At 66.9% G+C, this 112,863-nt stretch carries 107 protein-coding genes, 6 tRNA genes, 3 pseudogenes and 1 riboswitch (1 of these 117 cut by a window edge); of the genes and pseudogenes, 64 read left to right on the top strand and 52 right to left on the bottom strand.

The window, feature by feature from the left end; genetic code table 11:
• Positions 1–141: 141 nt before the first annotated feature.
• The 10 genes from CFB45_RS05230 to CFB45_RS05185 form a co-directional block, all read right to left on the bottom strand.
• On the bottom strand, positions 142–2,439 hold the full coding sequence (locus tag CFB45_RS05230; protein ID WP_089424789.1) for a transglycosylase SLT domain-containing protein: 2,298 nt from the start codon (positions 2,437–2,439) through the stop codon (positions 142–144).
• Positions 2,439–4,250, bottom strand: coding sequence for a hypothetical protein (locus tag CFB45_RS05225; protein WP_144025165.1), 1,812 nt, complete (start codon positions 4,248–4,250; stop codon positions 2,439–2,441). Before CFB45_RS05225 ends, CFB45_RS05230 begins: the two co-directional genes overlap by 1 nt.
• A gap of 269 nt (positions 4,251–4,519) precedes the next feature.
• Entirely contained in the window at positions 4,520–5,485 is a 966-nt protein-coding gene (locus CFB45_RS05220; RefSeq protein WP_089424787.1) for an AAA family ATPase, read from the bottom strand.
• Positions 5,485–5,994, bottom strand: coding sequence for a histidine ammonia-lyase (locus CFB45_RS05215; RefSeq protein WP_089424786.1), 510 nt, complete (start codon positions 5,992–5,994; stop codon positions 5,485–5,487). The genes CFB45_RS05220 and CFB45_RS05215 overlap by 1 nt, the downstream gene beginning before the upstream one ends.
• Before the next feature lie 5 nt (positions 5,995–5,999).
• The gene (locus tag CFB45_RS05210) at positions 6,000–6,806 is read right to left on the bottom strand and encodes a hypothetical protein (protein WP_089424785.1); all 807 of its coding nucleotides are present in this window, start codon (positions 6,804–6,806) and stop codon (positions 6,000–6,002) included.
• Positions 6,803–7,078, bottom strand: coding sequence for a hypothetical protein (locus CFB45_RS05205; RefSeq protein ID WP_089424784.1), 276 nt, complete (start codon positions 7,076–7,078; stop codon positions 6,803–6,805). Before CFB45_RS05205 ends, CFB45_RS05210 begins: the two co-directional genes overlap by 4 nt.
• An 8-nt stretch (positions 7,079–7,086) precedes the next feature.
• A complete protein-coding gene (locus CFB45_RS05200; RefSeq protein WP_089424783.1) occupies positions 7,087–7,350 on the bottom strand; it encodes a helix-turn-helix transcriptional regulator in 264 nt (87 codons plus the stop codon).
• Between the two features lie 102 nt (positions 7,351–7,452).
• The gene (locus CFB45_RS05195) at positions 7,453–8,079 is read right to left on the bottom strand and encodes a hypothetical protein (RefSeq protein WP_144025164.1); all 627 of its coding nucleotides are present in this window, start codon (positions 8,077–8,079) and stop codon (positions 7,453–7,455) included.
• 183 nt (positions 8,080–8,262) lie between these two features.
• Positions 8,263–8,586, bottom strand: coding sequence for a hypothetical protein (locus CFB45_RS05190; RefSeq protein WP_089424781.1), 324 nt, complete (start codon positions 8,584–8,586; stop codon positions 8,263–8,265).
• The gene (locus CFB45_RS05185) at positions 8,579–8,944 is read right to left on the bottom strand and encodes a hypothetical protein (protein WP_089424780.1); all 366 of its coding nucleotides are present in this window, start codon (positions 8,942–8,944) and stop codon (positions 8,579–8,581) included. The genes CFB45_RS05190 and CFB45_RS05185 overlap by 8 nt, the downstream gene beginning before the upstream one ends.
• 339 nt (positions 8,945–9,283) lie before the next feature.
• Between CFB45_RS05185 and CFB45_RS39345 the strand changes: the two genes are divergently transcribed.
• On the top strand, positions 9,284–9,634 hold the full coding sequence (locus CFB45_RS39345) for a hypothetical protein (protein ID WP_256978131.1): 351 nt from the start codon (positions 9,284–9,286) through the stop codon (positions 9,632–9,634).
• Positions 9,631–9,954, top strand: a complete 324-nt coding sequence (locus CFB45_RS05175) for a hypothetical protein (protein WP_218828867.1) — start codon at positions 9,631–9,633, stop codon at positions 9,952–9,954. The genes CFB45_RS39345 and CFB45_RS05175 overlap by 4 nt, the downstream gene beginning before the upstream one ends.
• 38 nt (positions 9,955–9,992) lie before the next feature.
• Here the strand turns inward: CFB45_RS05175 and CFB45_RS05170 are convergent, their stop codons facing one another.
• From CFB45_RS05170 to CFB45_RS05150, 5 genes and pseudogenes are all read right to left on the bottom strand, one after another.
• Positions 9,993–10,448: a helix-turn-helix transcriptional regulator gene (locus tag CFB45_RS05170; protein ID WP_089424778.1), complete on the bottom strand. Its 456-nt coding sequence runs from the start codon at positions 10,446–10,448 to the stop codon at positions 9,993–9,995.
• A gap of 37 nt (positions 10,449–10,485) precedes the next feature.
• Positions 10,486–10,680, bottom strand: a pseudogene (locus CFB45_RS05165) (hypothetical protein); the annotation flags it as partial.
• Between the two features lie 741 nt (positions 10,681–11,421).
• Entirely contained in the window at positions 11,422–11,775 is a 354-nt protein-coding gene (locus CFB45_RS05160; RefSeq protein WP_069247423.1) for a DUF4148 domain-containing protein, read from the bottom strand.
• Between the two features lie 331 nt (positions 11,776–12,106).
• On the bottom strand, positions 12,107–12,376 hold the full coding sequence (locus CFB45_RS05155; protein WP_089424777.1) for a hypothetical protein: 270 nt from the start codon (positions 12,374–12,376) through the stop codon (positions 12,107–12,109).
• A gap of 101 nt (positions 12,377–12,477) precedes the next feature.
• Positions 12,478–13,584, bottom strand: coding sequence for a substrate-binding domain-containing protein (locus CFB45_RS05150; RefSeq protein ID WP_089424776.1), 1,107 nt, complete (start codon positions 13,582–13,584; stop codon positions 12,478–12,480).
• A 131-nt stretch (positions 13,585–13,715) separates the two neighbouring features.
• Here CFB45_RS05150 and CFB45_RS05145 point away from each other — a divergent pair, with 131 nt between their 5' ends.
• From CFB45_RS05145 to CFB45_RS05130, 4 genes are read left to right on the top strand one after another with little or no spacing between them, the layout of a single operon-like run.
• The gene (locus CFB45_RS05145; RefSeq protein ID WP_089424775.1) at positions 13,716–14,216 is read left to right on the top strand and encodes an NAD(P)H-dependent oxidoreductase subunit E; all 501 of its coding nucleotides are present in this window, start codon (positions 13,716–13,718) and stop codon (positions 14,214–14,216) included.
• A complete protein-coding gene (locus CFB45_RS05140) occupies positions 14,213–15,790 on the top strand; it encodes a formate dehydrogenase beta subunit (protein ID WP_089424774.1) in 1,578 nt (525 codons plus the stop codon). Before CFB45_RS05145 ends, CFB45_RS05140 begins: the two co-directional genes overlap by 4 nt.
• A gap of 17 nt (positions 15,791–15,807) precedes the next feature.
• Positions 15,808–18,747, top strand: coding sequence for a formate dehydrogenase subunit alpha (gene fdhF / locus CFB45_RS05135; RefSeq protein ID WP_089424773.1), 2,940 nt, complete (start codon positions 15,808–15,810; stop codon positions 18,745–18,747).
• Between the two features lie 7 nt (positions 18,748–18,754).
• Complete coding sequence (locus CFB45_RS05130; protein WP_089424772.1) at positions 18,755–19,006, top strand: formate dehydrogenase subunit delta; 252 nt, start codon at positions 18,755–18,757, stop codon at positions 19,004–19,006.
• Between the two features lie 8 nt (positions 19,007–19,014).
• On the opposite strand, the gene CFB45_RS05125 is transcribed toward CFB45_RS05130, so the two are convergent.
• Entirely contained in the window at positions 19,015–20,658 is a 1,644-nt protein-coding gene (locus CFB45_RS05125; RefSeq protein ID WP_089424771.1) for an FAD-dependent monooxygenase, read from the bottom strand.
• A 130-nt stretch (positions 20,659–20,788) separates the two neighbouring features.
• Between CFB45_RS05125 and CFB45_RS05120 the strand changes: the two genes are divergently transcribed.
• Positions 20,789–22,630 (top strand): tetratricopeptide repeat protein, encoded by a 1,842-nt coding sequence (locus tag CFB45_RS05120; protein ID WP_441301352.1) that lies wholly within the window; start codon positions 20,789–20,791, stop codon positions 22,628–22,630.
• Positions 22,631–22,714: 84 nt separating this feature from the next.
• Here CFB45_RS05120 and CFB45_RS05115 read toward each other — a convergent pair whose 3' ends face one another.
• Entirely contained in the window at positions 22,715–24,010 is a 1,296-nt protein-coding gene (locus CFB45_RS05115) for an MFS transporter (protein WP_089425864.1), read from the bottom strand.
• A 351-nt stretch (positions 24,011–24,361) separates the two neighbouring features.
• Here CFB45_RS05115 and CFB45_RS05110 point away from each other — a divergent pair, with 351 nt between their 5' ends.
• Positions 24,362–25,318, top strand: coding sequence for a hypothetical protein (locus tag CFB45_RS05110; RefSeq protein WP_089425863.1), 957 nt, complete (start codon positions 24,362–24,364; stop codon positions 25,316–25,318).
• 75 nt (positions 25,319–25,393) lie between these two features.
• Here CFB45_RS05110 and CFB45_RS05105 read toward each other — a convergent pair whose 3' ends face one another.
• Together CFB45_RS05105 and CFB45_RS05100 are read right to left on the bottom strand one after the other, a co-directional pair.
• Positions 25,394–26,086, bottom strand: coding sequence for a DUF2968 domain-containing protein (locus tag CFB45_RS05105; protein WP_089424769.1), 693 nt, complete (start codon positions 26,084–26,086; stop codon positions 25,394–25,396).
• 115 nt (positions 26,087–26,201) lie between these two features.
• Positions 26,202–27,395 (bottom strand): gamma-glutamyl-gamma-aminobutyrate hydrolase family protein, encoded by a 1,194-nt coding sequence (locus tag CFB45_RS05100; protein WP_089424768.1) that lies wholly within the window; start codon positions 27,393–27,395, stop codon positions 26,202–26,204.
• Between the two features lie 280 nt (positions 27,396–27,675).
• Between CFB45_RS05100 and CFB45_RS05090 the strand changes: the two genes are divergently transcribed.
• From CFB45_RS05090 to CFB45_RS05045, 8 genes are all read left to right on the top strand, one after another.
• Positions 27,676–28,356, top strand: a complete 681-nt coding sequence (locus CFB45_RS05090) for a GntR family transcriptional regulator (protein WP_089424767.1) — start codon at positions 27,676–27,678, stop codon at positions 28,354–28,356.
• A gap of 7 nt (positions 28,357–28,363) precedes the next feature.
• Complete coding sequence (locus CFB45_RS05085) at positions 28,364–29,740, top strand: amidase (RefSeq protein WP_089424766.1); 1,377 nt, start codon at positions 28,364–28,366, stop codon at positions 29,738–29,740.
• A gap of 138 nt (positions 29,741–29,878) precedes the next feature.
• Positions 29,879–30,391, top strand: coding sequence for a disulfide bond formation protein B (locus CFB45_RS05080; RefSeq protein ID WP_089424765.1), 513 nt, complete (start codon positions 29,879–29,881; stop codon positions 30,389–30,391).
• Positions 30,392–31,021: 630 nt separating this feature from the next.
• Complete coding sequence (gene xdhC / locus CFB45_RS05070; protein ID WP_089424763.1) at positions 31,022–32,038, top strand: xanthine dehydrogenase accessory protein XdhC; 1,017 nt, start codon at positions 31,022–31,024, stop codon at positions 32,036–32,038.
• Positions 32,039–32,056: 18 nt separating this feature from the next.
• Positions 32,057–33,082 (top strand): adenosine deaminase, encoded by a 1,026-nt coding sequence (locus CFB45_RS05065; protein WP_089424762.1) that lies wholly within the window; start codon positions 32,057–32,059, stop codon positions 33,080–33,082.
• A gap of 26 nt (positions 33,083–33,108) precedes the next feature.
• On the top strand, positions 33,109–33,435 hold the full coding sequence (locus CFB45_RS05060) for a hypothetical protein (protein ID WP_256978129.1): 327 nt from the start codon (positions 33,109–33,111) through the stop codon (positions 33,433–33,435).
• A 16-nt stretch (positions 33,436–33,451) separates the two neighbouring features.
• The gene (gene guaD, locus CFB45_RS05055; protein ID WP_089424761.1) at positions 33,452–34,768 is read left to right on the top strand and encodes a guanine deaminase; all 1,317 of its coding nucleotides are present in this window, start codon (positions 33,452–33,454) and stop codon (positions 34,766–34,768) included.
• 146 nt (positions 34,769–34,914) lie between these two features.
• Positions 34,915–35,052: riboswitch (yybP-ykoY riboswitch) on the top strand.
• A 78-nt stretch (positions 35,053–35,130) separates the two neighbouring features.
• Entirely contained in the window at positions 35,131–35,703 is a 573-nt protein-coding gene (locus CFB45_RS05045) for a TMEM165/GDT1 family protein (RefSeq protein WP_089424760.1), read from the top strand.
• 52 nt (positions 35,704–35,755) lie between these two features.
• On the opposite strand, the gene CFB45_RS05040 is transcribed toward CFB45_RS05045, so the two are convergent.
• Complete coding sequence (locus tag CFB45_RS05040; protein ID WP_089424759.1) at positions 35,756–36,454, bottom strand: DUF4136 domain-containing protein; 699 nt, start codon at positions 36,452–36,454, stop codon at positions 35,756–35,758.
• Between the two features lie 187 nt (positions 36,455–36,641).
• Here CFB45_RS05040 and pepN point away from each other — a divergent pair, with 187 nt between their 5' ends.
• The 7 genes from pepN (at position 36,642) to CFB45_RS05005 (ending at position 44,515) form a co-directional block, all read left to right on the top strand.
• Entirely contained in the window at positions 36,642–39,335 is a 2,694-nt protein-coding gene (gene pepN, locus CFB45_RS05035; protein ID WP_089424758.1) for an aminopeptidase N, read from the top strand.
• 281 nt (positions 39,336–39,616) lie between these two features.
• Positions 39,617–40,630 (top strand): class 1 fructose-bisphosphatase, encoded by a 1,014-nt coding sequence (locus CFB45_RS05030; RefSeq protein ID WP_069247404.1) that lies wholly within the window; start codon positions 39,617–39,619, stop codon positions 40,628–40,630.
• Between the two features lie 207 nt (positions 40,631–40,837).
• A tRNA-Thr gene (locus CFB45_RS05025) sits at positions 40,838–40,913 on the top strand.
• 169 nt (positions 40,914–41,082) lie between these two features.
• Positions 41,083–41,892, top strand: a complete 810-nt coding sequence (locus CFB45_RS05020) for a helix-turn-helix transcriptional regulator (protein ID WP_089424757.1) — start codon at positions 41,083–41,085, stop codon at positions 41,890–41,892.
• Positions 41,893–42,056: 164 nt separating this feature from the next.
• Positions 42,057–43,790, top strand: a complete 1,734-nt coding sequence (locus CFB45_RS05015) for an FAD-dependent oxidoreductase (protein WP_089424756.1) — start codon at positions 42,057–42,059, stop codon at positions 43,788–43,790.
• A complete protein-coding gene (locus CFB45_RS05010) occupies positions 43,787–43,999 on the top strand; it encodes a hypothetical protein (protein WP_089424755.1) in 213 nt (70 codons plus the stop codon). Before CFB45_RS05015 ends, CFB45_RS05010 begins: the two co-directional genes overlap by 4 nt.
• A 261-nt stretch (positions 44,000–44,260) precedes the next feature.
• Positions 44,261–44,515, top strand: a complete 255-nt coding sequence (locus CFB45_RS05005) for a GlsB/YeaQ/YmgE family stress response membrane protein (protein WP_089424754.1) — start codon at positions 44,261–44,263, stop codon at positions 44,513–44,515.
• A 79-nt stretch (positions 44,516–44,594) separates the two neighbouring features.
• Here CFB45_RS05005 and CFB45_RS05000 read toward each other — a convergent pair.
• The 3 genes and pseudogenes from CFB45_RS05000 to CFB45_RS04990 form a co-directional block, all read right to left on the bottom strand.
• Positions 44,595–44,753, bottom strand: a pseudogene (locus CFB45_RS05000) (TlpA family protein disulfide reductase); the annotation flags it as partial.
• A gap of 45 nt (positions 44,754–44,798) precedes the next feature.
• Positions 44,799–47,165, bottom strand: coding sequence for a TonB-dependent receptor (locus CFB45_RS04995; protein WP_089425862.1), 2,367 nt, complete (start codon positions 47,163–47,165; stop codon positions 44,799–44,801).
• A 124-nt stretch (positions 47,166–47,289) separates the two neighbouring features.
• Entirely contained in the window at positions 47,290–47,679 is a 390-nt protein-coding gene (locus CFB45_RS04990; RefSeq protein ID WP_089424753.1) for a DUF2946 domain-containing protein, read from the bottom strand.
• A gap of 239 nt (positions 47,680–47,918) precedes the next feature.
• On the opposite strand from CFB45_RS04990, the gene CFB45_RS38925 reads away from it, so the two are divergent.
• Positions 47,919–48,023, top strand: coding sequence for a chorismate mutase (locus CFB45_RS38925; RefSeq protein WP_162269111.1), 105 nt, complete (start codon positions 47,919–47,921; stop codon positions 48,021–48,023).
• A 223-nt stretch (positions 48,024–48,246) separates the two neighbouring features.
• A complete protein-coding gene (locus CFB45_RS04985; RefSeq protein WP_089424752.1) occupies positions 48,247–48,840 on the top strand; it encodes a chorismate mutase in 594 nt (197 codons plus the stop codon).
• 34 nt (positions 48,841–48,874) lie between these two features.
• Here the strand turns inward: CFB45_RS04985 and CFB45_RS04980 are convergent, their stop codons facing one another.
• Both CFB45_RS04980 and CFB45_RS04975 read right to left on the bottom strand, forming a co-directional pair.
• Entirely contained in the window at positions 48,875–50,011 is a 1,137-nt protein-coding gene (locus tag CFB45_RS04980) for an exonuclease domain-containing protein (RefSeq protein WP_089424751.1), read from the bottom strand.
• Between the two features lie 141 nt (positions 50,012–50,152).
• Positions 50,153–50,356: a cold-shock protein gene (locus CFB45_RS04975; RefSeq protein ID WP_011351289.1), complete on the bottom strand. Its 204-nt coding sequence runs from the start codon at positions 50,354–50,356 to the stop codon at positions 50,153–50,155.
• A 394-nt stretch (positions 50,357–50,750) separates the two neighbouring features.
• On the opposite strand from CFB45_RS04975, the gene CFB45_RS04970 reads away from it, so the two are divergent.
• Positions 50,751–51,023: a hypothetical protein gene (locus tag CFB45_RS04970; RefSeq protein WP_089424750.1), complete on the top strand. Its 273-nt coding sequence runs from the start codon at positions 50,751–50,753 to the stop codon at positions 51,021–51,023.
• 502 nt (positions 51,024–51,525) lie between these two features.
• The gene (locus tag CFB45_RS04965) at positions 51,526–52,677 is read left to right on the top strand and encodes a porin (RefSeq protein WP_089424749.1); all 1,152 of its coding nucleotides are present in this window, start codon (positions 51,526–51,528) and stop codon (positions 52,675–52,677) included.
• Between the two features lie 84 nt (positions 52,678–52,761).
• Here the strand turns inward: CFB45_RS04965 and greB are convergent, their stop codons facing one another.
• Positions 52,762–53,325, bottom strand: a complete 564-nt coding sequence (gene greB / locus CFB45_RS04960) for a transcription elongation factor GreB (RefSeq protein WP_089424748.1) — start codon at positions 53,323–53,325, stop codon at positions 52,762–52,764.
• Positions 53,326–53,454: 129 nt separating this feature from the next.
• Here greB and CFB45_RS04955 point away from each other — a divergent pair.
• The 3 genes from CFB45_RS04955 to CFB45_RS04945 all read left to right on the top strand — a co-directional run bounded on the left by CFB45_RS04955 (position 53,455) and on the right by CFB45_RS04945 (position 53,812).
• Positions 53,455–53,531, top strand: a tRNA-Arg gene (locus tag CFB45_RS04955).
• A gap of 67 nt (positions 53,532–53,598) precedes the next feature.
• Positions 53,599–53,675: transfer RNA gene (locus CFB45_RS04950), tRNA-Arg, on the top strand.
• Between the two features lie 60 nt (positions 53,676–53,735).
• Positions 53,736–53,812: transfer RNA gene (locus CFB45_RS04945), tRNA-Arg, on the top strand.
• A 196-nt stretch (positions 53,813–54,008) separates the two neighbouring features.
• On the opposite strand, the gene CFB45_RS04940 is transcribed toward CFB45_RS04945, so the two are convergent.
• From CFB45_RS04940 to CFB45_RS04925, 4 genes are all read right to left on the bottom strand, one after another.
• Entirely contained in the window at positions 54,009–56,375 is a 2,367-nt protein-coding gene (locus tag CFB45_RS04940; RefSeq protein WP_089424747.1) for a RelA/SpoT family protein, read from the bottom strand.
• A 63-nt stretch (positions 56,376–56,438) separates the two neighbouring features.
• Complete coding sequence (gene rpoZ / locus CFB45_RS04935; RefSeq protein WP_006025620.1) at positions 56,439–56,642, bottom strand: DNA-directed RNA polymerase subunit omega; 204 nt, start codon at positions 56,640–56,642, stop codon at positions 56,439–56,441.
• A 58-nt stretch (positions 56,643–56,700) separates the two neighbouring features.
• Positions 56,701–57,384 (bottom strand): guanylate kinase, encoded by a 684-nt coding sequence (gene gmk / locus CFB45_RS04930; protein ID WP_089424746.1) that lies wholly within the window; start codon positions 57,382–57,384, stop codon positions 56,701–56,703.
• A gap of 6 nt (positions 57,385–57,390) precedes the next feature.
• The gene (locus tag CFB45_RS04925; RefSeq protein ID WP_011351283.1) at positions 57,391–58,314 is read right to left on the bottom strand and encodes a YicC/YloC family endoribonuclease; all 924 of its coding nucleotides are present in this window, start codon (positions 58,312–58,314) and stop codon (positions 57,391–57,393) included.
• 173 nt (positions 58,315–58,487) lie between these two features.
• Here CFB45_RS04925 and rph point away from each other — a divergent pair, with 173 nt between their 5' ends.
• The 9 genes from rph (at position 58,488) to CFB45_RS04875 (ending at position 65,011) form a co-directional block, all read left to right on the top strand.
• On the top strand, positions 58,488–59,219 hold the full coding sequence (gene rph, locus CFB45_RS04920; RefSeq protein ID WP_089424745.1) for a ribonuclease PH: 732 nt from the start codon (positions 58,488–58,490) through the stop codon (positions 59,217–59,219).
• 1 nt (position 59,220) lies between these two features.
• Positions 59,221–59,847 (top strand): RdgB/HAM1 family non-canonical purine NTP pyrophosphatase, encoded by a 627-nt coding sequence (rdgB, locus tag CFB45_RS04915; protein ID WP_039343391.1) that lies wholly within the window; start codon positions 59,221–59,223, stop codon positions 59,845–59,847.
• A 34-nt stretch (positions 59,848–59,881) separates the two neighbouring features.
• On the top strand, positions 59,882–61,096 hold the full coding sequence (gene hemW / locus CFB45_RS04910; RefSeq protein ID WP_089424744.1) for a radical SAM family heme chaperone HemW: 1,215 nt from the start codon (positions 59,882–59,884) through the stop codon (positions 61,094–61,096).
• A gap of 44 nt (positions 61,097–61,140) precedes the next feature.
• Positions 61,141–61,228 (top strand) — tRNA-Ser (locus CFB45_RS04905).
• Between the two features lie 142 nt (positions 61,229–61,370).
• Positions 61,371–61,766 (top strand): hypothetical protein, encoded by a 396-nt coding sequence (locus CFB45_RS04900; protein ID WP_089424743.1) that lies wholly within the window; start codon positions 61,371–61,373, stop codon positions 61,764–61,766.
• A 236-nt stretch (positions 61,767–62,002) separates the two neighbouring features.
• The gene (locus CFB45_RS04895) at positions 62,003–62,296 is read left to right on the top strand and encodes a hypothetical protein (RefSeq protein WP_089424742.1); all 294 of its coding nucleotides are present in this window, start codon (positions 62,003–62,005) and stop codon (positions 62,294–62,296) included.
• A gap of 335 nt (positions 62,297–62,631) precedes the next feature.
• The gene (locus CFB45_RS04890) at positions 62,632–63,123 is read left to right on the top strand and encodes an energy transducer TonB family protein (protein ID WP_089424741.1); all 492 of its coding nucleotides are present in this window, start codon (positions 62,632–62,634) and stop codon (positions 63,121–63,123) included.
• 293 nt (positions 63,124–63,416) lie between these two features.
• Positions 63,417–64,727 carry an MFS transporter gene (locus CFB45_RS04880; RefSeq protein ID WP_089424740.1) on the top strand — a complete coding sequence of 437 codons (1,311 nt, stop codon included), beginning with the start codon at positions 63,417–63,419 and terminating at the stop codon, positions 64,725–64,727.
• 104 nt (positions 64,728–64,831) lie between these two features.
• Positions 64,832–65,011 (top strand): hypothetical protein, encoded by a 180-nt coding sequence (locus CFB45_RS04875; RefSeq protein WP_039343411.1) that lies wholly within the window; start codon positions 64,832–64,834, stop codon positions 65,009–65,011.
• 19 nt (positions 65,012–65,030) lie between these two features.
• On the opposite strand, the gene waaC is transcribed toward CFB45_RS04875, so the two are convergent.
• Positions 65,031–66,029: a lipopolysaccharide heptosyltransferase I gene (waaC, locus tag CFB45_RS04870; RefSeq protein ID WP_089424739.1), complete on the bottom strand. Its 999-nt coding sequence runs from the start codon at positions 66,027–66,029 to the stop codon at positions 65,031–65,033.
• A gap of 169 nt (positions 66,030–66,198) precedes the next feature.
• On the opposite strand from waaC, the gene CFB45_RS04865 reads away from it, so the two are divergent.
• A complete protein-coding gene (locus CFB45_RS04865; protein ID WP_089424738.1) occupies positions 66,199–67,758 on the top strand; it encodes a chloride channel protein in 1,560 nt (519 codons plus the stop codon).
• Between the two features lie 116 nt (positions 67,759–67,874).
• Here CFB45_RS04865 and CFB45_RS04860 read toward each other — a convergent pair whose 3' ends face one another.
• The 5 genes from CFB45_RS04860 to CFB45_RS04840 all read right to left on the bottom strand — a co-directional run bounded on the left by CFB45_RS04860 (position 67,875) and on the right by CFB45_RS04840 (position 71,046).
• Entirely contained in the window at positions 67,875–68,276 is a 402-nt protein-coding gene (locus CFB45_RS04860) for a YXWGXW repeat-containing protein (protein ID WP_089424737.1), read from the bottom strand.
• 160 nt (positions 68,277–68,436) lie between these two features.
• On the bottom strand, positions 68,437–68,691 hold the full coding sequence (gene minE, locus CFB45_RS04855; protein WP_006476634.1) for a cell division topological specificity factor MinE: 255 nt from the start codon (positions 68,689–68,691) through the stop codon (positions 68,437–68,439).
• A 12-nt stretch (positions 68,692–68,703) separates the two neighbouring features.
• Entirely contained in the window at positions 68,704–69,519 is an 816-nt protein-coding gene (gene minD, locus CFB45_RS04850) for a septum site-determining protein MinD (protein ID WP_046545140.1), read from the bottom strand.
• Between the two features lie 59 nt (positions 69,520–69,578).
• Positions 69,579–70,364 (bottom strand): septum site-determining protein MinC, encoded by a 786-nt coding sequence (gene minC / locus CFB45_RS04845; protein ID WP_089424736.1) that lies wholly within the window; start codon positions 70,362–70,364, stop codon positions 69,579–69,581.
• Between the two features lie 169 nt (positions 70,365–70,533).
• The gene (locus CFB45_RS04840) at positions 70,534–71,046 is read right to left on the bottom strand and encodes a GNAT family N-acetyltransferase (RefSeq protein WP_174968547.1); all 513 of its coding nucleotides are present in this window, start codon (positions 71,044–71,046) and stop codon (positions 70,534–70,536) included.
• A 669-nt stretch (positions 71,047–71,715) separates the two neighbouring features.
• Here CFB45_RS04840 and CFB45_RS04835 point away from each other — a divergent pair.
• Complete coding sequence (locus CFB45_RS04835) at positions 71,716–72,876, top strand: alkane 1-monooxygenase (RefSeq protein ID WP_089424734.1); 1,161 nt, start codon at positions 71,716–71,718, stop codon at positions 72,874–72,876.
• 102 nt (positions 72,877–72,978) lie between these two features.
• Here the strand turns inward: CFB45_RS04835 and CFB45_RS04830 are convergent, their stop codons facing one another.
• The 3 genes from CFB45_RS04830 to serS all read right to left on the bottom strand — a co-directional run bounded on the left by CFB45_RS04830 (position 72,979) and on the right by serS (position 76,541).
• Complete coding sequence (locus CFB45_RS04830; protein WP_089424733.1) at positions 72,979–74,514, bottom strand: methyl-accepting chemotaxis protein; 1,536 nt, start codon at positions 74,512–74,514, stop codon at positions 72,979–72,981.
• Positions 74,515–75,033: 519 nt separating this feature from the next.
• Positions 75,034–75,124: transfer RNA gene (locus tag CFB45_RS04825), tRNA-Ser, on the bottom strand.
• A 115-nt stretch (positions 75,125–75,239) separates the two neighbouring features.
• Positions 75,240–76,541, bottom strand: a complete 1,302-nt coding sequence (gene serS, locus CFB45_RS04820; RefSeq protein WP_089424732.1) for a serine--tRNA ligase — start codon at positions 76,539–76,541, stop codon at positions 75,240–75,242.
• A 263-nt stretch (positions 76,542–76,804) separates the two neighbouring features.
• Between serS and CFB45_RS04815 the strand changes: the two genes are divergently transcribed.
• Positions 76,805–77,071 (top strand): DUF2164 domain-containing protein, encoded by a 267-nt coding sequence (locus CFB45_RS04815; protein ID WP_089424731.1) that lies wholly within the window; start codon positions 76,805–76,807, stop codon positions 77,069–77,071.
• Between the two features lie 43 nt (positions 77,072–77,114).
• Here CFB45_RS04815 and CFB45_RS04810 read toward each other — a convergent pair whose 3' ends face one another.
• From CFB45_RS04810 to CFB45_RS04800, 3 genes are all read right to left on the bottom strand, one after another.
• Positions 77,115–78,425 (bottom strand): replication-associated recombination protein A, encoded by a 1,311-nt coding sequence (locus CFB45_RS04810; protein ID WP_089424730.1) that lies wholly within the window; start codon positions 78,423–78,425, stop codon positions 77,115–77,117.
• A gap of 207 nt (positions 78,426–78,632) precedes the next feature.
• A complete protein-coding gene (gene lolA / locus CFB45_RS04805) occupies positions 78,633–79,322 on the bottom strand; it encodes an outer membrane lipoprotein chaperone LolA (protein WP_089424729.1) in 690 nt (229 codons plus the stop codon).
• A 46-nt stretch (positions 79,323–79,368) separates the two neighbouring features.
• Entirely contained in the window at positions 79,369–81,678 is a 2,310-nt protein-coding gene (locus tag CFB45_RS04800; protein ID WP_089424728.1) for a DNA translocase FtsK, read from the bottom strand.
• A gap of 429 nt (positions 81,679–82,107) precedes the next feature.
• On the opposite strand from CFB45_RS04800, the gene trxB reads away from it, so the two are divergent.
• From trxB to CFB45_RS04785, 3 genes are all read left to right on the top strand, one after another.
• The gene (trxB, locus tag CFB45_RS04795) at positions 82,108–83,070 is read left to right on the top strand and encodes a thioredoxin-disulfide reductase (protein WP_089424727.1); all 963 of its coding nucleotides are present in this window, start codon (positions 82,108–82,110) and stop codon (positions 83,068–83,070) included.
• A gap of 137 nt (positions 83,071–83,207) precedes the next feature.
• Positions 83,208–83,987, top strand: coding sequence for a Smr/MutS family protein (locus CFB45_RS04790; protein WP_089424726.1), 780 nt, complete (start codon positions 83,208–83,210; stop codon positions 83,985–83,987).
• The gene (locus tag CFB45_RS04785; RefSeq protein ID WP_027788121.1) at positions 83,974–84,597 is read left to right on the top strand and encodes a trimeric intracellular cation channel family protein; all 624 of its coding nucleotides are present in this window, start codon (positions 83,974–83,976) and stop codon (positions 84,595–84,597) included. Before CFB45_RS04790 ends, CFB45_RS04785 begins: the two co-directional genes overlap by 14 nt.
• Positions 84,598–84,684: 87 nt before the next feature.
• On the opposite strand, the gene CFB45_RS04780 is transcribed toward CFB45_RS04785, so the two are convergent.
• The 4 genes from CFB45_RS04780 to CFB45_RS04765 all read right to left on the bottom strand — a co-directional run bounded on the left by CFB45_RS04780 (position 84,685) and on the right by CFB45_RS04765 (position 89,088).
• Positions 84,685–85,803, bottom strand: a complete 1,119-nt coding sequence (locus CFB45_RS04780) for an ABC transporter ATP-binding protein (RefSeq protein WP_046545128.1) — start codon at positions 85,801–85,803, stop codon at positions 84,685–84,687.
• Between the two features lie 112 nt (positions 85,804–85,915).
• Positions 85,916–86,773: a carbohydrate ABC transporter permease gene (locus tag CFB45_RS04775; protein ID WP_011544828.1), complete on the bottom strand. Its 858-nt coding sequence runs from the start codon at positions 86,771–86,773 to the stop codon at positions 85,916–85,918.
• Positions 86,763–87,701, bottom strand: coding sequence for a carbohydrate ABC transporter permease (locus CFB45_RS04770; protein ID WP_039343490.1), 939 nt, complete (start codon positions 87,699–87,701; stop codon positions 86,763–86,765). The genes CFB45_RS04775 and CFB45_RS04770 overlap by 11 nt, the downstream gene beginning before the upstream one ends.
• A 139-nt stretch (positions 87,702–87,840) precedes the next feature.
• Positions 87,841–89,088, bottom strand: coding sequence for an ABC transporter substrate-binding protein (locus tag CFB45_RS04765; RefSeq protein ID WP_069247370.1), 1,248 nt, complete (start codon positions 89,086–89,088; stop codon positions 87,841–87,843).
• 431 nt (positions 89,089–89,519) lie between these two features.
• Here CFB45_RS04765 and zwf point away from each other — a divergent pair, with 431 nt between their 5' ends.
• The 6 genes from zwf (at position 89,520) to CFB45_RS04735 (ending at position 95,562) form a co-directional block, all read left to right on the top strand.
• A complete protein-coding gene (gene zwf, locus CFB45_RS04760) occupies positions 89,520–90,989 on the top strand; it encodes a glucose-6-phosphate dehydrogenase (protein WP_089424725.1) in 1,470 nt (489 codons plus the stop codon).
• A gap of 88 nt (positions 90,990–91,077) precedes the next feature.
• Positions 91,078–91,758 (top strand): 6-phosphogluconolactonase, encoded by a 681-nt coding sequence (gene pgl, locus CFB45_RS04755; protein WP_089424724.1) that lies wholly within the window; start codon positions 91,078–91,080, stop codon positions 91,756–91,758.
• Positions 91,736–93,664 (top strand): bifunctional transcriptional regulator/glucokinase, encoded by a 1,929-nt coding sequence (locus CFB45_RS04750; RefSeq protein ID WP_006476653.1) that lies wholly within the window; start codon positions 91,736–91,738, stop codon positions 93,662–93,664. Before pgl ends, CFB45_RS04750 begins: the two co-directional genes overlap by 23 nt.
• Positions 93,665–94,239: 575 nt before the next feature.
• On the top strand, positions 94,240–94,671 hold the full coding sequence (locus CFB45_RS04745) for an STM2901 family protein (RefSeq protein WP_089424723.1): 432 nt from the start codon (positions 94,240–94,242) through the stop codon (positions 94,669–94,671).
• Positions 94,671–95,027, top strand: a complete 357-nt coding sequence (locus tag CFB45_RS04740; protein ID WP_089424722.1) for a DUF1493 family protein — start codon at positions 94,671–94,673, stop codon at positions 95,025–95,027. The genes CFB45_RS04745 and CFB45_RS04740 overlap by 1 nt, the downstream gene beginning before the upstream one ends.
• A 73-nt stretch (positions 95,028–95,100) precedes the next feature.
• Positions 95,101–95,562 carry a type VI secretion system amidase immunity protein Tai4 gene (locus CFB45_RS04735; RefSeq protein WP_089424721.1) on the top strand — a complete coding sequence of 154 codons (462 nt, stop codon included), beginning with the start codon at positions 95,101–95,103 and terminating at the stop codon, positions 95,560–95,562.
• Between the two features lie 171 nt (positions 95,563–95,733).
• Here CFB45_RS04735 and CFB45_RS04730 read toward each other — a convergent pair whose 3' ends face one another.
• Positions 95,734–96,951: a Bcr/CflA family multidrug efflux MFS transporter gene (locus tag CFB45_RS04730; protein WP_089424720.1), complete on the bottom strand. Its 1,218-nt coding sequence runs from the start codon at positions 96,949–96,951 to the stop codon at positions 95,734–95,736.
• A gap of 247 nt (positions 96,952–97,198) precedes the next feature.
• Here CFB45_RS04730 and CFB45_RS04725 point away from each other — a divergent pair, with 247 nt between their 5' ends.
• The 9 genes and pseudogenes from CFB45_RS04725 (at position 97,199) to CFB45_RS04690 (ending at position 104,849) form a co-directional block, all read left to right on the top strand.
• The gene (locus CFB45_RS04725; RefSeq protein WP_089424719.1) at positions 97,199–97,663 is read left to right on the top strand and encodes a hypothetical protein; all 465 of its coding nucleotides are present in this window, start codon (positions 97,199–97,201) and stop codon (positions 97,661–97,663) included.
• A gap of 176 nt (positions 97,664–97,839) precedes the next feature.
• Positions 97,840–99,123 carry a glutamate-1-semialdehyde 2,1-aminomutase gene (hemL, locus tag CFB45_RS04720; RefSeq protein ID WP_014897811.1) on the top strand — a complete coding sequence of 428 codons (1,284 nt, stop codon included), beginning with the start codon at positions 97,840–97,842 and terminating at the stop codon, positions 99,121–99,123.
• 15 nt (positions 99,124–99,138) lie between these two features.
• Complete coding sequence (ribD, locus tag CFB45_RS04715; RefSeq protein WP_089424718.1) at positions 99,139–100,260, top strand: bifunctional diaminohydroxyphosphoribosylaminopyrimidine deaminase/5-amino-6-(5-phosphoribosylamino)uracil reductase RibD; 1,122 nt, start codon at positions 99,139–99,141, stop codon at positions 100,258–100,260.
• A gap of 37 nt (positions 100,261–100,297) precedes the next feature.
• Positions 100,298–100,378: pseudogene (locus CFB45_RS39340) on the top strand (riboflavin synthase); the annotation flags it as partial.
• 343 nt (positions 100,379–100,721) lie between these two features.
• Positions 100,722–101,240 carry a DUF1993 domain-containing protein gene (locus CFB45_RS04710; protein ID WP_089424717.1) on the top strand — a complete coding sequence of 173 codons (519 nt, stop codon included), beginning with the start codon at positions 100,722–100,724 and terminating at the stop codon, positions 101,238–101,240.
• A gap of 193 nt (positions 101,241–101,433) precedes the next feature.
• Positions 101,434–102,576, top strand: a complete 1,143-nt coding sequence (gene ribBA / locus CFB45_RS04705; protein ID WP_089424716.1) for a bifunctional 3,4-dihydroxy-2-butanone-4-phosphate synthase/GTP cyclohydrolase II — start codon at positions 101,434–101,436, stop codon at positions 102,574–102,576.
• Positions 102,577–102,629: 53 nt separating this feature from the next.
• On the top strand, positions 102,630–103,145 hold the full coding sequence (gene ribH / locus CFB45_RS04700) for a 6,7-dimethyl-8-ribityllumazine synthase (RefSeq protein ID WP_039371042.1): 516 nt from the start codon (positions 102,630–102,632) through the stop codon (positions 103,143–103,145).
• Positions 103,142–103,579: a transcription antitermination factor NusB gene (gene nusB, locus CFB45_RS04695; RefSeq protein WP_021157083.1), complete on the top strand. Its 438-nt coding sequence runs from the start codon at positions 103,142–103,144 to the stop codon at positions 103,577–103,579. Before ribH ends, nusB begins: the two co-directional genes overlap by 4 nt.
• 73 nt (positions 103,580–103,652) lie before the next feature.
• Positions 103,653–104,849, top strand: coding sequence for a pyridoxal phosphate-dependent aminotransferase (locus tag CFB45_RS04690; protein ID WP_039371039.1), 1,197 nt, complete (start codon positions 103,653–103,655; stop codon positions 104,847–104,849).
• Between the two features lie 101 nt (positions 104,850–104,950).
• Here CFB45_RS04690 and CFB45_RS04685 read toward each other — a convergent pair whose 3' ends face one another.
• On the bottom strand, positions 104,951–106,063 hold the full coding sequence (locus CFB45_RS04685; RefSeq protein ID WP_089424715.1) for a transglycosylase SLT domain-containing protein: 1,113 nt from the start codon (positions 106,061–106,063) through the stop codon (positions 104,951–104,953).
• Positions 106,064–106,659: 596 nt separating this feature from the next.
• Between CFB45_RS04685 and CFB45_RS04680 the strand changes: the two genes are divergently transcribed.
• Together CFB45_RS04680 and CFB45_RS04675 are read left to right on the top strand one after the other, a co-directional pair.
• Positions 106,660–108,216, top strand: a complete 1,557-nt coding sequence (locus CFB45_RS04680) for a UbiD family decarboxylase (RefSeq protein WP_089424714.1) — start codon at positions 106,660–106,662, stop codon at positions 108,214–108,216.
• A 58-nt stretch (positions 108,217–108,274) separates the two neighbouring features.
• Positions 108,275–108,943, top strand: coding sequence for a LysE family translocator (locus CFB45_RS04675; protein WP_089424713.1), 669 nt, complete (start codon positions 108,275–108,277; stop codon positions 108,941–108,943).
• Between the two features lie 124 nt (positions 108,944–109,067).
• Here the strand turns inward: CFB45_RS04675 and CFB45_RS04670 are convergent, their stop codons facing one another.
• Positions 109,068–109,370 (bottom strand): hypothetical protein, encoded by a 303-nt coding sequence (locus CFB45_RS04670; protein ID WP_039371021.1) that lies wholly within the window; start codon positions 109,368–109,370, stop codon positions 109,068–109,070.
• A 517-nt stretch (positions 109,371–109,887) separates the two neighbouring features.
• Between CFB45_RS04670 and CFB45_RS04660 the strand changes: the two genes are divergently transcribed.
• Both CFB45_RS04660 and CFB45_RS04655 read left to right on the top strand, forming a co-directional pair.
• The gene (locus CFB45_RS04660) at positions 109,888–110,817 is read left to right on the top strand and encodes a Rossmann-like and DUF2520 domain-containing protein (RefSeq protein WP_089424711.1); all 930 of its coding nucleotides are present in this window, start codon (positions 109,888–109,890) and stop codon (positions 110,815–110,817) included.
• A 71-nt stretch (positions 110,818–110,888) separates the two neighbouring features.
• Positions 110,889–111,452: a YggT family protein gene (locus CFB45_RS04655; protein WP_089425861.1), complete on the top strand. Its 564-nt coding sequence runs from the start codon at positions 110,889–110,891 to the stop codon at positions 111,450–111,452.
• A 15-nt stretch (positions 111,453–111,467) separates the two neighbouring features.
• On the opposite strand, the gene CFB45_RS04650 is transcribed toward CFB45_RS04655, so the two are convergent.
• The 3 genes from CFB45_RS04650 to CFB45_RS04640 form a co-directional block, all read right to left on the bottom strand.
• Positions 111,468–111,818, bottom strand: coding sequence for a DUF190 domain-containing protein (locus tag CFB45_RS04650; RefSeq protein WP_069249235.1), 351 nt, complete (start codon positions 111,816–111,818; stop codon positions 111,468–111,470).
• A gap of 23 nt (positions 111,819–111,841) precedes the next feature.
• On the bottom strand, positions 111,842–112,228 hold the full coding sequence (crcB, locus tag CFB45_RS04645) for a fluoride efflux transporter CrcB (RefSeq protein ID WP_011351225.1): 387 nt from the start codon (positions 112,226–112,228) through the stop codon (positions 111,842–111,844).
• Positions 112,229–112,439: 211 nt separating this feature from the next.
• On the bottom strand, positions 112,440–112,863 hold the 3' end of the coding sequence (locus CFB45_RS04640) for an SIR2 family NAD-dependent protein deacylase (RefSeq protein ID WP_089424710.1). The gene runs 446 nt beyond the window's last position; 424 of the gene's 870 nt are visible here — the last part of the coding sequence; its start codon lies beyond the right edge, outside the window; the stop codon is at positions 112,440–112,442.

Genomic DNA, 112,863 nt, shown 5'->3' with positions numbered 1-112,863 from the left:
GGCCATCCACTTCGGTCGGTCCTGACGCGCGAGTCGGCGCGCCGTGTCGCGGATTCGATTGTCGATCTCGTCGATCTCGCTGCGTGCGAGCGCCCGGCCAGCGGCCCGGGAGACGGCTTCAATGCATGCGGGATTCACGTTTTATTCTCCATTCGCGAGGAAGCACTGCGCCGCGATGCGGAACAGCGGGATGATTTCGTTCTGACGCGCCATTTCGGCATCGATCAGGGCCATCTGCTCGGATAGCGTCGACAGCCGCGTCGTTTCCCCCGTCTCAGGGTTTGATTCCGCCCACACTGGACGATCCGCATTCGCGGCGTGGAACTCGGGCGTGTAGTCGGTCAACTGTCCTGCCGGCGGAAAGGCAGTCGGCTCCATCACCGGCAGGGATGCCTCGTCCGGCCCTGGTACAGCCGCTGCTTCCTGCTTCGGTACGGCCTCTGACGTCGTGTCGCGCGCGGCGGTCGCAATCGCCGTGCGACGGCTTGGCGGCGCGCCGACCTCATCACGCTGGTTACGGAGCGCGGTGAGTTGCTGGTCAAGCTGCGGCAGCGCCGCGCGCGCGAGTTCCGCATTCCGGTTCGTCTCGATGGCGCCGCGCAGTCGCGCGATCTGGGCGTCCTGCGCATCGATGCGCGACTGCAGCTCGACGGGTGCGTCGCGCTCCATCTGCGCCTGCTCGCGCGCCATACGCGTCTTTGATACCGAATACGTCCGGCGCGACTGCATCGAGTCCATCACATCCTGCAGCGTGGGGCGAGGCTGTGCCTCCAGATCAGCAAGCTGCGCGCGGAGTTGCGACACCTGCCCTCGCTCGGCCGTATTGCCGATATCAGCGAGCAGATCGGCACGCGTATCGTCCAAACGGCCGATCATGTCGTTCAGCGCGTCCACGTGGCGAATCTGGTCTGGCTGGATCAAATCGCCGACTTCGACACGATCGCCGACCGACAGTTGATCGATCGTGCGCTGGAAGGCCGTCAAATGCGTCGCCAACGCGTCGAGATCGTCGGCCCGGCCGAGGCTGGCCTGCTCAAGAAGCTGGCGGTTGTACACGACCCGCGCGGCGTCGACCTGGTCCGGGGTTGGCTGCGCGCCACGCAGCGCATCGTCGGCGCCGCGGTCCGCCAGATACCGCTGAACTCGCTGAAGGTACGCACGCGTTTCGGCGGCCGGCGGCTGCTTGCCCTGCCGCACCGCATTCGCCTGAGGCGGCCCCCCGTTGTAATCGGCGATGATGACAGCCAGGTTGTCCCCGTACTGTCGCCGAGTGGCGGCTAGGTACCGCGCCATGCCGTCGATCGACTGCACCGGGTCGGTCGGGTCGGTCACGCCGAACTTCCGCATGTTGTCCGGCATCATCTGCGCGATGCCGGCCGCGCCCTTGCGAGAGACCTGCCCGGAATTCGAGCGCTCCCCGGCATTCTTCAGCGCGACCATCAGGTCGCCGAATTCCGGCGGCAATCCTTCGCGCTGCGCGGCCTGCACCGCATATGCGTCGAGGCGCGAGTCGTTGAACGGAAGCGCCTTTCGCTCGCTCAAGCTCATCGCCGACAGTTGCCGTGCGGCGGCCGGATCAACCTGCGGCGCCGCTGCGCGCGCTTGCGTTTCGGCACGAACGCCTCGATAACCGAGCGCGCCAAAGATACCTGCCGTCGCCGCCGCAACAGCCAACGCAATTGGGTCGAACGGATCGTACTGATCCGACAACTGCTGATAGCCGGCGGACTGAAGGACCGCCTTCGTCATCGCTGTCTGCGCGATTTGCAGACCCGGCCCGGCGGCAAGGCCGAGCGCGACCGTGCGGGCAATAGTGCCGCCGGCGACCGGGATGACGCCAGCGAGCGCGGCGCCCGTGCCTGCCACCGCGCCGGCGGCCGTCCGGGTGCCGAGATCAACGCCCTTCTCGCGAAGCCCCTGCGACGTCGTCTCACCTTCGCTCGCGCCGGTCAGCACCGCGCCGGTGAACGGGTTGCCGGTGGCGAGCGAGAGGCCGATGTACTTCGTCAGCCCGCGTGAAAGGCCGAACACCGTCTGCTCGGCGATGTTCGAAGTGGCAGGATCCGGTGCCAAATGAGACGAGAAGCCGTACAGGTTGTCGCCGATCGTCGACGAGTACGATGCCCCGCTGGCGAGGTTCGCACGAGCCTGCTCGCCCTCCTGCCAACGCTTCGCCTGTGCCTGCGGATCAGTCAACAGGGATGGATCCGTGTTCGCCGTATACCCGGCCACCACATCACCGAACGACTTGATCGAGTCGAACCCGAAAGCCCCGACCTCGGCAGCAGCAGCAGCGACACCACGGAACGGCGCCGTGACGGTGTCGATGACCTTGAACGGCGGCGACACCCGCGGCTCCGGCAGCGGATTCGAATTCGCGGCATCGATCGCGCGGAGCGTGTCCTGCGCGTACGGGTCGGTAAAGAGTGTCTGCGCCATTATTTCAGCCTGATCAGGATCGGTTGCTTTTGCGAGTTCGTCGCGTAGCCGGTTCCAGCCGCCACGGCATACACGCCCTGCGGTGAGATGCGAACCAGACGCGCGGCCGGCAGCTTCGTTACGAAGTCAGCCACCGGGACTTCCGTCTGTCCGATGTGCACTTTGCCGTCGCCGAGCGGGGTCACTATGCTCGATGCGTTCACGCCCTTGACCGAGGTATCGAAGCGGGCGTCGTCCCACCCGTACGGCTTGAGCGTCTTGCGTCCGTTCAGGTCGACGACGCCGCCCGTCGCACCGCTGATCGACGCATTCAACTGGCCATCGTCGACGGCCGCGTTTGAGAGGTTGTTTTTGGCTGCCCCGTACGCGTACAGGTATTTCGTCGTGTCGATCGCATCCTGGGCGGCTTTCGCGCTCGCGAAGGCTTCGCGCAGTTGGGCCGACGCCAGTGCCGTGACGCCCTGCAGCAGCTTGTCGTCGACACCCGCACGCTTGTCGCGGATCGCCTCGGCGCCCTGATAGATCAGAGACGCGATACGCTTTCCGCCCGTCGACGTGAGCTGACTGGACCCGGCGAGCAAAGCGAGGCGGTCGACAGGTCGCTCGTCATGCAACTGATCGGCGAGTGCACCGATGCGATCCGCGTTCCCGATCGCGAAGCCAATATCGCTGACCTCCTGCCCGCGCTGATCCGCCGGCAACGCGTCGAGCATCCGCGCGAGCTGCCGCGCTTCGTCGTTCGTCAGCAGCGAGATCGGGTGGCCGGCTTTTTGCTCGACTACGCCGGCCGCAGCGGAACGCGCGGACAGCGATTTCGCGATGGTGGTCGGGTTCGACAAGTCCAGCTTAGGAATCTCTCGAATCGCCCCGACCGACGCCGCGGTTTCCCACGGTGCCGTCTTGTACCCGTCGGTCAGGCGGCTGTTGATCGTCCGCCACGTTGCAAGCTGCTTCTGCTCAAGCGGGTCGGTACCGATCTTCGGGTTGGCCTGGTCTCGCTCCATCCCTTGGATCATCGCTGCGCGCTCACTCGCGCTTGCCGTCGAAAACGCGTTGGCCGGACCGTTCAAGCGAACCAACTCCTGAGCCTGTTTCTCCATTGCGGTGCCCTTCGTCCGCGCGAGGAAGTCGGTTTTGTACTCGGGCGACATGTACGAACCGGAGTCGTTGAACTCGATCGCCTGATTCACAGCCGTGATCGCATCGTTTTCCCGTGCTCGATTCTGAGACTCGATCTGGTTTTCGATCTGAGCCTTCAACGACACAACCGTCGACAGCACCTGATTGCGCTTGCCCGCGTCGAGCTTGCCCGCGTAGTAGCCGTCCGGGGACGTCAGATCCTTCTCCAGTTTCGTCAATGCCGGGAGATCGTCCGTAGAGCGAGCGGCAATCGCGGCCGACTGCGCGTGCGCAGCCCACTGCGCGTCTGTCCAGTCCTGGACGATCTGCGTCGCGCGCGGCTGCGGGATGCCGGCAGCAGCAGCCGCGTTCAGGTACGCCTGCTTCGTGCTCGCGACCGTGCCCTCGATGCTCGCCGGGTTCGTCGCGATGCTCTTGCCGGCGGTGTCGAGCAGTGTCGCGGCGTTCGTCGCGATCAGCTGCTGCGTGTTCTTCGTCAGCGCCTCCTGCATGCCGAGCGCCACCGTGCGATCAAGGCCGGCCGTCTGCGTCGTCGCGATGTTCTTGTAGTGGCCGCCGGGCAGCGCGCCGATCGTCGAGTCGAACGACTGCTTCTGCGCATCGGCGATCTGCTTCTGATACGTCGGTTGGTCGATCGCGCCGCTGGCCAGCTGCTCGGCGGCCGTCTTCATCGCCGACTGCACGTTCGTCGCATGTGATTGGTACGCAACTGCGGCGTTCGTGCGCGCGAGGTCTTCGTCGAGCCGCTGCTTCTGCTGGAACAGATCGGCAGCGATTTGCGTGCCGACCTCGCCGAGTCCCTGCTGCGCGCGCGCCGTCGCCGCGCCGAACGCATTCGGATCAGCTTGTACCGCCGGGCCCGGCTGCGCGACCGCGCTCGCCGGATCACCAAGGGGAATTCGTGGCATTCGTTACCTCAACTGTCAGTGAAATTTCGAAGTCATCGTGCCCAGCCTCGCTTCCATGTCCCTGAGGCCAGATCCAGATACCGCGCGCCATCGGCCCGGCAATCGCGAAACTGCAGACTTGCCGCGTCGAACCAGAGACGCACGGTGCCCTCCCACGTGTGGTGACGCTGCTTGGCGCAGATCAGAGCGGTATCGGCCTGCTGCTCGGCTTCTTCGCGTTTCTCATCGGAGAGCGTGTCCTTGCGCAACAGAGCCTCTTTGGTCTTGTTCCGATGCACGATCAGCACGTTGTCGACCAGGTCCGTGATCTCGCCGGCGCCCTTCATGTCGAACTTGTCCGGCACGACGGCTTCCTTCTCGCCCTTGCGCGCGTGGTGCACGAGGTGGATATGCACGCCCGTATCTCGCGCCAGAGAGCACAGCGCATCGACGAACGTCTTCTGGCCGGCGTAATCGTCCGGGGCGATACCGCACTTCAGCAGGCTGTCGATCACGACGTGGTGCACACCGAGTTCCTTGCGGCAGTACCGCGCGACGGCAAGCATGCGCGCCCGCTCGACCGTGCCGACGTGCGCATACAGCCACAGTCGGTCGTTCGTCCACCGCCCGAAGCCGCGAATGAATTCCGGAGCCGGCATCGCGGTTGCCGCGGCCTGGCGCGTCAGGCGCTCCATGGTCGCGATCGGCCGCATCTCCATCGACGCGATGCACACGCGGTCCCCGGCCGACATGGCGTGCAGCATCGCCTCGCCAAGCACAGCGGACTTGCCATGACCGTTCACGCCGCCCCAGAGCGTCACCTCGCCCTCGCGGAAGCGGAGGGCATCGCCAACGCTAGACCACGGCGATGCCGTACCGGACGCGACTTCCTTCGGGCTGTGCAGATGCTCGACAAGGTCTTCGATGAACTCGCTGGCACGGCGCACGTCCGCGCGGCCGTCGTCCTCGTCTCTGGCGTATGCCTCCCAGTCGATCGAGTCGGGTAGTGTTCGGGCCATCAGGCCACCTCCTTGGTGTTTCCATGTCGTTCTGCGGCGAGCTGCGCGACGAGCTCGCACGCGTGGTCATAGGGATTCGGCAGCGTGTCGCCCAACGAATCGAACAGGCGGCGCGCCAACGTGTGCGATGCCGGCCAGCACGTCGGCGCGATCGCCATCGGGAACCAGTCGAAGAGCGAGAATTCCTCGCCGGGCACCGCGCGCCGCTCGCCGCAGTGCACCCGCGGCCCCTCGCGGAACGCGAGCACCAGCGTGTCGGGCACCGCAGAGGCGATGTCAGCGAGCGTGCGCAGCAGATCGCTCCAGGGCACGTCCGCCGACGCGAATACCTCGACGTCGAGCGCGGCGACAGGACGCCAGTCGTAGGGCTGGCCGGCGGCGGCCGAGAGCGTCACGTTGTCGAAACGCAGCGGCCCGGCCAGCGCCACGAGCACCGGCAGTTCCGGGACGCGACCGGCGCGGCGCATGGACACGAGCGCGGCACCGTTGGATGGATAGCGAAGGCTCATAGCGGTCAGGCGAAAGGGTTGTCGGCGGACTGGCCGTTCGCCCGCGGGGACGAGTTCTCCAGCCAGTCCGCCTTGAAGCCGCCCCACCCGCGAACAACGCATGTCCGCAGAGCGTCAGCCATCGAGATCCCTGCCTTGTCAGCCTCGGCCTTGGCGGCGTCAAACGCCGTAGCGGTGGGTGCCAGCCTCTTGGTCTTGCGGACAGCGAGCCAGTCCTTGGCAAGTTCCGAGGGAACCCCGAAAGATTCGAGATGCGCCTGCGCATCGAAGCGCGAAGCGCGCTGTGTTTGTTTCTTTGAAGACGAAGATGAAGAAGAAGATGAAGAGCCGTCACCCAAGGGGGGCTTTGGTGAAGCTTTGGTGCTATCACCCAAGGGGGGCTTTGGTGCGCCCTTCGATGCGCTGTCGTCGCCGGTCTGAAATCGCGACGACTCGCCACGAACCGAACGCACGTACTCGTCCTTGACCATCCGAGACGAGTACCAGAGCGGGCCCTCCTGCTCGGCAACCAGCGTCACCGGCTCGCCGTCACGCCGGCCGGACCGCGGCACGTAGATGCACGCGGCGCACGGCTGCCCGTTGTCGGCGCCCTTCAACACGCCCTTGTGGACGATGGCTCGGAGCGTCGCGAGCGGCGCGCCGATCGCCTGGGCGATTTCCTTGAGCGGCCAGCGCAGGACGCCGTATTCCTCCGAGTCGTGCAGCAGACACATCACGTCGATCCACACGCCCTTCTCAGCGTGGGTGCAGCGTCGCAGGTTGCTGTTCGCCTGCCAGTCACCCGGGTAAAACTGGAACGATGGTCGGGTCATACCGGCAGCCCCATCGCATCCTCCATGCGCCGGATCTGCGCCGCGCTGCGGTGCCGGATTTCCAAACGCATGAGATGACTGCAGCGAGAGCGCAGCACGCGCGTGCCGGCGGCACACATCAGCCGCCCGAGAGCGTCGATACGGAGCTCGCGCGCATGGTCATCAACAGATCGCCCGAGAGCGGCCGCAGAGGTGGTGGCGGCGCGCGTCGACCAGCTTCGCAGCTGGATAGCGCCGACGCGGCGCGCGCGGGTCGCAAGGTTTGCCGTCATGGCGCACCTCACGCGGGTTCGGGAGCGCGGTAGCCGGCCGGGTCAGCCAACCAGCGATGAATCTCGCGATTCGGCCAGGCGACGCATCGTGCGGAGCCGAGCTGTACACGCCGGGGGAAGAGCCCCTTCATCTCGCGTTGCCGCAGGGTCTCGTGACTGAACGGGACGAACTGCTTCAGATCGGCCCAACGGACGAAGCCGTCGATCGGCAGCGCCGTAGGCTCGGCTTGGACGCCGTCGGCGGACGGCGTATTGCGGAATTTTGCGGACATGAGCAAAGCCTTGCGGTCGTTTGAACATGCCAGAGGTTATGGTCGTTGAAAGGCCCTGCGAATCCCCGAAAATCTCGCGTTAATTTGCCCCCATGACGTGCGTCACGCTCGCCCCTTCTCGCGTCTGTAGCGCTCCCCGCTCGCGTTCATGAATTTTCTGGCGCGCAACAGCGACTCCGCGCCAAACTCAGGAGCGCCCTCATCGGCGAAAGGATCTCGGAATTCACTGACTTGATACTCGTTTTGCCACTTCTCGACGATGTCTCTATCCACGGCAAAAGAGGTCATGACGGATTCAACGGGAGCGCCGTCGACGCCAAATTGCTTTTGGATTTCTGGTACAGGGCGGCGTCGCACGCTCTTCGTGAAAGCAATGATCTCGATCACGCGCTCCGGCGTTGTGCCGAATTTTTCGCAGCCACCGTCAACATGCGGATCGTCCGCAATGGACTTGCACCAGTCGCGGGCCGCCTTCATCAGGCGGATATATTGCACGGCGTTTGCTACACACCCTGCTGCAACGAGCGTGATAGGTCGAGGCCCTGGTTTCGGAATACCCTTCAACAGCCCAGGCTCCTCTCGCGTATCGACCATGCGAAGCGCTGCAATCAGTTGCATCGCAACGCTTTCGTCGACTGCTTGAATGTCACCCCGAACATAGGCCTCAAGATGCTCCATGATGCCCATCCGTGCCTGCTGCCGATTAGCAAGAAAGGTGTCTTCGGACATGGGTTGAGTCTCGAAGTGCATATCATGCAAATCTCGTTCAGCCGTCTGGAACCGTAATAGTCCCTCGTCCTTTCGCTTGTCCCTACCGATCATTGCGCCCTCACGCAACCCCTTATGAGGACCCGCGCCAGCCGGGTAAGGGAGCCCGGTTTTCGCCCCGTCGAGCTAGGCGCGGTGAAACGATTATGCCGCAGCGGCGGCGCGCGGCCCCTGCAGCGTGTTCACGTAGGCTTCAGTGAGCTGCGCGAGCCGGCGCACCTCCGCCGCGGCGTCCGCCAGCATCTCGATCAGGACGGCTCGCTCGTCACCAGTCATGACCGCTGCGCCAGCCGGCGACATGCTGTCGCGACGCAGCACCGACGCCAACACGTCGAGCCGCGTCGTCTCGCACGCGAGCGTCACGTCAGGTGACTGCTGATCGTATCGTCGGCAGATCGACGTCGCGCCGTCCGCGTAGGTCGCCGAGAACTCGCCGGATTCGGATCGAAGTTGGGACGCTTTAGCCATGCTGGACCTCCCGTTCAGCCTCGAATCGAGCGCGCGAGTCGGCCGTTTGACGCATCCGCCCCTCAAGGTCGACAAGGTACCTCGCGATCACTTCGGCCGCGTTCAGCAGACCCAGATGAGCAGACAGCCCGAGCGGCTCGGCATCCGACATTTCCGGCTCGGAAAGGCTGTTGTGAACGAGACGGGAGATGGTCCGAAGCGCGTCGCCTGCACGCGCAACATCAGCTAAGTCGGAAAAATAGACAAAGCCGCCTTGATCTGCGCCGGTGTACTGATCGCGCATCAGCGCGCCGCGAAATGCAGCGTCGGTGTAATCGGACTTCGGAGAGGAAATAAGCGAGGGATTTTGGGTCGACATGACGGGTCCTTTGTGATCAAAGAACCTGCGCCCCCATCGCCAAATAGGGGTGGGCAGGCAGATGACGAGGTTGGCGAACCGGACACAAAGGAACCCGGCATACCCGAAGGTATCCCCACCACTGCCCGCCCGTTGATTGGACGCACGCGTAGTGTACAGACGAAAAAATACCGCCATATGGCGGTCGTCGTCCGCCTTTGTGGAATCAGGTCGCCAAACCCGGCCGCTGTTGTTTCAGCGACGGTTCAGATTATCCCCCCGATTCGCAACCCGTCAAGTAGGAATTTGTAAACTTGCGCGATCGTGGCAAGATGGCGGCTCGTATTCGGGGAGAACGTCATGGCTGACCCGATGGAAGAATTGCGCGCGACGGCGGCCCGGCTGAAGCGTGAAAGCGATGAGCTGGTGCGAAAGGTCGACGCGCTTCGGCACTCCGATACTCGCGCGCGCCAAGATACCCCGCTCACCGACGAGCAGATGCTGTTGCTCATCGATCGGGCTATCGCCGAGTTCGAGCGTGAGCCGAAGCGGCCGCCCCACGTGACCCAGGCGGTGGCCGCCGACATGCTCGGGCTGAGTCGCGCGACGGTAGGTAAGCTGGTACGGACCGGTGAGCTCAGACTAAATGGCGTCGGCCGTATCCCGATCGGGCAGATCGATTTGTTTCGCGCCCGCACGAAAAACAAGTGACCATTCCGCCGCTCCAGCGCGGCACATCCCGGGGGACCACCATGAAGAAAAAAGCATTGCTTCTGATCGCCTGCATCGCCGCGGCGCCGACCTTCGCCCAGTCGTTGTATGGGAGCCATCGATCGAGTCCGAACCTATACGGCGGCTCGACGAGCTTCGGGTCCGACCAGACTGTCAGCGGCTACACGCGTAGCGACGGATCGTACGTGCAGCCGTACCATCGCTCCGCGCCCGACGGGAACCCGTACAACAACTATTCGACGCAGGGGAACGTCAATCCCTACACGGGCCAGCGCGGCTACAAGAACCCTGGCTACTGACCGCTCCAGGCGCGCAAGGACGCGTTGTACGAGCCCCCTCACTCTTCGACGTGAGACTCCGCCCACGCGATGACGTCCTTCGCGCGCCAGAGTGGCCGGGCCCGCTCGGTGGCGCTCTTGCCTGACGGAATGCGGATCGGACGCGGGAAGCCGTCTTGCGTGATGATCCACTGCCGCGTGTGCTGCTCGCTGCGGTGCAGGTAGGCGGCCAGCTCGGCCAGATCCCATAGCGCGTGCGGCGTCAGGCGTGAAGCAATCTTGCGCGCCAGTTCGTCGATGCGCAGATTCTCATCCTTCGTCGGCACACTCTGCGACACCCGCCCCTGCCCTGCCTGGCGCGCCAACCACGCGTCGATGTCTTCCTCCAGCCACGCCGTGCGGCCCGGCACGAGCTCGAATGGCTTCGGGAACGTGCCAGCGTTGATCATGCAGAAGAGCGTCGACTGGCCAAGACCGACTTTCTTGGCCACTTCCTTCATACGGAGCGCGCGCATAGCATCCTCCCACGTTGCAACTGGCGTTCACGCATTGTGCACGCCGGCGTGCGAGGTCGCCGGTGCGGTACATGCGCGCGCCCGGCACGAACGGATCGGGGACGAAACGCTCGGCGGTCTGCGCCGGGCGCCCGAGATAGCCGCGCGCAACGCCCAGGCCGCCCAGATACAGCTCGCCCGTGGCGCCGGCCGGCACGCATGCGCCGAACGCGTCGAGCACCAGCGCGCGCATTCGGCCGCCGCCGCGAGTCGCGCGAGCGGCTGGGCCGGATCGGGCAGCGCGAACGCGGCGCCCGACTTCAGCACCGCGAGAGGCGCAACCGGCAGGTCGACCGACGCCGCAGCACGACGACGACGCGCATTTCCGGCCGCACGCCGGCCGCACGCCGGCCGCAACGAGGTGGCGGGCGAGCCGTGCCGCGCGCGATCGACGTCGAGGACGCCGCGTGCGATGCTCGACGCTGCGACCGCGGTGCAGCGCATGGACCGCACATCGATCTCAATGCGTGCGGCACGCATCCGTGTGATCAGCGAGTTAGGTGCGGACCGCGATCGGACTGTGGCACCAGCGCAACCGGCGAAATCGAGAGTAGCCGAGCGAATCAGGGGGTTCTTCTGGGGGTTCTTTATTCACGATCCCGCGTCGGATCATTTCCTGACAAGGCATAGCGCCCGCAATGCTGTTGCCGCCGCCCCACCAAATTCCGCGCTCGCCGCACGAACCCCGCATGACGCAAGTCTGCGGGGTTTTTTGTTGCCGGCGAAACGCACTCGCCCTCTCCTTCCGAAAAAGCGCCCAGCCACGGGTGGGCCGGGCGGAATGCCACCGGACTTCCGGCGACAGGAGGTGACGGATAGCCTGCCGTGCCCGCGCGCTCATCGATCGCGCCGGCAGCGGCCCGCCCGGGTGCTGCGGCTCCAGGCGCGACGCGTCGTCGCACCCGGCATTCACGCACACCGGGCAATACGCGGTTTAGCTGCCGCGATACAGCGACTTCATTTCTTCAGCGGTGGCCGGACGCACGCCCATCGCACGCGAACCCGATGCCGATGCGCCCTGTGCCTGTGCGCCGTAACCGCTGGCGTCGGCGCCTTGCGCTTGCGCCAGCGCAGCGCGCTGCTGCTCTGCAACACGCGCCGTGGCAGCCTGGATCGCTTCCGGGTAGTGCGGATCTTCACCGCGAGCGGAGTTGTAACCAGCCTGCTGCAACTGAACCAGTTCGGCACGAACCTGCGCGCGAGTGATCGTCGAACCCGACTGGGCGAACGACACGACCGGGGCAACGAGAGCGGCAGCAACGACAACAGCTTGAACGAGCGATTTCATGATGACCTACCTCCAGATTTGTCTGTGTTCGCGGTGAACACCTTGTTCATCGCTGACAACCCGAAGTTTATGTAGGCGGATGCTTAAGAATAAGGCAGGTTTCTGGAAGACATCCTTCCTGATTTACGGGTTAACCCTAAATCACCCGGCATCGAATCACATGACGATTCGACGGAAAGCAAAAGCCCCGCGAAGCGGCAACGCTTCGCGGGGCTCGGACAAAATCGGAATCGCACGGGACGCCTGCCGCCACCGATCACACAGCCAGATCGGCACGCGCGCGCAACACCCGTCAGTTGAATCGGTGCTGCGGACGCGCCCGTCAGCCAGGTTACCGGCTATCCATCGGGCACTTCAGATTGCAGCCGTTGGGGTCCCCCAGGTCACCCTTGCGGCGCAAGGTCGACTTCTTGCCGCTCTGGTATTTCTGCGACGGCGCGGACGCCGCGAACGGCATCTGCGGATGCTCGTTCAGGCGAAACTGTTCGCTCAGGATACCGCCGGGCACACCGGGCGAATTCTGCGCGAGCGCAAACGGCGAAACAGCGGCCAGCAGCCCCGCGGACAACACTGCCGCGGTGAGGGGAACGGAAAATTTCATGGCGGGATGACGCTTGAACGGCGTACTTGTTGGAACGTTGGTCAAGCGGCAAGCGTAGCGCAAATCCCCTGCTGCTGCATCGCGGTTCGATTGCGTCCGCGTTACCGGGCATTGCCCGCCGGCACGCTCGCGCCGTCGCCGCCGGCCAGCCCCGACGCAATGCTCGCCAGCGTTCCACACGCAGCCGGATCGTAGCCGTCGAGATGCGCGACGCGCTCGACAAAGCGCGCATCGCGCAGCAGCGCCAGCACGCCGGCAAGCGGCCGCGCGTCGAGCCGCGCGCGCTCACATGCGAAGTAATAGTCTTCGTCGACGACCGGGATGAAATCGAGCCCGAAATGATGGGCGGCCGGCTCTACGCCGAAGCCGAGATCGGCCATCCCGCTCGCGACGAACGCCGCGATCGCCGAATGCGTGAGCTCGGCCGACGCGTAGCCGTCGATGCGCTCGGGATCGATGCCGATCGCGCGCAGCGCGAGATCCAGCAGCATGCGCGTGCCCGACCCCGGCTGGCGATTGACGAAGCGGATGTCATTGCGCGCGAGATCCGCGAGCCCGCGAACCTGCTTCGGGTTGCCGCGCGGAATGAACAGCCCCTGCTGGCGCCTTGTCAGGTGGATCAGCACGTGGCGCGTATCGTCGAGCCACGGCCGGTAGATCTGCGCGCACTGCGCGCGAAACGCGCCGCGCGGCAGATGGAAGCCGGCCAGGTCGCACTCGCCGCGGGCAAGCGCCTGCACGGCCTCGACGCTCTCGCGATACTTGATGTCGACAGCCGCCTGCGCATCGACCAGCGCGGAGACGAGCGTCGCGACCGCGTAGCCGTGCGACGCATGGATACGCACGGCGCCGTCGCGCTGCGCGAGCCTTCGGTTCAGGTCGCTCGCCACTTCGGCGGCCAGCGTGCGCAGGTTCCCGTCGAGCCGGCTGCGCGCGAGGCGCTGCGCATCGACGACGGCCTGCCCGAGCGCCGACAGCGTCGAGCCCTTGCCGCGCGCGGTTTCGATCAGTTCCCCGCCGATGCACGCCTCCAGCGCACGCAGCATGCCCCACGCGTGCCGATAAGACAGCTCTTTCGCTTGCGCGGCCTGCGCAATGCTGCCCGTGTCGGCCACGAGTTCGAGCAACGGCGCCACATCCGACAGACTGGCCGCACGGCCTTCCGTGTCGCGTACGGTCAGATACGCGTCGCATTCGATGCGAATCAATTATGCACTCCGATTTCCTATTGCGACCGCCAAATCTTCCGCTTATCGTTGGGCGAAATCAATCAGAACGAAGTCGCGGTGCGCACTATATGAATCTCGAGCGCATATGAGACTTTGGAGGAGCACAACGGATGTCCCCGAATTCCCAAGCGCCCGACGCGCTCGTCGAGCGCCATGCGCGCGCCGGCCGGTCGCTCGTGGCGATCCTGCACGCGATCCAGGACGACGCGGGTTACGTGCCGCCAGGCTGCGTCGCGCCGCTCGCCCGCGCACTCAACCTGTCGCGCGCGGAAGTGCACGGTGTCCTGACTTACTACCACCACTTCCGCACCGCGCCGCCCGCCCGCGTGACGATCCAGATGTGCCGCGCCGAAGCGTGCCGCAGCATGGGCTGCGAAGCGCTGGCCACGCATGCGGAAGCCCGCACGGGTTGCCGGTTCGACGCGGTGCACGGCGATGCGGCCGACGCGCATGCGCCCGGTGACGTCGCACTCGAATCGGTCTACTGCCTCGGACTGTGTGCGCAGTCGCCGTCGCTGACGGTCAACGGTGTGCTGCATGCCAAGGTCACGCCGGAGAAATTCGACGCGCTGCTTGCCGACGCGGTCGCCCGCACCCCGGAGGCCGCATGACGACCCGCGTCTATGTCCCGCGCGATTCGTCCGCGCTGGCGCTCGGCGCCGACGCGCTCGCCGCCGCGATCGAGGCGGAAGCCGAACGCCGCGGCATCGCCATCGAACTGGTCCGCAACGGTTCGCGCGGGCTGCTGTGGCTCGAGCCGCTCGTCGAGGTCGGCACGGCGGCCGGCCGCGTCGGCTATGCGAACCTGTCGGCCGCCGACGTCCCGGCCCTGTTCGATGCAAACTGGCTCGAAGGCGGCGCGCATCCGAGCGGCGTCGGCCTCGTCGACGCACTGCCCTATCTCGCGCGCCAGCAACGCCTCACGTTCGCCCGGATCGGCCTGACCGACCCGTTGTCGATCGACGACTACCTGCAATATGAAGGCCTCGCCGGCCTGAAGAACGCGCTCGCGCTCGACGGCGATGCCGCGTGCGAAACATTGATCGAATCGGGGCTGCGCGGCCGCGGCGGTGCAGCGTTCCCCGCAGGCATCAAGTGGCGCACGGTCCGGCAAGCACGCGCCACGCAGAAGTACATCGTCTGCAATGCGGACGAAGGCGATTCGGGCACGTTCTCCGACCGCCTGATCATGGAATGCGATCCGTACTGCCTGATCGAAGGGATGATCATCGCGGGCGTCGCGACCGGCGCGACGGTCGGCTACATCTACGTGCGCAGCGAATACCCGCACGCGATCGCCACGCTCGAAGCCGCGATCGTCCGCGCACGCGAAGCCGGCTGGCTCGGCGAGCACGTGCTCGGCTCCGCGCACGCGTTCGAGCTGCACGTCGCGAAAGGCGCGGGCTCGTACGTGTGCGGCGAGGAAACGGCGCTGCTCGAATCGCTCGAAGGCAAGCGCGGCGTCGTGCGTGCGAAACCGCCGCTGCCCGCGCTCGCCGGCCTGTACGGCCAGCCGACCGTCATCAACAACGTGATCACGCTCGCCACGGCACCCGTGATCTTCGCGCGCGGCTCCGCGTTCTATCGCGACTACGGGTTGGGCCGCTCGCGCGGCACGCTGCCGTTCCAGCTCGCCGGCAACATCCGCCACGGCGGCCTCGTCGAACTCGCGTTCGGGGTCACGCTGCGCGAGCTGCTGTTCGATTTCGGCGGCGGCACGGCCAGCGGCCGGCCCGCACGTGCCGCGCAGGTGGGCGGCCCGCTCGGCACCTACCTGCCCGACCACCAGTGGGACGTGCCGCTCGACTACGAAGCGTATACGGCGATTGGCGCGGTGGTCGGCCACGGCGGCATCGTGCTGCACGACGACACGTCGAACCTCGCCGAGCTGGCCGAATACGCGATGAAGTTCTGCGCGATCGAGTCGTGCGGCAAGTGCACGCCGTGCCGGATCGGTTCGACGCGCGGCGTCGAGACCATCGCACGCATTCGCCACGGCGATACGTCGGAGCGGCAGGTCACGCTGCTGCGCGACCTGTGCGACACGATGCTGGCCGGTTCGCTGTGCGCCATGGGCGGCATGACACCCTACCCGGTGCTGTCCGCGCTCGACCATTTCCCCGAAGATTTCGGGCTCGCTGCCGGCAAACCTGCCGCGTCGGGTCCGGTCAAGGCTGCGGCCTGACCCAGAAGGAGCCCTGCATGTCCCCCGACACGAACAACGTCCGCCAAGGCGGCTGCGGCTCGGGCCAATGCGCGTGCAAGAGCGCCGCGCAGGCGCGTGCCCTCGATCCGTTCGACGATACCGACTACGGCACGCCGCAACGGCATGCCGATACCGACGTCACGCTCGAAATCGACGGCCAGCCGGTCACGGTGCCGGCCGGCACGTCGGTGATGCGTGCGGCGATCGAAGCCGGCGTCAACGTCCCGAAGCTCTGCGCGACCGATTCGCTCGAACCGTTCGGCTCGTGCCGTCTGTGCCTCGTCGAAATCGAAGGCCGGCGCGGTTATCCGGCGTCGTGCACGACACCTGCCGAAGCCGGCATGAAGGTGCGCACGCAGTCGGACCGGCTGCAGTCGCTGCGTCGCAACGTGATGGAGCTGTACATCTCCGATCACCCGCTCGACTGCCTCACCTGCCCCGCCAACGGCGACTGCGAGCTGCAGGACATGGCCGGTGTGGTCGGGCTGCGCGAGGTGCGTTACGGCTTCGACGGTGCGAATCACCTGCGCGACAAGAAGGACGAATCGAATCCGTACTTCACGTACGACCCGTCGAAGTGCATCGTCTGCAACCGCTGCGTGCGCGCCTGCGAGGAAACGCAGGGCACGTTCGCGCTGACGATCGCCGCACGCGGCTTCGAATCGCGCGTCGCGGCCGGCGAAAGCGAATCGTTCATGGCGTCGGAATGCGTGTCGTGTGGCGCGTGCGTCGCCGCCTGCCCGACCGCCACGCTGCAGGAAAAATCCGTCGTGCAACTCGGGCAGGCCGAACACTCGGTCGTCACGACCTGCGCATACTGCGGCGTCGGCTGCTCGTTCAAGGCGGAGATGAAGGGCACGCAGGTCGTGCGCATGACGCCGCACAAGAACGGCCTCGCGAACGAAGGTCACGCATGCGTGAAGGGCCGCTTCGCGTGGGGCTATGCGACGCACAAGGACCGCATCACGAAGCCGATGATCCGCGAGAAGATCACCGACCCGTGGCGCGAAGTCAGCTGGGACGAAGCGCTCACCTACGCGGCAACGCAATTCCGCAAGCTGCAGGACAAGTACGGCCGCGATTCCATCGGCGGCATCACGTCGTCGCGTTGCACGAACGAGGAAACCTACCTCGTGCAGAAACTGGTGCGCGCCGCGTTCGGCAACAACAACGTCGACACCTGCGCACGCGTGTGCCACTCGCCGACGGGCTATGGCCTCAAGACGACACTCGGCGAATCGGCCGGCACGCAGACGTTCGCATCGGTCGGCCAGGCCGACGTGATCGTCGTGATGGGCGCGAACCCGACCGACGGGCACCCGGTGTTCGGCTCTCGGCTGAAGCGGCGCGTGCGTGAAGGCGCGAAGCTGATCGTGATCGACCCGCGCCGCATCGACGTCGTCGACGGCCCGCATGTAAAGGCCACGCACCACCTGCAACTGCGCCCCGGCACCAATGTCGCGATCGTCAACGCGCTCGCCCACGTGATCGTCACCGAAGGGCTCGTCGCCGATGCATTCGTCGCCGAGCGCTGCGACACGCGCGCATTCGAGCAATGGCGCGAGTTCGTCTCGCGAGCCGACAACTCGCCCGAGGCGAGCGCCGACGTGACGGGCGTGCCGGCCGATCTGGTACGCGAAGCCGCGCGCCTCTATGCGACGGGCGGCAATGCCGCGATCTATTACGGCTTGGGCGTGACCGAACACGCACAGGGCTCGACGACGGTGATGGGCATCGCGAACCTCGCGATGGCGACCGGCAACATCGGCCGCGAAGGTGTCGGCGTCAATCCGCTGCGCGGCCAGAACAACGTGCAGGGCTCGTGCGACATGGGCTCGTTCCCGCACGAACTGCCCGGCTACCGGCACATCGGCGACGAAGTCGTGCGCACGCAGTTCGAAGCGGCGTGGTCGGCGAAGCTGCAACCGGAACCGGGGCTGCGCATCCCGAACATGTTCGACGCGGCGCTCGACGGCAGCTTCAAGGGGCTTTACTGCCAGGGCGAGGACATCGTCCAGTCGGACCCGAATACGCAGCACGTCGCGGCTGCGCTGTCGGCAATGGAATGCATCGTCGTGCAGGACATCTTCCTGAACGAGACCGCGAAATACGCGCACGTGCTGCTGCCCGGCTCGTCGTTCCTCGAGAAGGACGGCACGTTCACGAACGCGGAACGCCGCATCTCGCGCGTGCGCAAGGTGATGCCGCCGCTCGCGGGCTACGCGGACTGGGAAGTCACGCTGATGCTGTCGCGCGCGCTCGGCTACGAGATGGACTATGCGCATCCGTCGGAAATCATGGACGAGATCGCCCGGCTCACGCCGACCTTCTCGGGTGTGTCGTACGCGAAGCTCGACACGCTCGGCAGCATTCAGTGGCCGTGCAACGAGCACGCGCCGGAAGGCACGCCGACGATGCACATCGACGCATTCGTGCGCGGCAAGGGCAAGTTCGTGATCACGCAGTTCATCGCGTCGCCGGAGAAGGTCACGCAGCGCTATCCGCTGATCCTGACGACGGGCCGCATCCTGTCGCAGTACAACGTCGGCGCGCAAACGCGCCGCACCGAGAACGTGCGGTGGCACGAAGAGGATCGCCTCGAGATCCATCCGCACGACGCGCAGGATCGCGGTATCCGCAGCGGCGACTGGGTGGGCATCGAATCGCGTGCGGGGCAGACGGTGCTGCGCGCGCTCGTGACCGAACGCATGCAACCGGGTGTCGTTTATACGACGTTCCACTTCCCGGAATCGGGCGCGAACGTGATCACGACGGACAGCTCGGACTGGGCGACGAACTGCCCCGAGTACAAGGTGACGGCCGTGCAGGTGCTGCCCGTCGCGCAGCCGTCCGACTGGCAGCAAGCGTATGCGCGCTTCAACGCGGAGCAGCTCGACCTGCTCGAGCGCCGCGCCGGCGTGACGACAGGCAAGTGAGGACGCGATGGACAACGGACACCTGATCGACATGGCCAACCAGATCGGCGCATTCTTCGAATCGATGCCCGATCGAGACGAAGCGCTGACCGGCATCGCCGACCATATCCGGCGCTTCTGGGAGCCGCGGATGCGCCGCGCGTTTCTCGCGGCGCTCGACGATCCGTCGAGCGAGGCCGGGCAACGTGCGGCACCGATCGTGCGCGACGCGATCGCCGTGCACCGCGCGTCGCTCGTACCCGCCACGGCGAGCGCCTGACGGCACCGCTACGCGGGCCGCGACAGGCCCGCGAACCAGCTCTCGCAGTGGCGCAGCAGCGCGTTCGCATCGGTCGCCGTGCGCCCGCGCACGGCGACGTAACCATCCGGCCGCAGCAGGTAAAACGACGGCCGCGAGCGGCCGTATTCCTGCGCGAGCCCGGCATCGCCGCCGTCGGCATCGGTGACGCGCCAGACGCGCACCGCATCCGGCATGATCCGCTCGAGCCCCTGCACGAGCGCCTGCGCATCGGTCGGCATCGGCGGCACCGCACCGGTGTCGGCATTCTCCGGCTCTTCCAGCAACAGCAACGTGAAGCTCGCCGGATCGTGCAGGTCGTATAGCCGCGCCGTTCCGGGCGCCTGACCGAGCGGCCCGTCGAGCACCCGCACGCGCGCGTCGGGTGCCCGCTCGCCTGCGCGCGGCCCGCCATCGAGCACGCGCTCGAGCGTCAGCGGACTCTTCCGGTACTGCACGCCGAGCTCGCTAACCGTGCGCCGCACCGCATCGCGCATCGGCCCGAACGACGCCAGCACCGGCACGACGTGATCGCGCAGCAGCTTCATCGCGCCGCGCTCGGCTTCGACGATCTGCGTGACGAAACCGGTCTGCCGCAACACGTCGCGCTCGATCGGATGACGCTCCGCGTGATACGTGTCGAGCAGCCGCTCGGGCGTGCCCGCGCCGAGCACGCGCGCGAGCTTCCAGCCAAGATTGAACGCCTCCTGGATGCCGGTGTTCATGCCCTGCGCGCCGGCCGGGCTGTGAACATGCGCGGCGTCGCCCGCGAAGAACACGCGGCCGTGACGCAACCGGTCGACCATCCGGCTGTGCAGATGAAAATACGACGACCACGCGAGATCGCTCGGCGAGATCGACGCGCCGGCACGGGCACGCACGATCGCGTCGCATTCCGCAAGCGACGGGGTCGGCGCATCGGGCGACGCGTCGCCGCCGGGCGGCCGGTCGGCCACGAGCCGGTAACGGCCGCCGCCCATCGGAAACAGGCCGGCGATGCCTTCGGATGTCGTGAACAGGTGGATCTCTTCGTCCGGCCAGTCGGGTATCGCCGCGAAATCGGCGAGCAGGAAGGTCTGCTCGAACGCATGCCCGGCGAAGCCCAGGCCGAGCAGATGCCTGACCGTGCTGTGCGCGCCGTCGGCGGCGATCAGGTACGACGGCGCGAACGATTCGTCGCGGCCGTCGGCGCAGCGGATCGACACGTCGAGCGACGCACCGCCCGCATCGCACGCGGTCAGCGTCGCACCGCGCTCGACCGTCACGCCGAGCCGGGCCAGATGCTCGGCAAGCAGGCGCTCGGTGACGGTCTGGTCGAGAAACAGCAAGTACGGATAGCGCGTTTGCAACGGATCGAAATCGAGCCGTGCGATCACGCGGCCGTCGGCATGCAACTCGGCCGCGTGGGCACGATGACCGAGCGCGAGAAACGGCTCGACCGCGCGATGCTGCTCCAGCAGTTCGAGCGTGCGCGCCTGGATGCCGATCGCGCGCGAATACGGCGCGGGCGTAGCGAGCCGATCGATGATGCGCACCGGCACGCGGGCTCGCGCGAGGCTCATCGCCGCGGCAAGGCCGGTCGGCCCCGCGCCGACGATCAGCACGGGCGGGATATCGGGCAGTGTGTCAGCCATGAGAACCTCGATGACACGCGACCCTGCAAGTCTACGCCGCTCCGCGTGACGGGGCCATATGCCGATCGGCCGACGCGCGGCATCATCGCGCGGTGTGGGAAAATACGCGCTTTCCGCCAGTTTTCGCGTTATGGATTCCGCATTCGACCGGGCGTATGCCGCACACCGCGCGGGCCGCCTCGCCGAGGCCGAGCACGGCTATCGCAACGCGCTCGCCTCCAATCCCGCCGACGCCGACGCGCTGCATCTGTTCGGCGTGCTACGGCACCAGCAGGGCCAGCACGCCGAGGCGGCCGATCTCGTCGGCCGCGCCGTCGCGCTGCGGCCGGGCGATGCCGCGCTGCAGCTCAATCTCGGCAACGCGCTGAAGGCGCTCGGCCGGCTCGACGAAGCAGTCGACCGCTTTCGCAACGCGCTGACGCTCGCGCCCGAATTTCCGCTCGCGCACTACAACCTCGGCAACGCGTATGCGGCGCTGCAGCGCCACGACGATGCGATCGATGCATTCGGCCGCGCGCTGCGGCTCACGCCCGACGATGCATCGATCCACAACAATCTCGGCAACGCGCTGAACGCGCTCGGCCGCCACGACGACGCGCTCGCCGCGTTCCTTCGCGCGCTCGAGCTGCGGCCCGGGCATGCGGGCGCGCACAACAACCTCGCGATGGCGCTGAACGCGATGGGCCGCGCCGACGACGCGATCGCGCACTTCCAGGCCGCGATCGCCGCGCAGCCGCGCTTCGTCGCCGCGCATTTCAATCTCGGCAACACGTTCGATGCGGTCGGCCGGCATGCCGAGGCGGCCGCCGCGTTCGAAGCCGCGCTCGCGCTGCATCCGCCGTTTCCGCTCGCGCTGTTCGGGCTCGCGAACGCACTGAGCGCGCAGGCCCGCCACCGCGACGCGCTGCCCTACTACGAGCGTGCCGTCGGTCTCGACCCGTCGTTCAGCCTGGCCTGGCTGAATCTCGGCAACGCACATCACGCGCTCGGTGCGCACGAGATGGCGCTGCGCGCGTTCGACCAGGCTCTGCGCGTCACGCCCGATCTCACGCTGGCACGGCTGCACCGCGCGGTCACGCTGCTGACGCTCGGCGACTTCACGCGCGGCCTGCCCGCCTACGAAGCGCGCCACGACACCCCCGGCGCGACGCCGCTCGGCACGCTGCCGCGCTGGCAAGGCGAGCCGATCGCGTCGCGCACGCTGCTGATCCGCGCGGAACAGGGCTTCGGCGACACGCTGCAGTTCGTCCGCTTCGTGCCGCTCGCCCGCGCACGCTGCGCGCGCGTCGTGCTCGAAGTCCAGCCGGAACTGGTTACGCTGCTGGCGCCGGCCGCGGCGCGCTGGCGCGTGACGCTCGTCGCGCTGGGCGCGCCAAGACCGCCTGCCGCGGATGTCGCGTGCACGCTGATGAGCCTGCCGTTCCTGCTCGGGCTTCAGACGAAGGAGGACATCGTCGCGGGCTCGCGCTACCTCGACGCGCCCGACGGCGCCGGCCGGCGTTTTCGCGGCTCGCTCGGCGGCCAGTCGAAGCGCAAGTTCGGCCTTGCGTGGTCGGGGCGCCGGCAGGCGCAGGAAAACCGTTCGATGCCGTTCGACGCGCTCGCACCGCTGCTCGCGCTGCCGGACATCGACTGGATCGTGCTGCAGCCCGCACTCGACGACGACGAACGCGCGCGCGTCGACGCGCATCCGCGCGTGCATCGGCTCGACGGCCGGCTGAACGACTTTGCCGACACGGCCGCGCTGATCGATCGGCTCGACGGCGTCGTCACGATCGATACGGCGGTCGCGCACCTGGCCGGCGCGCTCGGCAAGCCGCTGTGGGTGATGCTACCGTTCGCGCCCGACTGGCGCTGGTTCACCGGCGACGACTGCCCGTGGTATCCGCAGGCCAGGCTCGCCCGCCAGCCCGCGCCGGGAGAATGGCACGACGTGGCGGCCGCGGTCGCCGGCATGCTGCGCGAAGCCTGAACGCAGACGAACAAAGGGAGCGCGCCGCGCTCCCTTTTTCATTGCATGGTGTGCGGCCGGCGCCGCGCGTCATACCGCTGCCGGTCAGGCCGCCTTGTACTGGTTGCGCGCCTCGGCCGTGCGATACAGCACGAGTGTCGCGATCAGCCCGCAAATCGCGGCAACGCTCAGCCACAGCCCCGGCGCCGCCTTGTTCCCGGTCTGATGAATCAGCAGCGTCGAGATCGCGGGCGTAAAGCCGCCGATCGTCGTCGCCAGGCTGTATGCCAGCGAGAAACCCGCCGTGCGCACGTCGGCCGGCATCACTTCGGTCAGCGCGACGACCATCGCCCCGTTGTACGACGCGTACAGGAACGACAGCCACAGCTCGACCGCGAGCAGCCGCAGGAACGACGGATCGCCGACGAGCCACAGCACGGCCGGGTAGGCCGTCAACAGCGTCAGCACCGTGAACGCGATCAGCACCGGGCGGCGACCGATGCGGTCGGACAACGCACCGGACAGCGGCAGCCATACGAGATTGGAGATCCCCACGCAGACGGTCACGACGAGTGCATCGAGCGACGACAGGTGCAGCACTTCCTTGCCGAACGTCGGCGTATAGGCGGTGATCATGTAGAACGACACCGTCGTCATGATCACCATCCCCATGCCCGCCACCACGATGCCCCAGTTGTCGAGCATCGAACGCATGATCTCGCCCATCGTCGGACGATGACGCTTCGCGAGGAACTCGTCGGTCTCCTTCAGCGAACGACGGATCAGGAACAGGAACGGCACGATCAGGCAGCCGATCAGGAACGGAATGCGCCAGCCCCACGCGGTCATCTCCTCGGCCGGCAGTGCGCGGTTCAGCAGCACGCCGACGAGCGCGGCGAACACGACGGCCACCTGCTGGCTGCCCGACTGCCACGACGTGTAGAACCCCTTGTGCCCCTTCGTCGCGATCTCCGACAGGTAGACCGACACGCCGCCGAGTTCGACGCCCGCCGAGAAGCCCTGCAGCAGCCGGCCGAGCAGCACGAGCACCGGCGCGAGCACGCCGATCGTCGCATAGCCGGGTATCGCGGCCACCGCGAGCGTGCCGATCGCCATCAGCCCGAGCGTCAGGATCAGCCCTTTGCGGCGGCCGTGATGGTCGATGTACGCACCGAGCACGATCGCGCCGACCGGCCGCATCAGGAAGCCAGCGCCGAACACCGACAGCGACAGCATCAGCGACGCGAATGCGTTGCCACTCGGGAAGTAGGTTTTCGCGATGGCCGACGCGTAATAGCCGTAGACCATGAAATCGTACATTTCCAGGAAGTTGCCGCTGACGACCCGGAACACGGTGCGGAATTTCGATTCCTGCGCGATGGCGTGTGACGCTGTGGACATGTTTTTCTCGCTCAGCTCGGATGGCGCGAATCCGCGCCGCATGGATCCGACGACGCACGCGGCGCCGGGCCGGCGCGCACGGGCATCGCTGCCCGCCAGCGGCGCACCGCGCAACGACGCGCGCACCGGCATGGTTCGCGCATCATGCCACGCCAACCCGACATTTGCCTTGTGTCGCCCCTGCCGGTGCGGTCGCGGCGCTCTCCTCGTACGAGTCGTCCCGAAACGGCAGCAAAAATCAGATTGATCTGATCGACCGGCCTTCGCCGGCTGACGACAATGTCTCGATTTGCGACGACATATCCGCGCCGCACCGGCACGGTTGCCCGTGTCGCATGGCGCACCGCCCTCATGACCCCATCGCCCCTCGTCCCCGTTGCAGGCGCACTCGCCCGCCCCCGCGTCGCTCCGCTCGATCACGTGCCGTCGCTCGGCCGCGACTGGACCTTCCGCGGCGCCCCCGGTGCGCGGCCCGGCAAGCACTGCCTCGCGACACTGACGACGTCCTGCATCGACGTGGACCGGCCGCACCGCGCGTGCCACTGGAAGCCGCTGTCCGTCACGGCGTCGGCACCGACGCGTGCCGGGTCGCCGGTGGCACTGCCTGCCGCCGCGGCCCCGTGCTCCCGCCGTATCGCCGGCGGCTTTCGCGACCGGCGTGCGAAGTACGCGATCTGCTGGAGTATCGGCGCGCTCGGCATCATCGGCTGGCTGATTGCCGCATATGAACCGATTGCAGGGTTCGGGCCTGCCTACGCGATTCACGCGGCAGGTGACGTACCGGATCACGCTACGTCGTCGTCCGGGGCCGTGCGGGTCGCTGCGGTTCAGCCGCGTACGTCGACGAGCGCGCCTCCGCAGCGCAAGATGGCCGCGCCTGTCGCGACAACGGCCGAGCCACTGCCGGCCACGCACCAGGTCGCGCGTCCTCCGGCATCGCTTCGTCCAAAGGCAACATCCGGCGTGCCGCCGACCGCCACTGCCACTGCCGCATCGCCTCGTTCGAGCGGCAAGCGCATGGCGACGGCGCCGGTCCGAACACCAACCGTGATGCGGATGGCCACACGGCCGCCGATCCGCGACAACACGGTCGACACCCGCACCCGCGAGCGGCTCGCCGCATTGCCGCGTGCAACCGGCGACATGCGCGACACGCTCGATGATCCGCTCACGCTGATCGCGATGGCGAGCGCGCTGCACGCTACCGAGCCTGTCCGCGCCACGCGCGCGCCCCCCACCGGTGTGGACTGGACGGCGCAGCTGTCCCACCGCCGCCTGACCGATACGCCGGACGCATTCGCGCGCTGACGGCCCGGCCATAAAAAACCCGGCGAAGCCTGCTTCGCCGGGTTTTGCTCGTCTCTGCGCCCGTCTGACGACTCGTTACTTGTGCGCGGGCAGCCCCGTCTCGGTCTGCTTCTCGAGCTGTCGCACCTGCTCTTGCAGATCGCGCAGCTGCACCTGTGCAGCCCGCTTCTCGACCTGCAGCGCCTGCGCCTGCTCCTGCGCCGAGCGCTGCCGCTGCGCGACTTCAGCCTGCTGGCTGCGCGCAACGCTCAAGTCGGCCTGCAACTGCTGCGCACGATTCGCCTGCAGCGCGATCACGCGCTCGAGAAACGCCTTCTGCGCCTCCAGCTCGGTGCGGCGGATCTCGATATCGGCGAGTTGTACGGTCTGCTGAACGAAGTTCGCGTACACCATCTCCGCGCGGGTCTTTTCCTGCGACCGGATTACGCGCCACAAATGCTTGTCCTGGAACAGCGCGACGTAGTACGTCATCTCGCGCGGGTCGAACATCAGGCTCGCACCGTAGCTGCCGTTGTACGTCGTGCGCATCTCGACGATCCGGCCGTCGTGCAGCATCTGCGTCAGCTCGGCGACGTTGCCTTGTGCGGAGGCATCCGGCGCCGCCGTGGCGGATGCCGCCGTGTCGCCGCGCAGGCTCGTGACCGCCGGACGCGTTCCGGCGGCGGGCGCCGTCGCGTCGGCGGACCAGGCCGCACCCGCTTGCGCGCAGGCAGCCAGCGCAACGATCCACGTGGCGCATCGTGCAGGGGAAAAATTTCGGAAAGCCAACGTCAGACTCCGGCGAACGAATCGGGACTCGCGATTATCGTTCAAAACGAAACGGCCGCATCTCGAATTTGTCGGGATGCGGCCGGCCTTCGTACGACGCGAAGCATGCGGCTTGCTATAGGCGGGTTTCGCGCGCCGCGCGCAGGAATGCATCGAGCAGCGGCGTGCAGTCGAGCAGCTCCGACCCGCCGGCCCGATGGAACTCGGGGTGCCACTGCACGCCGACGACGAACGGCGAACGGCGATGGCGAATGCCTTCGATGATCCCGTCGCCGGCCGACACTGCCTCGATGTTCAGATCGCGACCGAGATCGCGGATCGCCTGATGGTGGATCGAGTTGACGATCGCTTCGCTGCGCCCCGGGAACATGCTCGCAAGCGTCGACGAATCCGGGAAGCGGATCGCGTGACGATGCTGGTCGTAATGCTCGCTCACGTGCGCATTCGCGGTCGGCACGTCGGTGGCGATGTCCTGGTACAGCGAACCGCCGAACGCGACGTTGATCAGCTGGCAGCCGCGGCACACGCCGAGCACGGGTTTGCCGGACTCGACGAACTCGTGCAGCAGCTCGAGCTCGTACATGTCGCGCACGCGATCGCCCGGCCATTCGGGGCGGGCGTCGGACGCGGCATAGGTTTGCGGCGATACGTCTGCGCCGCCCTGCAGCAGCAGGCCGTCGAGATGCTTCGCGTAGTCGCGCAGGCGGATGTTGCTCGGATGAATCATGCCCTGATGGCCGACGGTCGGAATCATGAACACGAGCACGTCGCGCGACATGACCCAGTGCGCGATCGATTCCTCGAGGTACTGGAGCGTCTTGCCTCTCAGCCCCTTCGCCCCCGGTTCCGGATGGAAGATCCGCGCCGACACGCCGATGCGCAGCGTGCGCTGCGTGATGCGCTGGCCGGCACGGTCGAACAGCCGGCGCGCGCGCGCGGCCACGATCCGGCCAAATACCGACCACGGCGTGTCGCTCTGCTTCAGATAGGCCGGCGGCGCATTCTGCGCGCTCGCGGGCGGCGGGCGCGGCGTGTCGAAATCAGGCTGCGCGCCGAAACCGGGTGGCGGCGTGCCGGCCTTCGGCGGCGCGGCAGCAGCAGCCGCACCATCGATGGCGGCGCCGGTCGCCCCGGGCGCGCCCGGCTCGGATGCAGCCGTAACCGGTGACGCGCCGTCGGCAGCGACGTTCTGCGCGGCGGCCTGGGTGGCCGGCGCATCGGGCGCTTTCGCCGGATCGGTACGGGGTGAATCGGAAGAAACGGAGGAGGTGCCGGGCAGACCGGCCGGGGAAGGCGTGTTTTCGCTCATGACGATGGTCTGGTACGTCGCTCACGCGTATGGATAAACGAAGATTCATTATGCTTCAGCGCACGATCGAGCGGCAAACCTGCAACATCCTGTCGATATTGTTGCAAGTCGACGGCAAACTGCGTCGGGGAGCGTTCCCGCCCGCGCGCCGGCCAGGCTGATGCGGCATCGCCGGTACTGGACATCAGTGATATATCACAATAATATCCACGCATCGTCCACGCTTCCCGACCGCCAGCGCCATGATCGCGCCCCGTCCGGCCGCCGCGCCGCACCCCGCATGAATGTCCTCGCCGACGTCACCCACGAGCACCCGGCCGCACCGACGGCCAGCCTCGCCGACCGCGCATATGCGCTGATCCAGCACGACATCATCACGATGCGCCTGAAGCCCGGCGCCGCCCTCAACGAAGCCGACCTCGTCGCCCGCACCGGCATCGGCCGCACGCCGGTGCACCAGGCCGTGCATCGGCTCGTGCTCGAAGGGCTGCTGTCCGTGATGCCGCGCAAGGGATTGATGGTGCAGCCGCTGTCGCTCGACGACATCGTCGCGGTGATCGACGTGCGGCGCATCAACGAAGCACACTGCGCGGAACTCGCCGCGCGCCACGCAACGCCTGACGATCTCGCGCGCCTGGCCGCGCTGCTCGACGACGGGCAGGCCTGCGTCGACACGCACGACGTCGAAGGCATGATGGAACTCGACCGCGCATTCCACCAGGCGATCGCCGCGGCCGCGCGCAATGCGGTCCTCGCCGACATCCTGCGCGGGCTGCATGAGCGCTCGCTGCGCTTCTGGTTCGTCACGCTGTCCGAACCTCACCATCTCGCCGACGTCCAGCATGAGCATCGCGAACTGTTCGATCGGCTGTCCGCGCGCGACGCCGCCGGTGCACGCGCGGCCGTTGAAAGTCATATCGATTCGTTCCGCTCCACGCTTCTTCAACATCTTCGCCCCTGAGCCGCCCATGACCACTTTCACGCCCTTCCCCCCGCTCGCCCAGCTCGCCGCCGACCTCGCCGCCGGCCGGACCACGAGCCGCGCACTCGTCGACACAGCGCTCGACCGGATCGCCGATCCGTCGGGCCAGGGCGCGGTCGTCTTCACCGAAGTCGATGCCGACAACGCGCGCGCGGCCGCCGACGCGCACGACCGGCGGCGCGCCGCGGGCACCGTGCTGTCGCCGCTCGCGGGCATCCCGGTGTCGGTCAAGGATCTGTTCGACGTCGCGGGTCAGGTGACGCGCGCGGGTTCGCGCGTGCTCGACGGCGCGCCGACCGCGCGCACCGACGCGGTCGCGGTCGCGCGGCTCAAGCGCGCGGGCGCGGTGCTGGTCGGTCGCACCAACATGAGCGAGTTCGCGTTCTCGGGGCTCGGGCTGAATCCGCACTTCGGCCATCCGCGCTCGCCGTACCACCGCGACGTGCCGGGCGACGCGCGCATTTCCGGCGGTTCGTCGTCCGGCGCGGCCGCGTCCGTCGCCGACGGGATGGCCGCCGTCGCGCTCGGCACCGACACGGGCGGCTCGATCCGCATTCCGGCCGCCCTGTGCGGGCTGACGGGCTTCAAGCCGACCGCGAGCCGGATCCCGACGCAAGGCGGCGTGCCGCTGTCGACGACGCTCGACTCGTTCGGCCCGATCGGCCTGACGGTCGCCTGCTGCGCGCTCGTCGACCGGATGCTCGCGGGCCTCGAACCGCACGTGCCGGCCGCCCGGCCGCTCGAAGGCGTGCGGCTCGGCGTGCTGACGAACTACGTGACGGAGGGCGTCGATGCCGACGTCGCGGCCGCGCTCGACGCCGCGCTCAAGCATCTCGAAGCCGCCGGCGCGATCGTCACGGAAGTGCGCTTCCCCGCGCTCGACCGGCTGCCGGACGTCAACCGCTTCGGCTTCTCGCCGATCGAGGCCTACGCGTGGCATCGCCCGCTGCTCGCCAAGCACCGCGACCAGTACGACCCGCGCGTGCTCACGCGGATCCTGAAGGGCGAACCCGCGAGCGCGGCCGACTATCTCGACCTGCTCGCCGCGCGCACGGCGATGCTCGACGAAGCGGCCCACACGGTCTGGTCGCGCTTCGATGCGCTCGTCGCGCCGACGGTGCCGGTCGTGCCGCCGCGCATCGCCGAACTCGAAGCGGACGACGATGCCTTCACGCGCACCAACGCGCTGATCCTGCGCAATCCGAGCGCGTTCAACTTCCTCGACGCGTGCGCGTTGTCGCTGCCCTGCCATCCGCGCGACGCGGCGCCGGTCGGGCTGATGCTCGCGGCCGCACCGCACCGCGACGACGCGCTGCTCGCGATCGGCCAGGCAGTCGAGGCCGTGCTGAACACGATCCGCTGAGCGCCGCCAGCCGGGCGCCGACGGGCAGGACGCGCGGTGCGGCAGGTTGCCGCACGCGCGCTGTCAGTTTCGTGCCAGACCGTTCGCGCTAAAATCGCGCGATTGTTTTCCGGACCGACCACGAGGAACCCCGCCGACATGAACGACTACACGCTCGCCATCCGCCGCGAACGCCGCCTGCTGATGCTGCTCGGATGGGTGTGCATCGCCCTGCTGGCCGGTGCGCTCTACCTGCAGTACGTGAAGAACGAAGATCCGTGCCCGCTGTGCATCATCCAGCGCTACTTCTTCTGCGCGATCGGAATCTTCGCGTTCCTGGCCGCCGGGATCCGCAACTGGCGCGGCGTCTGGGTGCTCGAGCTGCTGATCGCGATCGCCGCGGCGGGCGGCGTCGGCACGGCCGCCCGGCATCTGTCGATCCAGATGAATCCGGGCTTCAGCTGCGGCTTCGACACGCTGCAGCCGATCGTCGACAGCCTGCCGCCCGCGCAGTGGTTCCCCGGCATGTTCAAGGTCGCCGGGCTGTGCGAGACGGTCTACCCGCCGATCTTCGGCATCCTGCTGCCCGGCTGGGCGCTGATCGCCTTCGCCGTGATCCTGGTCGCGGTCGCCGCGAGCCTCTGGCGCCATCGCCGCAAGCTCGTGGCCTGACCGGCCGGTTTCGCACCGGCCTGCGCGCGGCCCGTTCGCTCGGCCGCACACTACCGCCGGCCGGTGACCGCCCGGCTCCGGAGCGCCGCCGGCCCAGCCCGGCGAGCCGCATCCGGCCCGTCAAGCGTAAACACCTACCCCGCCGCCGCCCGGGTCTCCGGGCGAACGCGCATCGCGCGAGCTCCGCGCCCAGCCCCGCCACGCCTGCGTTTCGGCCCGATGTGCGCGCATTGGCGCCCCGATCCCGCGCGGCGGGCCTATGATCGACATGATCGCCTCCTGATAGCCCGGATCACCGCCTGGCGATGTTCCCGTCGCCTCGCGGTGTTATCTTCGTGACTGGATGGCGATCTACGTGCGCGAGGCCAGGCGGTCTCACCACCCCTGCGTAACGCGCGCCCGATCCGCAATGTCGACTGGATTCATCATGACAACGCAAACCATCCGCATCCGTCACCCTCATGGCGTCCGCGCATCCGGCGGTGCCGTCCGCGCGCGCCGTTCGCGCGCTGCCGCCGCACTGCATCGGCCGTGCGGCCGGCCCGCCTCGCTCCCGTCCGTCATCGTTGCCGCCACGCCCGCCAGCCCGCGCCGCGTGTCGTGCCGCGTCGTCCCGAACGGAGCGTGCTGATGGAAGCCTGGCTCGGCGATCTGCAGCAACTGCTCGCGCATGGCGAAGCGGCCGTGCTCGTGACGGTCGCGCATACCGACGGCTCCGCGCCGCGCGAAGCCGGCACCAAGATGCTCGTCACGCGCGACACGGCCCGCCATACGATCGGCGGCGGTCATCTGGAATGGAAGGCAATCGAGATCGCGCGGCATCTGCTGAAGGATGGCGCGCACGTGCCGCACGCGCGCCGGCTCGAACGGCTCGCGCTTGGCCCGAGCCTCGGCCAGTGCTGCGGCGGCGCCGTGGTGCTCGCGTTCGAGCGGCTCGATGTGGGCGATCTCGGCTGGATCATGTCGCTCGCGAAGCGTGTCGCGGCCGGCGCCGCGACCGTGCGTAGCGTATCATTCGGCCCCTCGCCGGGCGCGCCGCTGTTGAGCGAGCCCGAATCGGAAGCCGCGCGTGCCGACTGCTTGCTGTGGGAAACCGGCGGCGTGTCGCTGATGACCGAAACGATCGCGCCGTATGCGTTCCCCGTCGTGCTGTTCGGCGCCGGGCACATCGGCACCGCGCTCGTGAAGGTGCTGGCGACGCTGCCGTGCCACGTGCGCTGGATCGACGGGCCCGATGCGGTGTTCCCGCCGGCTGACGCGCTCGCCGGCATCGGCAACCTCGCGATCGAGGCGGCCGCTGCCCCGGCCGACGCGGTCGACGCCGCACCGCCGCAGTCGTACTTCGTCGTGATGACGCACGACCACGCACTCGATTTCGTGCTGGCCGAGCGCATCCTGCGGCGCGGCGACTATGCGTACTTCGGGATGACCGGCTCGCACGCGAAACGCATGCAGTTCGACCATCGCCTCGCCGCGATCGGTATCGACCCGGCCCAGGTCGCGCGGATGCGCTGCCCGATCGGTGTCGAAGGCATCATCGACAAGGCGCCCGAAGTGATCGCGATCTCGGTGGCTGCGCAATTGCTGCAGGCCGTCGAGGCAAACGCGAATGCAAACGCGTCCACGCAGGCTTCCCCTACCTACTGACCGACCAAGAACGACGCCATGACCCCGACATTCAAGGACAAGATTGCCCGCGCGCCGAAAGCGGAGCTGCACATCCATATCGAAGGCTCGCTCGAGCCCGAACTGATTTTCGCGCTCGCGCAGCGCAACGGCGTGAAGCTCGCGTACGACTCGATCGACGCGCTGCGCGCCGCGTACGCATTCACCGACTTGCAGTCGTTCCTCGACATCTATTACGCCGGCGCGAGCGTGCTGCTGACCGAGCAGGACTTCTACGACATGACGGCCGCGTACTGCGAACGCGCGCTCGCCGACAACGTCGTCCACACCGAGCTGTTCTTCGATCCGCAGACGCACACCGAGCGCGGCGTGCCGATCGAGACGGTGGTCGCGGGCATCGAGCGTGCACTCACCGATGCCGAGCAACGCGGGCTGTCGAGCAAGCTGATCCTGTGCTTCCTGCGCCACCTGTCCGAAGAGGACGCGCTCGCGACGTTCGAATCCGCGCTGCCGCTGTTCGAGCGCTATCGCCATCGCCTGATCGGCGTCGGCCTCGACTCGTCCGAGCTCGGCCATCCGCCGACGAAGTTCGCACGCGTGTTCGAGAAGGCGCGCGCGCTCGGGCTGAAGCTCGTCGCGCACGCAGGCGAGGAAGGCCCGCCCGCCTACATCTACGAAGCGCTCGACGTGCTGAAGGTCGACCGCATCGACCACGGCGTGCGCAGCATCGAGGACGCGGCACTCGTCGAGCGCCTCGCGAAATCGCGCACGGCGCTCACCGTCTGCCCGCTGTCGAATCTCAAGCTGTGCGTGTTCGACGACATGGCGAAGCACACGCTGAAGGCGCTGCTCGACCGCGGCGTCGCGGTGACGATCAACTCCGACGATCCGGCCTATTTCGGCGGCTACGTCAATGAAAACTACTTCGCGACGGCCGAAGGGTTGCAACTCACGGATGCCGAAGTCCGTGCGGTGATCCGCAACGGCTTCGAGGCGTCGTTCATCGAACCGGCGCAGCGCGACGCACTGTACGCGCGCCTCGACGCGTACTGGCAGGCCGCGTGACGGCCGGCATCGAGGAACGCTGACAGATGAAACACGGCAACGGCATCCGCTTCGCGACCACCGGCCCGGCCTTGCGCCGGGACGAGCGCGTGCGTGAGCGCGCGGCGACGGCGCTGTGCGTCGTCGCTCGCGCGTGCCTGCCGTCGCGATTCGCCGTTTCGCTAGCGGCCACGTCGGTCGTGAGCGCAACGGCTGCGAGGCCCGCCGGCAACCACTCGCTGGCGGCTTCGGCCGCCACGTTCGCCCGCGCAATCGCATCCGGTCGTGCGGCACGGAGCGTGCCGCACCGCCCGCCAGGCGCCGCCTTGCCGTCGTGCGGCGTCGCCCGTTTTCTTCTGTTCGCCTTACCTTGATGCAGGACCATTCGTCATGACGCAAACCGCTTTCCGTTCCCAGCTGCTGACCTTCAACGGCGACCCGGCGCAATCGAGCCAGGCCGCGAACTACGAGACCGACGGCCTCCTGGTCGTCGACGACGGCAAGGTCGTCGCGGCCGGCCCGTACGCGCAGCTCGCCGCGACGCTCGCGCGCGACGCGATCGTCCATGACCTGCGCGACAAGCTGATCGTGCCCGGCTTCATCGACACGCACATCCACTATCCGCAGACCGACATGATCGCGTCGCCGGCGCCGGGCCTGCTGCCGTGGCTGGACAAGTACACGTTCCCGACCGAGCGCCAGTTCGGCGATCCCGAGCATGCGCGCGAAGTCGCCGACTTCTTCGTCGACGAACTGCTCGCCTGCGGCACGACGAGCGCGCTCGTCTACTGCACGGTGCACAAGCAGTCGGCCGATGCGCTGTTCGCGGCGAGCGACGCGCGCGACCTGCGGATGATCGCGGGCAAGGTGCTGATGGACCGCAACTGCCCCGAATTCCTGCGCGATACCGCGCAATCGGGTTATGACGACAGCGCCGAGCTGATCGGCCGCTGGCATGGCAAGGGCCGCCAGATGTACGCGCTCACGCCGCGCTTCGCGCCGACGTCGACCGAGGCGCAGCTCGAGGCGTGCAGCGAACTCGCGCGCCGCCATCCGGACGTGTTCGTGCAGAGCCACGTCGCGGAAAACGTCGACGAGGTGAAATGGGTGGCCGAGCTGTTCCCCGGCCATCGCAGCTATCTCGACATCTACGACCGCTACGGGCTGCTGCGCCCACGCGCGGTATACGGCCACTGCATCCACCTCGACGACGAGGACCGCCGCCGGATGGCCGAGACGCGCACCGTCGTCGCGCACTGCCCGACGTCGAACTTCTTCCTCGGCAGCGGGCTGTTCGATTTCGACAAGGCCGGCGAATACGACGTGCCCGTCACGCTCGCGACCGACGTCGGCGGCGGCACGTCGTTCTCGATGCTGCAGACGATGAACGAAGCGCACAAGGTCGCGCGGCTGTCGGGCCACCACCTGAGCGCGACGCGGATGTTCTGGCTCGCGACGGCCGGCGCCGCGCAGGCACTCGACCTCGCCGATACGGTCGGCACGCTCGCACCGCGCACCGAGGCCGACTTCGTCGTGCTCGATCCGCAGGCCACGCCGCTGCTCGCGCGCCGCACGAAACGCGCGGATTCGCTCGAGGAACTGCTGTTCGCGTTCGCGCTGCTCGGCGACGACCGCGCGGTGTACCGCACCTACGCGGCCGGCCAACTCGTCCACGAGCGCGGCGCGGCACGCCGCCCCGCCGCGTAACGACCTGCCGGGGTTCGCCCCGGCACGCGCGGGCCTCCACCGCCGCGCGTGCCGGGCCGCCGAGACTGCCGTACGCCGATCCCGCCCCGACTCCGGGCACAGCGCCCGCCAACCGCTTTCCCGCGCGCAACGCGCCGTGCTAGAATTCGCCGCTCATTGGGGAGTAGCCGCTCCGCTCGATGTCCCGCGCTCCCGGCGCGCATCGTGACGGAGGCGTCCGTCAACAGACTTGGCCGTACGGCCATGGCGGACGCAGCCACCTAGGCCTGGCGAGACCGATGGTTCACAGCGCGCCGCATCAGGGCCCGGCGCGCGGTGGATCGTCGCTCGCACGCACAACATCGGCCCGTGGAACCCCATACGTGTCCCAAGCCTTCCTGATCTCCACCGGCGCCGTCGCCCTCGCTGAAATCGGCGACAAGACCCAACTGCTTTCCCTCGTACTGGCCGCGCGCTATCGCAAGCCGGTGCCGATCATTCTCGGCGTGCTCGTCGCGACGCTCGTGAACCACGGTTTCGCCGGCGCGCTCGGCGAGTGGCTCGGCGTGCTCGTCACACCGTCGATCATGCGCTGGGCGCTCGCGTTCTCGTTCATCGCGATGGGGTTGTGGATCCTCGTGCCGGACAAGCTCGATGCCGACGAAGCCAATGCCAACCGCTCGCGGCTCGGCGTGTTCGGTGCGACCCTCGTCGCATTCTTCCTCGCGGAAATGGGCGACAAGACGCAGATCGCGACCGTCGCGCTGGCCGCGCGCTTCCAGGACTACCTCGGTGTCGTGGCCGGCACGACGTTCGGGATGATGCTCGCGAACGTGCCCGCGATCCTGCTCGGCGACCGCTTCGCGCACCGCCTGCCGACGAAGCTCGTGCACGGGATTGCGGCCGTGCTGTTCGTCGTGCTCGGCGCGCTGGCGCTGCTGGGTATCGGGGTCTGACGGAAGGGCATGGCCGGCGCGGCCGGACGGCCGCGCCGAGAGGGATCCCGCGTTACTTCGCGGCAGCGGCACCCGACGCGGGCGCGGCCGGCACCACGCGTTCGTTGGCCGCCGGCGCCGCCGGGCCGCCGCGCTTGTCGACCGGCAGCCGGACCGAGCGAACCGCGCCGTTGGACAGCGGGAAATCGGCGAGCGCACTGCGCGCGAGGAACGGCATCGCGTACAGCAGCGTGCCGTTGTCGCCGGTCGTGCGCGCGGACACGTTGTACACCTCCTTGCCCGTCGCGCGCTCGGTAATGCGGATGCCGAGCGTGTAGTCGAACACCTGGTACGTCTGCGCGACGTAGCCGGCCGGCATCGGCCCCCAGGGACCCCACGGGCCCCACGGCCCGCGCCGCCAGTACGGCCCGGGCGCGAACCACGGATCGTAATAGACCGGCTGCGGCACCGTCACGAGATCGCTGCCGACCGCATAGGTCAGCCCGACGAGATACCGCGCCTGCGCCTGCGGCACCTGCCGGAACGCATACGTCGACAGCTCGTTTGCGACGATCGGCTCGTAGGTCGACTGCTCGATGCTGTTCTTCTGCGCCTCGGTGCGCGTGAACGCATAGGTGCGTGTCGCGTCGCTGCCGCTCCAGTCGGAGAAGGCCGTGACCTGGGTCGTCACGTAGCTGGTGCAGCCGGTCAGCAGCGCCACGCACAGCACCGCCGCCCAGCCCGCACCGCGTTGAATCCATTCGCGTTTCATGTTGATCCTCTTCGATCCGTCACCCGTTCGTCGCACCGCGCGAACCGTAACGGGATGCCGATAATACGCGGACTCCCGGAACCGGTAAAAAGTTCGCCCGGCACGCGGCCGCCAGCCTTTGTACAATGGCCCGGTTCGCCCGGCCCGTGCCACGGGCCCGTCCCCCACTCCACCGATCTCGACGACCATGTCCGACAACGCCTCCTCCACCGTGATCCGCCGCGCCGACTACACGCCGCCGGCCTTCCTCATCGATTCCGTCGCGCTCGAATTCGATCTCGCGCCGGCCCGTACGATCGTCAGGAATACGATGCGCGTGCGCCGCAATCCGGACGCCGCGCCCGCGCCGCACCTGGAGCTGATGGGCGAAGCGCTCGAATTCCTCGGCGCCTGGCTGGATGGCGCGCCGCATGGCGCCGTGCGTGCGCACGAACACGGGCTGACGGTCGAGAACGTCCCCGAAGCGTTCGAGCTGACGCTCGAAAGCGCATGCGCACCCGACCAGAATACGACGCTGTCGGGCCTCTATGTGTCGAGCGGCAACTTCTTCACGCAGTGCGAAGCCGAAGGTTTCCGCCGGATCACCTACTTCCTCGACCGTCCGGACGTGATGGCGTCGTATACGGTGACGCTGCGCGCCGACAAGGCCGCGTACCCGGTACTGCTGTCGAACGGCAACCTCGTGGATTCCGGCGACCTGCCCGACGGCCGCCACTTCGCGAAATGGGAAGACCCGTTCCGCAAGCCGAGCTACCTGTTCGCGCTGGTCGCGGGCAAGCTCGTCGCGATCGAGGAAACGATCACGACCGGCTCGGGCAAGGAAAAGCTGCTGCAGGTGTGGGTCGAGCCCGCCGATCTCGACAAGACGCGTCATGCGATGGATTCGCTGATCCACTCGATCCGCTGGGACGAGCAGCGCTTCGGCCTCGAGCTCGATCTCGACCGCTTCATGATCGTCGCGGTCGGCGACTTCAACATGGGCGCGATGGAGAACAAGGGGCTCAACATCTTCAACACGAAGTACGTGCTGGCGAACCCCGAGACCGCAACCGATACCGACTTCGCGAACATCGAATCGGTGGTCGGCCACGAATACTTCCACAACTGGACCGGCAACCGCGTGACCTGCCGCGACTGGTTCCAGCTGAGCCTGAAGGAAGGCCTGACGGTGTTCCGCGACCAGGAATTCTCGGCCGACATGGCCGCGGGCGACGACCTCGAATCGGCGGCCCGCGCGGTCAAGCGCATCGAAGACGTGCGCGTGCTGCGCCAGCTGCAGTTCGCCGAGGACGCGGGCCCGATGGCGCACCCGGTGCGCCCGGAAAGCTACGTCGAGATCAACAACTTCTACACGATGACGGTCTACGAGAAAGGCTCGGAAGTCGTGCGGATGTACCAGACGCTGTTCGGCCGCGACGGCTTCCGCAAGGGGATGGATCTGTACTTCAAGCGCCACGACGGGCACGCCGTGACCTGCGACGATTTCCGTCACGCCATGGCCGACGCGAACGGGCGCGACCTCGCGCAGTTCGAGCGCTGGTACAGCCAGGCGGGCACCCCGCGCGTGTCGGTGCGCACCGCGTACGACGCGGCCGCGCGCCGCTACACGGTGACGCTCGCGCAGGGCTACGGCGACGGGTCGCCGGCCGCGCGCGAAACGCAGCAAGGGCCGCTGCTGATCCCGTTCGCGATCGGCCTGATCGGCCGCGACGGCCGCGACCTGCCGCTGCGTCTCGACGGCGAAACCGCCGCCGCAGGCACGACGCGCGTGCTCGACTTCACCGACACCGAGCAGACCTTCACGTTCGTCGACGTACCGGAACAACCGCTGCCGTCGCTGCTGCGCAATTTCTCGTCGCCGGTGATCGTCGAGTACGACTACAGCGACGACGATCTCGCGTTCCTGCTCGCGCACGACAGCGATCCGTTCAACCGCTGGGAAGCCGGCCAGCGCCTCGCGACCCGCGCGCTGCTGACGCTCGCCGCGCGTGCGGCCGCGAACGAGCCGCTCACGCTCGGCGAGAACTTCGTTGCCGCATTCCGCCGCGTGCTGACCGACGCGACGCTGTCGCCGGCATTCCGTGAACTCGCGCTGACGCTGCCGTCGGAAACCTACCTCGCCGACCAGATGGCGGAAGCCGATCCGGCCGCCGTGCATCGCGCACGCCAGTTCGTGCGCCGCCAGCTCGCCACCGCGCTGCGCGCGGAGTGGCTCGCCGCCTACGAGCAGCACCAGACGCCCGGCGCCTACGAACCGACGCCGGAGGCCTCCGGCCGCCGCGCGCTGAAGAACCTCGCGCTCGCGTATCTCGCCGAACTCGAGGATCCGGCCGATGCGGTGCGCCTCGCGACCGCGCAATACGATGCGGCGAACAACATGACCGATCGCGCGGCAGCGCTCGGCGCGCTGCTGTCCGCCGCGGCCGCCGGCGCGACCGAACCGGCCGAACACGCGCTCGACGATTTCTATCGTCGCTTCGAGAAGGAAGCGCTCGTGATCGACAAGTGGTTCGCGATGCAGGCGGTGCAACGCGGCACGCCCGCGCAGCCGACGCTCGCGAAGGTCCGCAAGCTGCTCGCGCACCCGGCGTTCAACCTGAAGAATCCGAACCGCGCCCGCTCGCTGATCTTCAGCTTCTGCGCGGCCAACCCCGCGCAATTCCACGCGGCGGACGGCTCGGGTTACGCGTTCTGGGCCGAACAGGTGCTCGCGCTCGACGCGATCAACCCGCAGGTCGCGGCGCGCCTCGCCCGCTCGCTCGAACTGTGGCGCCGCTTCACGCCGGCGCTGCGCGACCGGATGCGCGAAGCGCTCGAGCAGGTCGCCGCCGGCGCGAAATCGCGTGACGTGCGCGAGATCGTCGAGAAGGCGCTCGCGTAACGCCATCGCCCGCGTCGCGCCTGCGCGATACAGCCGGTGCCGCTCGTCGCGGCACCGGCTTTTTTATGGTGTGAAGACTGCTGGAACCGCGCGCAATCGCGAGGGCCGACCGCGCCGCCCGCCGTTGGCGTCAAGCGCGTCCCGCCGGTTTCCAACCCTGGGAAACCGGGCCGGGACGGCCGCCCGGTCATGTAACCGGACGAAAAAAGCCGGTGGCACGGGAGGCGCGGCGGGTAAAATTGCGGCTATTCAAGGATTCTTTTGGCCTTCTGGAGTCTGTCATGTCCATTGCCCGCCGCACTACACTGTCGAAGTTCCTGATCGAACAGCAACGTGAGACCAACAACCTCCCCGCCGACCTGCGCCTGCTGATCGAAGTCGTCGCACGCGCGTGCAAGGCGATCAGCTACAACGTGTCGAAGGGCGCGCTCGGCGAAGCGCTCGGCACCGCCGGCAGCGAGAACGTCCAGGGCGAAGTGCAGAAGAAGCTCGACATCCTGTCGAACGAAATCCTGCTCGACGCGAACGAATGGGGCGGCAACCTCGCCGCGATGGCATCGGAAGAAATGGAAACGTTCTTCCCGATCCCGGCGAACTACCCGCGCGGCGAATACCTGCTCGTGTTCGATCCGCTCGACGGCTCGTCGAACATCGACGTGAACGTGTCGATCGGCACGATCTTCTCGGTGCTGCGCTGCCCGGACGGCAAGCAGGCCACCGAGGAATCGTTCCTGCAGCCGGGCACGGAGCAGGTCGCGGCCGGTTACGCGGTGTACGGCCCGCAGACGGTGTTCGTGCTGACGACTGGCAACGGCGTGAACTGCTTCACGCTCGACCGCGAAGTCGGCTCGTGGGTGCTCACGCAGAGCAACATGCAGATTCCTGAAGAGACGCGCGAATACGCGATCAACGCATCGAATGCGCGCCACTGGTACGACCCGGTCAAGCGCTACGTCGACGAACTGAACGCCGGCAAGGACGGCCCGCGCGGCGACAACTTCAACATGCGCTGGATCGCATCGATGGTGGCCGACGTACACCGGATCCTGAACCGCGGCGGCATCTTCATGTACCCGGCCGACAAGCGCACGCCCGATCGTCCGGGCAAGCTGCGCCTGATGTACGAAGCGAACCCGATGTCGTTCATCGTCGAACAGGCAGGCGGCGCCGCGACGACCGGCACGCAGCGCATCATGGAAGTGCAGCCGACGGGCCTGCATCAGCGCGTCCCGGTGTTCCTCGGTTCGAAGAACGAAGTCGAGCGCGTGACGGGCTACCATCAGGAAAAGCAATAAATTTGCACTGCAGCACTAGACAGTGTCGCGCGACGTACGTAGAATCGCGGCTCTCGATGTGACCCCAACGGGTCGCATCGCAGTGAAACGAAGCGGGAAGTTTGCCGAATCGATGAGTTTCGCGAAACAGCAGCAGCAAGCTGAAAAAATTTCGCAAAACCTATTGCCAAGGTCTCAGATTTCACCTTATAATTTCGTTTCTCTGATGCCGGTGTAGCTCAGTTGGTAGAGCAGCGCATTCGTAATGCGAAGGTCGTAGGTTCGACTCCTATCTCCGGCACCAAGTTATAAAGGGCTGACAAGCAATGCTTGTCAGCCCTTTTCTCATTCAAGCGCCCAATCGTGCGCTGCCCTTCTTCCCCCGCGTCCGCTTCGCTTGCGGGCATCACCCGACTCCCGCGCCGCCCGCCGCCGATTACAATCGCCGGACCTCTCCGCCCTTTCCGAGCATCATGCGCACCTGGCGTCTCGAGCGACCGAACCTCACCGGGCAACTGGACGTGTCACGTGCGACGCGCCTTGTCGCCGCGATCGGCGGCAACGAGCCCAACGCATTCGCAGCCGAAGTGCTGAAGCTGTTCGACGATGCGCTGTCGGTCACGCAATGCACGATCTTCGCGTACGAGTTCGGCAACCGTCCGCGCACGCTATCCGTCGCCGACCATCGCGGCGGCCGCTACCTGCGCGACGTCGCCGACACCTACGCGCGACACTTCTACGCGCTCGACGGCAACCAGACGATCGTGTCGAGCGCACCTCGCGGCACGCGCCGCCCCGACCTGCTGCTGCACCAGCAGGCCGGCGACGAGATCGTTCATGAAGCGTATCGAGCGGCCTGCTATCGCGGCCCCGACGTGTCCGACCGGCTGTCGTTGCTGATGCAGCCCAACGATGCGAGCTGGCTGTCGATCAATTTGTACCGCGCGCATCGCAGCGGCGCGTTCCAGCCGCGCGAGATCGCGGAGATCGAAGTGCTCGCGCCGCTGATCGCGCAGGCCGCGAAGCATCACTACGCGCTCGCCGGTGCCGCGCAGATCGGGATCCCGCAACGGATGCTCGCGCGGCTGCGCAGCGCCTGCCCGGCGCTGTCCAAGCGTGAACTCGACGTGCTGCGCGGTGTGCTCGAAGGCCAGACCGCACAAGAGATCGGCGAGACGATCGGCGTGAAGGCGTCGAGCGTCGTCACGTACCAGAAACGCGCCTACCGGCGCCTGGGCATCTCGAGCCAGCGCGAGTTGTTCGCACTCTGCCTGCAGCCCTGAACCGAACCGGCCTGCGATGACCGAATCGGGGTAAATCCCGGTCGGCTTGCTGTACCCGGAATGGGGACAGCGGACTTCCGCCCGGCTTCCATACTGCTTCGACTGCCTGCACGCGTTGCCCCGGCGCGCGTGCACGTCGAACTGCCCTCCCCCGGAAGCCAACGATGGATATCGACTTCAAGCCCTACCCGTTCGTCGCCGAGCGCCATCCCGCGCATCTGCCGGCCTGCGACGACGGTATCGATCCACACCGGCATCGCGTAGCGATCGTCGGCGGCGGCCCCGTCGGCCTCGCCGTCGCGCTCGGTCTGGCGAACCACGGCATCCGCAGCGTGCTGATCGAGGCCGACGATGCGGTCTGCCACGGCAGCCGCGCGATCTGCATCTCGCGGCGCAGCCTCGAGATCATCGAGCGGCTCGGTGCGCTCGACGACTTCCTGCGCACGGGGTTGCCGTGGACCGGCGGACGCAGCTTCTACCGTCGCGACGAAGTGCTGCATTTCACGATGCCGCAGGACGAAAACCAGAAGCTGCCGCCGATGATCAATCTCGCGCAGTATCACATCGAGCAATTCCTGCTCGACGCCGCACTGCGCCGCCCCGAACTCATCGAGATCCGCTGGCAAGCGAAAGTCACCGGCGTGACCCGGCAACCGGACGGCGTGCGCCTGGACGTCGACACACCGCTCGGCGGCTACGCACTCGACGCCGACTGGGTCGTCGCGTGCGACGGCGGTCGCAGCACGATGCGCGAAGCGCTCGGCCTGTCGCTGCAGGGCACGAGCTACGAGGGCCGCTACGTGATCGTCGACATCGCGCTCGACAGCGACCGGCCGACCGAACGGCTCGCATACTTCGATCCGTCGTCAAACCCGGGCTCGACGGTACTCGTCCACAAGCAGCCCGACAACGTGTGGCGAATCGACTACCAGTTGCGTGACGATGAGGATCCCGAAGCGGCCATCAAACCGGAGAACGTGATCCCCCGCGTGCAGAACCTGCTCGACATGATGGGCGAGCACGGCGACTGGTCGCCGATCTGGATCACGATCTACAAGGCGAATGCGCTGACGCTCGAACGCTATCGGCACGGCCGCGTGCTGTTCTGCGGCGACGCCGCGCATCTCGTGCCGATCTTCGGCGTGCGCGGTGCGAATTCGGGCATCGACGATGCCGACAACCTTGCATGGAAACTCGCGTACGTGACTCGCGGGCTCGCATCGGACACGCTGCTCGACAACTACTCGGACGAACGCGTGTTCGCGACGCACGAGAACCTGCGCTACGGCACGAAGAGCACCGAGTTCATGGCGCCGCCGTCGTTTGCGTTCGACCTGATGCGCAAGGCCGTGCTGTCGCTCGCGGTCCGGCATCCGGCACTGCGCTCGCTGATCAATCCGCGCCAGACGACCGCCATCGCGTATGCGACGTCGTCGCTCAACGCAGCCGAACGCGACACGTTTTCGGCCGGCCCTGCGCCCGGCACGGTGCTCGCCGAATGTCCGCTGATGCGGTACACGGCGCACGGCGGCGGCATGCGCCGCGGCCACCTGACCGACCTCGTCGCCCCGCGCTTCACCGCGTTCTGCTTCACGTCCGACGGCGTACCCGATCCGACGCTCGCCGAGCTTGAACAGCGTCTGCAGGCAGCGCGGATACCGTTCGCGCTCGTCACGCTCGCGCGATATGCGGCGCCGCGGCAACCGGCCTGCGGCGGCCATGACGACGACGGCCGACTGTTCGACAGGTACGGCGCGCGCGACGGCACCGTCTATCTCGTGCGTCCGGACGGTCACGTACTCGGCCGCTGGCACGATGCTCGCGCGAGCGACGTAACCGCCGCGCTCGAACGCGCACTTCGCCCGGGCGCATCAACCGATCCTCAGGAGACCGCATGATGACGGACACCGAACGCGACACGCTCTACACCGACCTGTGCCGCACGATGACGCGAATCGGTGAAGCCGATGCGTCGCTCTTTCTCGCCCGCTTCGCGCTGCTGTCGATAGAAGCGATCGGCGAACCCGCGACCGTCGCACGGCTGATCGCCGACGCAGGCGACGGATTGCCCGACACGGGCATGCAGGCATCGATGCACGAACGATGACGCCGATGGCCGACCGGCTTCACCGGCGGTCTTTTCTTACAAATTCATTTCGTCGCGTATTGCCCGTGCGCGAGCCATGCCGTAGGTAGACAAATTCCCTGGAAAATCCCGTTAAGGATGCATAACATTACTTAACGATTCCGACCCGTCTATCGCGTTACATTGCGTGGGCGGCGCGGCGGGTCGCGATGCCGCCTTCATTCAGCTTGCGGCGCACAGCCGACGTCCGGTCTTTCGACACCACTCAAGGAGAGGACAACCATGACTCATGGCTTGATAATGTGGCTCATCATCGGCGCGATCGCCGGCTGGCTTGCCGGCTTGCTCGTCAAGGGCGGCGGCTTCGGGCTGATCGTCGACATCATCGTCGGGATCGTCGGCGCGGTGATCGGCGGCTGGCTCGCCGGGATACTCGGCCTCAGCGTCGGCAGCGGCTTCATCGGTTCGGTGATCGTCGCGGTCGTCGGCGCGGTGATCCTGCTGTTCGTGATCCGGCTATTCAAGCGAGCGGCCTGACGCTTCTCTCCACGCGCCTTCGGGCGCGTTTTCGCATCAGGCCGGCGCGCGGCACGCTCGCCGCGCGCCGCCGGCCCGTTCAGCACTTCGCGCGCCGCAACCAGCCGTCGAGTATGTCGGCCGCCAGCAGTCCACTGCGCGCTTCGCGTGCATCATCGCGCCCGATCCACACGGTGCGCGGCATCTCCCCTCTCCATCCCGCTTCGAGCGCCGCGCGCAAACGCTCGGGCATCGGCTGGCGACGGCAACGCGCACCACAGCGCGCCGCCTGCCGCGAGCGATCTCACAGCGACCATTTCAGTTCTCCATAGAAAGTACGGCCCGGATACGGGTGGAACACGTAATAGCGGCGGTCCGTCAGGTTGTCGATGCCGAGCGACGCAGTCCAGTGACGGTCGACGCGGTAGCGCGCCTTCAGGTCGACGACCGTGAACGCGCTCGTGCCGCCGTAGACGTCCGGGTTCACGTCGCTGTTGTCGAGCGTGTTGAACTGGCGGCCCGAGTAGCGCACGCCGACGCTCGCGAGCCAGTGCTCGTCGAAGCGATACGACGCGAGCAGGTTCGCACGCATGCGCGGAATCCGCGGAAAGCGCGAGCCGACATACGCGGGATTCGCGGCATCGGCGAGGATCTGTGCATTGCTCGCCGACACGTTCGCGTCGATCGCGAGCCCCTTCAAACCGACGTTCTCGCCGCTGAACGCGAGCTCGACGCCGCGCACGCGCACGCGATCGACGTTCGAGATGTTGGTCACCGTCGTCGCGCCCGACACCGTCGTCTGGCTGTAGATCGAATCGCGCAGGTCGCTCTGGAACACGCTGGCACGCACGACGCCGACACCGACGTCGCGTTCGGCCGTGAAGTCCCAGTCGATCGCCTTTTCCGGCCGCAGGCTCGGGTTGTTGTTGACGATCGTGTTGTTCGAGATCGTGCCCTGGAACAGTTCGCCGACCGTCGGGAAACGCGTGCCGGTCGCGAACGACAGCCGGAAGCGCCAGACGTCGGTCGCATCCCATTGCAACGCGACCTTCGGCGACAGCGCATTCGCGCTGCGGTCCGCATAGCCGAGCGTGCCCGTTGCATTGCCGAGCGCACCGCCGTACGCATCCCAGCGCTCGTAGCGCAGCCCCAGCGTCGCGAGCCAGCCCGGCGCGAAGCGCCACGCGTCCTGCCCGAACAGCGCCTGCGTGCGCGTGTCGCCGCGATAGACGCTCGACAGCGACGTGGTTGGCCCTGCCAGCCAGTCGGCCGTGTTGTACGTGACGTTGCGCAGGAAGTAATTGTCGTAGTGATAGCCGAACGTGAACGTGTGGCCCTTCACTTCCGGCGCCTCGGCCTTCAGGTCGAGCGTGCGCCAGCCGGTGCCTTCGCCCTGGAACAGCGTGCCTGCGCCGCCCTGCACGGTCGACGCCGAGCGTTGCACGTCGCGCGACACGTCGTACGCAGACACGACGCCCGACAGGCGCCAGCCGGAATCGAGCCGGCCATTCAGGCCGAGCGCATACAGCCAGTTCTCCTGGTCGCCGCGCTGCGGCGCGAACGCGTTCGGCGCGACGGTCATGTTCCGGCCGCCGATCGACACGTTGCCGCCGTAGACTGGATTGCCGGCCGCATCGCGCAGGAAGGTTTCGCCGTGCTGCCGGTAATGGTTCTCCCAATGTCCGAGCGTGAGCGTTGCATCGACGTGATCGGTGAACGCATAGCCCATCCGCACCGTCTCGTTGAGCTGCTCGGTCCGCTCGATCGTCTGCGCGCCGACGATCGTCCGCGGCTTGCCATTGGGCCCGATGTCGGTCGCGGCGCCCGTCACGGGCACGGCGGCGCCGAGCTTCGGGTTGTATGCCGAATTGGGGCTCGCATACTGCATCGGCTGACCGTTGTTCTCGAGCCGGTCGAGCGACAGCGCGAACCAGAACCGGCCGACCCGGTTCGCGATCCGTGCGGTCTGGTGATTGCCGCCGAAACTGTCCGCGAATCCGTAGCCGTCGTGATAGCGCTGCGTGAAGAACTGCGTCGACAGCGACGCCTCGAGCTTTTCCGGGCGGCGCGTCGTGAGCAGCACGGTCGAGCCGATCGAGTTGCCCGGATACAGCGCTGAAAAGGGGCCATAGAGCACGTCGACGCGCGCGATATCGTCCGGCGGAATCAGCGACCACCGCGGCGGATACGCGTAGCTCGAGCCGAGCAGGTTCGACAGCAGCACGCCGTCGGCGTAGACGAGCCCGCGCGCGCTCTGCAGTTCGTTGAAGTCGCGGCCTGCGAACACGCTGTTGCGGTCGCCGATATAGCGCTTGCGGACCATCAGGTTCGGCGCGTACTTCAGCGCGTCCTCGGTGGTGACGTTGGTGTGCGACTCGATCTGCTCGCGCGTGATCGACGTGACGACGGCCGGGGTATCCGGATCGACCGGTTGCCGCTGCGCGGTCACGCTGACGGCGCTCAGCGTTTCGCCGGCCGCCGGCGCCGGCGGCGCGATTGCGACGGCCGAAGCGGGAGCGGCGGCATCGGCGGCACGCTCCACGCCACCGCGCGCGGCAGCGCCGCGTGCAGCGTCGGTCGAGGCCGCATGGGCGGCAGGCCACGTGAAAGCGACCGCGCATGCGAGCGCGAGCCGGCCGCGCGACGGCCGCGCGGCGAAGGGAGAGGACATGAGTGAATTCCTGAAAACGTGATCGGACGCCGCCGGACACGAGCGCGCGCCGCGCCCGGACGGCGCGGCACGCGGCCCGGCCGCGGACGGCACGCGCGCCACCGGGGCGCGCGGACGACATCAATCAGATCGGAGCGTTTTCAGGCGGGGCGCGAGGCTGCGCGAGACGGATGCCCTGGCGGGGAAGATCGGGAATGGCGGGCGCGGCCGCGCGATAGGCGAACGTCCGCACGAAGCCCGGCAGGGCGGGCAGGCTCGACCCGAGCGCCACGTTCGCCGCGAAGCCGGGGCAGTACACGCAGTGCGGCACGCCGGCATGGTCGAACGACGACGTGTCGTGATCGCCGCCCGCCTGCGCGAGCACGATCTGGCGGGCGCCCGCTGCACTGCACAACTCGAGCGTGAGCTGACCGGAGCCGCTCGACGCAAGACGCGCATAGCCCATGACGGGCGACAGTACGTTCAGTACCAGCGCCAGCCATACGAGGCCGATCCATCGCGTCGTTCGTTTCATCGCGGTCCAGAAAAAGTGCGCGCAAGTATAACAAGCGGCCCGATTGCCGCCGATTCCGCACGATGCAGTAGTCGGCATCGCAGCACGCGCCAGAGCGCATGTGCCGTTAATACAACAGAGACAAAATCTAACGATTCGCCACTGGCATAAATCCAAGCACGAGGTTGATAATCATCGAACCTGCTGGAGAAATGACCATGGACGAAAGACCAACCCGCATGCCACCGCCGGAGCAAGTGATGAGCCCGGATCCGGAACCCGTCGGCGTGGAATTCCTCGCCGAATTGCCCGACCACGTGCGGGCATTCTTCGACGAGCAGCACAAGCTGTACTCGCCGAAGTGAACGCCTGTCCGGTTCTGTAACCGCCACGTGTCGATCATCGCTATCGTGCGGTACATCACTGCGCATCGCGCGCAATTCGCCTCGCACCCGGGCCGCAACAGCCTGACGGTGCCGGATCAGCTCGCCTGCTGATTCTCCGGTCGCTGCGCTACGCCGCGCGACTGTCTTCGTCTATCCTTCTGGTTTTCCACTTCCGGCCCGTCCGGCTCTCCTGATCGTTCCGATGAAGCAAGCCATTCGTGCCAGCCTCGCTGTCGCCGCGCTCGGCGTCGCCCTCTTCTCGTCCCCGCGCATCGCCAATGCAGACGGTGACGACACGGCCCTCACCAATATCGTCGCGCTCGCGTCGCAGCGCCTCGCGCTCGCCGAACCGGTCGCCCGATGGAAATGGGCGAATCACAAGGCAATCGAGGACCGGCCGCGCGAAGCGGAACTGCTCGTGTCAGTCGAGAGGCGCGCGGCACAGGCCGGTGTCGATCCCGCGTTCGCACGGACGTTCTTCGAGGATCAGATCACCGCGAGCAAGGATGTGCAGAATGCGCTGTTCGCGACCTGGCGCGCGACGCGGCCGCCGGAAGGCACGCCGCCCGATCTCGCGACCAGCACGCGCCCGGCGCTCGACCGGCTGACGCAGAAAATGCTCGCGGGGCTCGCGCAGGTTGCACCGCTGCGGGATGCGCCTGATTGCCAGGCGCGGCTCGCGCGCAGCATCGCCAACTGGAAGTCGCTCACGCGCTACGACGCGACGCAAACGCAGGCACTCGACACCGCGCTGTCGCACGTCTGCTCGGCCGGCGGCGCAAGCGCGATCGGCTGACGACAGCGGGCGCGGGTCGCGCGACCGCGCCTGATTAACCCGCCTGCCCCGCAGGCATGAGCGCGGCGAGCGGAATCAGCTGCAGGCCGCGTGCGAGATGCGTCTGCAGCAGACGATGGGTAAAGGGTTCGAACACACCGTCCGTCCCGTCGGCCGCGAGTTGCGCGGCCGCGTCGAGCGACTCCGCCGCGCCGAGATAGCGCCAGCCGTCGATCACGTGAAACAGGCTGCGCTCGCCGCTCGCCTCGAATGCGACCGCACCTTCGAACGGCCAGGGCGCAACGCCGGCACGGGCGTCGGCCGCGAGGCGCCGGTTGTATGACGGTCGCAGCCGGGCAATCCATTGCGCTTCGGCCAGCATCGCCCCCAACTCGTTGCCGGTCTCGCGCCATTCGACCCGCCGCACCTGCTGCGCCAGTCGCATTTCCTTCGACGAACGGCGCTCGCCCATCAGTAGCGCACGCAGCCGCTGCCGCACACGCACGCTGCGGCCAACATACAGCGGCACATCCTCCTCCCCGAACAGTGCGTACGCACCGCAGCCGGGTGGCGCGGTATCGAGCCAGGCTTCGGTCAGGTCGCCGCCCAGACGGAAGTGGCGCGTCGTGCGCGCGATCTGGTCACGCAGCCGCTCGAGCGGCACGATATCGTGCAACAGGCGCCAGAACTGCCACAGCAGGTCGGCATCCGCCAGCGCCCGATGGCGGGCAGCCGGCACGAGGCCGTGGCGCTCGATCAACGCGTCGAGGCCGTGCCGCGACTCACGCGGAAACAGCGCCTTCGACAGCCGCACCGTACACAGCACATCGGGATTGAACGTGAAGCCGGCGCGCTCGAATTCGGCCCGCAGGAAGCCGCGGTCGAAGTTCGCGTTGTGCGCGACGAAAAGCTTGCCGTCGAGCCGCTCGAACAACGCCGGCGCCAGCGACGCAAATGACGGCGCATCGCGCACCATCTCGTCCGAAATGCCCGTCAGTTGCTGGATGAACGGCGGAATCGGCTGCCCCGGATCGACGAGCGTCGTCCACGTCGACACGCCGAACGGGCCGATTTCGACCACGCCGATCTCGGTGATGCGGTGTTCGGCGGGCGAGCCACCAGTGGTTTCAAGGTCGACGAAAACGAGCGGCTGTTCGCTGGCGGGATCGGACGGACGGGGGGAATCGGACATGAAAAGACTGGGAAACGATGCTTCCGTGAGTATGCACCGGCATTCGGGTTCGCGGCCAGCCCGAACCGGAATGTTCCGCCCCCGCAAAACAAAAAGCCCCCGCAATGCGGGGGCCGGACGTGATCGGCAATGCGTGGCGCGTCAGACCGCCTGGATATTCGCTGCCTGCTTGCCTTTCGGCCCGACTTTCACGTCGAACGAAACACGCTGGTTTTCCTTCAGCGTCTTGAAGCCGTCCATCTTGATTTCGGAAAAGTGTGCAAACAAATCTTCACCGCCATTGTCCGACGTAATAAAGCCGAAACCTTTAGCATCGTTAAACCATTTCACGATACCGGTATCCATGTCTTCGTTCCCCACTCGATTAGATCCAAAAAAGCTATTTTTATAGCCGTTTCCCGAAATCCCGAAACATTGCGCCAGCACCCACACCAGCACGCCGCCCGAGGACGGAGTGCTGACTTTATAAATTGGACAATCCGGGTGCGTCAAGGAAATTTTTGACGATCGTTTTATCAAAAAAGAGCTAATACCACTGGAATCGGTACACCGGCGCCTTTGATTAATTGATTCGCATCAAAAACCTGTCAACCTTACCGGGATCGGAGCATTAATAATCTTGTGCGAGAAAATCCTACCGGGGACAAATCGGCTCGGTAAATTCCTCGGGTTTTTTCCGGGTTGCGGAAACCCGAGGACATTGCGATGCTCACTTAACGTCGGAAGGAAGGAGAAGGTCATGTGGCTGGACGGAATCAAGCGCTTCGCGAGCCGGCTCGGACGCGTACACCGCAAGTCCCGCGCCCTGGCCGAGTCAGTGTCCTCGCGCGAAGCGCCGTGCGACACCGAATTCGATACGACCTGGCACGGCGATCACTGGCAGAACCTGCTCTCGTCGCCCCTCGATGCCCGTCACTATGTGATGGAAGACTGGACATACACGCCGCCCCCCAACGAATCCAAGGAGGCCGCACCCGCGGCCAAGCGCAAGCGGCGCTCGTTCGCGCAATAGCGCGCGAATCAACGGGGCAAAAAAAAAAGCGCGACTGGGAAGTCGCGCCGACAAAGGTTTGGAGATCTTTTCCGTCAACGAAAAAGTCTGCTTCGGAAAGCAGAGATCGCAGTATAGCGAGAGAACAACCTTTCATTAGCCATGCTCTACACAAACCTCTATTGCCGATGTGTCAATAATCGGACGATGGCCATCCCCGCCTCCTGCTGACCGCCTGTCGCGACCGCGCAACGCCCGTTCCGTAGTCCTGATCGCCATTTTTCTTCGCTGCACCGCCACAAACCCTTGATGGGCAACCGTTTGCGCCACATTGCCGATCTTTGCGGATTCCAAAATATACTATTGCTTAAAGCGCATTCTTCCCCCACTCCACGCACTCCGTACACTGCAGATGGCTTTTTGATAAGCGCACCGCCGCTCTGCCGGACCGGCCGCAACGTCAAGCACAACATGCCAGTCCGCAGCAGGTTCGATCGACATCATCCTGTTTGGAGACAGATCCATGAAAAAAACCCTGATCGTCACCGCGTTGTCGGGTGTATTCGTGACGGCAGCTCACGCCCAAAGCAGCGTGACGCTCTATGGCCTGATCGACGCAGGCATCACCTATACGAACAACCAGGGTGGCCACAGCTCATGGTCGGAACGCAGCGGCCAGATCAACGGCAGCCGCTGGGGCCTGCGCGGCACGGAAGATCTCGGTGGCGGCCTGAAAGCAATCTTCGTGTTGGAAAACGGCTTCAACATCGCCAACGGCACGCTCGGCCAGAATGGCCGCGAATTCGGCCGCCAGGCGTTCGTCGGCCTGTCTCATGACCAGTTCGGCGCCGTCACCCTCGGTCGCCAGTACGACAGCGTTGTCGACTACATCGGGCCGCTGTCGCTGACCGGTACGCAATTCGGCGGCACCCAGTTTGCCCACCCGTTCGACAACGACAACCTGAACAATTCGTTCCGGATCAATAACGCCGTCAAGTACACGAGCGTCAATTACGGCGGTCTGAAGTTCGGCGCGTTGTACGGTTTCTCGAACAGCAACCAGTTCTCGAACAATCGCGCATACAGCGCGGGCGTGTCGTACACCTATGCCGGCTTCAACATCGGCGCCGGCTACCTGCAGTTGAACAATGACATCTCGGGCCTCACGTCGGCGGCGGTCACCAACAGCGGCGGCGCGGTGGCCGGCGACAATACGTTCGTCGGCAAGCGTCAGCGCGTGTTCGGCGGCGGCCTGAACTACACATTCGGACCGGCAACGGCCGGCTTCGTGTTCACGCAATCGCGCGTGAACCGGGCGCTCGGCATCTCCGCGGGTGCCTCGGGCGTGTCGAACGGGCTGGGTCTCGACGGCACGTTTGCCCGCTTCAACAACTACGAAGTAAACGCCCGCTACGCGCTCACGCCGGCCTTGTCGCTGGCCGGGTCGTACACGTACACCGCCGGCTTCCTGGACGGCCGTCATCCGGGCTGGAACCAGTTCAACCTGCAGACCGACTATGCACTGTCCAAGCGGACCGACGTGTACGTGCAAGGCGTTTATCAGCGCGTCAGCACGGACGGCCTGGGCATCGGCGCCTATGTCAACGGACTCGGTGGTGCTTCATCGACCAACAAGCAGATCGCGGTCACGGCAGGCCTGCGTCATCGCTTCTGAGCGACCGGCAGTTCCGCCGCACGCCGGATGACGAAGCGCCCCATCGGGGGCGCTTTTTCTTTGCCGGGCTGCGCCGTGCGCCGCTCAGGCGTTGCCCGGCGCCGGGTAACGGACGTCGAGCACGTCGATCGGCTGCGGGCCGGCCGGCGTCATCAGCATGACGGTATCGCCGATCTTCGCCTTGATCAGTGCGCGCGCGACCGGCGAAATCCAGCTGACGCAGCCGCGATCGAGATCGACCTCGTCGATCCCGACGATCGTGATCGTGTGATCCTCGCCGTCCGGTGTCTCGTAATCGACCGTTGCACCGAAAAACACCTGATCGACATTCTCCTGCCGGCTCGCATCGACGACTTCGGCCAGATCGAGCCGCTTCGTCAGGAAGCGGATGCGGCGATCGATCTCGCGAAGCCGCCGCTTGCCGTAGATGTAGTCGCCATTCTCCGACCGGTCGCCATTCGACGCGGCCCAGGACACGAGCCGCACGACCTCGGGACGCTCGACGTCGATCAGGTTCAGCAGTTCGTCCCTCAGCCGCTTGTGGCCGGCGGGCGTGATGTAGTTCTTCGCGCCCGCCGGAATCGCGGGCTGGGCCTGGTCCAGATCGTCGTCGCCGCCGTCCGACTCTTTGACAAACGCCTTGTTCATGATGCAGATTCAACATGGATGACTGATGCTCCAAGGGTACACGAAGGGCGCCCCGGCAAGGTCATGGCACCTAATTTGCGAATAAGGCTTCCCTTTTTATACAACCCTGCTATACTTCCGCTTCTGCGTGCGGCTGTAGCTCAGTTGGATAGAGTACTTGGCTACGAACCAAGGGGTCGTGGGTTCGAATCCTGCCAGCCGCGCCACTTTTTCGAGGGCCTTCCCAACCGAAGGCCCTTTCAGTTCAAAGCAGTAGAAGTCTTGTTGTTGCGTGCGGCTGTAGCTCAGTTGGATAGAGTACTTGGCTACGAACCAAGGGGTCGTGGGTTCGAATCCTGCCAGCCGCGCCACTTTTTTGGGAACCTTCCCATCGCAGAAGGTTCCGACAGTTAAGCAGTACCGTTTTGCGTGCGGCTGTAGCTCAGTTGGATAGAGTACTTGGCTACGAACCAAGGGGTCGTGGGTTCGAATCCTGCCAGCCGCGCCACCTTAAAAGGGCTTTCCTCCGGGAAAGCCCTTTTTCTTTTCCGCCTTCCCTTCCCTACTCATGACATAGCAACGTCCGGTTGCGTGGCGCTTTTTTTCGGAAGAACGTCGACCACACCGCACGTTCACGCCTCCGCCAGCACAAATGAAAACGGCGGCCATTGGCCGCCGTCGATCGCCCGCCCACACGGGCCGCGTCAGTAATCCTGACGCTCGCGCTCGATGCGCATGCCGCCGTCGTGGCGCGCATGCGCACCGTCGTCGGTCGAACGCTCGCGCATGATCCGCATCACGTCCGGATTGGTTCGCACGCGTCGCATCACGTTCGCGAGATGCACGCGGTCGCTGACCTGGATCACGAAGCGCAGCACCGTCGATTCGTGCGTCAGATCCTCGTCCATCGCGATATGCACGATGTTCGCGTCGGCCGACGTGATGTCCGCCGCCACGCGCGCAAAGATGCCCTTCGTGTTCTTCACGAGCGCCTTCACCGCGACATCGAACAGGCGGCCCGGCTGCGGCGCCCATTCGACGTCGATCCAGCGGCCCGGATCGCGGCGATGGATACGCTGCGCCACGCGGCAATCGGTCGTATGAATCGCCATCCCCAGGCCGATGCCGATGTAACCCATGATCGCGTCGCCCGGAATCGGCCGGCAGCATGCGGACAACTGCACGGACATCCCTTCGGTGCCGGTGATCACGACCGGCGGCGCGTGGTGCGCGGGATGCCGCTCGGACTTCGGCAGATCGTCGTCCGCATCGCGGCCGCTCATCAGCACCTCGATGCGCTTGGCCATCACCGCGGCCACGCGGCGGCCGAGGCCGATGTCCGCGAAGATTTCCTGACGGCTCTTGTTGCCCGTCCACTGCACGAGCTTCTCCCACACTTCCGGCTCGACATCGGCCAGCGCGAGACCATAGCCCTTCAGGCTCTGGTCGACCAGCCGCTCGCCCAGCTGCACCGATTCGTTCAGGCGCATCGTCTTCAGGTAGTGCCGGATCGCCGAGCGCGCCTTGCCGGTACGCACGAAACCGAGCCACGCAGGGTTCGGCTTCGAATACGGCGCCGTGATCACCTCGACGATGTCGCCGCTCTTCAGCTCGGTGCGCAGCGGCAGCAGCTCGTTGTTGATCTTCACGGCCACGCACTGGTTGCCGAGATCGCTGTGGATCGAATACGCGAAATCGAGTGCCGTCGCGCCGCGCGGCAGCGCCATGATCTTCGACTTCGGCGTGAACACGTAGACCGCATCCGGGAACAGGTCGATCTTCACGTGCTCGAGGAATTCGCTCGAATCGCCGGCTTCGCTCTGGATGTCGAGCAGCGACTTCAGCCACTGGTGCGCGCGCTTCTGCACGTCGCTGAGATCCGCGCTGCCGTTCTTGTACAGCCAGTGCGCGGCGACCCCCGCCTCGGCGATCTCGTGCATCTTGCGCGTGCGCACCTGGAACTCGATTGGCGCGCCGAACGGGCCGACCAGCGTGGTGTGCAGCGACTGATAGCCGTTGATCTTCGGGATCGCGATGTAGTCCTTGAACTTGCCGGGCACGGGCTTGTACAGCGCGTGCAGCGCGCCGATGCACGTGTAGCAGTCGAGCGGGCTGTCGACGACGACGCGAAAGCCGTACACGTCGAGCACCTGCGAGAACGACAGCTGCTTGTCGCGCATCTTGCGGTACACGCTGTAGATGGTCTTTTCGCGGCCGGTGATCTCGGCGTCGATCTTCGCATCGGCCATCGCGCGCTGCGCGGCTTCGAGGATCTTGCTGATCACTTCGCGGCGGTTGCCGCGCGCGGCCTTCACGGCCTTCTCGAGCGTCGCGTAGCGATGCGGGTTGAAATTCGCGAAGCTCATGTCCTGCAGCTCGCGATACGTGTTGTTCAACCCGAGGCGGTGCGCGATCGGCGCGTAGATGTCGAGCGTTTCCCGCGCGACGCGGCGGCGCTTTTCCATCGGCACCGCGCCGAGCGTGCGCATGTTGTGCAGGCGGTCGGCGAGCTTGACGAGAATCACGCGCACGTCGCGTGCCATCGCGAGCAGCATCTTGCGGAAGTTTTCCGCCTGCGCTTCCTCGCGGCTGCGGAATTCCATCTTGTCGAGCTTCGACAGGCCATCGACCAGTTCGGCGACCTTCGGGCCGAACCGCTCGGCCAGCTCGCTCTTGGTCACGCCCTGGTCTTCCATCACGTCATGCAGCAGCGCGGCCATGACGGCTTGCGCGTCGAGCTTCCAGCCGGCGCAGATTTCCGCGACGGCGACGGGATGGGTGATGTAGGGTTCGCCGCTCTGGCGATATTGACCGAGGTGGGCTTCGTCACTGAAGTGGAACGCCGCCTTGACCTCTTTGATTTCTTCCGGAGGAAGATACTCGGCAAGCACGCCCGTCAGTTTCGCGATCGAAACGACGCCGTGCTTGCGAGGCTGCTCCGGTGTGGCGGTCGGCCCGAACAGATGCCGGAAGGACTGTTCGAGGACCGCGTCGATGTACTGGCGCGCAGGCGACTGGGCCGTGGCTTCGGTGGTCGAATCCGCGGAGGCGGACGATGGGGTGGTGCTCATATTCGCCTCCAGGTCGAGTCGTTGCGCGCGTGGATTACATGGCTGGAACGGGCCGGATGCGCGTTACACCGGCACCTTCTTCAGCATCTCGACGCCGACCTGGCCGGCAGCGATTTCGCGCAGCGCGACGACGGTCGGCTTGTCGCGGCTTTCGATCTTCGGCGTATGGCCTTGCGCGAGCTGCCGCGCGCGATAGGTGGCGGCGAGCGCCAGTTCGAAGCGGTTCGGGATTTGCTTCAGGCAGTCTTCGACGGTAATGCGAGCCATGTTGGTAATTCCTTCTGAATATAGTCCTTATTCTACCTTATGTCCCTCGTCCCCCGCGTCATTCCGCGTGGGGCAGATGGATGCCGAGCTCGATGAACAGCTCCGTGTGTCGCGCGTACTGCGAAGCAAAGCGCAGGCGCGTGGCCGCGACGATGCATTCGAGCTCCGCGAGCGCACGCTCGAAGTTCTCGTTGATCACCACGTATTCCGCTTCGGGCGCGTGCGCGATCTCGCTGCCGGCGGCCAGCAGGCGGCGCGTGATCACTTTCGGCTCGTCCTGGCCGCGCTTCTTCAGGCGCTCCTCGAGCGCGTCGAGCGACGGCGGCAGGATGAAGATGCCGACCGCGTTGCGGAACTGCTTCTTCACCTGCAGCGCGCCTTGCCAGTCGATCTCGAGCAGCACGTCGTGGCCGTTCTTCATCTGCTCTTCGATCCACACGCGCGACGTGCCGTAGTAGTTGCCGTGCACTTCCGCGCTCTCGAGGAATTCGTGCGCCGCGTGACGCGCGCGGAAATCCTCGACCGTCGTGAAGTGATAGTGCTGGCCGTCCTGCTCGCCCGGGCGCGGCTTGCGGGTCGTGTACGAGATCGACAGGCAGATGTCGCTGTCCTTCGACAGCAGCGCATTCACGAGCGTCGACTTGCCGGCGCCCGACGGCGCGACGACCATGAACAGGTTGCCGGGATAGACGCCGCCGTGCAGCGAATGCGACGCGTGCGCGTCGCGGGTAGATTCCGTCATGTTGCTTTACTCCAGGTTTTGCACTTGCTCGCGCATCTGCTCGATCAGCAGCTTGAGCGCCATCGATGCGTCGGCGAGTTCCTTCGCCGCCGCCTTCGAGCCGAGCGTGTTCGCTTCGCGATTCAGTTCCTGCATCATGAAGTCGAGACGCTTGCCGACGCGGCCGCCCTTCTCGATCACATGGCGCGTTTCGTTCAGGTGCGCGGTGAGCCGCGACAGCTCTTCCGCGATGTCGATCCGGATCCCGTACATCGTCACTTCCTGACGAATGCGCTCCGCGGCTTCCTCGCGCGTGACGATCGTCGAGCTGCCTTCGGGCGCCGCGATGCCGAGCGCCTCCTGCAGCCGTTCGACGATCTTCTGCTGGTGCTTCGCGATCAGCTCCGGCACGAGCGGCGTGATGCGCGCGACGATCGCTTCCATCTCGGTGACGTTCGACAGCAGCATCGTCGCCAGTTGCGCGCCTTCGCGCGAACGCACGACGACGAGCTCGCCGATCGCTTCCTTGCCGCACGCGAGCACCGCCTCGCGGATCGCGTCAGCCGACACGCCGCTCTCGGCGATCACGCCGGGCCAGCGCAGGATCTCGCCCGCGCGCAGGCGGCCGACGCCCGGGAACGAGTCGAGCACCGAGCGCTCGAGCTCGGCGAGCTGGCCGAGCGCAGACTGGTTCAGCGCGCCCGCGCCGATGCTCTGCTCGCCGCGCTGCAGGTTGATGCGGATATCGACCTTGCCGCGCGACAGCTTGTTCATCAGCATTTCGCGCAGCGCGGGTTCGCACGCGCGCACGTCGTCCGGCATCCGGAAATTCAGGTCGAGGAAGCGCGAGTTCACGGTGCGCAGTTCGACCGACACGCTGGTGCCGCCGTTGCCGGTGGCCGTCGCGAGTTCGCGCGTCGCGCTCGCGTAGCCCGTCATGCTGTAGATCATGGTTCGTCTCGCCGTCTGGGTGCCCTCGCGGGCGGGGATATGTCGAGGCGCCCGGCGCATCGGAAAGCGCGGGGCGGGAAGCGCGCATTATCCCATTTTTGCGGACCACCCCGCCGGGCACGCCCGCCGTTCGGCGCTAAAATCGGGGTTTCCTCTCGTTCCGCGATTCCCACATGACGTCTTCCGTTTCCCGCCCGAGCGGCCGCCGCGCCGACGAACTGCGCCAGGTCGCCCTGACCCGCCACTACACGAAACATGCCGAAGGCTCGGTGCTGGTCGAATTCGGCGACACCAAGGTGCTCTGCACCGCGAGCGTGTCCGAGCGCGTGCCCGACTTCCTGCGCGACCGCGGGCAAGGCTGGCTGACCGCCGAATACGGGATGCTGCCGCGCGCGACGCATACGCGCAGCGACCGCGAAGCCGCCCGCGGCAAGCAGACCGGCCGCACGCAGGAAATTCAGCGCCTGATCGGCCGCGCGCTGCGCGCGGTGTTCGACCTCGAAGCGCTCGGCCCGCGCACGATCCACATCGACTGTGACGTGATCCAGGCCGACGGCGGCACGCGCACGGCGAGCATCACCGGCGCGTTCGTCGCCGCGCACGACGCCGTGTCGAAGCTGATCGCGGCAGGCAAGCTCACGCGCTCGCCGATCACCGACCACGTCGCCGCGATCTCGGTCGGCGTGTACCAGGGCGCGCCCGTGCTCGACCTCGATTACGCGGAAGATTCGCAGTGCGACACCGACATGAACGTCGTGATGACGGGCGCCGGCGGTTTCGTCGAAGTCCAGGGCACGGCCGAAGGCGTGCCGTTCTCGCGCGCCGAGATGAACGCGCTGCTCGACCTCGCGCAAGGCGGGATCGCCGAGCTCGTGCAGCTTCAGAAAGACGTGCTGGGCGCCTGACATGCCGGACGACCACACCACCGCGCCGCTGTCGCGCATCGTTCTGGCGTCGAACAACGCCGGCAAGCTGCGCGAATTCACCGCGCTGTTCTCGACGGTCGGCATCGAGATCGTCCCGCAGGGCGACCTTGCCGTGCCTGAGGCGGAAGAGCCGTTCGGCACCTTCATCGAGAATGCGCTGACGAAGGCACGCCACGCGTCGCGGCTCACCGGGCTGCCGGCGATCGCCGACGATTCGGGCCTGTGCGTGCGCGTGCTGCGCGGCGCGCCGGGCGTCTATTCGGCACGCTACGCGCAGCGCGCGGGCCGTGACAAGGGCGACGCGGCGAACAATGCATATCTCGTCGAGCAACTGCGCGGCGTCGACGACCGGCGCGCATACTATTGCTGCGTGCTCGCGCTCGTGCGCCATGCGGACGACCCCGAGCCGCTGTTCGCCGAAGGACGCTGGGCGGGCGAGATCGTCGACACGCCGCGCGGCGAGCATGGATTCGGCTACGACCCGTATTTCTACCTGCCGTCGCTCGGCGCGACGGCCGCCGAACTCGAGCCGGCCGTGAAGAACACGCACAGCCATCGCGCGCTGGCGCTGAAGGCGCTGCTGGCGCGGCTCGCGGAGGAAGCATGAGCACGCCCGATACCCGTTCGCCAGCGGAGGTCGCATGAGCCAGGCCGCGGAAACCGGCGCGCGCGTCGTCGCGACCTTCACGTCGCCCGGCCAGGTGCGGCTCACGTCGCTGCCGCCGCTCGCGCTGTACGTGCATTTCCCGTGGTGCGTGCGCAAGTGCCCGTACTGCGATTTCAATTCGCACGAGTGGAAGGGCGAACGGTTTCCGGAAACCGAGTATCTCGACGCGCTGCGCGCCGATCTCGAGCAGGCGCTGCCGCTCGTGTGGGGCCGCCAGGTGCATACGGTATTCATCGGCGGCGGCACGCCGAGCCTGCTGTCGGCGGCCGGCCTCGACCGGATGCTGTCCGACGTGCGTGCGCTGCTGCCGCTCGACGCCGATGCCGAGATCACGCTCGAGGCGAATCCGGGCACGTTCGAGGCCGCGAAGTTCGCGCAGTTCCGCGCGAGCGGCGTGAATCGCCTGTCGGTCGGCATCCAGAGCTTCAACGAAGCGCACCTGAAGGCGCTCGGCCGGATTCACGACACGACGCAGGCACGCGCCGCGGTCGAAATCGCCGCGAAGCACTTCGACAACTTCAACCTCGACCTGATGTTCGCGCTGCCGAACCAGACGCTCGACGAATGCCGCACCGACATCGAGACCGCGCTGTCGTACGCGCCGCCGCATCTGTCGCTGTATCACCTGACGCTCGAGCCGAATACGCTGTTCGCGAAATTCCCGCCGGTCGTGCCCGACGACGACGCGTCGGCCGACATGCAGGAGTGGATCCACGCGCGCACGGCCGAGGCCGGTTACGGGCGCTACGAAGTGTCCGCGTATGCGAAGCCGAATCATCAGTGCAAGCACAACCTGAACTACTGGCGCTTCGGCGACTATCTCGGGATCGGTGCGGGCGCACACACGAAGCTGTCGTTCCCGAACCGGATCCTGCGGCAGGCACGCTACAAGCATCCGGCGACCTTCATCGAGCAGGCGATGGCCGGCACGGCCGTGCAGGAAGAGCGTGAAGTCGGCGCGCGCGACCTGCCGTTCGAGTTCATGCTGAACACGCTGCGGCTCGTCGAGGGCTTCCCCGTGCACAGCTTCGCCGAACGCACGGGCCTGCCGATGAGCACGATCGAGCCGGCGCTGCAGGAAGCGGAACGGCGCGGGCTGATCGCGCGCGATTTCGCGCAGATCGCGCCGACGCCGCTGGGCCAGCGTTTCCTCAACGACCTGCAGGAATTGTTCCTGCGTGACGATTGAGGGGATGAACCACGCGGCATTTCGGTTACAATGCCGCCTCGTGTGGAAGCGTGGCCGAGCGGTTTAAGGCACCGGTCTTGAAAACCGGCGACGGGAAACTGTCCGTGAGTTCGAATCTCACCGCTTCCGCCAGGAAGTTCGCCAAACCCCGTCCATTCACCGAATGACGGGGTTTTTTGTTGGTCCGCGCACGCCCTTCCCTCACGTTCCGACGCGTCACGCCGGATGCCGTTACAATCCGGCGCTCCGATTCGCGAAACGGGAAACCCACGTCATGAAGCCCTTCATCGTCTCGTCGCTCGCTGCACTGCTGGTTGCCGTCAGCACGCCGGCGACGGCCGACTCCGCCGCCGGCAGCGACGCGCAGGCGTCGTGCGCGATCGCCTACGTGACGGGTGTCGGCGGCTCGCCGCGCGGCCTGAGCGAATACCTCGCGAGCCCGTCGCCCTACAACTACGTGAAGGACAACGACCTCCAGTGCAAGGTGGGCGACGATGGACGCACGTCGAACTGCACCGGCGTGACCTACCTCCGGAACGAACAGGTCAGCGTGTACGACGATTCCGATCCGGCAACACTGACCGTCGTGGCGCGCGTGGAGCTCGATCACGGCCAGAAATACCCGGTGATCATCGTCGTGCAGCGCAAGGACGCGCGCTGCAAGCAATGATGCAGCGCCGCGCGCGAGCCCGTCCGCCGAAACGGCACGGGCGTTCGCGCCGGCCGTCGCGCGGCACCTGAGCGGCGGGCACCGGCAGCGGCCCGCCATTACATCGCAACGCGCCGGAAGCCCCTCTCCCGGCCGGCCGCTCGATCACCTAGAATTCGATCAACACGGCGACACGACCGCCGCCGCGTACTCGATGCCGCGCGCGCCACCCCTGCGTGCGGTACACGGAGATCGCCATGACCGAACTGTCGACACCGGCGGAACACGTCGATTACGAAGGCTTCGAGATCCATGTCGTGCCGGCCGTCGCGCCCGGCAACGACACGCGCTACACCTACACCGGCTACGTGTGCCATCCTGGCGCGAATCCCGCCTTGCCCGGCCACGCGGTGCCCTTCCATGCGGACGGCGAGGAAAGCTTCGCGAGCCTCGATGAAGCCGTCCACGAAGCCGTGCACATCGGCAAGAGCATCATCGACGGCACGCACCCCGACCTGTCGATCCTGTCACTCGTCACGCACGGCTTCTGAACCGGGCCGCACGCATCGCCGAAAATGGCGCGGGCGCGCCCGTGGTGCTGCCTGCAGCGACCCGCTGCACTCGCGCCGGACCCTCGCCACGCGTCGGCGTGCCAGTCGCGTTCCTCGTGTTTCTTTCAACCTTGCAACACGCACGCCGCGATGCACGCGTGCGGCAGCCACGCGAGCGTACTGTCACATGTCACGTCACATCGCGATGCGCGAGCGCACGCCTTCTCGTCATCAGCGCTCGCATCATCCGGCATCGCCCGTTATGCGTTTCTCCCGATATCGGCTCGCGTCCGTGCGCCTATCATTTTTTTATAGTCACTTCCGGCTAGCCTCCCATGCGCCCCCTTCCCCGTTTGCATGTCAACCGGCCGCGTGCAGTTGCGCTGGCCGTCGTCGCCATGCTCGCGGCGTGCACGATCACGCCGCCTCCGTCGCTGCACTCGATCCTGACGATTCCGTCGATCACCCGCAGCGGCAACCTCGACCAGTACCGCGTCGAAGTCGCGCACCGTGTCGCCGAACGCAATCCGTCCGGCATGCTGCACGGCATACCTCAGGCCATGCTCCGCTCGCTCGTCGTCGTGGCCTTCACCGTCGATGGCAGCGGCCGGCTCGTCAACGCGTCCGTCTATCGCAGCAACGGCGACAGCGAAGCGGAAGCACTCGCGCTCGCGTCGCTGCGCCGCTCGGCGCCGCTGCCGCCGCCGCCGTCGCGACTGCTCGACGGCAACGGCCGGCTTGAACTGATGGAAGGCTGGCTCTTCAACGACGACGGCCACTTCCAGTTGCAAAGCACCGCGTCGGCGCAGGCGCAATCGATCGACTGAGCGGTCGCCGCCCCGCGATTGCCGGTGCGCGGCGGCGCTGGCTATAATTTTCCGCAATCGCGCGGCCATCACGCCGCGCGCGCGTTCGCGCGCCCCACCCGGCATGCGAGCCGACCACGCCGGCACCGGGCGGCGGCGACGTACACGTCTCCATCGTCGACCGGCGGGTGACGTCCGCGCCACGGCGCGCGTCCACGCCGCCACCGCATCATCCGCTCGGCTGCCCCCGGCAGGCATCCGCCTGCCCGACCGCACGCTCAGCCGACCGCCCCAACGACAAAACGGAGACATCCATGTCCGCATCCCCCCCGACCGTTGCACACGCAACCGGTTCGGCCGGCGCCGTCAGCCACCGGCGCATCGTGTTCGCCAGCTTCATCGGCACCGCGATCGAGTTCTACGATTTCTACGTGTACGCAACGGCCGCCGCGCTCGTCATCGGCCCGGTGTTCTTTCCGCACGGGTCCGCGACCGCACAGGCGCTGTCCGCCTTCGTCACGTTCGGCATCGCGTTCATCGCTCGCCCGATCGGCTCGTTCCTGTTCGGGCACTTCGGCGACCGCATCGGCCGCAAGTCGACGCTCGTCGCATCGCTGCTCGTGATGGGCGTGTCCACCACCGCCATCGGCTTCGTGCCCGGCTACGACGCGATCGGCGCGCTCGCGCCGGTGCTGCTGTGCGTGCTGCGCTTCGGCCAGGGGATCGGCCTCGGCGGCGAATGGGGCGGCGCCGCGCTGCTGGCGACCGAGCACGCGCCGCAGGGCAAGCGCGGCTGGTTCGGAATGTTCCCGCAGCTCGGGCCATCGGTCGGCTTCCTGATGTCGAACGGGCTGTTCTTCGCGCTCGCGCTGTCGCTGTCGGACGAGCAGTTCCGCAGCTGGGGCTGGCGCATCCCGTTCCTGGTCAGTGCGGTGCTCGTCGCGCTCGGCCTGTACGTGCGGCTCAAGATCACCGAAACACCCGCGTTCCAGGCCGCGCTCGATCGCAACGAGCGCGTGCGCGTGCCGGTCGCGACGCTGGTCACGCAACACTGGCGGCCGACGCTGCTCGGTGCGCTCGCCATGGTCGTCTGCTACACGCTGTTCTACATCTCGACGGTGTTCTCGCTGTCGTACGGCGTGTCGGCGCTGCATATTCCGCGCCAGAGCTTCCTCGGCCTGCTGTGTTTCGCGGTCGTGTTCATGGGACTCGCGACGCCGCTGTCCGCGTGGGCATCGGACCGCTTCGGCCGCAAGCCGGTGCTCGTCGTGGGCGCGATCGCCGCGCTGCTGTCGGGTTTTGCGATGGAGCCGCTGCTCGGTAGCGGCTCGATGCCGCTCGTCGCGCTGTTCCTGACGATCGAGCTGTTCCTGATGGGCGTGACGTTCGCGCCGATGGGCGCGCTGCTGCCGGAGCTGTTCCCGACCAACGTCCGCTACACGGGCGCGGGCGTCGCGTATAACCTCGGCGGGATCCTCGGCGCGTCGATCGCGCCGTATATCGCGCAACTGCTGGCGGCGCGCGGCGGGCTGTCGTGGGTCGGCGGTTATGTGTCGGTTGCGGCGGCAATCAGCCTGATCGGCGTGCTGCTGATGCGCGAGACGCGCGACGCATCGCTCGTCTGAAACTCCGGGGCGACCCGGGTTGTGCGCAAGCCGGCGCTGCCTATACTCGATCCTGGGTGCGCCGCTGCGCGCGCCCGGGATCCCGCCCTGAAGGAGCCGCCGCCATGAACATCCGCCTCGGCAATGCCGATCTCGTCCTGATCCTCGCGCTCGCGCTGGGCGGCGCGATCCTGCTCGCGATGCGCTTCCGGCCGCAGACCTGGCGCGGCCTCGTGTTCGAGGCACTGCTGGCGAATCTGGCGGCCGTCGCCGCCGTCGTCACGGTCGAGGCGCTGCTCGCCTGAACCGGCACACCCCGCTTCGTCAGGCGGTCATCCGCGCGCGCAGCGCGCCGTAGGCCGGGCCGACCGTATCGATCGCGTCCAGCGCCTCGTCGACCGACGGCATCATGCCCGGCTCGCCGATCGACAGTGCATTCGGCGCGCCGCCGATGCCGCAATGATGGCGCGACGTCGCGACGAAAATCATCACGGTCGGCCGCTGCAGCGCGTGCGCCATGTGTACGAACCCCGTATCGACCCCCACCACGAGCGCAGCCCGGCCGAGCGCCGCGCCGAGCTCGCGCACCGTCATCGCGGGCAGCACGACCGAACCCGGCGCGCGTGCGGCGATGTCCTGCGCATCGTCATGCTCGGCAGCCGATCCCCACGGCAGCAGCACGCGCACGCCACGCGCCATCATCTGCGTGGCGAGCGCGGCCCAGTGGTTGGCCGGCCATTTCTTGTCGGGGTTGGACGTCGCATGGAACAGCAGCATGAATGGGGCACCATCGGTCACGGCGGCCGGCAGGTTCACGTCCCGCGGCGGGGCGATACCGTACGTGGCGATACCCTCGGGCGCGTAGCCGAGCGCCTCGCCGGCGCTCACGCGCATCCCGTGCCACGCGTCGCAGTCCGGCCGCGGGCCGAAACGATGCGAATACGCGAAGCGCGCGCCCGTTTCGCCGAGATCCCGCGTCTGGTAGCCGACCCGGCGCGCGGCGCGCGCGAGCGCCGAAATGATCGCGCTCTTGTAGACACCATGCAGGTCGATCACCGCATCGTAGCGATGCGCCCGCAGCGCGCCGATCGACGCCGTGATCGCCTTCAGGTCGCCGCGATTGCGCATCTTCTTGAAACGGCGCAGCGGCGCGCCCAGGACACGGCTGACGCCCGGATGCCAGCGCACGACCTCCGCGCACGATTCATCCACTGCCCAGTCGACCGTTACGCCGGGAAAGGCGCGATGCAGATCCGCGACGACGGGTAGCGTCTGGACAACGTCGCCGAGCGACGTCACTTTCACGATGAGGATACGTTTCACGATGTGTGGAGATAAGCCAGTCAATTTGGCATGCTCACGATGGTTACATGCGCAGACATTACGTGAAATTACTTTTGCAACAAAATGCATCTCCTTTCGGGAACATTCTCGCTCCCCGCCCGCATCCGGTTCTTTTTATAATTCGATCTTTGCCTGCCGGCCCGCGCCGATGCCACGCCCCGCCCTTCCCGCCCTGTTTCCCGCCCTCACCCGTCGTTCGCTGAGGATCTGGCGCCAGTACGGCGTGTTCTGGCTCGGTGCGATCGTCGTCGGCCTCGCGGCCGTACTTTACGCGCGTCTGATCGACTGGGGTTACGAAACCTTCCGCACGATGCGCGATCACGCCGCGTGGCTGCCGCTGCTGCTGACGCCGGCCATCGCCGCGCTGTCGGTATGGATCACGCGGCGCTTCTTCCGCGGCGCCGAGGGCAGCGGCATCCCGCAGGTGATCGCGACGCTGCATGCGCGCCCGAGCGCGTTCGGCTCCCGGCTGCTGACGCTGCGCATCCTGTTCGGCAAGGTGCTGGTGTCGTTCCTCGGCATCCTGGGCGGCTTCACGATCGGCCGCGAAGGGCCGACCGTGCAGGTCGGCGCGGCGCTGATGTTCAACCTGCGACGCTTCTACCCGCGCTCGAACGCGCAGATCGAACGCCAACTGGTGCTCGCCGGCGCGGCGGCCGGGCTGTCGGCCGCGTTCAATACGCCGCTCGCGGGAATCGTGTTCGCGATCGAGGAACTGACGCGCAGCTTCTCCGCGCGCGCGAGCGGCGTGCTGATCACCGCGATCATCCTCGCCGGCGTCGTCGCGCTCGGCCTGAACGGCAACTACACGTATTTCGGCACGATCGATGCCGGCCCCCATTTCCCGAAACTGCTCGCGCTCGCCGTGCTGGTCACCGCGATCGTCACGGGGATCGCAGGCGGCCTGTTCTGCTGGCTGCTGCTCAACACAGGACGCTGGCTGCCCGCGCAGCTGCTGGGCCTGTATCGCGAGCGGCCGATCACGTTCGCCGCGCTGTGCGGCTTCGCGATTGCCGTCGTCGGCCTCGTATCGGGCGGCACGACCTTCGGCAGCGGCTATGCCGAGGCGCGCGGCCTGCTCGACGGCAGCCAGCATCTGTCGGTGTTCTATCCGTTCCTGAAGATGATTTCGATGGTGGCGTCGTACCTGCCGGGCATCCCGGGCGGGATCTTCGCGCCGTCGCTGTCGATCGGCGCCGGGTTCGGCAACCTGTTGCATCTCGTGTTCAGCAACATGAGCCTCCCGATGCTGATCGCGCTCGCGATGGTCGGCTACATGGCGGCCGTCACGCAGTCGCCGATCACGTCGTTCGTGATCGTGATGGAGATGATCAACGGTCACGCGCTCGTGATTTCGCTGATGGCCACCGCGCTGGTGTCGAGCCGCGTGTCGCGCTTCTTCGCGCCACCGCTCTACGAAACGCTCGCCCTGCGCTATCTCGCGCCGCCCGCCGCGGTCGCCGAACCGGCTGCGGCAACCGCCGCGAGCGCGACGGCGGCAACCGGCGTCACCGAGCCGCAGGATGCGGCCGCGGCGCCCGCCGATCCGCTCGACACGCTGCGCGACGAAGGCGGCAAGGGCGACGAAGCGTCCCCCGCCACCGTGCCGGCCGAAGGCGCAGCACATGCACCGGCGCCGCACGACGACGAGCCGGCCGCAGCCGGGACGCACGACCCGGCACAGCGCGGCCCGCGCGACGCTCAATAGATCACGACGGGCGCCGGCCGGTAGTACACGGGCCGCGCCGGCACGACGATGCATCCGGCCAGCGTGATCGCGACGAGCGCGATGGCGATTGCGGTTCTTTTCATCGTCCGGCTCCATCAGGCCCAGTGACCACGGGTCCAGAACCAGTTCGGACCGCGCTGGTCCCAGTGGCCCGGCACCCATTGCATACCGACGCGCTCGGCTTCCCAGTGACCGCCGATCCACACGTAGCGGCCATGCTCCCAGTGCCAGTGCCCGCGATCCCACACGTAGCCCACGCGCGAGGCCGGCACGACCTCGTAGCGCACCGGCGGCGGCGCGTTCGGCGCGACGATCACGACTTCCTCGGTGCGCACGGCGACCGGCTCGGCGACGACCACGCGGCCCTGCGGCACGACCACGGGGGTGCCGACGAGAATCTCGTCCGCATGCGCGGCAAGCGGCGCGACGACGGCTGACAGGCTCGCGGCAAGCAATGCGAGCGAAACGATACGACGTTGAACGGTAGAGACAGCCATCACAACCTCCTGGTTGAACAAGTTACGCGAGCGTATTCGTTCAATGCGGGAGGCGCGGTAACGGCCGACAGACGCCGTGTTACGGCATGCCCGAAAGTGCAACAGGGCGTAAGACGCGCACGGCGGCGAGTGCCGCCGTGCGGAGGGATACCTGCAACGGTCAGGCTTGCGGGATCTCGATCTTCACTTCGAGGACTTCGAGATCGTCCTGGCGCTCGAGGCTCACGCGGATGTCATCGTCCGAAATATGGACGTACTTCGAGATGACCGCGACCAGCTCCTTCTGCAGCGCCGGCAGGTAATCGGCCGGCGGCCGGCCGCCGACGCGCTCGTGCGCGATGATGAGCTGCAGGCGCTCCTTCGCGACCGATGCGGACTTTTTCTTCTCGCCGAGGAGAAACGAAAGGATGGACATGGGCGGCCTCCGTTACTTGCTGCCGAAGAGGCGCTGCAGCAGGCCCGGCTTCTGGTAATCAGTGAAGCGCAGCGGCTTGTCTTCGCCGAGGAAACGCGCGACGACGTCCTTGTACGCTTCCGCCACGTCAGTACCGTCGATATGCACGGCCGGCAGACCCTGGTTCGATGCATGCAGCACGGCTTCCGACTCGGGCACCACGCCGATCAGCTTGATGCGCAGGATCTCGCTGATGTCCTCGAGCGACAGCATCTCGCCTTCGCTGACGCGCTTGGGGCTGTAGCGCGTGATCAGCAGGTGTTCCTTGATCGGATCCTTGCCTTCGGTCGCGCGCTTCGTCTTCGACGACAGGATGCCGAGAATGCGATCCGAGTCACGCACCGACGACACTTCCGGGTTCGTGACGATCAGCGCTTCGTCCGCGAAGTACATCGCGTGCAGTGCGCCCGCCTCGATACCGGCCGGCGAATCGCAGACGATGTATTCGAAGTCCATCGCGACCAGGTCGTTCAGCACCTTCTCGACGCCGTCACGCGTGAGCGCATCCTTGTCGCGCGTCTGCGACGCCGGCAGGATGAACAGGTTCTCGCACTTCTTGTCCTTGATCAGCGCCTGGTTCAGGTTCGCTTCGCCCTGGATCACGTTCACGAGGTCGTACACCACGCGGCGCTCGCAGCCCATGATGAGATCGAGGTTACGCAGGCCGACGTCGAAGTCGATCACGGCCGTCTTGTGGCCGCGCAGCGCGAGACCGGACGCAAAGCTCGCGCTCGTCGTCGTCTTGCCCACGCCGCCCTTGCCCGAGGTCACCACGATGATTTTTGCCATTTACCCAATACCCTGTGTTCGTCAATGAGAGCCGATCGATCCGGAGCGCACCGCGTGTCTTACGTCAGGCGCAGCGGTTCGATCATCAGTTTTTCCTCTTCGAGCCGGATCTGCACCGATTTGCCCAGTACTTCGGCGGGCAACGGGTTCTCGGTTGTTCGATAGATACCCGCGATCGAAATCAGTTCCGGCTCGAGACACGTGCAGAAAATGCGCGCGTCGTGATTGCCGTGCACGCCCGCGAGTGCGCGGCCGCGCAACGGCGCGTAGATGTGGATATTGCCTTCCGCGATGATCTCCGCGCCGTGACTGACCGGCGCGAGCACCACGAGGTCTCCTTTCGCGTAAATCTGCTGCCCCGAACGCAACGGCCGGTCGATCACCAGCGTCTGGCCGCCGGCCTGCACAGGCGTCGGCGCGGGCTCCGACGGCTGTTCGGGCGCCGCTGCGGCTGCCGCAGCGGCGGCGGGCTCGACGGCTGGCACAGCCGCCGGCTCCGCTTCGTCGGCAGGTTTTGCGGCCGGCGCGCGGCGATCGCGCGCCTCCAGCAACGGCAGGCCGGCTTCCCCCGCCCAGCCCTGCGTTGCCAGTGCGACGACGCCCACCGGACGCATCCGCACGTCGTTCAGCATCTGGCGGATGTCCGCGAGCGCGACGCGTTCGCCGTCAGCCAGGCGGCGGACGTCGATCGCGACGACATCGTCGGCGAAAAACTCGGGAGTCGCTTCGAAGCGCTTGACCAGTTCGGTACGCAACGCATCGAGATCGGTCGTCTTCACGGTGAACAGCAACGTATCGACCGATCCGCTGCGCAGCTCGAAGAATGGCGATTTTTTAAGCGACATGGACACTCTGCAAAAATTTTTTGCGTATTTTACAGGCGTCCACGCGCGCGGCCATTATTTTTGGGGAACCGGGTGGCGGCGGCCCGGGCGGGCGCGCAACCGGCAGGCGGGCAGGCAAGCGGGCGCCCCCATCCTCATCGCGCCGTGCGGCCCGCGTTCTGACGTCACGTCAGTGCTTCATCTGCGATACGTACAGCGATTTCATCGCGCCGGGCATCCGTGCGATCGGCGCGTGTTCGCCGGTATTGCCGAAACCCGCCCGCTCATAGAAGCGGATCGCGTTGCGGTTCGCATCGGCAATCCACGCGTAGACGTCCTGGGCACCGCGCTCGGCGAGCCAGGCGGTGGCCGTCTCCAGCAGCAGCACGCCGCCGCGCAGATGACGCACCGCATGCGCCACCCACAGCTCGCTGACGAACGCACGCCGATCGGGCGTATTGTCGAAATACGCGCCGATCATGCCGGCCGGATGGCCTTCGGTATACAACAGGAAAGTCGTCGACTCGTCGGACACGGCGCGCTGCGCGGCAATCGCCGACGCCGCGTCCGTTTCGACGTTCAGCAATTCGGCCTCCGGCGCTTCGCCGGGCGCGTAGGGCTCGCGCAGCGATGCGGCGCGGAGTTCGCGATACACGCCGCCCTGGTCGGCAACGATACGACGAACGGTCAAGGTCGAACTCATGCAGGCACAGCCCCCTTCGGACAGCAAGCTACTAGCTTCAACCGAAAGCGGGGCATGAGTCAAATCGTTATTTTCAAATGACAGCGCGAATCGAAAGGCAGCACGCACCGCCGGCGGCCAGTCGGCCCGTTCGTGTGCAGGTGCAGCATCGCGATGCCGATGCGTGCCGCCGAAAGACGGTTGCGACGGCCTCGTTTGACGCATGCCGGCAGTCGCCTTGCGACATGCGGCAGTTGCCCGTCAGACCCCGTGAATTTCAACGCGAAAACCGTAATGATCCGTAAGATTGGAGACCCCGGAAATAGATATCACGGGCACCTGCCGCCCTCTCAATATTGCATCGCAACATTTGTTGCGAGCCCGTGGCGTCACCACCCGCACGCGTCACGACACGCCATCCGTCTGACAAACCAGTCGGCCGTACGGGTCGATCCGGCGTTCCCCGCATGTTTCAATCAGCGTGCGCGACCCCTTCCCTGCCTGCGCCACACACACTCGCCCGTTTGGAGCCGCGCGCCTAGTGCCGGAGTTTGGCAACCGTGCGCGTGGGTCGTATAACAGGCAGAACCGGGTGACGATCCGGCTCGACCGCGCGTGCTTCGCGGACCAACGAAAATTCGAACAACCGTGCAGGCGGCCGCCCTCGGGCCGGCCGGCAGGAGGGAGACAATGGCAATGACCCACGGATCGGCTTCGGGCTGGTCGGATGGCAAGCGTTACCTGTGGCTGCTCGGCGCGCTGACGATCACGCTGCCGATCCTCGCCGCCCAGCTCGCGCTGTCGACGGGCCTGCACGTGTTCTGGTGGTTCGGCCCGCTGTTCGCGTTCGGCGTGATCCCGATCCTCGACACGCTGATCGGCGACGATCGCGACAACCCGCCCGAGGACGTCGTGCCGCGTCTCGAACGGGAGCGCTACTACCGGTTGATCGTCTATCTCGCGACCCTCGTCGAATACGTCGCGTTCTTCGCGTGCGTCTGGATCGTCGGCACGCATGCGCTCGCCTGGTACGACTACGTCGGCTTCGCGCTGTCGCTCGGCGCCGCGACGGGCATCTCGATCAATACCGCGCACGAACTCGGGCACAAGACCGACCGCTTCGAGCGCTGGCTCGCGAAAATCACGCTCGCGCCGGTCGCATACGGCCACTTCTACGTCGAGCACAACCGCGGGCACCACGTGCGCGTCGCGACGGCGGAGGATCCGGCGAGCGCGCGCTACGGCGAATCGTTCTGGGCCTTCCTGCCGCGCACCGTGACCGGCAGCATCCGCTCGGCGTGGCGGCTCGAGAAGGCGCGCCTCGAACGGCTCGGGCATTCGCCGTGGACCTGGCGCAACGAAGTGCTGCACGCGTGGGCGATGACCGTCGTCGTGTGGGCCATCGCGATCGCGATGGCCGGCAAGGTCGTGATTCCGTTCCTCGTGATCCAGGCCGTCTACGGCGCGTCGCTGCTCGAAGTCGTGAACTACGTCGAGCATTACGGGCTCGGCCGCCGCAAGCTGCCGAACGGCCGCTACGAACGCTGCACGCCGCAGCATTCGTGGAACAGCAATCACGTCGTCACCAACCTGTTCCTGTACCAGTTGCAGCGGCACGCCGACCATCATGCGAATCCGACGCGCTCGTACCAGGCGCTGCGCCACTTCGACGATGCGCCGCAACTGCCGGCCGGCTACGCGACGATGATCCTGTTCGCGTACGTGCCGCCGCTCTGGTATCGCGTGATGAATCCGCGCGTCGTCGCGCACTACGGCGGCAACATGGCGCAGTCGAACATCAAGCCGTCGATCCGCGCCCGGGTGCTCGCGCAGTATCCGGCCGCGGCGTGATCGCGGGGGACGGGCCGGGGTCGATCGGCACAGGCGCGCCGCTGAAAGCCGGCGCCGCGCCGGCCCCGGTTCCATCGAAGTCCGGCGCGACGGCCGCCGCCGTCACGCCATTTCCGGCAGCCTGAACACGGCCACCGCATGACGCAGCGCGCTCGCCTGCTCGGCCAGCGCCTGCGTCGCGGCCGAGGCCTGCTCGACGAGCGCCGCGTTGCGCTGCGTCGCTTCGTCCATCTGCGTCACCGCGATGTTCACCTGCTGGATGCCGCCGCTCTGCTCCTGCGACGCGGACGAGATCTCGCCGACGATCGTCGTGACGCGCTGCACTGCGCCGACGATCTCGTGAATCGATTCGCCCGCCCGGCCGATCAGCACGGCGCCCTCGTCGACCCGCTTCGTCGACTGCTCGATGAGCCCCTTGATCTCCTTCGCCGCGGCGGCGCTGCGCTGCGCGAGCGTGCGCACTTCCGCCGCGACGACCGCGAAGCCGCGCCCCTGTTCGCCCGCGCGGGCCGCCTCGACCGCTGCGTTCAGCGCGAGGATGTTGGTCTGGAACGCGATGCCGTCGATCACCGCGATGATCTCGCCGACCTTGGCGGAGCTGTCGGCGATGCCGTTCATCGTGCCGACGGCATCCGTCATCACGCCGCCGCCCGCCGCCGCGATGTTCGACGCGTCGTGCGCCAGCTGCGCCGCGTGCTGCGCGTGCTCGGCCGACTGGCGGACGATGCCCGTGAGTTCGGTCATGCTGGCAGCCGTCTCCTCGAGCGACGCGGCCTGCGCCTCGGTCCGCGCCGACAGGTCGTGATTGCCCGACGCGATCTGGGCGCTCGCCGTCGCGACGGCTTCGGCATGCGTGCGCACTTCGAGCACGACGCCCGACAGGCTCGTCTGCATCGTCTGCAACGCGCGCAGCAGATCGGCGATCTCGTCGCGGCCGGCCGCGTCGACATCGCGCGTCAGGTCGCCTTCGGCGACGGCCTGCGCGCACGCCACCGCACGGTCGAGCGGACGCAGGATCGCGCGGCTGAACAGGAATGCGCCGACCATCGCGACGCCGAGCACGACCAGCATCAGCACGAGGCTCGCGGTCGTGGCGTGCTGCGCGTCGCGGCTCGCCTGCGCCGACACCGCGGCGCTCTCGTCGGCGATCGACTTCGCGGCCCGCTCCAGCAGCGCCGCCGGCTCGCGGTCCACGCCCGCCACCGCGGCATCGCCCGCCGACGGCTCGAAGCCGGCCGCCTTGAACGCGTCGAACCCGCGCCGGTAACCCTCGCCCATCGCCGTGTGCGCGCGCATGAACTGCTCGACGAGCGAGCGGCTCTCGCCGGGCGGCAACTGGTGAACGAGCTGCGCGGCGAGCGTGTCGACCGTCCGCTCGCGCGTCTGGAACGCCAGCCAATACTTGTCGAGCTTGTCGGGCTGCTTGCCACGCAACAGCGTGTCCTTCCATTCCTGCACTTGCAGCTTGAACTGGACGAGCGTGGCCGACACGAGCCGCTCCTCGCCGACGTTCGTCTGCACGTCGTCGGCGAACGTATCGATCGACCGATTGAGAATGTGGATACCGTACAGCGCGCCACAGAACATCAGCAGCAGCGCGACAGCGAATGCGAGGGGAATCTTGTAGCTCAGCTTCATGGGACCTTGAATCGACGGGGAACGATGCGATCCGGCACGAGCGCCGGCCGCCGCCCCGTGTTAACGGCCCGGGAAGCGCGGGCTTAAAGCTAAAGAAAGCGGCAAAGGCCGGACGCGTGTATCGAGGCCGGCCTGTGCGCTCAGGTGGGATGCGTGGCGCGCGGCCCGATTGTCGCGCCCCTGCGCGGGCCCGCCATCCAGCGGCGCACGACGACGATCGACGGTACGCCGAGTACGATCCTTGCGGTCGCGTTGGACAGGTAGTGGCGCGGCCACCTTGGGTCGGCGTCGGCACGATCATCGCGGCATTCAGCACGATCGATGCTGCGTTTGCCATTCAGCGCGGCTGTATCGAGGACGCGGCACGATCATGCATGCGGTGGGCGCCCCCGCATCTGCACGATCCGAATTGCCGAAGGTCGAGCTGTTGCCACTACAACCGCTTGCGACTCGACGCACGCACCGCGAACCCAAAACGAAAAACCCCTTGATCCTTCCGGATCAAGGGGCTTCGTATTTTGGCGGAGAGGGTGGGATTCGAACCCACGGTACGGGGAAACCGTACGCCTGATTTCGAGTCAGGTACATTCGACCACTCTGCCACCTCTCCTTCCTTGCTGCATCTCGCGGCTGGTCGTTTCCGCGAGAAAAAGATTATAAGACGATCGCTTCGTAGCTGACAAGCCCTTTCTGCAATTTTTTTTGCGAGGGCTTTGAAGGCCGCGTTACGACGCCTGTGCCGGCGCGTCGATACGCTCGATGCCGCCCATGTACGGACGCAGCGCTTCCGGCACCGTGACCGAGCCGTCCGCGTTCTGGTAGTTCTCCAGCACCGCGACGAGCGTGCGGCCGACGGCGAGACCCGAGCCGTTCAGCGTATGCACGAGCTCCGGCTTGCCCTGCGCGTTGCGGAAACGCGCCTGCATCCGGCGCGCCTGGAACGCTTCGGTGTTCGAGCAGCTCGAGATCTCGCGATAGGTGTTCTGCGCAGGCAGCCACACTTCGAGATCGAACGTCTTCGCGGCCGAGAAACCCATGTCGCCCGTGCACAGCGTGATCACGCGGTACGGCAGGCCGAGCTTCTGCAGGATCGCTTCCGCATGGCCGACCATCTCGTCGAGCGCGGCGTACGACGTTTCCGGCGCGACGACCTGCACCATCTCGACTTTGTCGAACTGGTGCTGGCGAATCATGCCGCGCGTGTCGCGGCCGTACGAACCGGCTTCCGAGCGGAAGCACGGGGAATGCGCGGTCAGCTTGATCGGCAGGGCGGACGCGTCGACGATCGACTCGCGCACGGTGTTGGTCAGCGAGATTTCCGACGTGGAGATCAGGTATTGCGTGACCTTGTTGTCCTCGCCGCCCTTCTCGACGCGGAACATGTCGTCCGCGAACTTCGGCAGCTGGCCCGTGCCGTACAGGATCTCGGGGTTCACGATGTACGGCGTATACGTCTCGGTGTAGCCGTGCTGCTGCGTATGCGTGTCGATCATGAACTGCGCGAGCGCGCGGTGCAGGCGCGCGATCGAGCCGCGCAGCATCGTGAAGCGCGCGCCGGCGAGCTTCGCGCCGGTCTCGAAATCGAGGCCGAGCGGCGTGCCGACGTCGACGTGATCCTTCACCTCGAAATCGAACTGGCGCGGCGTGCCCCAGCGGCGCACCTCGACGTTGTCGGCTTCGTCCTTGCCGACCGGCACGCTTTCATGCGCGACGTTCGGCATGCCCAGCATCAGGTCGGACAGGCGCGCCTGGATCTCGCCGAGCTTGGCTTCTCCTGCCTTCATTTCGTCGCCGATCCCGCCGACCTCGGCCATCACGGCCGACGTGTCCTCGCCCTTCCCCTTCATCGCGCCGATCTGCTTCGACAGGCTGTTGCGGCGCGCCTGGAGCTCTTCGGTGCGGGTCTGGATCGCGCGGCGTTCCGCTTCGAGCGCGGAGAAGGCGGCGATGTCGAGGGTGTAGCCGCGATCGGCGAGGCGCTGGGCGACGCCGTCGAGGTCTTTGCGCAGCAACTGGATGTCGAGCATGGGAGGACTTGGGGAATCGTTGTGTAAGACGGGAATTCTAACGCACCGCGGGGCTGCCACGGCACTGGCCGGACGGACAATGCTGCAAACGGGCGATGACCGCGGCGCGACGGCCATGGCAGTATCGCAGTGCCGGACCGCCCGTCGGCGCCCGCGAAATCGCGCGGCATCGACGCGCCGCGGATCGCGAAACACCCGGGCGTGCCCGCCGCAACGCATCGAACAAGGCACGCGCCCCCCGTCACAACGACTCAAGGACCCCGATGGCCATCGAACTGGAGAAGGACGTACGCGACCGCGCGATCGCGTCGCTGCAACGCTATTTCACAGAAAACATGGATGAGCCGATCGGCAACATCCAGGCGGGTGCACTGCTGCACTTCTTCGTCGAGGAAATCGCGCCCGCGATCTACAACCTCGCGATCGCGGATGCGCAGCAGAGCCTGCACGCCCGCGTCACCGAACTCGACATCGAGTGCCATCAGGAGCCGTTCGGCTACTGGAAGAAGCCGCCGGCCCGCAAGCGCTGACGCGTTCGCGGCACCGGCGCAGGCCGCGCCGGACGTTGCCCGGTCAGTCCTTCTTGCCGGCCTCGCGGTCGAGTTCGCGCAGCCACGCGAGCTTGTCGGCGATCTTCGATTCGAGCCCGCGCGGCACCGGCTTGTACCAGCGCGGCTCGCGCATCCCGTCCGGCAGGTACGTCTCGCCGGCCGCATACGCATTCGGCTCGTCGTGCGCGTAACGGTAGGCGTGACCGTAGCCGAGTTCCTTCATCAGCTTGGTCGGCGCGTTGCGCAGATGCACGGGCACCTCGCGCGACTTGTCCTGCTTCACGAACGCCATCGCCTGGTTGAACGCGTTGTAGCCCGCGTTGCTCTTCGCCGCGCACGCGAGATAGATCACCGCCTGCCCGAGCGCGAGCTCGCCTTCCGGCGAGCCGAGGCGCTCGTAGGTTTCGGCCGCGTCGTTCGCCACCTGCAGCGCGCGCGGATCGGCGAGGCCGATGTCTTCCCACGCCATCCGCACGATCCGCCGCGCGAGATACTTCGGATCCGCGCCGCCGTCGATCATCCGGCAGAACCAGTACAGTGCGCCGTCCGGGCTCGAACCGCGCACCGACTTGTGCAGTGCCGAGATCTGGTCGTAGAAGTTGTCGCCGCCCTTGTCGAAGCGCCGTGCGTTCAGCGTCATTGCGCTGCTGACGAATTCGGCATCGATCGTCGCGGTGCCGGCCGACGTGGCCGCCGTCTGCGCCTGCTCGAGCAGGTTCAGGAAGCGCCGCGCGTCGCCGTCCGCATAGCCGACCAGCGTATCGATTGCCTTGTCGTCGAACGACAGGCCGTCGAGTGCGATTTCCTGTGCGCGCTTCAGCAACTGCCGCATCTCGTCGTCGTCCAGCGACTTCAGCACGTACACCTGCGCACGCGACAGCAACGCCGAGTTGACCTCGAAGCTCGGGTTCTCGGTCGTCGCGCCGATGAAGGTCACGAGCCCCGACTCGACGAACGGCAGCAACGCGTCCTGCTGCCCCTTGTTGAAGCGGTGGATTTCGTCGACGAACAGGATCGTGTGGCGGCCGGTGCGGTTCAGCGTGTCCTTCGCCTGCTCCATCGACTCGCGGATGTCCTTCACGCCGCCGAGCACCGCGGACAGCGCAATGAACTCGCAGTCGAACGCGAGCGCGGTGAGCCGTGCGAGCGTCGTCTTGCCGACGCCGGGCGGCCCCCACAGGATCATCGAATGCGGCTTGCCCGATTCGAACGCGAGCCGCAGCGGCTTGCCTTCGCCCAGCAAATGCGTCTGGCCGATCACCTCGGCGAGCGTCTTCGGCCGCAGCGCCTCGGCGAGCGGGCGGCGCGGCTCGACTTGAAACAGGTCGGACATGAACCCTCGCTCCACATCAAACGATGGCGGCCGAACCGGCCGCCGGACCCGACATTATGACAGCCGCGCGAAAGCACCGCCGCGCCCGACGCCGGGTGCTCGCGCCCGGTGCCCCGCGCCCCGCGCCCGGCGCCCGGTGCCCAGAAACAACAAGGGCCTGCCGTCGCCGGCAGGCCCTTCGGTGAAACAGCAGCGCGCGGGCGCCGGTCAGCCGGTAATCACGTCGGCGCCCTTCGGCACGACGAACTTGAACGTATCGCCCTTCAGCGGCGGATTCGTCTGGATGTTCGTAAACGTCAGCAGCGTGACGTTGCCGAACACGTCGTGCAGTTCCATCGCGGCGAGCGTGCCGTTCTTGAAGCCGATGCCGATCCGCTGGAACTGCGTGTCCTGCGCCTTCGGCAGCATTTCGAGCCACTCGATGCCGCCCTTTTCGCCGGCATCGCGCAGCGTGTAGTTCTTCTCCAGATCGTTGCTGCCGAACAGGATCGCGGCGGGGCTCGCGCCCAGCGCGCCGTTCAGCTTGCGCTCGGTGACCTGGTTCAGGTCGCGGTCGTACACGTAGAGCTTGTCGCCGTCAGCCTGCAGCACCTGCTGGTACGGCTTCTGGTACGTCCAGATGAACTTGCCGGGGCGCGCAAACACGAACGTGCCGCTCGAATTGTCGGTGGGCTTCGGCACGGCCTGCGCGGCGCTCGCGCCCTTCGCCGGGGCCTTGACGATCTGCTGCGTGAAGTCGCCCTTCGCCGAACGCACCTGCGACACGAACGCCTTCAGTTGCTCGGTGCCGCCCGCGAACGCGTGCGTCGCCGCGAGCATCAGCGAGGCGCCGGCGAGCGCCGCGCCGAGCCAGCGCCGCGTCGAACGAAGGGACATTGCGAACGAATGTTGCTGCATATTGCGGTTTTCTCCCTGGGTGGCCGGCGCTGCGAACGCCGCGGACTCATTCCGCGTCGCGCGCCGGCACAAGAATTTCGCGGTTGCCGCTCGACGACATCGCCGACACGAGCCCCGACTGCTCCATCTGCTCGAGCAGCCGCGCCGCGCGGTTGTAGCCGATCCGCAGGTGGCGCTGCACGAGCGAGATCGATGCGCGGCGGTTCTTGATGACGATCTCGACCGCCTGGTCGTACAGCGGATCAGACTCCTCGCCGCCTTCGCCGGTTCCCGCGCCGGCCGAGCCCTCGTCGCCGTCGGCGGTGCCGCCTTCGAGCAGGCCCTCGACGTAGTTCGGCTCGCCCTGCTCCTTGAGCTTCTCGACGACGCGGTGCACTTCGTCATCCGCGACGAACGCGCCATGCACGCGCACCGGCAGCCCGGTGCCCGGCGCCAGGTACAGCATGTCGCCCATCCCGAGCAGCGATTCGGCGCCCATCTGGTCGAGAATCGTGCGCGAGTCGATCTTCGACGACACCTGGAACGCGATCCGGGTCGGCACGTTGGCCTTGATCAGGCCGGTGATCACGTCGACCGACGGACGCTGCGTCGCGAGAATCAGGTGGATGCCGGCCGCGCGCGCCTTCTGCGCGATCCGTGCAATCAGTTCCTCGACCTTCTTGCCGACGACCATCATCAGGTCGGCCAGCTCGTCGATCACCACGACGATGTTCGGCAGGCGGCCGAGCGGCTCCGGATCGTCCGGCGTCAGGCTGAACGGATTCGGCAGCTTCTCCTCGCGCTTCGCGGCCTCGTCGATCTTGTTGTTGTAGCCCGCCAGGTTGCGCACGCCGAGCTTGCTCATCAGCTTGTAGCGGCGCTCCATCTCGGCGACCGTCCAGTTCAGCGCGTGGCCGGCCTGGCGCATGTCGGTGACGACCGGGCACAGCAGGTGCGGAATGCCTTCGTAGACGCTCATTTCGAGCATCTTCGGATCGATCAGGATCAGGCGCACCTGGTCAGCCGTCGCCTTGTACAGCAGCGACAGGATCATCGCGTTGATCCCGACCGACTTGCCCGAGCCGGTCGTGCCGGCCACCAGCAGGTGCGGCATCTTCGCGAGATCCGCGCACACCGGCTTGCCGCCGATGTCCTTGCCGAGGCTCAGCGTCAGCGCCGACGACGCGGCCGCGTACACCTCGGAACCGATGATCTCGGACAGGTGCACCGTCTGGCGGCGCTGGTTCGGCAGCTCGAGCGCCATGTAGTTCTTGCCGGGAATCGTCTCGACGACGCGGATCGACACGAGCGACAGCGAGCGTGCGAGATCCTTCGCGAGGTTGACGATCTGGCTGCCCTTCACGCCGGTGGCAGGCTCGATCTCGTAGCGTGTGACGACCGGGCCCGGATAGGCGGCGACGACGCTCGCCTCGACGCCGAAATCCTTCAGCTTCTTCTCGATCAGGCGCGACGTGAACTCGAGCGTGTCGGCGGAAATCGCCTCCTGCGCCTTCGGCGCGGGATCGAGCAGCGATACCGCGGGCAGCGTCGAATCGCCCGGCAGGTCGGTGAAGAGCGGCACCTGGCGCTCGCGCTCGACGCGCTCGGACTTCGCCGGCGTGACGACCGGCGGCACGATCGTCACCGGCTCGTGATCCTCGATGCGCACGCGCTCCTCTTCGACCTTGCCTTCGCGGCGCACGGCCGCGGCCTCGCCGAGCTTGCGGTCGCGCTCGGCCTCGCGGCGCAGCTTCGCGACGTTGACGGCGGACAGGATCGCGCCGCCGACACGCTCGGCGACCGACAGCCACGAGAAGCGGAAATACAGCGACAGGCCGATCGAGAGCGCGATCAGCAGCAGCAGCGTGCCGCCCGTGAAGCCGAACGCATGCGACATCGCACCCGCGACGGCCTCGCCGACGACGCCGCCCGGCGCGCGCGGCAACTGCACCTTCAGCGACCACATGCGCAGCGCCTCGATGCCGTCGCACGCCAGCACGACGAGCACGAACGCGAGGATTTCGGTGAGCCAGCCGATCGGCCGCTCGGGTTCGTCCGAGACCGCCTCGTGGCGCGTGATGCGGCGATAGTTGACGGCGATGCGCCGCGCGAGCGGCACGATCAGCCAGTAGGCCGACAGGCCGAACAGCAGCAGGATGATGTCGGCCGTCCACGCGCCGACGCGGCCGGCCCAGTTCGTGATGTGATCCACCTGGGCGGCGTGCGTCCAACTCGGATCGCGCCGGCTGTAGCTCAGCAGGGCCATCACCAGAAATGCGCAGAGCGCGACCTGGAGAATCCAGCGGATCTCCGTGAGGAGCTTCGACATCCGGTGCGGCAACGCCTGTGCCTGGGCGGAATAAGGAGCTTTTGCCATGAATCCGTATAAAGAGGACGGGCCGTGCGCCCGCCTGTCGTTCGATCCCGCTTATTGTAAACGCTGCACCGGGCCGCCAAGTGTAAATGACGGTTACATAACAGGGCCGGGGTCCGGACGGCCCCGTGGACGCGCTTCGCGCCGGCTCTTTTGCCCTGGTCCGGCCGGGCCACGTCGGCCACCGCCGCTACGCCCGTCGAGCCGGTGCCAGGCCCGCCACACACGTGCGCCAGGCGCCCTGCCCACCCCGCGTGGGCGGCCGTTGCACTGCCCGACACTATCGCGACGATTGAAACTCTCGTTCGGCAACGCAGCAACGGGGCCTTTATAATGCGCGTCTGATACCCATCTATGACGGCATCCCGGTCAACCCGGATCGTACGGCGAGCCCTACCCCGCCCGCCGCGGCCGCCTTTTACGGATTCGCACATGTCCACGCCCAAACACGCCAAAGTCCTGATTCTCGGTTCCGGCCCCGCCGGCTACACGGCTGCCGTCTACGCGGCACGCGCCAACCTGTCCCCGGTGCTGATCACCGGCATCGCGCAGGGCGGCCAGCTGATGACCACGACCGACGTCGAAAACTGGCCGGCAGACGCGAAAGGCGTGCAGGGTCCGGAGCTGATGGCGCGCTTCCTCGAGCACGCCGAGCGCTTCAACACCGAAATCGTGTTCGACCACATCCACACCGCGAAGCTGCACGAGCAGCCGATCCGCCTGATCGGCGACTCGGGCGAATACACGTGCGACTCGCTGATCATCGCGACCGGCGCGTCCGCGCAGTATCTCGGCCTGCCGTCCGAAGAAGCGTTCATGGGCAAGGGCGTGTCGGCCTGCGCGACCTGCGACGGCTTCTTCTATCGCAACCAGGAAGTCGCGGTGATCGGCGGCGGCAACACGGCCGTCGAGGAAGCGCTCTACCTGACCGGCATCGCGAAGAAGGTCACGGTGATCCACCGCCGCGACAAGTTCCGCGCGGAGCCGATCCTGATCGACCGCCTGCTGGAGAAGGAAAAGGAAGGCGCGGTCGTGATCAAGTGGGATCACGTGCTCGATGAAGTGACCGGCGAGGATTCGGGCGTCACGGGCCTGCGCATCAAGAACGTGAAGACCGGCGCGACGGAAGACCTCAACGTGCAGGGCGTGTTCGTCGCGATCGGCCACAAGCCGAACACCGACCTGTTCCAGGGCCAGCTCGAGATGAAGGACGGCTACATCCTGACGAAGAGCGGCCTGCACGGCAACGCGACGTCGACGAGCGTGCCGGGCGTGTTCGCCGCGGGCGACGTGCAGGACAACGTGTACCGCCAGGCGATCACCAGCGCCGGCACGGGCTGCATGGCCGCGCTCGACGCACAGCGCTACCTCGAAAGCCTGCACGACAAGAAGTAAGCCGCGAGACCTGTCGCGCCGGGCGCTACAATGGCGTCCGCTGCCGCGAAGCGGGTCTGGCCGGACAAGCCGCTGCCGCCGTGCAGCGGCTTTTTTTTGCCCGCGCGCCCGAACGCGCCTGCCCTGCGTACCGAATCATGGCGAAGAACCAGCCCCATCCGAGCGATCCCGCGAAGCGGCAGATCGCCGCCCGTCCCGCGAACCCCGCGCCCGTCGCGCCGGCGCCCGCGCCCGATCCCGCCGCGTTGCGCGGCCAGGGGCTCGCGGGCCTCGGCGCGCTGCGCAAGTCGCTGCAAGGCGAAGCCGATCGCCGCGACCGCGAGCGCGTCGAAGCGGCCAAGGCCGAGCGCAAGGCGGAAGCCGACGCAAACCTGTTCCGCAACGAGATCGGCGCGATCCGCCCGCTGAACGCGCCGCCGCGCGCGGCGGCCGGCCGCACGCCGCCCGACCCCGTGCCGAAGCAGACGCAGCGCGACGAGGAAGCCGTGCTGAACGCGACGTTGTCCGACGAATTCGATCCCGAGACGCTGCTCGACAGCGACGACTCGCTGTACTACCACCGCCCCGGCATCAGCCGCGACGTCGTGCGCAAGCTGCGCAGCGGCGCGTGGATCGTGCAGGCGCAGATCGACCTGCATGGAATGCGGCGCGACGAGGCGCGCGACGCGCTCGCCGAGTTCATCCGCGAAGCCGGCAAGAAGGGGCTGCGCTGCCTGCGCGTGATCCACGGCAAGGGGCTCGGCTCGATCGGCAAGGAGCCGGTGCTGAAAGGCAAGGTGCGTGCGTGGCTCGTGCAGAAGGAAGAAGTGATCGCGTTCTGCGAGGCGCGCGGCCACGACGGCGGCGCGGGCGCGGTGCTGGTGCTGCTGCAGCCGTTCGCGGCACCCGGGGACCGGGGGCCGCGTGCCGCATCCTAGGCTGACGCTCGCGATCGCGGTACTGGAGGCGATCGCCACGCTGGCCTTTGCGATCTCGGGCTTCATCGAGGCGCGCAAGAACCGCCTCGACTCGGTCGGCACGTTCGTGGTGGCGCTCGCCACCGCGTTCGGCGGCGGCACGCTGCGCGACATCCTGCTCGAGCGCCGGCCGTTCTACTGGGTCGTGCACGACGACTACGTGATCGCGATCTTCGTGCTCGCGCTGTTCGCGCCGTTCGTGCTGCGGATGCTGTCGCGGCTGTCGGCCGAGCGGTTGCTGCTCGTCGCCGATGCGATCGGGCTCGGGATCTTCAGCATCTCGGGCACGGCGATCGCGCTCGATGCCGAGATGCCGCGCTTCATCGCGGTGATGATGGGCGTGATCACGGGCGTGGTCGGCGGGATCATCCGCGACGTGCTGTGCAACGACATCCCGCTGATCCTGCGCGATTCGCGGCCCTACGCGACCTGCGCGTTCGTCGGCTGCTGGTTCTACCTGCTGCTCGTGTGGCTGCAGTTCGATTCCGTCTACAGCGTGCTGCTCGCGACCGGCTTCATCCTCGTCGCGCGGCTCGCGACGTTCAAGTTCGACGTGCGGCTGCCGCACTGAGCGCCGCCGCGGCATCGACCGTCGCGCCAAAACAAAGGGGCCGTCCGAAGACGGCCCCTTCTTGCTTCGTTCAGCGCTCGCGCGATCTCACGCGATCCGCTCTTCCGACGCCGGATCGAACAGCACCGCCTTCGACACGTCGAACAGCAGCGACAGCGTCTGGTCGGGCTGCGGATTCGCGGCCGGATGCACGCGGCTCACGATGCGCTTGCCGTTCACCTGCGCGAACACGTGCGTGTCCGGCCCGGTCGGCTCGGTCACGTCGACGCGCACGTCGAACGGCTGCAGGTGCGACGCGTCGCCGTTGTGCGCATGGCGCACGTCGGTGATGCGCTCCGGACGCAGGCCGAGGATCACCTCGCGGCCGACGTGCGACTTCAGCTTCGCCGCATCGAACGGCAGGTTCAGCGCGCCGCGCTTGACGCCCGTGTCGACTTCGAGCGCGATCCCGCTGCCCTGCTCGACCAGCTTGCCGTTGATGAAGTTCATCGGCGGCGCGCCGATGAAGCCCGCGACGAACAGGTTCGACGGCGAATCGTAGATCTCCTGCGGCGCGCCGAACTGCTGAACCACGCCGTCCTTCATCACCGCGATCCGGTCGCCGAGCGTCATCGCCTCGATCTGGTCGTGCGTCACGTAGACGATCGTCGTGCCGAGGCGCTGGTGCAGCAGCTTGATTTCCGCGCGCATCTCGATGCGCAGCTTCGCGTCGAGGTTCGACAGCGGCTCGTCGAACAGGAACAGCGACGGATCGCGCGCGAGCGCACGGCCCATCGCGACACGCTGGCGCTGGCCGCCCGACAGCTGGCCCGGCTTGCGGTCGAGCAGGTGCTGGATCTGCAGCATCTGCGACACGCGGTCGACGATCTGCTGCTGTTCGCTCTTCGGCACCTTGCGGATGTTCAAGCCGAACGAGATGTTCTCGCGCACCGTCATCGACGGATACAGCGCGTACGACTGGAACACCATCGCGATGTCGCGATCCTTCGGCGACAGGTCGTTGACGACCTTGCCGTCGATGCAGATCTCGCCGCTCGTCACGGTCTCGAGCCCGGCGATCATGTTGAGCAGCGTCGACTTCCCGCAGCCCGACCCGCCGACCAGGATCAGGAACTGTCCGTCCTCGATCTCGATGTCGACACCCTTCAGGACCGGCACCCCGTTCGGGTAGGTCTTGTACACGTCACGGATGGAAAGGCTTGCCATGCTGTGAATCCTCTGTCTCGTCTCGCGCGGCGCGCTCCGGCGCCGCGTCGGGTTCGTTTCGATGCGCCGCGCGCGAGGCGCGGCCGGTTCGTCGTATCGGATGAAGCCGCGCTTACCCCTTCACCGCGCCCGCCGTCAGCCCGCGCACGAAGTAGCGGCCCGCGACGATGTAGACGAGCAGCGTCGGCAGCGCGGCGATGATCGCGCCCGCCATGTCGACGTTGTATTCCTTCACGCCCGTCGACGTGTTGACGAGGTTGTTCAGCGCAACCGTGATCGGCATCGAATCGACGCCGGAGAACACGATCCCGAACAGGAAGTCGTTCCAGATCTGCGTGAATTGCCAGATCAGGCACACCATGAAGATCGGCAGCGACACGGGCAGCAGGATCTTCGTGAAGATCGTGAAGAAGCCCGCGCCGTCGATGCGCGCGGCCTTCACGAGTTCGGCCGGCACGCTCACGTAGAAGTTGCGGAAGAACATCGTCGTGAACGCGATGCCGTACACGACGTGCACGAACACGAGGCCCGGAATCGTGTTGGCGAGGCCGAGCATCCCCTGCAGGCGCGCCATCGGCAGCAGGATCACCTGGAACGGGATGAAGCAACCGACCAGCATCATCGTGAACAGCGCGTCGGCGCCGCGGAAGCGCCAGTGCGTGAGCACGTAGCCGTTGAACGCGCCGATCAGCGACGAGATCAGCACGGCCGGGATCACCATCTGCAGCGAGTTCAGGAAGAACGGCTTCATGCCGTCGCAGCGCACGCCGGTGCACGCGCCGCTCCAGGCCTTCACCCACGGGTCGACGGTCCACGTGGTGGGCGGCGTCAGCAGGTTGCCGGTGCGCAGCTGGTCGAGATCCTTGAACGACGTCGACAGCATCACGTAGATCGGGAACAGGAAATACAGCGCGAACAGGATCAGTGCCGCATAGATCACTGCCCGGCTGATCGTCATCTTAGGCTGCATTGCGGGTGCTCCTCGATTCCATATACATCAGCGGCACCAGCACCGCGACCACGGTCGCGAGCATCATCACCGAGGACGCCGCGCCGAGCCCGAGCTGGCCGCGGTTGAACGAAAACGTGTACATGAACATGGCCGGCAGCGACGACGACGTGCCCGGGCCGCCCGCCGTCAGCGCGACGACGAGGTCGAAGGTCTTGATCGTGATGTGGCAGAGGATCAGCAGCACCGAGAAGAACACCGGGCGCATGCTCGGGATCACGATCTTGCGGTAGATGGTCGGCAGCGTCGCACCGTCCACCTGCGCGGCCTTGAAGATCTCCGCATCGACACCGCGCAGCCCCGCGAGGAACAGCGCCATCACGAAGCCGGTCGACTGCCACACGGCCGCGATCACCACGCAGAAGATCGCCTTGTCCGGATCGTCGAGCCAGCCGAACGAGAAGCTCGTCCAGCCCCAGTCGTGCATCACCTTCTCGAGGCCGAGGCCCGGGTTCAGGATCCACTGCCACGCGGTGCCGGTGACGATGAACGACAGCGCCATCGGGTACAGGAAGACCGCGCGCAGCGCGCCTTCGTTGCGGATCCGCTGGTCGAGCAGGATCGCGAGGAACAGCCCGAGCGCGACACAGATCACGATGAACGGAATCCCGAACCAGCCGAGGTTCGCGGCGGAGGTCCACCACACGTCGTTCTGGAACAGGTCCGAGTAACGGCCGAAGCCGTCGAATTCGTAGTTCGGCAACAGCCGCGAGTTGGTCAGCGACAGATAGCCGGTAATCAGGATGAAGCCGTAGATGAACACCACGGCGATCGCGACGCTCGGCGCAAGCACGAGCTTCGGGATCCAGCGGTCGGCGAAGGCCGACATCGGCGACGTACGCCGTGCGGCGGCAGCGCCGGATCCGTTTCCGCTAAGAGGGGCAGCCACTTGATTCGACTCCTGGAACGAGGGCGACGCAGGCCGGGCCGGCGCCGGGTACGGCACGGGCTTCGCGGGCGAGCCCGTTTGCTGCACATGCAAAAACGCCCGGCCGATGAAGCGTTTCCGGCCGGGCGCCTGTCGCGCGTTACTTGACCTTCGCGGCCTTCGCGAGCGCGGCGACCGCGCTCTTCGAATCCTGCTGCGAGTTCATGAACTTCGTCACGACGTCCGTGATCGCGCCGGCGGTCGCGTCGCTCTGCGCCATCCCGTGCGCGAGCGACGGGACGAAGCCGCCCGACTTGATCGCGGTCTGCTCGTCGGCATACGACTTCTTCGCGCAGTCGTCGAACTTGTCCATCTTCACGCCGAGGCGGACCGGCACCGAACCCTTCAGCAGGCTGAACTGCTCCTGGAAGTCCGGCGTCATGATCGTCTTCGCGAGCGCGAGCTGGCCCGGCGTCGCGTTCTTCTCGCCCTTCTGCTGGAAGAACACGAACGAGTCGACGTTGAACGTGTACGAATTCGCGGTGCCCGGCACCGGCGCGCAGACGTAGTCCTTGCCCGCCTTCTTGCCGGCGTTCTCGAACTCGCCCTTCGCCCAGTCGCCCATGAACTGCATGCCGGCCTTGCCGTTGATGACCATCGCGGTCGCGAGGTTCCAGTCGCGGCCGTTACGGCCGGTGTCGAAGTAGCCCTGGATCTTGCGCACCGTGTCGAACACGGACAGCATCTGCGGCGAGGTCAGCGTCGCCTGGTCGAGGTCGACCAGCGCCTTCTTGTAGAACGCCGGACCCTGCGAGAGCACGACGTCTTCCCACAGCGTCAGGTCCTGCCACGGCTGGCCGCCCATCGCGACCGGCTGGATGCCCGCGGCCTTCAGCTTGTCGGCCACCGCGAAGAATTCAGGCCAGGTGGTCGGCACCTTCGCGCCGACCTTGTCGAGCGCGGCCTTGTTGATGTACAGCCAGTTCACGCGGTGCACCGAGAACGGCGCCGCGACGGTGTGGCCCTTGTACTTGATGATCTTGTCGATTTCCGGCGGCAGGTTCTGCTTCCAGTCGCCGGCAGCGGAATCGATGTTGACGAGCACGCCCTGGTCGGCCCAGTCCTGGATCAGCGGGCCCTTGATCTGCGCGGCCGACGGAGAATCGCCGCTGATCACCTTGGTCTTCAGCGCGGTCATCGCCGCGGCGCCGGCGCCGCCCGCGACCGCGAAGTCCTTCCACACGTAGCCCTGCTTCTGCACGTCGTCCTTCAGCACGCCGACGGCCTTCGACTCGCCGCCCGAGGTCCACCAGTGCAGCACCGTCACGTTCTCGGCTGCCTGCGCCGCCACGGCGCCGGCCATCAGACCTGCGGCGCAGAGCGCGCCCATGATCGAGCGAACTTTCATTACTTATCTCCTCCAGACTGAATCAACTCGTGAGGTTCCCTTGAGCGGGAACCGGCTTCTTGATAACGACGGGGAAATCGAGCCGCGGGACGCATGCAGCGTACGGGGCCGATGACCGGCCGGGCTCTTACAGAAAGCGTGAATCGAGATTCAACGGCGTGTCTCCTCTTGGTGTTTCTGGCCCGCCGCGGTGATGCGGCGCGAGCCCGGGGCCGACGTCGCGCGGACGATGCGCGCCGTCAATGTCCGATAACATTCGGCACAAGGCGTTCCCGAAGGCGAAGCTCGCGCAGTTCATCGACCGCACTTCTTTTTTTCTTCACCCAGGTGCTACCCCTTGCGGCGGATTGTAGTTAAACTACAATTCAGTGTCAAAAATATTTTTATCGCACTACGGATCGCTTCCGAGCACCCCAACCCGGCGGAGACACATGCATACCGATTCCAGCTTTACCTTCGTACTTTTCGGCGGCACCGGCGATCTGTCGATGCGCAAGATCCTGCCCGCGCTGTTCGAAGCGCACCGTGCGAACATGCTGGCGGAGAGCGGCCGGATCGTCGCCGTGGCGCGTCATGAATCGGATCGGGCGTCCTATCTCGAATGGGTCGACACCCACGTGAAGCCGCACGCGGCCAAGGCCGCCGGCAACGCGTTCGACGAAGCTGCGTGGAAGTCCTTCCTCGATCGCATCGAGTACGTGCACCTCGATCTCGGCCGCGCGGAAGACTACGTCGTGCTGCGCGACGCGGTGGCAGCGCTGCCCGGCATCCGCGTGTTCTATCTCGCGACGGGCCCGTCGCTGTTCGTGCCGATCTGCAAGGCGCTCGCGTCGGTCGGCCTGAGCGAAGGCTCGCGCATCGTGCTCGAGAAGCCGCTCGGCTACGACCTGAAGTCGTCGAATGCGATCAACGACGCGGTCGGCGAGATCTTTGCGGAAGGCCAGATCTACCGGATCGACCACTACCTCGGCAAGGAACCCGTTCAGAACCTGCTCGCGCTGCGCTTCGGCAATGCGCTGTTCGAGCCGCTGTGGCGCCGCGAATGGGTCGAGAGCATCCAGATCACGATCGCCGAGGAGCTCGGCGTCGAGGCACGCGGCGATTTCTACGACAATACCGGCGCGCTGCGCGACATGGTGCAGAACCACCTGCTGCAGCTGCTGTCGATCGTCGCGATGGAGCCGCCGCATTCGATGGATTCGGATTCGGTGCGCGACGAAAAGCTGCGCGTGCTGCGCGCGCTGAAGCCGGTCGATCCGCGCGACATCGGCAAGGTGGCCGTGCGCGGCCAGTATCATGCGGGCGTGATCAAGGGCGCGCAGGTGCCGGCCTACGCGACCGAACCGGGCGTGAAGCCCGACAGCCAGACCGAAACCTTCGTCGCATTGAAGGTCGAGATCGAGAACTGGCGCTGGGCCGGCGTGCCGTTCTTCCTGCGCACCGGCAAGCGGCTTGCCGATCGCGTCGCGGAGATCGTCGTCAATTTCCGCCCGGTGCCGCATTCGGCGCTCGGGCCCACCGCGCTGCGTCCCGGTTCGAACCGCCTCGTGATCCGGCTGCAGCCGAACGAGACGATCCGCCTGTACTGCCTCGCGAAGCAGCCCGGCGAAGGGATGAACCTCGCGAGCGTGCACCTCGACCTTGCGTTCGACCAGTTCTTCAAGGAAGGGCAGATGGAGGCGTACCAGCGCCTGCTGCTCGACGTGATCAACGGCCGCCTCGCCCTCTTCGTGCGACGCGACGAACAGGAAGCCGCATGGCGCTGGGTCGAGCCTATCCTGAACGAATGGGCACGCACGCTGAAGCCGCCGAAGCCGTATGCGGCGGGCACGTGGGGGCCGGCCGCGGCGAGCGCGATGCTCGCGCAGCACGACACCTGCTGGCTCGAAGAAGAGAACTGATGCAAACCGTTGCCGCGCACGCCACCGTACGCGGCAACGTGCCCCACGATTCGTACGATTTGAACAGACAAAGCAGTCCGGAGGAGATGTGATCGAGATTCACGCTTTCGACACCCAGGAAGCGCAAAGCGAAGCGCTCGCGCGCGCCGTCGGCGATGCGCTGCGCGCCGCGCTCGCCGGCCCCGCGCGCCCGACGCTCGCGGTGTCCGGCGGCACGAGCCCGCGCCCGTTCCTGCACACGCTGTCGCACGCGGCGCTCGACTGGGCCGGCGTCGACGTGACGCTGGTCGACGACCGCTGGGTGCCGGAGGACGATGCAGCCAGCAACGCGCAGCTCGTGCGCGACACGCTGCTGCAGCACGCCGCCGCTCCTGCCCGCTTCCTGCCGCTCGTCGACACGCGTGCCGCGCTCGACGCACACGTCGCCGCGCTGAACGCGAACGCCGACTACCGCGTGCCGAGCGTCGCGGTGCTCGGCATGGGCGAGGACGGCCATACCGCGTCGATCTTCGCCGATGCGCCCGAATGGGATCACGCGATCACGACGCCCGAGCGTTTCGTCGCCGTCCATCCCGGCGCCGCGCCGCATGCGCGCGTAAGCTTCTCGCTCGATGCGCTCAAGCGCGTCGACCGGCTGTTCCTGCTGATCGCGGGCGAACGCAAACGCGCGGTGCTCGACGCCGCGGCCGCATCGCTGCAGAAGAACGCGATTTCCCAACTGGCCAACGACAAGGGGACCCAGCTCGATGTCTACTGGTGCGCAAAGTAAGGCGGTCGTCGCGGGTCAGCATGCCGACGGCCCGCGCCTGCTCGCGGACGTCGGCGGCACCAACGCGCGCTTCGCGCTGGAAACCGGCCCGGGCGAGATCACGCAGATTCGCGTCTATCCCGGCGCCGACTATCCGACGATCACCGACGCGATCCGCAAGTATCTGAAGGATGTGAAGATCAGCCGCGTGAACCACGCGGCGATCGCGATCGCCAATCCCGTCGACGGCGACCAGGTCACGATGACCAACCACGACTGGAGCTTCTCGATCGAGGCGACGCGCCGTGCGCTCGGCTTCGACACGCTGCTCGTCGTCAACGATTTCACCGCGCTCGCGATGGCGCTGCCGGGCCTGACCGATGCGCAACGCGTGCAGGTCGGCGGCGGCGCGCGCCGCCAGAACAGCGTGATCGGGCTGCTCGGGCCCGGCACCGGGCTCGGCGTGTCGGGGCTGATTCCGGCCGACGACCGCTGGATCGCGCTCGGCAGCGAAGGCGGCCACGCGTCGTTCGCGCCGCAGGACGAGCGCGAGGACCTGGTGCTGCAGTATGCGCGCAAGAAGTTTCCGCACGTGTCGTTCGAACGCGTGTGTGCGGGCCCCGGCATGGAGATCATCTATCGCGCGCTCGCCGCGCGCGACAAGAAGCGCGTGGCCGCGACCGTCGACACGGTCGAGATCGTCGAGCGCGCGCATGCGGGCGACGCCCTCGCGCTCGAGACGGTCGAATGCTTCTGCGGGATTCTCGGCGCGTTCGCGGGCAGCGTCGCGCTGACGCTCGGCGCGCTCGGCGGCGTGTACATCGGCGGCGGCGTCGCGCTGAAGCTCGGCGAACTGTTCACGCGCTCGTCGTTCCGCGCGCGCTTCGAGGCGAAGGGCCGCTTCACGCACTACCTCGAGAACATCCCGACCTACCTGATCACCGCCGAATACCCGGCGTTCCTCGGCGTGTCGGCGATCCTCGCGGAGCAGTTGTCGAACCGCTCGGGCGGTGCGTCGTCGGCCGTGTTCGAACGGATCCGCCAGATGCGTGACGCGCTGACGCCGGCCGAGCGCCGCGTCGCCGATCTCGCGCTGAACCATCCGCGCTCGATCATCAACGATCCGATCGTCGACATCGCGCGCAAGGCCGACGTGAGCCAGCCGACCGTGATCCGCTTCTGCCGCTCGCTCGGCTGCCAGGGGCTGTCCGACTTCAAGCTGAAGCTCGCCACCGGCCTCACCGGCACGATCCCGATGAGCCACAGCCAGGTGCATCTCGGCGACACGGCCACCGACTTCGGCGCGAAGGTGCTCGACAACACGGTGTCCGCGATCCTGCAGTTGCGCGAGCACCTGAATTTCGAGCACGTCGAGAACGCGATCGAGATCCTGAACGGCGCACGGCGCATCGAGTTCTACGGGCTCGGCAATTCGAACATCGTCGCGCAGGACGCGCATTACAAGTTCTTCCGCTTCGGGATCCCGACGATCGCGTACGGCGACCTGTACATGCAGGCCGCATCGGCCGCGTTGCTCGGCAAGGGCGACGTGATCGTCGCGGTGTCGAAGTCGGGGCGCGCGCCCGAGCTGCTGCGCGTGCTCGACGTCGCGATGCAGGCCGGCGCGAAGGTGATCGCGATCACGTCGAGCAACACGCCGCTCGCGAAGCGCGCGACCGTCGCGCTCGAAACCGACCACATCGAGATGCGCGAATCGCAGCTGTCGATGATCTCGCGGATCCTGCATCTGCTGATGATCGACATCCTCGCGGTCGGCGTCGCGATCCGCCGTGCGTCGACGAACGGCGAACTGCCCGAGGCTGTCGCGCAGGCGAAGGCGCGCGCGAGCGACGACGAAACGGCCGACGTGCTCGACTGGCTGAGCCACGGTGCATCGCCGGCGGCGAAGGACGTCGCGCGGGATTGACGCGGCGGTAAAGGAACGTCACGGGTGAATGACACCCCGAACGCTGGACGGCTGATCCAGCGTTCGGGGTGTTTTGCATTGGGGAGCCGCGCCGAACCACGGCGGCTCGACAAGCATCCACCATGACGTCTGCCGAGAGCTGCACGTGACTTCACGTGTTCGTACGCGCTCCCATTTTCGAACACGTCCAATTGTCAGCCGTTGCCCAAGCTCCGTAACTTCCTTCACTCCGCTGATGCCGCCATCCCGGTCCGACGCGAGAAATGACGCGTTTCTCACAGAACCCCGATTGGCATCGACGGCATCACGTTCATCCAGTTTGTGGAGAGGGATATGCCTAGACCACGTTTTTCAGCCGCATGGGCAGCATGTAAAGCGCATTTACGCGCCGATAAATTCCGCGGAAAAGATTGCGCGAGCGATTGGGGCAACGTGGCACCCATATCCAGCGACGGGGCAAAGCAGAAGTGATCAAATTCCCGCCTTCGCCGGGAGGCTGCACCCGGGACGATAGGCACGGGATCGTTCTCTTCGAGGTTTCAGCCTCGTCGATAGCCTGAGAGAGGAACACTATAATGAACAATACCTATGACTTTGGTACACATCGAGATCTCACGCCGATGGAGCTGTTTTTCCTTGTCTTTATCGATGAGACATGCAAGGAGCTTGGCGTTGACGATGTAGCGGCAGTAGTTGCCATTGTGGCGGGTCAAAATTGGATGCCAACACGAGCAAAGCTCTTTGGTACCACGCCGGGTACTTCTGTTGCGTCGATATTGAGTCGCAAGTATCTGGACTACGATTTGAAGAAGAAGATCCTCCCGACGCTGACCAACGCCAGCGTTAAGCGATTGAAGTTCATTATGGTAAGAAACATTGGGGTTTTCGTTGGGCGCGCGGTTCCTGTCGTTGGCTGGGTCATTGCTGCCAACAATGTCACGATGATCAGCATCCGTTCCGTGTCGCGCTATAACGCGCTTGTTAAGCCTGAGGACAAGGTGTTCTGATGAGCCAGTTTACATGGAACGAGTTTGAGGATTTTGTGAGAAGGGTGGCTGATGTTAGTCCTAAAAAAAATCTCACAAAAGGCCATGCCGTCGAGGGTGATTTGGATATTACTGGCGACGATGCGGTCGAGTTTATGGAGAGGTTTTTCGATAAATTTCCGGTGCAAGTTGGAGATTTTGAGTTCAGTCGCTATTTCTCAGGAGAGGGCTTTAGCTTGATTGAAGTTGCGCGGATGGCTTTCTCCAGAAAACGCCGAAAAAAATATGAAAAAGTGCCATTGACTCTAGGTATGCTCTATCAGGCTATTTTAGATGGAGAGTGGAACAATCAGCGCTTGGAAAGTCTGCCGCGCTGATCGCACCTCGCCGAATAGACCGGTTTATTTTTAGGCGATGTGTTGGATCCGTGCACATCTCTGGGTGTCAGCCATGAGACAAAATCCGCTGCTCCGGTGTGTGATGTTCTGGGCATTGACGTTCGCGGCACAGTCCGGCCACGCCGCGGATACGACGTCGTCACCGCAAGCAAGCGCCCGATCCTATGCGCAGAACTACAAGGACATGATGCTCGCGGAATGTGTCGCAACCGCTTATCGGGATCAACCTTCTGCTGCGATGGACGCGGGAAGCAGCGCCAGCGCCCTGATGGACTGGACATACTTCGATCTGGAGCGGAACCCCGACGCGGGCAAATCGCTGGTCAATCGCTTTCTCGCACGGGACTATCGCAATCCGATCGTCGAATCCGAAGTCAAAGGCGTGAAGTTCGATTTTTTGAAATGCGTGGATCTGTACCACAGCAAGGAACTCAACGCCCAAGCCAAGCGGTTCGTGATCAACCCAAAGCGCAGCTACGAACTCGACAATCGCTCGTCTGACCGTTCCAAATGACGCTGACGTGAGAAGTCGAATGCATGGCCCGCATTGACTACACGCACGCCCCGACACCACGAAATTGCTGCTCCACGCGACGGGGCTGCCCGCGAGGTGTTCCGAAGCAAACCGCGGCCCGGCGCGTTCGCGCATCCACGGCCCCCTCGCCCACCTGTCCCGCCCCGCGGCTCAAGCGCCCGCTTTCACCGGCCGGCCATGCCAGCGCAGGACCAGATAACGCCCGGCGAAACACAGCACGCCCGACACACCGATCGTCACGCCCATCGCGAACGGCGTGCCGTCCGCGAGTGCGCCGATCGCGACGCTCGCGAGCGCGCCGAGCGCCAGCTGCATCGCGCCGAACACGGCCGCCGACGCGCCCGCGTTGTGCGGATAGCGATGCATGAGGTCGGTCGTGCAGTTCGCGGACAGGATCCCGACCACGCCGACGACGAAGAACAGGCACACGACGATCGACCACAGCCCGCCCCACCCCGTCAGCGCGACGAGCGCGACCGCGAGCGACGCGACGCAGCTCACGAGCGACGCGGCCGCGATGATGCGCAGCGAGCCGAGGCGGCCGACGAGCCGCGTGTTCGTGAAGTTGCCGATCATGATGCCGACGACGTTCAGGCCGAACAGCAGCCCGTAGTGCTGCGGCGACACGTGGAAATACTCGATGTACACGAACGGCGTGGCGGTGATGTACGAGAACATCGACGCGAACGCCATCCCGCCGCACAGCATGTGCCCCCAGGCAACGGGATCGGACAGGATGCGCCCGTACGACGCAAACGACGCGAGCACGGCCGCGCTCTTGCGCCGCTCCTTCGGCCAGGTTTCGGGCACGCGCAGGTACGCGGTCGCCGCGCATACCGCGCCGAACACGGCCAGCACGACGAACACGCCGCGCCAGCCGGAGAAACGCAGGATCTGCCCGCCGATCAGCGGCGCGAGCAACGGCCCGACCGCGGTGACGATCGCCACCATCGACAGCACCTTCGCCGCGTCGGTCGGCTCGTGCGCGTCGCGCGCGATCGCACGCGACAGCACCGACGCCGCGCCGGCGCCGAGCGCCTGCAGGAAGCGCACGAGGATCAGCATGTCGATCGACGTCGACACGAAGCAGCCGATGCTGGCGAGCGTGAACAGCGCGATGCCGCCGAGCAGCACGGGGCGGCGGCCCCACGTGTCGGACAGCGGGCCGTACAGCAGCATGCCGACCGAGAAGCCGGCCATGAAGCTCGTCAGCGTGCGCTGCGCGGCGCCGGGGCTGACGGAGAAGCCGGCGGCGATCGACGGCAGGCTCGGCAGGTACATGTCGGTAGCGATCGGCCCGCAAGCGGCGAGCGCGCCGAGCAACAGGATCAGCCGGGCATCGGGCCGGCGTCGGATGACGTGAGACATGGGTATCCGGAATGGAGCCCGCGCGCATCGGGGCGCGCGTGGCGGTGAAGACGGGAGGCCGCGCCGCGAACGGCGCGCCCAGGCCCATGATTGTACGCGCAACTTTTTTGCGTGCTGGCGGCCGCGTGCGCGGCTGCCGGGAATACACCGGCGCGACGCCCGCCGCGCGGGATCGAGCACCGGGATTCGATTAAGCTTGCAGCGTCCCGCCCCTCTTGTCTGACCAATTCGACTCACGACCGAACCGATGACCGCTTTCCTGCTGATCTGGAGCCCCAAGAAATGGCCGTGGCCCGAACTGCCCGACATCGCCGCGCGCGTGAAGGCCGGCGAGGCCGTGCATGACGTGTGGGGCTGCGGGTTCGCGCGCGGCATCCTGCCGGGCGACCGCGTGTTCCTGCATCGCGTCGCGAAGGAGCCCAAGGGCGTGTTCGGCTCCGGCTACGTGACGCGCGCGCCATACGAGGTGCCCGATCCGTCGACGAAGCGCGGCTACCGGCTGTGCATCGACTTCGTATACGACTGGCTGGTCGACGCGCACCAGGACGTCGTGATCGCGCGCGACGCGCTGCGCGTCCATCCGTATTCGGTGCAGACCTGGGATGCCCAGAGCTCCGGCACGGTGATCAAGCCGATGGTCGAAGGCCCGCTCGAGAAGCGCTGGGCCGAGCTGACCGGCAAGCGCAAGCCGCCGCCGTTGCCGGATCGATAACGGGGCCGAATCACCCACGCTTTCTCCCCGGCCCGCGCGATCCCTCGCGCGCCGATACGCCGCAGACCGTGCCGCGGGCCCGCCGCGCGCGTCTCCGGTACAATCAGACGATCGTTCCGCCCAGGCGCCGCGGCCCGTGCACAGGCCCCCGCGCCCTTCTCTCGCAGGTTTCGCTCATGTCCAACAATCAGATCCTCTTCGAACGCGCCCAGAAGACCATTCCCGGCGGCGTCAACTCGCCGGTGCGCGCCTTCCGTTCGGTCGGCGGCACGCCGCGCTTCGTCGCGCGCGCACAAGGCCCGTATTTCTGGGATGCCGACGGCAAGCAGTACATCGACTACATCGGCTCGTGGGGCCCGATGATCGTCGGTCACGTCCATCCGGAAGTGCTGTCGGCCGTGCAGAACGTGCTCGCCGACGGCTTCTCGTTCGGCGCGCCGACCGAAGCCGAGATCGAGATCGCCGAGGAAATCTGCAAGCTCGTGCCGTCGATCGAGCAGGTGCGGATGGTGTCGAGCGGCACCGAGGCCACGATGAGCGCGCTGCGTCTCGCGCGCGGCTTCACGGGCCGCAGCCGCATCGTCAAGTTCGAGGGCTGCTACCACGGCCACGCGGACAGCCTGCTGGTCAAGGCCGGCTCGGGCCTGCTGACGTTCGGCAACCCGACGTCGGCCGGCGTGCCCGCCGACATCGCGAAGCACACGACCGTTCTCGAATACAACAACGTCGCCGCGCTCGAAGAAGCGTTCGGCGCGTTCGGCGACGAGATCGCCGCCGTGATCGTCGAACCGGTCGCGGGCAACATGAACCTCGTGCGCGGCACGCCGGAATTCCTGAACGCGCTGCGCGCACTGTGCACGAAGCACGGCGCCGTGCTGATCTTCGACGAAGTGATGTGCGGGTTCCGCGTCGCGCTCGGCGGCGCGCAGGCTTACTACGGGATCACGGCCGACCTCACCTGCCTCGGCAAGGTGATCGGCGGCGGGATGCCGGCTGCCGCGTTCGGCGGCCGCCGCGACATCATGGCCCACCTCGCGCCGCTCGGCGGCGTCTACCAGGCCGGCACGCTGTCGGGCAATCCGATCGCGGTCGCCGCGGGCCTGAAGACGCTGCAGCTGATCCAGGCGCCTGGCTTCTACGACGCGCTCACCGCGCAGACCAAGCGCCTCGCCGACGGCCTCGCGGCCGAAGCGCGTGCGGCCGGCGTGCCGTTCGCGGCCGACTCGATCGGTGCGATGTTCGGCCTCTACTTCGCCGAACGCGTGCCGACCAGCTTCGCCGAAGTGACGAAGAGCGACACCGAGCGCTTCAACCGCTTCTTCCACCTGATGCTCGACGAAGGCGTGTACTTCGCGCCGTCGGCGTACGAAGCCGGCTTCGTGTCGAGCACGCACGACGACGCGGTGATCGACGCGACGCTCGCGGCCGCGCGCCGCGCATTCGCGGCACTCGCTGCCTGACCCGGGGCCGCGCGCATGTTCTCGGATATCGATTTCGCCCACATGCAGCGCGCGCTCGCGCTCGCCGCGCGCGGCATGTATACGACGGCGCCGAACCCGCGTGTCGGCTGCGTGATCGTCAAGGACGGCGACGTGATCGGCGAAGGCTTCACGCAGCCGGCCGGCCAGGATCACGCGGAAGTGCAGGCGCTGAAAGATGCACGCGCACGCGGCTACGACGTCGCCGGTTCGACCGTCTACGTCACGCTCGAGCCGTGCAGCCACTTCGGCCGCACGCCGCCGTGCGCGAACGCGCTGATTGAAGCGCGCGTCGCGAAGGTCGTCGCCGCGATGGAAGACCCGAACCCGCAGGTGTCGGGGCGCGGTCTCGGCATGCTGCGCGACGCGGGCATCGACGTGCGCTGCGGGCTGCTCGCGCACGAAGCGGGTGAACTGAACGTCGGCTTCGTGTCGCGGATGACGCGCGGCCGCCCGTGGGTGCGGATGAAGACCGCCGCGTCACTCGACGGCCGCACTGCGCTGCCGTCCGGCGAAAGCCAGTGGATCACCGGCGAGGCCGCGCGCCTCGACGGCCACGCATGGCGTGCGCGCGCCTGCGCGATCCTCACCGGCATCGGCACCGTGCGTGAAGACAACCCGCTGCTGACCGTGCGCGGCATCGACACGCCGCGCCAGCCGCAGCGCATCCTGGTGGACAGCCGCCTCGACCTGCCGCTCGACGCGCGGCTGCTCGAAGGCGCGCCGCTGCTGATCTTCTGCGGCCGGCTCGACGCCGCCGGCGAAGTGCGCGCGAACGTGCTGAAGTCCCGTGGCGCGGAAATCGTGCCGATCGCGAATGCGCAAGGCAAGGTCGACCTGCCCGCGATGCTGGCGGCGCTCGGCGCGCGCGGCGTCAACGAGCTGCACGTCGAGGCCGGTCACAAGCTCAATGGCTCGCTGCTGCGCGAGCAGTGCGTCGACGAATTGCTCGTCTACCTCGCGCCGAGCCTGCTGGGCGCCGATGCGGCCGGCATGTTCGACCTCGCCGCGCCGGCGAACCTCGACGCGCGTACGCGACTGTCGTTCCACGGGTTCGAGCGGGTCGGCGACGACCTGCGGATCCTCGCGCGCTTCGCGCCGCCCGACGCCGCGCACTGAACGGGATCGTCACGATGTTTGCCGGCGTTGTCGCGGCAAGATCAATCTCGAAGTCGACATGATCGCGCGGTATGTGGAGCGGATGCTCTCGTCTTCGCAAGGCGTGCGTCAGGACTGATCGTCAGCCACGGACGGGCGATTCGGCCCGTCGTGGCCGGGGCGCCGCCCTCGCGCCACCTCGTTCGGTCGGCCGCCCGTCGAACCCGCCGCGCGATACATGTTGCCCATCGCGTCGGGACGACGCGGATTGCTCCCGCCCCATTTCGCGCCGCGCCGCCGTCGCCGGTCGAAGCCACGACGCGTGCGCTCGACGCTCGCCCACCTGCCCCGACAGCTGGCCGAATGGCCAACGACGCGCACGGGTCATGCCGCCGCGCTAAGATGCGTCGACAGCGGTTCCGGCGCCGCAACGCACGGTGCGGCCGCGTATTGGTCACCCTCTTCCTCAAGGAGTCGTCCCCATGTCCATTTCGATGTATCAGGCCTCGGTGCCTGTCCTGATTCGTGGCCTGACCAATCTTCAGCACATTCTCGGCAAGGCGCAGGCGCATGCGGCCGAAAAGCAGATCGATCCGTCGGTGTTCGTCGGCGCCCGCCTGTACCCGGACATGCTGCCGCTCGTCCGCCAGGTCTACATCGCGACCGACACGGCCAAGGGCTGCGCCGCGCGCCTCGCCGATGTCGAAATCCCGAGCTACCCGGACGTCGAGCAGACCTTCGACGAACTGCACGCCCGTATCCAGAAGACGATCGACTACCTGAAAAGCTTCGACGCCGCGCAGATCGACGGCAGCGAGGCGCGCCCGATCGTGCTGAAGATGCGCGTCGGCCCGATCGAGTTCACCGGCCAGTCGTACCTGCTGAACTTCGTGCTGCCCAACTTCTTCTTCCACGTGACGACCGCGTACGACATCCTGCGCCACAGCGGCGTCGAGCTCGGCAAGCTCGACTACCTGGGCGGGCGCGACCAGCACGCGTGACGCGCGGCCGGGAAAAACCCTGCCCGCCACCGTCCGCACGCGCATGCAGCCAATGCGCGGCGGCCCCGCCAGGCCTGACGCGCAGGCCGGCCGCAGCGCTTTCCGGAGCGCTCGCCGGCCGCGCGCGGTCCACGCCAGCCGAAACGTCGTCCGGCTGGCGTAAAATACGCACTTTCCTCTTTCACGCCCCCTTATGACGCTCGCCTCCACGCTCGACATCATCGCCGAGCTGAAAGCCGGCCGGATGGTGATCCTGGTCGACGAAGAAGACCGCGAAAACGAGGGCGACCTCGTGATCGCCGCCGAATTCGTCACGCCGGAAGCGATCAACTTCATGGCCAAGTACGGCCGCGGCCTGGTTTGTCTGACGTTGACGCAGGAACGCTGCAAGCAGCTGCACCTGCCGCTGATGACCTACCGCAACGGCACGCAGTACGGCACCGCGTTCACGGTCAGCATCGAAGCGGCCGAAGGCGTGACGACCGGCATCTCGGCCGCCGACCGTGCGCACACGATCGCCACGGCGGTCGCGCATGACGTGCGCCCCGAGCACATCGTGCAGCCGGGCCACGTGTTCCCGATCATGGCGCAGCCGGGCGGCGTGCTCGTGCGCGCGGGCCACACCGAGGCCGGTTGCGACTTCACCGCGCTGGCGGGCCTCACGCCGGCCGCGGTGATCTGCGAGATCATCAAGGACGACGGCACGATGGCGCGCCTGCCCGACCTGATCGAGTTCGCGCAGGAACACAACCTGAAGATCGGCACGATCGCCGACCTGATCCAGTACCGCAGCCGCACCGAATCGATCATCGAGCGGATCGCCGAGCGCACGATGCAGACCGCGCACGGCACGTTCCGCGCGGTGCTGTACCGCGACCAGCCGAGCGGCTCGCCGCACATCGCGCTGGTGCGCGGCACGCCGTCGCCGGACGTCGATACGCCGGTGCGCGTGCACGAGCCGCTGTCGGTGCTCGACCTGCTCGAGACGGGCGTGTCGACGCACTCGTGGACGCTCGACGCCGCGATGCGCGAGATCGCGGAGCGCGACCTCGGCGTGATCGTGCTGCTCAACTGCGGCGACACGAAGGAACACCTGATCGACGTCTTCAAGGCGTTCGACGAGGAAGAAAAGGCCGCTGTGCTCAAGCGCCGGCCGGTTGATTTCAAGACGTTCGGCATCGGCGCGCAGATCCTGCGCGATGTCGGGGTCAGCAAGATGCAGGTGCTGTCGAATCCGCGCAAGCTGGGCAGCATGTCCGGCTACGGCCTGGAAGTCACGGGCTTCATTCCGATGCCCGGCGGCGAAGCCAAGTCCTGCCCGGCGTCCCACGCGTAACCCGCCACGGCGCTTTCGCCCTATAACCGTTCATCCACACCACGGACAAGATCATGGAAATCGGACAATACCAACCGAATCTCGAAGGCGACGGCCTGCGTATCGGCATCGTGCAATCGCGCTTCAACGAGCCCGTGTGCAACGGCCTCGCCGACGCGTGCGTCGAGGAACTGGAACGCCTCGGCGTCACCGGTGAAGACGTGCTGCTCGTGTCGGTGCCCGGCGCGCTGGAAATCCCGCTCGCGCTGCAGAAGCTCGCGGAAAGCGGCCAGTTCGACGCGCTGATCGCGCTCGGCGCGGTGATCCGCGGCGAGACCTACCACTTCGAACTCGTGTCGAACGAGAGCGGCGCGGGCATCACCCGCATCGGCCTCGACTTCAACCTGCCGATCGCGAACGCGGTCCTGACGACCGAAAACGACGAGCAGGCCGTCGCGCGCATGACCGAAAAGGGTCGTGACGCCGCACGCGTCGCCGTCGAGATGGCCAACCTGACGATGGCCCTCGACCAGCTCGGCGATGACGACGAGGACGAAGAAGAGGAAGACGACGAAGAGGAGCGCGCATGAAGAAGAGCGCCCGCCGACAATCGCGCGAGCTGGCGACGCAGGGGCTGTACCAGTGGCTGCTGTCGAACGCGTCCTCCGGTGAGATCGACGCGCAACTGCGCGGCGCGCTCGGTTACGACAAGGCCGACAAGGAGCTGCTCGACGCGATCCTGCACGGCGTGATCCGCGAGCACGCCACGCTCGTCGAAGCGCTGACGCCGTCGCTCGATCGCCCGATCGACCAGCTGTCGCCGGTCGAACGCGCCGTGCTGCTGATCGCCACGTTCGAGCTCACGCACCACGTCGAAACGCCGTACCGCGTGATCATCAACGAAGCTGTCGAACTCGCGAAGACGTTCGGCGGCTCCGACGGCTACAAGTACGTGAACGGCGTGCTCGACAAGCTCGCCGCGAAGCTGCGCCCCGCCGAAACGCAGGCGCGCCGCAACGGCTGAACCCGTTGGTCCGGAACGGGCGCGCATGCGCCCGTTTTTTCTTTTGCCCCGCCTCCCTCGCCCTGCCCGCCCGATGAATACCGCCACCGATTCGCTCGTCAGACTCGCCGCACGCGTCGACGCGATCCAGCCCTTCTACGTGATGGAACTGATGAAGGAGGCACAGCGTCTCGAGTCCTCCGGGCGCGATGTTATCCACATGGGCATCGGCGAGCCGGATTTCACTGCGCCGGAGCCGGTCGTCGAAGCGGCCGCGGCCGCGCTGCGCCGTGGCGTCACCCAATATACGAGCGCGCTCGGCATCGCACCGCTGCGCGAGGCGATCGCCGCGCACTACGCACGCGCCTACGGCCTCACGATCAGTCCGGAACGGATCGTCGTGACGGCCGGCGCGTCGGCCGCGCTGCTGCTCGCGTGCCTCGCGCTCGTCGGGCGTGACGACGAGGTGCTGATGCCCGACCCGTCGTATCCGTGCAACCGGCACTTCGTCGCCGCGGCCGAAGGCCGCGCGGTGCTCGTGCCGAGCGGCCCGGATGCGCGCTTCCAGCTCACCGAGGACGACGTCCGCACACGCTGGGGCGACCGCACGCGCGGCGTGCTGCTCGCGTCGCCGTCGAACCCGACCGGCACGTCGCTCGAACCCGACGAACTGAAGCGGATCGTCGAAGCCGTGCGCGCACGCGGTGGCTTCACGATCGTCGACGAGATCTACCAGGGGCTCAGCTACGACGCGGCGCCCGTGTCGGCACTGTCGTTCGGCGACGACGTCGTCACCGTGAACAGCTTCTCCAAGTATTTCAGCATGACGGGCTGGCGGCTCGGCTGGCTGGTGGTGCCGCCCGCGCTGGTCGGCACGTTCGAGAAGCTGGCGCAGAACCTGTTCATCTGCCCGTCCGCGCTCGCGCAGCACGCGGCGCTCGCGTGCTTCGAGCCGGCCGCGCTCGACATCTACGAAGCCCGCCGGCTCGAATTCAAGCGCCGTCGCGATTTCATCGCACCGGCGCTCGAACGGCTCGGCTTCACGGTGCCCGTGATGCCGGACGGCGCGTTCTACGTGTATGCGCACTGCGGCGGCGTCGCTCACCCGGCGGCCGGCGACAGCGCCGCGCTCACCACGGCGATGCTGCACGACGCGGGGGTCGTGCTGGTGCCCGGCATGGACTTCGGTGTTCATGCGCCGCGCGACTATATCCGCCTGTCCTACGCGACGGCCTACTCGCGGCTCGAGGAAGCGGTCGACCGGCTCGCGACGCTGTTCGGGCAGCACTGACACGCGACCGGTGCGGCGGCCATTCCGCACCCCGCAAAAGCAAAAAGGCACCCGATCCGGGTGCCTTTTTTCATGTCCTGCCGGCTGGAGCCGTGCGTGAGTTACGCGCCAAGCTCCGAACGATCGCCGTGCGGCTGCTTCGCGGTATCGACGCTCGCGTCGTCCTGCGACGTGGCTTCCTTCGATGCCGTCGACTTCGCCGACGTTTCGAGCGTCGCATGCACGCGCTTCGCGCCGCCTGCGGCTGCCGTCACGGCGGCGGCCGTGACGATCGGCTTCGCCGGCGCCTGCGGCGCATTGACCGGCACGCTACGACCTCGCGCGACGTCACGCAGGCGACCGCGCTCGGCCATCACCTTCGAACCGTAGCCGTTGTCGTCGGGGTTCGTCGAGCCGTTGTACAGGCGCAGGCCGTTCGCGAGCGAGCCGCCGCGTGCGATGCAGTCCTTCAGCACGAGTGCGCCGACCTGCAGGTTCGCGAGCGGCTGCAGTGCGGTATCGGTGCCGCCGAAATACTCGAACTTGTCGGAATGGACCTTCGACATGACCTGCATCAGGCCCTTCGCACCGACGCCGCTCTCGGCGTACGGGTTGAAGCCCGATTCGATCGCCATCACGGACAGCAGCAGCAGCGGATCGAGGCCGACGTCACGGCCGGTCTGGAACGCAGCCTTGACGAGCTGGCCGAGCGGCTCCTGTGCGACGCGGTAACGGCGCGACAGGTAGGTCGCGACGAGCGCCTGTTCGCGATTCGATGCGAGCGCACGGTCGTCACGCGCATCGGCCGCCACGCGCTGGGTCGGGATCAGCTTCGCCAGCGCGACGGGCGACGGGCCGTTGCGGGCCGGGTCGGACGCGTCGCCCTGCGCGGCGGCGGCTTCCGGTGCGACGTCGAGGCCGACCGCAAGCGCGTCCGTTTCGGGACTGTTCTCTTCCTGCTGCGGCTGCGCGCCGGCGGGCGCGAAGTTCGGCAGCGGATGGCCGGTCAGCAGACGGGCCGGGCCGGCTTGCACGGCCGCGGATACGACCGGCATCAGCTTCGCGGCCAGCGTGCCGCGGACGGTTGGCAGCAGCCACAGTGCAAGCGCCACTGCGACAGCGAGACAGCCGACAACGCTGAATAGATGGTGACTGACACGCGTCCCGCGACGCAGCATGCTGCGCACGAATTGCGCATGCTGCTCACTAGGACGCCACGATAACCAAGCGTTCATTCAGATCATCTCCCATGAACATGACTCGTGCGGCTCGCTCAGCTCGATGGCGAGACAGGTAACGCGCCGCGGAATCACGACGCCGCACGCTTTGGTTGGGGCGTGCAAGCATCGGGGAAACGGTATAAGTACCGTTCGAGGCCACGGTGTAAGAGGGCCGGCACCTTCGCACACTGGGCGAGGCGGGCATACGCGGTGGCACCCACGCAAAAAACCAGCGTCTGGTGGCGCTGGCTGAGACTACGACTAAGGCCGTCGGATACGCCGTGCAGGATTCGGCGGACGGTGACGCGCTGCGTCAAAGATCGGTGATTGGCGGCTCGAAGCCTTTTACCCTGCAGCCAATGTGAGCGGATTCTAGCAGGGTTTTATAGATCGTCAACACTATAAAACCTTGAAATTATAACAAAAAGTAATTTAATGGCACTCTTCAGAACGCAATCCCCGTGCCGTAGGGGGTTTGCGCGCGGTCGACTTTTTTCTCCGCCGGGCGGCCATGCGGCCGCGCGGGTAAAATCGTCGGTCGATTCGGGGTCGCAGCCGGCCGCTGCGCCCACCCATCGCTGCCCGCCTGGCGGGTGGCCCGGACCATCTTCATGAAATACAAAGACTTACGCGATTTCATCCAGCGCCTCGAGGCGCTCGGCGAACTGCGGCGCGTCACGCAGCCCGTGTCGCCCGTGCTCGAAATGACCGAGCTGTGCGACCGCGTGCTGCGCGCCGGCGGCCCTGCGCTGCTGTTCAACGCGCCGACCGGCTACGACTTCCCGGTGCTCGGCAACCTGTTCGGCACGCCGCGCCGCGTCGCGCTCGGGATGGGCGTGGATGCGGGCGACGACGCCGCGCTCGATTCGCTGCGCGATCTCGGGCGCCTGCTGTCCGCATTGAAGGAACCCGATCCGCCGAAGAGCCTGAAGGACGCCGGCAAGCTGCTGTCGCTCGCGAAGGCCGTGTGGGACATGGCGCCGAAATCGGTGTCGTCGCCGCCGTGCCAGGAGATCGTCTGGGAAGGCGCCGACGTCGACCTGAACCGGCTGCCGATCCAGACCTGCTGGCCCGGCGATGCGGGGCCGCTCGTCACGTGGGGGCTGACGGTCACGCGCGGGCCGAACAAGTCGCGGCAGAACCTCGGGATTTACCGTCAGCAGCTGATCGGCCGCAACAAGCTGATCATGCGCTGGCTCGCGCATCGCGGCGGCGCGCTCGACTTCCGCGAATTCGCGCTGCAGAACCCCGGCAAGCCGTACCCGGTCGCGGTCGTGCTCGGCGCCGATCCGGCCACGACGCTCGGCGCGGTGACGCCCGTGCCCGACTCGCTGTCCGAGTACCAGTTCGCCGGCCTGCTGCGCGGCAGCCGCACGGAGCTCGCGAAGTGCCTGACGCCCGGCGTCGACACGCTGCAGGTGCCCGCACGCGCGGAGATCGTGCTCGAGGGCTTCATTTATCCGCAGGAAGGCAGCCCTGCCCCGGCTCCGGCCGGCGCACCGCCGCGCCCGGCCGGCAATGCGTCCGCCAAGTACGAGCACGCGCTCGAAGGCCCGTACGGCGACCACACCGGCTATTACAACGAGCAGGAGTGGTTTCCGGTGTTCACCGTCGAGCGCATCACGATGCGCCGCGACGCGATCTACCACTCGACCTACACCGGCAAGCCGCCTGACGAGCCGGCCGTGCTCGGCGTCGCGCTCAACGAGGTGTTCGTGCCGCTGCTGCAGAAACAGTTCGCCGAGATCACCGACTTCTACCTGCCGCCCGAAGGCTGCAGCTACCGGATGGCCATCGTCCAGATGAAGAAGAGCTACGCGGGCCACGCGAAGCGCGTGATGTTCGGCGTGTGGAGCTTCCTGCGGCAGTTCATGTATACGAAGTTCATCGTGGTCGTCGACGAAGACGTGAACATCCGCGACTGGAAGGAAGTGATCTGGGCGATCACGACGCGCGTCGACCCCGTGCGCGACACCGTGATGGTCGACAGCACGCCGATCGACTATCTCGATTTCGCGTCGCCGGTGGCCGGCCTCGGTTCGAAGATGGGCCTCGACGCGACCAACAAGTGGCCCGGCGAGACCAGCCGCGAATGGGGTCGCCCGATCGAGATGGATGCGGCCGTGAAGGCGCGCGTCGACCGGCTCTGGCAGGAGATCGGCCTCTGATGCCACGCGGCCGGCGCCTGCCGGCCCGTGGACTGCCATCGCGACACGCACATCGAAGATGACCTTTCCGCCCGCCTCCATGCTGTCCGACGGCTTCTTTCTGTCGCTGTCGCTGTGCCTCGACATCGGCCTCGTCAATGTCGCGATGCTGTCGCTGACGCTGTCGCACGGCTTCCGGCCGGGCTTCTGGCTCGGCATCGGCTCATGCGTCGGCGATCTCGTCTATGCGGCGCTCGCGCTTGGCGGGATGGCCGTGCTGCTGCAGTTCGAGCCGGTGCGCTGGATCGTGTGGATCGGCGGCGGCGCCGTGCTGCTGTTCCTCACGTGGAAGATGGCGCGCGAAGCGCTCACGCCGGCCAAGGCAGCCGGCGACGATACCGAGGACACGCCGCAGCCGCGCGCCAGCGCACGGCGCAGTTTCCTGCGCGGGATGCTGCTCGCGATGTCGTCGCCGAGCGCGATCCTGTGGTTCGCGGCGGTGGGCGGCGCGCTGATCGCGAAGGCCGGCGCGACCACGCCGGCCACCGCGTCGGTGTTCCTGTCGGGCTTTTTCCTCGGCGGCCTCGCGTGGACGCTCTTCATGTGCACGCTCGCGAGCCAGGGGCGCAAGCGCGCGGGCGCCGGGCTGATGCGCGCGTGTCACATCGCGTCGGCGCTGCTGTTCGCGTATTTCTCGTACAGCGTGATCGTCGGCGGCTACCGCGACCTGATCGTGCACGCGGTGTAATCGCAGCCGGCCTGCCCGGGTCGCTCCGCGAGGTCGGGCGGCGGCTCCAAAGAAAAAACGGCGCAGCGCCCCTCGCGGGACGTTGCGCCGTTTTGCCACGCGCGGCCAGGCCGCGCAGCACGAATCAGCGACGCCAGTAGCCGTGATGGCCCCAGCCGCCACCATAGTAGCCATGGTGCCAGTACGGTCGGCCATAGTAGCCGCCGACGACCACGGCGGGCGGCGGCGCGTAGTAGGCCGGCGCCGGTGCGTAATAGACGGGCGGAGGCGGCGGCGCGTAGTACACGGGCGGCGGCGGTGCATAGACGGGATACGCGGGCGCGACCGGGATACCGATGCCGACCCCGATCGACACGTGAGCCTGCGCAGCGCTTGCGGCACCCAGGCCCAGCGCGGCGGCGGCGATGAACGGAATGAGCTTTTTCACTTCGATTCTCCTGCTGGAGCGGTATTTTATGCGCCCCTGTCGGCAACGGCGGGCGTGCACGTCGCATGGAAGCAATGTAGCGAAAACCCGCTCCTCGCGTACCGTGCATTTGTTGCAAATTGCAATCGCACGTGGCCGGAGCCGCCGCGCGGCGTGGCTCGCAGCGCCTGCGGCGCCCCTTGCCGGTCGCGCGACTCCGTCCGACGAATCGGGTCGCAACATCATGACCGGTCAGTCTTACCGGATACGGCGCGCGCAGCGGGCACGCAACCGTAATGAACGATTACAAATTTGAGACAAGATGCCGACATTTCAAGCCGGATACGGGGGCGATATGTTTCGGGGTCGGATTCTCCGATCATGAATCGACCGCGGTGCCGGGCGGTGAAACTCGCGCCGAGATAGCGCCGCATACCGATAAGCCAAGTCACGTCCCGGGCAGAAGCCACCCTTTCACGGCCCCGCGGTCATTCCTGCGATACTGGCGGTTGCTTCGTTTTCGCTTACATCCGCCGCCATGTCCGTTCCCGACACACCCCGCCTCGGCTTTATCGGCGCCGGCCGTCTCGCGCGCTGCGTCTCGCAACGCTTCGCGCGGGCCGGCTTTCCGGTCGTCGCGATCGCGAGCCGCACGCCCGCGTCGGCCGCGGCGCTCGCCGCGCGCATCGACGGCTGCCAGGCGGTCGACACGCCGCAGCAGGTTGCCGACGCCGCCGACCTGATCTTCCTGACCGTGCCCGACGACCATCTCGCGTCGGCCGCCGCCGCGCTGCGCTTCGACACGTCGCGCGCCGCGCAGCAAGCCGTCGTTCACTGCAGCGGCGCGTCGGCGGTCGCCCTGCTCGATCCGGCGAAGCGGCAAGGCGCGGCCACCGGCGGCTTCCATCCGCTCTACCTGTTCGGCGGCACCGACGCCGACCTCGCCCGCATCGACGGCTGCTCGGTCACGATCGAAGCCGACGGCGCGTTGCACGCGACGCTGCTGCGACTTGCTGCCGCACTCGGCTGCCATCCGCTGTCGATTCCGGCCGGCGGCCGGATGCTCTATCACGCAGCCGCGCACTACGCGGCGAGCTTCGCGCTGTGCGGGCTGGCGGAAGCGGTCGAGCTGTGGCGCGGCCTCGGTTTCGACGAGGACGCCGCGCTGCGCGCACTGCTGCCGATGCTGGCCGGCACGATCGAGACCGCCCGCGACAAGGGGCTCGCGAACGCGCTCTCCGGCCCGGTGTCGCGCGGCGACACGGGCATCGTCGAACGCCAGTTGGCACTGCTTGAAACGCGCGGCGGCGATCACGCGACGCTGTACGCGCTGCTGACACGCCGCGCGATCGCGCTCGCGGCACAGCGCGCCACGCCGCCGGCATCGCTGCCGGCGCTCGCCGAAACCGTCGAAACGTCGCTCGCGCGCACCGCCGCACACCCCTCCCCGTCGCAAGACGAGGCGTGATAATGTGTCGGCCGATGCGCCGCCATCCGGCGTTGGCGGCCGCACGCTACTGACTAAAAAGGATGCCAACGATGTTCGGCGAGATCGCCCGTTTTCTGCTCAATACCGTCTTCACGCTGTTCGGCGCCGCGCTGATCCTGCGCGTCTGGATGCAGGCCGTCCGCGTGCCACCGTACAACCCCGTCACGCAGGCCGTGCTGCAGGCGACCAACTGGCTCGTGCTGCCGCTGCGCCGCGTGATCGCGGGCGTGCGCGGCATCGACTGGGCCAGCGTCGTCGCCGCGCTGCTCACCGCGCTCGTCTACGTCGTGCTGATGGTCGTGATGGCCGGCTTCGATCCGGCCGCGGTGATCGCGACGCTCGTCGTGGTCGCGCTGCTCACCGTCGTGAAGTGGGCGCTCAATCTCGTGATCTGGATGACGATCCTGATGGCGCTACTGTCGTGGCTCAACCCGCGCTCGCCGGCGATGCCGATCCTCTACCAGCTGACCGCGCCGTTCCTGAACCCGCTGCGCCGCATCATCCCGAACCTCGGCGGCATCGACCTGTCGCCGATCCTGCTGTTCGTGATCGTGCAGGTGCTGCTGATGGTCGTCACGCGCGCCGCCGTGTCGCTGACGATGTTCGGCATCTGACGCCAACGTCGCACCCTACGCCGCCGGCCCCTGCGCCGGCGGTCCGCCGAGCGTGTCGATCACGCCGAAGCGCGCCGGCATCATCGCGTAGCACACGCGCACCTTCTCGTGCGACAGCCGGTCGAGCAAGCGCTGCGCCTCGTCCTCGGTGACGATGAATTCGATCTCGATCGCGAGCGACCCCTGCAGTTCGAAGAAGCGGTCCTCGTGCAGCACGCGATGCTGGCCGAACCCCGCCATCGCGCGAAACGCGGAACCGCCCGCGACGCCCATCCGGTTCGCTTCCTCCAGAAGCCATTCCCACAGCGGCTTCCAGTGCAGCCGGTGCTTCTCGTGCACATAGAAGCGCAGGAAGACCTTGTCCATCGCACCCTCCGATGGCGGCGCGCTCAGGCCGCCGCGAGCCACGCGCGCGCGGTCCACATGCCGAGCGCCGTCAGCGCGAACGATCCAGTCAAGTGTAGGGCAGCCACCGCAAACGCCCATCCGAATTCGCCCTGCACCGCATGCGTCATCACTTCGACCGAATAGGTCGAGAACGTCGTGAGGCCGCCGAGAAAGCCCGTGATCACGAACAGCCGCCACTCGGGCGGCAGCCCGACGCGGGTCGTGAACACGACGGCGGCAATACCGATCACATAGCCGCCGATCAGGTTCGCGGCGAGCGTGCCGAGCGGCACGGCGGGAAAGAATTCGTTGAGCGCGAGACTCAGGAACCAGCGCAGCAACGCGCCGAGCCCGGCGCCGACGAAGATCGCGACGATCGAATAGAACAAGGGCGCTCCCGGTCGAAGATGCGGCTGGAGTCAGCCGCCGGCCCCCGGTTGCCCGGGGCGAGGTCCGCTCCCGGACGCCGATCGCGCGTGCGCGGGCGGCACACGCTGAACTGTATGCGGATTCGCCGCGCACCTGCAACGGCGACCGCCTGCGGGATGCCGGCCCGTTCGGCCCGTTCGGGGCGTTCGGGTCGTGAGCGCGCCCGCAGGCTCACGCGCGTTGCCAGGCTGCGTCGAGCACGCTCAGCGTCGCCAGCGCACCGCCCTTCAGGCCGATCACGTCCGCCCGGCGCGCATGCGCTTCGCGTGCGTTGATGCGGATCACGTCGGCACCGAGCCGTTCGCTCAGCAGACGCACGGTCGGGATCGCGGTGCCCGCGCCGATCTCGACTACGGCGACGCGCCCGGCCCGCGCGAGCCAGTCTTCCAGCGCACGCTCCTGCGCGTCGTAGCGCGCCCCGAGCCAGCCGGCGTCACCGAACATCAGGATGTTCGGTCGCGCAAGGCCGCCGCAATGCGGACAACGCGGCATGTCGCCGACGAGGCGGCAGGTGGCTTCGTCGACGTCCGGCACGAACGGCGCCGCCTCCCATGTGTCGTCCGAACAGGGGCGCAGGCACTGCATCGCGTGGATC

Origin of the sequence: Burkholderia sp. HI2500 (genome assembly GCF_002223055.1) — a bacterium.
Classification (GTDB): Bacteria; Pseudomonadota; Gammaproteobacteria; order Burkholderiales; family Burkholderiaceae; genus Burkholderia.
The sequence above is the reverse complement of the archived record's forward strand: the minus strand, read 5'-3'. Positions and strand labels throughout refer to the sequence as shown.

Coding starts and splice junctions, on each gene's coding strand:
- CFB45_RS05230 (WP_089424789.1), bottom strand. CDS start 2,439: ATGGCGCAGACACTCTTTACCGACCCGTACGCGCAGGACACGCTCCGC.
- CFB45_RS05225 (WP_144025165.1), bottom strand. CDS start 4,250: ATGAAGACGGCCGCCGAGCAGCTGGCCAGCGGCGCGATCGACCAACCG.
- CFB45_RS05220 (WP_089424787.1), bottom strand. CDS start 5,485: ATGGCCCGAACACTACCCGACTCGATCGACTGGGAGGCATACGCCAGA.
- CFB45_RS05215 (WP_089424786.1), bottom strand. CDS start 5,994: ATGAGCCTTCGCTATCCATCCAACGGTGCCGCGCTCGTGTCCATGCGC.
- CFB45_RS05210 (WP_089424785.1), bottom strand. CDS start 6,806: ATGACCCGACCATCGTTCCAGTTTTACCCGGGTGACTGGCAGGCGAAC.
- CFB45_RS05205 (WP_089424784.1), bottom strand. CDS start 7,078: ATGACGGCAAACCTTGCGACCCGCGCGCGCCGCGTCGGCGCTATCCAG.
- CFB45_RS05200 (WP_089424783.1), bottom strand. CDS start 7,350: ATGTCCGCAAAATTCCGCAATACGCCGTCCGCCGACGGCGTCCAAGCC.
- CFB45_RS05195 (WP_144025164.1), bottom strand. CDS start 8,079: ATGTCCGAAGACACCTTTCTTGCTAATCGGCAGCAGGCACGGATGGGC.
- CFB45_RS05190 (WP_089424781.1), bottom strand. CDS start 8,586: ATGGCTAAAGCGTCCCAACTTCGATCCGAATCCGGCGAGTTCTCGGCG.
- CFB45_RS05185 (WP_089424780.1), bottom strand. CDS start 8,944: ATGTCGACCCAAAATCCCTCGCTTATTTCCTCTCCGAAGTCCGATTAC.
- CFB45_RS39345 (WP_256978131.1), top strand. CDS start 9,284: ATGGCTGACCCGATGGAAGAATTGCGCGCGACGGCGGCCCGGCTGAAG.
- CFB45_RS05170 (WP_089424778.1), bottom strand. CDS start 10,448: ATGCGCGCGCTCCGTATGAAGGAAGTGGCCAAGAAAGTCGGTCTTGGC.
- CFB45_RS05160 (WP_069247423.1), bottom strand. CDS start 11,775: ATGAAATCGCTCGTTCAAGCTGTTGTCGTTGCTGCCGCTCTCGTTGCC.
- CFB45_RS05155 (WP_089424777.1), bottom strand. CDS start 12,376: ATGAAATTTTCCGTTCCCCTCACCGCGGCAGTGTTGTCCGCGGGGCTG.
- CFB45_RS05145 (WP_089424775.1), top strand. CDS start 13,716: ATGTCCCCGAATTCCCAAGCGCCCGACGCGCTCGTCGAGCGCCATGCG.
- CFB45_RS05140 (WP_089424774.1), top strand. CDS start 14,213: ATGACGACCCGCGTCTATGTCCCGCGCGATTCGTCCGCGCTGGCGCTC.
- fdhF (WP_089424773.1), top strand. CDS start 15,808: ATGTCCCCCGACACGAACAACGTCCGCCAAGGCGGCTGCGGCTCGGGC.
- CFB45_RS05130 (WP_089424772.1), top strand. CDS start 18,755: ATGGACAACGGACACCTGATCGACATGGCCAACCAGATCGGCGCATTC.
- CFB45_RS05125 (WP_089424771.1), bottom strand. CDS start 20,658: ATGGCTGACACACTGCCCGATATCCCGCCCGTGCTGATCGTCGGCGCG.
- CFB45_RS05120 (WP_441301352.1), top strand. CDS start 20,789: ATGGATTCCGCATTCGACCGGGCGTATGCCGCACACCGCGCGGGCCGC.
- CFB45_RS05115 (WP_089425864.1), bottom strand. CDS start 24,010: ATGTCCACAGCGTCACACGCCATCGCGCAGGAATCGAAATTCCGCACC.
- CFB45_RS05110 (WP_089425863.1), top strand. CDS start 24,362: ATGACCCCATCGCCCCTCGTCCCCGTTGCAGGCGCACTCGCCCGCCCC.
- CFB45_RS05100 (WP_089424768.1), bottom strand. CDS start 27,395: ATGAGCGAAAACACGCCTTCCCCGGCCGGTCTGCCCGGCACCTCCTCC.
- CFB45_RS05090 (WP_089424767.1), top strand. CDS start 27,676: ATGAATGTCCTCGCCGACGTCACCCACGAGCACCCGGCCGCACCGACG.
- CFB45_RS05085 (WP_089424766.1), top strand. CDS start 28,364: ATGACCACTTTCACGCCCTTCCCCCCGCTCGCCCAGCTCGCCGCCGAC.
- CFB45_RS05080 (WP_089424765.1), top strand. CDS start 29,879: ATGAACGACTACACGCTCGCCATCCGCCGCGAACGCCGCCTGCTGATG.
- xdhC (WP_089424763.1), top strand. CDS start 31,022: ATGGAAGCCTGGCTCGGCGATCTGCAGCAACTGCTCGCGCATGGCGAA.
- CFB45_RS05065 (WP_089424762.1), top strand. CDS start 32,057: ATGACCCCGACATTCAAGGACAAGATTGCCCGCGCGCCGAAAGCGGAG.
- CFB45_RS05060 (WP_256978129.1), top strand. CDS start 33,109: ATGAAACACGGCAACGGCATCCGCTTCGCGACCACCGGCCCGGCCTTG.
- guaD (WP_089424761.1), top strand. CDS start 33,452: ATGACGCAAACCGCTTTCCGTTCCCAGCTGCTGACCTTCAACGGCGAC.
- CFB45_RS05040 (WP_089424759.1), bottom strand. CDS start 36,454: ATGAAACGCGAATGGATTCAACGCGGTGCGGGCTGGGCGGCGGTGCTG.
- pepN (WP_089424758.1), top strand. CDS start 36,642: ATGTCCGACAACGCCTCCTCCACCGTGATCCGCCGCGCCGACTACACG.
- CFB45_RS05030 (WP_069247404.1), top strand. CDS start 39,617: ATGTCCATTGCCCGCCGCACTACACTGTCGAAGTTCCTGATCGAACAG.
- CFB45_RS05020 (WP_089424757.1), top strand. CDS start 41,083: ATGCGCACCTGGCGTCTCGAGCGACCGAACCTCACCGGGCAACTGGAC.
- CFB45_RS05015 (WP_089424756.1), top strand. CDS start 42,057: ATGGATATCGACTTCAAGCCCTACCCGTTCGTCGCCGAGCGCCATCCC.
- CFB45_RS05010 (WP_089424755.1), top strand. CDS start 43,787: ATGATGACGGACACCGAACGCGACACGCTCTACACCGACCTGTGCCGC.
- CFB45_RS05005 (WP_089424754.1), top strand. CDS start 44,261: ATGACTCATGGCTTGATAATGTGGCTCATCATCGGCGCGATCGCCGGC.
- CFB45_RS04995 (WP_089425862.1), bottom strand. CDS start 47,165: ATGTCCTCTCCCTTCGCCGCGCGGCCGTCGCGCGGCCGGCTCGCGCTC.
- CFB45_RS04990 (WP_089424753.1), bottom strand. CDS start 47,679: ATGAAACGAACGACGCGATGGATCGGCCTCGTATGGCTGGCGCTGGTA.
- CFB45_RS38925 (WP_162269111.1), top strand. CDS start 47,919: ATGAGCCCGGATCCGGAACCCGTCGGCGTGGAATTCCTCGCCGAATTG.
- CFB45_RS04985 (WP_089424752.1), top strand. CDS start 48,247: ATGAAGCAAGCCATTCGTGCCAGCCTCGCTGTCGCCGCGCTCGGCGTC.
- CFB45_RS04980 (WP_089424751.1), bottom strand. CDS start 50,011: ATGTCCGATTCCCCCCGTCCGTCCGATCCCGCCAGCGAACAGCCGCTC.
- CFB45_RS04975 (WP_011351289.1), bottom strand. CDS start 50,356: ATGGATACCGGTATCGTGAAATGGTTTAACGATGCTAAAGGTTTCGGC.
- CFB45_RS04970 (WP_089424750.1), top strand. CDS start 50,751: ATGTGGCTGGACGGAATCAAGCGCTTCGCGAGCCGGCTCGGACGCGTA.
- CFB45_RS04965 (WP_089424749.1), top strand. CDS start 51,526: ATGAAAAAAACCCTGATCGTCACCGCGTTGTCGGGTGTATTCGTGACG.
- greB (WP_089424748.1), bottom strand. CDS start 53,325: ATGAACAAGGCGTTTGTCAAAGAGTCGGACGGCGGCGACGACGATCTG.
- CFB45_RS04940 (WP_089424747.1), bottom strand. CDS start 56,375: ATGAGCACCACCCCATCGTCCGCCTCCGCGGATTCGACCACCGAAGCC.
- rpoZ (WP_006025620.1), bottom strand. CDS start 56,642: ATGGCTCGCATTACCGTCGAAGACTGCCTGAAGCAAATCCCGAACCGC.
- gmk (WP_089424746.1), bottom strand. CDS start 57,384: ATGACGGAATCTACCCGCGACGCGCACGCGTCGCATTCGCTGCACGGC.
- CFB45_RS04925 (WP_011351283.1), bottom strand. CDS start 58,314: ATGATCTACAGCATGACGGGCTACGCGAGCGCGACGCGCGAACTCGCG.
- rph (WP_089424745.1), top strand. CDS start 58,488: ATGACGTCTTCCGTTTCCCGCCCGAGCGGCCGCCGCGCCGACGAACTG.
- rdgB (WP_039343391.1), top strand. CDS start 59,221: ATGCCGGACGACCACACCACCGCGCCGCTGTCGCGCATCGTTCTGGCG.
- hemW (WP_089424744.1), top strand. CDS start 59,882: ATGAGCCAGGCCGCGGAAACCGGCGCGCGCGTCGTCGCGACCTTCACG.
- CFB45_RS04900 (WP_089424743.1), top strand. CDS start 61,371: ATGAAGCCCTTCATCGTCTCGTCGCTCGCTGCACTGCTGGTTGCCGTC.
- CFB45_RS04895 (WP_089424742.1), top strand. CDS start 62,003: ATGACCGAACTGTCGACACCGGCGGAACACGTCGATTACGAAGGCTTC.
- CFB45_RS04890 (WP_089424741.1), top strand. CDS start 62,632: ATGCGCCCCCTTCCCCGTTTGCATGTCAACCGGCCGCGTGCAGTTGCG.
- CFB45_RS04880 (WP_089424740.1), top strand. CDS start 63,417: ATGTCCGCATCCCCCCCGACCGTTGCACACGCAACCGGTTCGGCCGGC.
- CFB45_RS04875 (WP_039343411.1), top strand. CDS start 64,832: ATGAACATCCGCCTCGGCAATGCCGATCTCGTCCTGATCCTCGCGCTC.
- CFB45_RS04865 (WP_089424738.1), top strand. CDS start 66,199: ATGCCACGCCCCGCCCTTCCCGCCCTGTTTCCCGCCCTCACCCGTCGT.
- CFB45_RS04860 (WP_089424737.1), bottom strand. CDS start 68,276: ATGGCTGTCTCTACCGTTCAACGTCGTATCGTTTCGCTCGCATTGCTT.
- minE (WP_006476634.1), bottom strand. CDS start 68,691: ATGTCCATCCTTTCGTTTCTCCTCGGCGAGAAGAAAAAGTCCGCATCG.
- minD (WP_046545140.1), bottom strand. CDS start 69,519: ATGGCAAAAATCATCGTGGTGACCTCGGGCAAGGGCGGCGTGGGCAAG.
- minC (WP_089424736.1), bottom strand. CDS start 70,364: ATGTCGCTTAAAAAATCGCCATTCTTCGAGCTGCGCAGCGGATCGGTC.
- CFB45_RS04840 (WP_174968547.1), bottom strand. CDS start 71,046: ATGAGTTCGACCTTGACCGTTCGTCGTATCGTTGCCGACCAGGGCGGC.
- CFB45_RS04835 (WP_089424734.1), top strand. CDS start 71,716: ATGGCAATGACCCACGGATCGGCTTCGGGCTGGTCGGATGGCAAGCGT.
- CFB45_RS04830 (WP_089424733.1), bottom strand. CDS start 74,514: ATGAAGCTGAGCTACAAGATTCCCCTCGCATTCGCTGTCGCGCTGCTG.
- serS (WP_089424732.1), bottom strand. CDS start 76,541: ATGCTCGACATCCAGTTGCTGCGCAAAGACCTCGACGGCGTCGCCCAG.
- CFB45_RS04815 (WP_089424731.1), top strand. CDS start 76,805: ATGGCCATCGAACTGGAGAAGGACGTACGCGACCGCGCGATCGCGTCG.
- CFB45_RS04810 (WP_089424730.1), bottom strand. CDS start 78,425: ATGTCCGACCTGTTTCAAGTCGAGCCGCGCCGCCCGCTCGCCGAGGCG.
- lolA (WP_089424729.1), bottom strand. CDS start 79,322: ATGCAGCAACATTCGTTCGCAATGTCCCTTCGTTCGACGCGGCGCTGG.
- CFB45_RS04800 (WP_089424728.1), bottom strand. CDS start 81,678: ATGGCAAAAGCTCCTTATTCCGCCCAGGCACAGGCGTTGCCGCACCGG.
- trxB (WP_089424727.1), top strand. CDS start 82,108: ATGTCCACGCCCAAACACGCCAAAGTCCTGATTCTCGGTTCCGGCCCC.
- CFB45_RS04790 (WP_089424726.1), top strand. CDS start 83,208: ATGGCGAAGAACCAGCCCCATCCGAGCGATCCCGCGAAGCGGCAGATC.
- CFB45_RS04780 (WP_046545128.1), bottom strand. CDS start 85,803: ATGGCAAGCCTTTCCATCCGTGACGTGTACAAGACCTACCCGAACGGG.
- CFB45_RS04775 (WP_011544828.1), bottom strand. CDS start 86,773: ATGCAGCCTAAGATGACGATCAGCCGGGCAGTGATCTATGCGGCACTG.
- CFB45_RS04765 (WP_069247370.1), bottom strand. CDS start 89,088: ATGAAAGTTCGCTCGATCATGGGCGCGCTCTGCGCCGCAGGTCTGATG.
- zwf (WP_089424725.1), top strand. CDS start 89,520: ATGCATACCGATTCCAGCTTTACCTTCGTACTTTTCGGCGGCACCGGC.
- CFB45_RS04750 (WP_006476653.1), top strand. CDS start 91,736: ATGTCTACTGGTGCGCAAAGTAAGGCGGTCGTCGCGGGTCAGCATGCC.
- CFB45_RS04745 (WP_089424723.1), top strand. CDS start 94,240: ATGAACAATACCTATGACTTTGGTACACATCGAGATCTCACGCCGATG.
- CFB45_RS04740 (WP_089424722.1), top strand. CDS start 94,671: ATGAGCCAGTTTACATGGAACGAGTTTGAGGATTTTGTGAGAAGGGTG.
- CFB45_RS04735 (WP_089424721.1), top strand. CDS start 95,101: ATGAGACAAAATCCGCTGCTCCGGTGTGTGATGTTCTGGGCATTGACG.
- CFB45_RS04730 (WP_089424720.1), bottom strand. CDS start 96,951: ATGTCTCACGTCATCCGACGCCGGCCCGATGCCCGGCTGATCCTGTTG.
- CFB45_RS04725 (WP_089424719.1), top strand. CDS start 97,199: ATGACCGCTTTCCTGCTGATCTGGAGCCCCAAGAAATGGCCGTGGCCC.
- hemL (WP_014897811.1), top strand. CDS start 97,840: ATGTCCAACAATCAGATCCTCTTCGAACGCGCCCAGAAGACCATTCCC.
- ribD (WP_089424718.1), top strand. CDS start 99,139: ATGTTCTCGGATATCGATTTCGCCCACATGCAGCGCGCGCTCGCGCTC.
- CFB45_RS04710 (WP_089424717.1), top strand. CDS start 100,722: ATGTCCATTTCGATGTATCAGGCCTCGGTGCCTGTCCTGATTCGTGGC.
- ribBA (WP_089424716.1), top strand. CDS start 101,434: ATGACGCTCGCCTCCACGCTCGACATCATCGCCGAGCTGAAAGCCGGC.
- ribH (WP_039371042.1), top strand. CDS start 102,630: ATGGAAATCGGACAATACCAACCGAATCTCGAAGGCGACGGCCTGCGT.
- nusB (WP_021157083.1), top strand. CDS start 103,142: ATGAAGAAGAGCGCCCGCCGACAATCGCGCGAGCTGGCGACGCAGGGG.
- CFB45_RS04690 (WP_039371039.1), top strand. CDS start 103,653: ATGAATACCGCCACCGATTCGCTCGTCAGACTCGCCGCACGCGTCGAC.
- CFB45_RS04685 (WP_089424715.1), bottom strand. CDS start 106,063: ATGAACGCTTGGTTATCGTGGCGTCCTAGTGAGCAGCATGCGCAATTC.
- CFB45_RS04680 (WP_089424714.1), top strand. CDS start 106,660: ATGAAATACAAAGACTTACGCGATTTCATCCAGCGCCTCGAGGCGCTC.
- CFB45_RS04675 (WP_089424713.1), top strand. CDS start 108,275: ATGACCTTTCCGCCCGCCTCCATGCTGTCCGACGGCTTCTTTCTGTCG.
- CFB45_RS04660 (WP_089424711.1), top strand. CDS start 109,888: ATGTCCGTTCCCGACACACCCCGCCTCGGCTTTATCGGCGCCGGCCGT.
- CFB45_RS04655 (WP_089425861.1), top strand. CDS start 110,889: ATGTTCGGCGAGATCGCCCGTTTTCTGCTCAATACCGTCTTCACGCTG.
- CFB45_RS04650 (WP_069249235.1), bottom strand. CDS start 111,818: ATGGACAAGGTCTTCCTGCGCTTCTATGTGCACGAGAAGCACCGGCTG.